Source organism: Paucibacter sp. B51 (assembly GCF_027863535.1).
GTDB classification, from domain to species: domain Bacteria; phylum Pseudomonadota; class Gammaproteobacteria; order Burkholderiales; family Burkholderiaceae_C; genus Paucibacter_A; species Paucibacter_A aquatilis.
Genome location: NZ_JAPIVN010000002.1, coordinates 1 through 113,977, shown reverse-complemented (window position 1 = coordinate 113,977; position 113,977 = coordinate 1). Strand labels below are relative to the sequence as shown.

The 113,977-nt window shown below is 65.2% G+C and carries 88 protein-coding genes, 4 tRNA genes, 6 rRNA genes and 1 riboswitch (1 of these 99 cut by a window edge); of the genes, 72 read left to right on the top strand and 26 right to left on the bottom strand.

Translation table 11 applies throughout. From position 1 onward, the window contains the following. On the bottom strand, window positions 1–651 hold the 5' portion of the coding sequence (locus tag OOB33_RS21490) for a trypsin-like serine peptidase (protein ID WP_271010157.1). The gene continues 393 nt to the left of window position 1, outside the view; 651 of the gene's 1,044 nt are visible here — the first part of the coding sequence; it begins with the start codon at window positions 649–651; its stop codon lies beyond the left edge, outside the window. A gap of 411 nt (window positions 652–1,062) precedes the next feature. Here OOB33_RS21490 and ybaK point away from each other — a divergent pair, with 411 nt between their 5' ends. From ybaK to OOB33_RS21470, 4 genes are read left to right on the top strand one after another with little or no spacing between them, the layout of a single operon-like run. Then, on the top strand, window positions 1,063–1,557 hold the full coding sequence (gene ybaK / locus OOB33_RS21485; protein WP_102766480.1) for a Cys-tRNA(Pro) deacylase: 495 nt from the start codon (window positions 1,063–1,065) through the stop codon (window positions 1,555–1,557). Between the two features lie 6 nt (window positions 1,558–1,563). Next, window positions 1,564–2,292 carry a glycerol-3-phosphate 1-O-acyltransferase PlsY gene (gene plsY / locus OOB33_RS21480; protein WP_171826985.1) on the top strand — a complete coding sequence of 243 codons (729 nt, stop codon included), beginning with the start codon at window positions 1,564–1,566 and terminating at the stop codon, window positions 2,290–2,292. Continuing rightward, a complete protein-coding gene (locus OOB33_RS21475; RefSeq protein WP_102766482.1) occupies window positions 2,289–2,639 on the top strand; it encodes a RidA family protein in 351 nt (116 codons plus the stop codon). Before plsY ends, OOB33_RS21475 begins: the two co-directional genes overlap by 4 nt. Window positions 2,640–2,676: 37 nt before the next feature. Next, entirely contained in the window at window positions 2,677–3,078 is a 402-nt protein-coding gene (locus tag OOB33_RS21470) for a glutaredoxin family protein (RefSeq protein WP_133155077.1), read from the top strand. A 178-nt stretch (window positions 3,079–3,256) separates the two neighbouring features. On the opposite strand, the gene OOB33_RS21465 is transcribed toward OOB33_RS21470, so the two are convergent. From OOB33_RS21465 to OOB33_RS21440, 6 genes are all read right to left on the bottom strand, one after another. Then, window positions 3,257–3,607, bottom strand: coding sequence for an energy transducer TonB (locus OOB33_RS21465; RefSeq protein WP_102766484.1), 351 nt, complete (start codon window positions 3,605–3,607; stop codon window positions 3,257–3,259). Between the two features lie 56 nt (window positions 3,608–3,663). Further along, entirely contained in the window at window positions 3,664–5,214 is a 1,551-nt protein-coding gene (locus OOB33_RS21460; protein WP_165794437.1) for a methyl-accepting chemotaxis protein, read from the bottom strand. Between the two features lie 145 nt (window positions 5,215–5,359). Beyond that, window positions 5,360–5,986, bottom strand: coding sequence for an L-threonylcarbamoyladenylate synthase (locus tag OOB33_RS21455; protein ID WP_102766486.1), 627 nt, complete (start codon window positions 5,984–5,986; stop codon window positions 5,360–5,362). Between the two features lie 84 nt (window positions 5,987–6,070). Next, window positions 6,071–6,976: a 3',5'-nucleoside bisphosphate phosphatase gene (locus tag OOB33_RS21450; protein WP_271010156.1), complete on the bottom strand. Its 906-nt coding sequence runs from the start codon at window positions 6,974–6,976 to the stop codon at window positions 6,071–6,073. Between the two features lie 9 nt (window positions 6,977–6,985). Beyond that, on the bottom strand, window positions 6,986–8,734 hold the full coding sequence (recJ, locus tag OOB33_RS21445; RefSeq protein ID WP_271010155.1) for a single-stranded-DNA-specific exonuclease RecJ: 1,749 nt from the start codon (window positions 8,732–8,734) through the stop codon (window positions 6,986–6,988). After that, window positions 8,731–9,666, bottom strand: a complete 936-nt coding sequence (locus tag OOB33_RS21440; RefSeq protein WP_271010154.1) for a hypothetical protein — start codon at window positions 9,664–9,666, stop codon at window positions 8,731–8,733. Before OOB33_RS21440 ends, recJ begins: the two co-directional genes overlap by 4 nt. A 107-nt stretch (window positions 9,667–9,773) precedes the next feature. Here OOB33_RS21440 and OOB33_RS21435 point away from each other — a divergent pair, with 107 nt between their 5' ends. The 3 genes from OOB33_RS21435 to OOB33_RS21425 all read left to right on the top strand — a co-directional run bounded on the left by OOB33_RS21435 (window position 9,774) and on the right by OOB33_RS21425 (window position 13,296). Further along, on the top strand, window positions 9,774–10,658 hold the full coding sequence (locus OOB33_RS21435) for a UDP-2,3-diacylglucosamine diphosphatase (protein ID WP_171826992.1): 885 nt from the start codon (window positions 9,774–9,776) through the stop codon (window positions 10,656–10,658). 82 nt (window positions 10,659–10,740) lie between these two features. Then, entirely contained in the window at window positions 10,741–12,795 is a 2,055-nt protein-coding gene (gene ppk1 / locus OOB33_RS21430) for a polyphosphate kinase 1 (protein ID WP_271010153.1), read from the top strand. An 18-nt stretch (window positions 12,796–12,813) separates the two neighbouring features. Continuing rightward, window positions 12,814–13,296 carry a SixA phosphatase family protein gene (locus OOB33_RS21425; RefSeq protein ID WP_102766492.1) on the top strand — a complete coding sequence of 161 codons (483 nt, stop codon included), beginning with the start codon at window positions 12,814–12,816 and terminating at the stop codon, window positions 13,294–13,296. Window positions 13,297–13,327: 31 nt separating this feature from the next. Here the strand turns inward: OOB33_RS21425 and ppx are convergent, their stop codons facing one another. Continuing rightward, the gene (gene ppx / locus OOB33_RS21420) at window positions 13,328–14,863 is read right to left on the bottom strand and encodes an exopolyphosphatase (RefSeq protein WP_171826995.1); all 1,536 of its coding nucleotides are present in this window, start codon (window positions 14,861–14,863) and stop codon (window positions 13,328–13,330) included. A gap of 267 nt (window positions 14,864–15,130) precedes the next feature. On the opposite strand from ppx, the gene OOB33_RS21415 reads away from it, so the two are divergent. Next, window positions 15,131–15,907 (top strand): ZIP family metal transporter, encoded by a 777-nt coding sequence (locus tag OOB33_RS21415; protein ID WP_102766494.1) that lies wholly within the window; start codon window positions 15,131–15,133, stop codon window positions 15,905–15,907. A gap of 110 nt (window positions 15,908–16,017) precedes the next feature. Here the strand turns inward: OOB33_RS21415 and OOB33_RS21410 are convergent, their stop codons facing one another. The 4 genes from OOB33_RS21410 to OOB33_RS21395 form a co-directional block, all read right to left on the bottom strand. After that, on the bottom strand, window positions 16,018–16,452 hold the full coding sequence (locus tag OOB33_RS21410) for a universal stress protein (protein WP_102766495.1): 435 nt from the start codon (window positions 16,450–16,452) through the stop codon (window positions 16,018–16,020). Between the two features lie 89 nt (window positions 16,453–16,541). Next, window positions 16,542–17,417: a sulfurtransferase gene (locus tag OOB33_RS21405; RefSeq protein ID WP_271010152.1), complete on the bottom strand. Its 876-nt coding sequence runs from the start codon at window positions 17,415–17,417 to the stop codon at window positions 16,542–16,544. After that, complete coding sequence (locus OOB33_RS21400) at window positions 17,414–18,334, bottom strand: DMT family transporter (RefSeq protein WP_271010151.1); 921 nt, start codon at window positions 18,332–18,334, stop codon at window positions 17,414–17,416. Before OOB33_RS21400 ends, OOB33_RS21405 begins: the two co-directional genes overlap by 4 nt. A 101-nt stretch (window positions 18,335–18,435) precedes the next feature. After that, a complete protein-coding gene (locus tag OOB33_RS21395; RefSeq protein ID WP_271010150.1) occupies window positions 18,436–19,593 on the bottom strand; it encodes an aromatic ring-hydroxylating oxygenase subunit alpha in 1,158 nt (385 codons plus the stop codon). Between the two features lie 336 nt (window positions 19,594–19,929). Between OOB33_RS21395 and xseB the strand changes: the two genes are divergently transcribed. The 4 genes from xseB to folE2 all read left to right on the top strand — a co-directional run bounded on the left by xseB (window position 19,930) and on the right by folE2 (window position 23,970). After that, window positions 19,930–20,205: an exodeoxyribonuclease VII small subunit gene (gene xseB, locus OOB33_RS21390; protein WP_102766499.1), complete on the top strand. Its 276-nt coding sequence runs from the start codon at window positions 19,930–19,932 to the stop codon at window positions 20,203–20,205. After that, complete coding sequence (locus OOB33_RS21385; RefSeq protein ID WP_102766500.1) at window positions 20,190–21,104, top strand: polyprenyl synthetase family protein; 915 nt, start codon at window positions 20,190–20,192, stop codon at window positions 21,102–21,104. The genes xseB and OOB33_RS21385 overlap by 16 nt, the downstream gene beginning before the upstream one ends. 21 nt (window positions 21,105–21,125) lie before the next feature. Further along, window positions 21,126–23,060, top strand: coding sequence for a 1-deoxy-D-xylulose-5-phosphate synthase (gene dxs / locus OOB33_RS21380; RefSeq protein ID WP_271010149.1), 1,935 nt, complete (start codon window positions 21,126–21,128; stop codon window positions 23,058–23,060). A gap of 115 nt (window positions 23,061–23,175) precedes the next feature. Next, complete coding sequence (gene folE2, locus OOB33_RS21375; RefSeq protein ID WP_271010148.1) at window positions 23,176–23,970, top strand: GTP cyclohydrolase FolE2; 795 nt, start codon at window positions 23,176–23,178, stop codon at window positions 23,968–23,970. 5 nt (window positions 23,971–23,975) lie between these two features. Here the strand turns inward: folE2 and OOB33_RS21370 are convergent, their stop codons facing one another. Beyond that, on the bottom strand, window positions 23,976–24,902 hold the full coding sequence (locus OOB33_RS21370) for a LysR family transcriptional regulator (protein ID WP_442953055.1): 927 nt from the start codon (window positions 24,900–24,902) through the stop codon (window positions 23,976–23,978). Window positions 24,903–25,014: 112 nt separating this feature from the next. On the opposite strand from OOB33_RS21370, the gene lysA reads away from it, so the two are divergent. The 3 genes from lysA to ahpF all read left to right on the top strand — a co-directional run bounded on the left by lysA (window position 25,015) and on the right by ahpF (window position 28,762). Next, window positions 25,015–26,268, top strand: coding sequence for a diaminopimelate decarboxylase (lysA, locus tag OOB33_RS21365; RefSeq protein ID WP_271010147.1), 1,254 nt, complete (start codon window positions 25,015–25,017; stop codon window positions 26,266–26,268). A gap of 180 nt (window positions 26,269–26,448) precedes the next feature. Further along, window positions 26,449–27,012, top strand: coding sequence for an alkyl hydroperoxide reductase subunit C (ahpC, locus tag OOB33_RS21360; protein WP_102766505.1), 564 nt, complete (start codon window positions 26,449–26,451; stop codon window positions 27,010–27,012). 187 nt (window positions 27,013–27,199) lie between these two features. Further along, a complete protein-coding gene (gene ahpF, locus OOB33_RS21355; protein WP_271010146.1) occupies window positions 27,200–28,762 on the top strand; it encodes an alkyl hydroperoxide reductase subunit F in 1,563 nt (520 codons plus the stop codon). Between the two features lie 43 nt (window positions 28,763–28,805). Here the strand turns inward: ahpF and OOB33_RS21350 are convergent, their stop codons facing one another. Continuing rightward, on the bottom strand, window positions 28,806–29,477 hold the full coding sequence (locus OOB33_RS21350; protein WP_271010145.1) for an exopolysaccharide biosynthesis protein: 672 nt from the start codon (window positions 29,475–29,477) through the stop codon (window positions 28,806–28,808). Between the two features lie 160 nt (window positions 29,478–29,637). Here OOB33_RS21350 and OOB33_RS21345 point away from each other — a divergent pair, with 160 nt between their 5' ends. Genes OOB33_RS21345 through OOB33_RS21335 form a run of 3 tightly spaced genes read left to right on the top strand, consistent with a single transcriptional unit; the run spans window position 29,638 to window position 33,455 of the window. After that, window positions 29,638–30,501, top strand: coding sequence for a TRAP transporter TatT component family protein (locus OOB33_RS21345; RefSeq protein ID WP_271010144.1), 864 nt, complete (start codon window positions 29,638–29,640; stop codon window positions 30,499–30,501). Window positions 30,502–30,558: 57 nt separating this feature from the next. Beyond that, window positions 30,559–31,578 (top strand): TRAP transporter substrate-binding protein, encoded by a 1,020-nt coding sequence (locus OOB33_RS21340; RefSeq protein WP_271010143.1) that lies wholly within the window; start codon window positions 30,559–30,561, stop codon window positions 31,576–31,578. A gap of 2 nt (window positions 31,579–31,580) precedes the next feature. Beyond that, the gene (locus OOB33_RS21335; RefSeq protein ID WP_271010513.1) at window positions 31,581–33,455 is read left to right on the top strand and encodes a TRAP transporter large permease; all 1,875 of its coding nucleotides are present in this window, start codon (window positions 31,581–31,583) and stop codon (window positions 33,453–33,455) included. A 29-nt stretch (window positions 33,456–33,484) separates the two neighbouring features. Here OOB33_RS21335 and rarD read toward each other — a convergent pair whose 3' ends face one another. Beyond that, entirely contained in the window at window positions 33,485–34,417 is a 933-nt protein-coding gene (rarD, locus tag OOB33_RS21330; protein ID WP_271010142.1) for an EamA family transporter RarD, read from the bottom strand. A 224-nt stretch (window positions 34,418–34,641) separates the two neighbouring features. Here rarD and OOB33_RS21325 point away from each other — a divergent pair, with 224 nt between their 5' ends. The 3 genes from OOB33_RS21325 (at window position 34,642) to OOB33_RS21315 (ending at window position 37,779) form a co-directional block, all read left to right on the top strand. Further along, window positions 34,642–36,594: a CocE/NonD family hydrolase gene (locus OOB33_RS21325; RefSeq protein ID WP_271010141.1), complete on the top strand. Its 1,953-nt coding sequence runs from the start codon at window positions 34,642–34,644 to the stop codon at window positions 36,592–36,594. Between the two features lie 368 nt (window positions 36,595–36,962). Next, window positions 36,963–37,241 carry a hypothetical protein gene (locus OOB33_RS21320; RefSeq protein WP_271010140.1) on the top strand — a complete coding sequence of 93 codons (279 nt, stop codon included), beginning with the start codon at window positions 36,963–36,965 and terminating at the stop codon, window positions 37,239–37,241. Window positions 37,242–37,311: 70 nt separating this feature from the next. Beyond that, a complete protein-coding gene (locus OOB33_RS21315; protein ID WP_271010139.1) occupies window positions 37,312–37,779 on the top strand; it encodes a hypothetical protein in 468 nt (155 codons plus the stop codon). A gap of 277 nt (window positions 37,780–38,056) precedes the next feature. Here OOB33_RS21315 and OOB33_RS21310 read toward each other — a convergent pair whose 3' ends face one another. Then, on the bottom strand, window positions 38,057–38,767 hold the full coding sequence (locus tag OOB33_RS21310) for a pseudouridine synthase (RefSeq protein ID WP_271010138.1): 711 nt from the start codon (window positions 38,765–38,767) through the stop codon (window positions 38,057–38,059). A 267-nt stretch (window positions 38,768–39,034) separates the two neighbouring features. Between OOB33_RS21310 and OOB33_RS21305 the strand changes: the two genes are divergently transcribed. Further along, on the top strand, window positions 39,035–39,445 hold the full coding sequence (locus tag OOB33_RS21305) for a hypothetical protein (RefSeq protein ID WP_271010137.1): 411 nt from the start codon (window positions 39,035–39,037) through the stop codon (window positions 39,443–39,445). Between the two features lie 43 nt (window positions 39,446–39,488). Here OOB33_RS21305 and OOB33_RS21300 read toward each other — a convergent pair whose 3' ends face one another. Next, window positions 39,489–39,893: a YchJ family protein gene (locus tag OOB33_RS21300; RefSeq protein ID WP_271010136.1), complete on the bottom strand. Its 405-nt coding sequence runs from the start codon at window positions 39,891–39,893 to the stop codon at window positions 39,489–39,491. Window positions 39,894–40,056: 163 nt separating this feature from the next. Between OOB33_RS21300 and OOB33_RS21295 the strand changes: the two genes are divergently transcribed. Next, window positions 40,057–42,423, top strand: coding sequence for a UvrD-helicase domain-containing protein (locus tag OOB33_RS21295; protein WP_271010512.1), 2,367 nt, complete (start codon window positions 40,057–40,059; stop codon window positions 42,421–42,423). A gap of 158 nt (window positions 42,424–42,581) precedes the next feature. Then, window positions 42,582–44,843, top strand: coding sequence for a PhoX family protein (locus OOB33_RS21290; RefSeq protein ID WP_271010135.1), 2,262 nt, complete (start codon window positions 42,582–42,584; stop codon window positions 44,841–44,843). A 123-nt stretch (window positions 44,844–44,966) separates the two neighbouring features. Here the strand turns inward: OOB33_RS21290 and OOB33_RS21285 are convergent, their stop codons facing one another. Together OOB33_RS21285 and OOB33_RS21280 are read right to left on the bottom strand one after the other, a co-directional pair. After that, window positions 44,967–45,605 carry a 2-dehydro-3-deoxy-6-phosphogalactonate aldolase gene (locus OOB33_RS21285; protein ID WP_271010134.1) on the bottom strand — a complete coding sequence of 213 codons (639 nt, stop codon included), beginning with the start codon at window positions 45,603–45,605 and terminating at the stop codon, window positions 44,967–44,969. 10 nt (window positions 45,606–45,615) lie between these two features. Next, window positions 45,616–46,638 (bottom strand): 2-dehydro-3-deoxygalactonokinase, encoded by a 1,023-nt coding sequence (locus tag OOB33_RS21280; RefSeq protein ID WP_271010133.1) that lies wholly within the window; start codon window positions 46,636–46,638, stop codon window positions 45,616–45,618. A 153-nt stretch (window positions 46,639–46,791) separates the two neighbouring features. Between OOB33_RS21280 and OOB33_RS21275 the strand changes: the two genes are divergently transcribed. The 13 genes from OOB33_RS21275 to OOB33_RS21215 all read left to right on the top strand — a co-directional run bounded on the left by OOB33_RS21275 (window position 46,792) and on the right by OOB33_RS21215 (window position 65,976). Continuing rightward, on the top strand, window positions 46,792–48,564 hold the full coding sequence (locus tag OOB33_RS21275; RefSeq protein ID WP_271010132.1) for an IlvD/Edd family dehydratase: 1,773 nt from the start codon (window positions 46,792–46,794) through the stop codon (window positions 48,562–48,564). Window positions 48,565–48,593: 29 nt separating this feature from the next. Further along, window positions 48,594–49,391, top strand: a complete 798-nt coding sequence (locus tag OOB33_RS21270) for an SDR family NAD(P)-dependent oxidoreductase (RefSeq protein WP_333780346.1) — start codon at window positions 48,594–48,596, stop codon at window positions 49,389–49,391. 2 nt (window positions 49,392–49,393) lie between these two features. Continuing rightward, the gene (locus tag OOB33_RS21265) at window positions 49,394–50,413 is read left to right on the top strand and encodes an SMP-30/gluconolactonase/LRE family protein (protein ID WP_271010131.1); all 1,020 of its coding nucleotides are present in this window, start codon (window positions 49,394–49,396) and stop codon (window positions 50,411–50,413) included. A 115-nt stretch (window positions 50,414–50,528) separates the two neighbouring features. Beyond that, complete coding sequence (locus OOB33_RS21260; protein ID WP_271010130.1) at window positions 50,529–51,776, top strand: LacI family DNA-binding transcriptional regulator; 1,248 nt, start codon at window positions 50,529–50,531, stop codon at window positions 51,774–51,776. Window positions 51,777–51,901: 125 nt separating this feature from the next. Further along, a complete protein-coding gene (locus OOB33_RS21255; RefSeq protein WP_271010129.1) occupies window positions 51,902–53,308 on the top strand; it encodes an MFS transporter in 1,407 nt (468 codons plus the stop codon). A 364-nt stretch (window positions 53,309–53,672) separates the two neighbouring features. Beyond that, window positions 53,673–55,172 carry an SIR2 family protein gene (locus OOB33_RS21250; protein WP_271010128.1) on the top strand — a complete coding sequence of 500 codons (1,500 nt, stop codon included), beginning with the start codon at window positions 53,673–53,675 and terminating at the stop codon, window positions 55,170–55,172. After that, on the top strand, window positions 55,169–57,412 hold the full coding sequence (locus OOB33_RS21245; RefSeq protein WP_271010127.1) for a hypothetical protein: 2,244 nt from the start codon (window positions 55,169–55,171) through the stop codon (window positions 57,410–57,412). The genes OOB33_RS21250 and OOB33_RS21245 overlap by 4 nt, the downstream gene beginning before the upstream one ends. 282 nt (window positions 57,413–57,694) lie before the next feature. After that, window positions 57,695–58,507: a 5-deoxy-glucuronate isomerase gene (locus tag OOB33_RS21240; protein ID WP_271010126.1), complete on the top strand. Its 813-nt coding sequence runs from the start codon at window positions 57,695–57,697 to the stop codon at window positions 58,505–58,507. 38 nt (window positions 58,508–58,545) lie between these two features. Beyond that, window positions 58,546–59,328 (top strand): 2-dehydro-3-deoxy-D-gluconate 5-dehydrogenase KduD, encoded by a 783-nt coding sequence (gene kduD / locus OOB33_RS21235; protein WP_271010125.1) that lies wholly within the window; start codon window positions 58,546–58,548, stop codon window positions 59,326–59,328. 81 nt (window positions 59,329–59,409) lie between these two features. Beyond that, the gene (locus OOB33_RS21230; RefSeq protein ID WP_271010124.1) at window positions 59,410–60,693 is read left to right on the top strand and encodes a glycoside hydrolase family 88 protein; all 1,284 of its coding nucleotides are present in this window, start codon (window positions 59,410–59,412) and stop codon (window positions 60,691–60,693) included. Between the two features lie 140 nt (window positions 60,694–60,833). After that, entirely contained in the window at window positions 60,834–63,752 is a 2,919-nt protein-coding gene (locus tag OOB33_RS21225; RefSeq protein ID WP_271010123.1) for a TonB-dependent receptor, read from the top strand. A 140-nt stretch (window positions 63,753–63,892) separates the two neighbouring features. Then, a complete protein-coding gene (locus tag OOB33_RS21220; RefSeq protein WP_271010122.1) occupies window positions 63,893–65,761 on the top strand; it encodes a glycoside hydrolase family 35 protein in 1,869 nt (622 codons plus the stop codon). Continuing rightward, on the top strand, window positions 65,761–65,976 hold the full coding sequence (locus OOB33_RS21215; protein ID WP_271010121.1) for a hypothetical protein: 216 nt from the start codon (window positions 65,761–65,763) through the stop codon (window positions 65,974–65,976). Before OOB33_RS21220 ends, OOB33_RS21215 begins: the two co-directional genes overlap by 1 nt. A 9-nt stretch (window positions 65,977–65,985) precedes the next feature. Here the strand turns inward: OOB33_RS21215 and OOB33_RS21210 are convergent, their stop codons facing one another. The 4 genes from OOB33_RS21210 to OOB33_RS21195 form a co-directional block, all read right to left on the bottom strand. Next, window positions 65,986–68,427, bottom strand: a complete 2,442-nt coding sequence (locus tag OOB33_RS21210) for a polysaccharide lyase 8 family protein (protein ID WP_271010120.1) — start codon at window positions 68,425–68,427, stop codon at window positions 65,986–65,988. A 143-nt stretch (window positions 68,428–68,570) separates the two neighbouring features. Beyond that, window positions 68,571–69,419 (bottom strand): BPSS1780 family membrane protein, encoded by an 849-nt coding sequence (locus OOB33_RS21205; protein ID WP_271010119.1) that lies wholly within the window; start codon window positions 69,417–69,419, stop codon window positions 68,571–68,573. Window positions 69,420–69,472: 53 nt separating this feature from the next. Further along, the gene (locus OOB33_RS21200; RefSeq protein WP_271010118.1) at window positions 69,473–70,477 is read right to left on the bottom strand and encodes a homoserine kinase; all 1,005 of its coding nucleotides are present in this window, start codon (window positions 70,475–70,477) and stop codon (window positions 69,473–69,475) included. Between the two features lie 93 nt (window positions 70,478–70,570). Further along, on the bottom strand, window positions 70,571–70,945 hold the full coding sequence (locus OOB33_RS21195; RefSeq protein WP_271010117.1) for a hypothetical protein: 375 nt from the start codon (window positions 70,943–70,945) through the stop codon (window positions 70,571–70,573). 126 nt (window positions 70,946–71,071) lie between these two features. After that, a riboswitch (cobalamin riboswitch) is annotated at window positions 71,072–71,328 on the top strand. 397 nt (window positions 71,329–71,725) lie between these two features. On the opposite strand from OOB33_RS21195, the gene OOB33_RS21190 reads away from it, so the two are divergent. The 16 genes from OOB33_RS21190 (at window position 71,726) to OOB33_RS21115 (ending at window position 89,088) form a co-directional block, all read left to right on the top strand. Further along, window positions 71,726–72,379, top strand: a complete 654-nt coding sequence (locus OOB33_RS21190) for an energy-coupling factor ABC transporter permease (RefSeq protein WP_271010116.1) — start codon at window positions 71,726–71,728, stop codon at window positions 72,377–72,379. Then, window positions 72,376–73,191, top strand: a complete 816-nt coding sequence (cobM, locus tag OOB33_RS21185) for a precorrin-4 C(11)-methyltransferase (RefSeq protein WP_271010115.1) — start codon at window positions 72,376–72,378, stop codon at window positions 73,189–73,191. Before OOB33_RS21190 ends, cobM begins: the two co-directional genes overlap by 4 nt. Window positions 73,192–73,203: 12 nt before the next feature. Continuing rightward, on the top strand, window positions 73,204–74,214 hold the full coding sequence (locus tag OOB33_RS21180) for a sirohydrochlorin chelatase (protein WP_271010114.1): 1,011 nt from the start codon (window positions 73,204–73,206) through the stop codon (window positions 74,212–74,214). Beyond that, window positions 74,211–74,927 carry a precorrin-8X methylmutase gene (locus tag OOB33_RS21175; protein ID WP_271010113.1) on the top strand — a complete coding sequence of 239 codons (717 nt, stop codon included), beginning with the start codon at window positions 74,211–74,213 and terminating at the stop codon, window positions 74,925–74,927. The genes OOB33_RS21180 and OOB33_RS21175 overlap by 4 nt, the downstream gene beginning before the upstream one ends. Further along, complete coding sequence (locus OOB33_RS21170; protein ID WP_271010112.1) at window positions 74,924–76,039, top strand: cobalt-precorrin-5B (C(1))-methyltransferase; 1,116 nt, start codon at window positions 74,924–74,926, stop codon at window positions 76,037–76,039. The genes OOB33_RS21175 and OOB33_RS21170 overlap by 4 nt, the downstream gene beginning before the upstream one ends. Window positions 76,040–76,059: 20 nt before the next feature. After that, window positions 76,060–77,424: a precorrin-6y C5,15-methyltransferase (decarboxylating) subunit CbiE gene (gene cbiE, locus OOB33_RS21165; protein WP_271010111.1), complete on the top strand. Its 1,365-nt coding sequence runs from the start codon at window positions 76,060–76,062 to the stop codon at window positions 77,422–77,424. Next, window positions 77,421–78,254 carry a precorrin-2 C(20)-methyltransferase gene (cobI, locus tag OOB33_RS21160; protein WP_271010110.1) on the top strand — a complete coding sequence of 278 codons (834 nt, stop codon included), beginning with the start codon at window positions 77,421–77,423 and terminating at the stop codon, window positions 78,252–78,254. Before cbiE ends, cobI begins: the two co-directional genes overlap by 4 nt. After that, complete coding sequence (locus tag OOB33_RS21155; RefSeq protein WP_271010109.1) at window positions 78,251–79,000, top strand: cobalamin biosynthesis central domain-containing protein; 750 nt, start codon at window positions 78,251–78,253, stop codon at window positions 78,998–79,000. The genes cobI and OOB33_RS21155 overlap by 4 nt, the downstream gene beginning before the upstream one ends. Beyond that, window positions 78,997–79,428 carry a cobalamin biosynthesis protein gene (locus OOB33_RS21150; protein WP_271010108.1) on the top strand — a complete coding sequence of 144 codons (432 nt, stop codon included), beginning with the start codon at window positions 78,997–78,999 and terminating at the stop codon, window positions 79,426–79,428. The genes OOB33_RS21155 and OOB33_RS21150 overlap by 4 nt, the downstream gene beginning before the upstream one ends. Beyond that, window positions 79,425–80,438, top strand: coding sequence for a precorrin-3B C(17)-methyltransferase (gene cobJ, locus OOB33_RS21145; protein WP_271010107.1), 1,014 nt, complete (start codon window positions 79,425–79,427; stop codon window positions 80,436–80,438). Before OOB33_RS21150 ends, cobJ begins: the two co-directional genes overlap by 4 nt. 72 nt (window positions 80,439–80,510) lie before the next feature. Further along, window positions 80,511–82,667 carry a TonB-dependent receptor gene (locus OOB33_RS21140; RefSeq protein WP_271010106.1) on the top strand — a complete coding sequence of 719 codons (2,157 nt, stop codon included), beginning with the start codon at window positions 80,511–80,513 and terminating at the stop codon, window positions 82,665–82,667. Between the two features lie 18 nt (window positions 82,668–82,685). Beyond that, window positions 82,686–84,185, top strand: coding sequence for a PepSY domain-containing protein (locus OOB33_RS21135; RefSeq protein WP_271010105.1), 1,500 nt, complete (start codon window positions 82,686–82,688; stop codon window positions 84,183–84,185). Then, on the top strand, window positions 84,182–84,577 hold the full coding sequence (locus OOB33_RS21130; protein WP_271010104.1) for a (2Fe-2S) ferredoxin domain-containing protein: 396 nt from the start codon (window positions 84,182–84,184) through the stop codon (window positions 84,575–84,577). The genes OOB33_RS21135 and OOB33_RS21130 overlap by 4 nt, the downstream gene beginning before the upstream one ends. Then, the gene (gene cobA / locus OOB33_RS21125) at window positions 84,574–85,332 is read left to right on the top strand and encodes a uroporphyrinogen-III C-methyltransferase (protein WP_271010103.1); all 759 of its coding nucleotides are present in this window, start codon (window positions 84,574–84,576) and stop codon (window positions 85,330–85,332) included. Before OOB33_RS21130 ends, cobA begins: the two co-directional genes overlap by 4 nt. A 52-nt stretch (window positions 85,333–85,384) precedes the next feature. Then, window positions 85,385–88,225 carry a DNA polymerase I gene (gene polA / locus OOB33_RS21120; protein WP_271010102.1) on the top strand — a complete coding sequence of 947 codons (2,841 nt, stop codon included), beginning with the start codon at window positions 85,385–85,387 and terminating at the stop codon, window positions 88,223–88,225. Between the two features lie 197 nt (window positions 88,226–88,422). Next, window positions 88,423–89,088 carry a PEP-CTERM sorting domain-containing protein gene (locus OOB33_RS21115; RefSeq protein ID WP_223696670.1) on the top strand — a complete coding sequence of 222 codons (666 nt, stop codon included), beginning with the start codon at window positions 88,423–88,425 and terminating at the stop codon, window positions 89,086–89,088. A gap of 221 nt (window positions 89,089–89,309) precedes the next feature. On the opposite strand, the gene OOB33_RS21110 is transcribed toward OOB33_RS21115, so the two are convergent. Further along, window positions 89,310–90,056, bottom strand: a complete 747-nt coding sequence (locus tag OOB33_RS21110) for a PEP-CTERM sorting domain-containing protein (RefSeq protein ID WP_102766545.1) — start codon at window positions 90,054–90,056, stop codon at window positions 89,310–89,312. Between the two features lie 349 nt (window positions 90,057–90,405). Here OOB33_RS21110 and OOB33_RS21105 point away from each other — a divergent pair, with 349 nt between their 5' ends. The 4 genes from OOB33_RS21105 to OOB33_RS21090 are packed head-to-tail and all read left to right on the top strand — an operon-like array spanning window position 90,406 to window position 94,135. Further along, the gene (locus OOB33_RS21105) at window positions 90,406–91,662 is read left to right on the top strand and encodes a lipoprotein-releasing ABC transporter permease subunit (RefSeq protein ID WP_271010101.1); all 1,257 of its coding nucleotides are present in this window, start codon (window positions 90,406–90,408) and stop codon (window positions 91,660–91,662) included. Next, on the top strand, window positions 91,655–92,353 hold the full coding sequence (gene lolD / locus OOB33_RS21100; RefSeq protein ID WP_102766547.1) for a lipoprotein-releasing ABC transporter ATP-binding protein LolD: 699 nt from the start codon (window positions 91,655–91,657) through the stop codon (window positions 92,351–92,353). Before OOB33_RS21105 ends, lolD begins: the two co-directional genes overlap by 8 nt. Window positions 92,354–92,395: 42 nt before the next feature. Continuing rightward, on the top strand, window positions 92,396–93,262 hold the full coding sequence (purU, locus tag OOB33_RS21095; protein ID WP_102766548.1) for a formyltetrahydrofolate deformylase: 867 nt from the start codon (window positions 92,396–92,398) through the stop codon (window positions 93,260–93,262). A gap of 27 nt (window positions 93,263–93,289) precedes the next feature. Then, window positions 93,290–94,135 carry a TatD family hydrolase gene (locus OOB33_RS21090; protein WP_271010100.1) on the top strand — a complete coding sequence of 282 codons (846 nt, stop codon included), beginning with the start codon at window positions 93,290–93,292 and terminating at the stop codon, window positions 94,133–94,135. Between the two features lie 164 nt (window positions 94,136–94,299). Here the strand turns inward: OOB33_RS21090 and OOB33_RS21085 are convergent, their stop codons facing one another. Continuing rightward, complete coding sequence (locus tag OOB33_RS21085) at window positions 94,300–95,553, bottom strand: hypothetical protein (RefSeq protein ID WP_271010099.1); 1,254 nt, start codon at window positions 95,551–95,553, stop codon at window positions 94,300–94,302. Window positions 95,554–95,969: 416 nt separating this feature from the next. On the opposite strand from OOB33_RS21085, the gene OOB33_RS21080 reads away from it, so the two are divergent. The 15 genes from OOB33_RS21080 (at window position 95,970) to rrf (OOB33_RS21010) (ending at window position 113,383) form a co-directional block, all read left to right on the top strand. Beyond that, the gene (locus tag OOB33_RS21080) at window positions 95,970–96,500 is read left to right on the top strand and encodes a DNA-deoxyinosine glycosylase (protein WP_271010510.1); all 531 of its coding nucleotides are present in this window, start codon (window positions 95,970–95,972) and stop codon (window positions 96,498–96,500) included. Continuing rightward, entirely contained in the window at window positions 96,497–97,285 is a 789-nt protein-coding gene (locus tag OOB33_RS21075; protein WP_102766552.1) for a spermidine synthase, read from the top strand. The genes OOB33_RS21080 and OOB33_RS21075 overlap by 4 nt, the downstream gene beginning before the upstream one ends. Before the next feature lie 23 nt (window positions 97,286–97,308). Beyond that, entirely contained in the window at window positions 97,309–99,171 is a 1,863-nt protein-coding gene (locus tag OOB33_RS21070) for a GspE/PulE family protein (protein ID WP_271010098.1), read from the top strand. 138 nt (window positions 99,172–99,309) lie between these two features. Continuing rightward, window positions 99,310–99,774: a tripartite tricarboxylate transporter TctB family protein gene (locus OOB33_RS21065; protein WP_102766554.1), complete on the top strand. Its 465-nt coding sequence runs from the start codon at window positions 99,310–99,312 to the stop codon at window positions 99,772–99,774. A 10-nt stretch (window positions 99,775–99,784) separates the two neighbouring features. Beyond that, window positions 99,785–101,293, top strand: a complete 1,509-nt coding sequence (locus tag OOB33_RS21060; RefSeq protein ID WP_102766555.1) for a tripartite tricarboxylate transporter permease — start codon at window positions 99,785–99,787, stop codon at window positions 101,291–101,293. 695 nt (window positions 101,294–101,988) lie between these two features. Next, a 16S ribosomal RNA gene (locus OOB33_RS21055) occupies window positions 101,989–103,512 on the top strand. Between the two features lie 182 nt (window positions 103,513–103,694). Beyond that, window positions 103,695–103,771 (top strand) — tRNA-Ile (locus tag OOB33_RS21050). 18 nt (window positions 103,772–103,789) lie between these two features. After that, window positions 103,790–103,865, top strand: a tRNA-Ala gene (locus tag OOB33_RS21045). A 345-nt stretch (window positions 103,866–104,210) separates the two neighbouring features. Further along, a 23S ribosomal RNA gene (locus OOB33_RS21040) occupies window positions 104,211–107,091 on the top strand. 239 nt (window positions 107,092–107,330) lie between these two features. Beyond that, window positions 107,331–107,443 (top strand): 5S ribosomal RNA (rrf, locus tag OOB33_RS21035). Between the two features lie 485 nt (window positions 107,444–107,928). Next, window positions 107,929–109,452, top strand: a 16S ribosomal RNA gene (locus tag OOB33_RS21030). A gap of 182 nt (window positions 109,453–109,634) precedes the next feature. Then, window positions 109,635–109,711, top strand: a tRNA-Ile gene (locus OOB33_RS21025). An 18-nt stretch (window positions 109,712–109,729) separates the two neighbouring features. Continuing rightward, window positions 109,730–109,805, top strand: a tRNA-Ala gene (locus OOB33_RS21020). 345 nt (window positions 109,806–110,150) lie between these two features. Further along, window positions 110,151–113,031: ribosomal RNA gene (locus OOB33_RS21015) — 23S ribosomal RNA — on the top strand. A gap of 239 nt (window positions 113,032–113,270) precedes the next feature. Beyond that, a 5S ribosomal RNA gene (gene rrf / locus OOB33_RS21010) occupies window positions 113,271–113,383 on the top strand. The 16S, 23S and 5S rRNA genes sit together here with 4 tRNA genes alongside, the layout of an rRNA operon. Window positions 113,384–113,557: 174 nt before the next feature. Here rrf (OOB33_RS21010) and OOB33_RS21005 read toward each other — a convergent pair. Continuing rightward, complete coding sequence (locus OOB33_RS21005) at window positions 113,558–113,770, bottom strand: hypothetical protein (RefSeq protein ID WP_271010097.1); 213 nt, start codon at window positions 113,768–113,770, stop codon at window positions 113,558–113,560. Window positions 113,771–113,977 lie beyond the last annotated feature (207 nt).

Below are 113,977 nucleotides of genomic sequence, written 5' to 3'. Positions count from 1 at the left end.
GTTGCTGTCGATGGTGGGCGGCGTCACCTTGACCTTGAAGTAGGTGCGCACGCCGTAGGCCGTGCCGTAGGGGGCGCTGCCGTTGTAGTACATGGGCGTGAATTTGAGCCAGCCCGTGGTGTTGTTGGGCCGCCAGTCAATCACATGCGAACAGGTCAACAGGTGGCGTGGGCCCACCATCACGCCGCTGCCATTGCCCAGCGGGCTCTCCACCCGTCCGTTGCAGCGCCAGGGGTAGGCGTTGCTGTAGAACACGCGCCGGCCGTCCGCCCCAAAGATGGTCTTCGTCCCGGCTTGCGGCTCGGGCAGGTAGTCCAGACGTTCGATGAACTTGGGCCGACGCAGGCTGGCCGGCTCCAGGCGGGCCGTGAACTCGACATCGACATGCTCGGGAATGAAGGCTTCGGTGCCGGCTTCAATGCCCTTGTCGCTGAGCGCGGCGCTCTTGCTCAGGGACTTGATCTCCACGGCTTCGGTGCCGCGCGGATAGCTGCGCCCATCGACTTCGATCATGGCTGGGGCCTGGCTCAGCAATTTTTCGCTGAGGCCGGCCGGCAGGCGGGCGCTGGCTTTGCGTGACTTGAGCTTGAGCACCGCTTCTTGCAGGCTCGGGGCGGGAAACTCGCGGCTCAGTTCCAGATGTTCTTCCATGGTGCAACTCCCAAGAATTGGCCCGCGCAGGGCAGGGCCAGAGGCAGGCCGGCTCGAGGTGAGCGAGGCCGACCGGGTTGAGTGAAATGACATGGCGAGGGCGTTGAAATCAACGCAGCTCTACGCGGGCGCGCATCTCGCATCCAAAGCGAAGAATCGCTGCGTGGGGCCCGTGGTGCAGCCAGCATCGGGCTGGGCATCGCAGCGAAGGCCGGGCCGTGGCTGCCCTGGCTGAAGGCAGATCGCGGTGCTGGCCGGGCGGCTGTTGTGCGGGCTTGGCAGCTCCAACTGCCGCGGCCCGTACCGCTCCGATGCACATGCTAGGCCGACCGCTTGGGCTCACAACCCCTAGCTTCTGGCTTGCCAGGCACGGACGGCGGGCCGTGCTCGACTTCGGTGAAAATTCCCTGCATGTCCAAGAAAACAGCCCATGTCAGCGAGACCCCGGCCACGCAGTTCCTGCGTCAGCGCCAGATCGCCTTCAGCGAACATGTCTACGACTATGTCGAGCATGGCGGTACCGCTGAAAGTTCGCGTCAGCTCGGTGTGCCCGAGCACCAGGTCGTCAAGACCCTGGTGATGCAGGACGAACGCGCCCAGCCCTTGATCGTGCTGATGCATGGCGACCAGAAGGTCAGCCTGAAAGAGCTGGCACGCCAGATCCCCTGCAAAAAGGTCGAGCCCTGCAAGCCCGAGGTGGCGCAGCGTCACAGCGGCTATCTGGTCGGCGGCACCTCGCCTTTTGGCACGCGCAAGACCATGCCGGTGTACGTCGAGGCCAGCATCCTTGCGCTGGAGCGCATCTGCATCAATGGCGGGCGGCGTGGCTACCTGGTGGGTTTGGACCCGCGGGTTCTGCCGGAGCTGCTGCAGGCGCGGGCGGTGCAGTGCGCCAGTGCAGAATAGCGTCCCATGCAAGACACTCTTTTCCCTCTCCTGGCCGCGCTTGTCGGCTACCTCGTCGGTTCCCTGTCCTTTGCCGTCATCGTCAGCCGGGCCATGGGCTTGTCCGATCCGCGCAGCTACGGCTCGGGCAACCCCGGTGCCACCAATGTGCTGCGCTCGGGCAACAAGGCCGCGGCGATTTTGACCCTGGTGTTTGACGCGCTGAAAGGCTATGTGCCGGTGCTGCTGGTGCTGCAGTTCGGCGCCCGTTTCGGTCTCGGCGAGGGCACGGCGGCTCTGGTCGGCCTCGCTGCATTCCTGGGCCATCTGTGGCCGGTGTTCTTCCGCTTCGAAGGCGGCAAGGGTGTGGCCACAGCGGCCGGTGTGATCCTGGCGCTGAACCCGGTGCTGGGTGCCGCCACGCTGCTGACCTGGCTGGCGATCGCCTACTTCACCCGCTACTCGTCCCTGGCCGCCATCGTCTCTGCTGCGTTTGCGCCCATCTACGAGATGTTCGGCTGGGGCACCGGCCCCAATGTCGGCGTGCTGGTGCTGATGGGCCTGCTGCTGGTCTGGCGTCACAGCGCCAATATCAAGAAGCTGATGAATGGCACCGAAAGCCGTCTGGGCCAGAAGGCGGCCGTGGCACCGCCCGCCGGCAGCAGCAAGAAACACCCGCATGGTCCCGAGGCAGCCCATGCCCACGGCCATTCGCACAAGCATCCCAAGAAGAAGGAAAGGCAAGCAACCAAATGACGACGATCCAACGTTTTGATGTCGGCGCCCGCATGTCCGAGATGGCCGTGCACAACGGCGTGGTCTACCTGGCCGGTCAGGTGCCGGAAGACGCCAGCCAGGACATCACCGGCCAGACGGCCCAGGTGCTGGCCATGATCGACGCTCTGTTGGCTCGTGCCGGCAGCGACAAGAGCAAGATCCTGCGTGCGCAGATCTACATCGCCGACCTGGCCGATTTCCCCGGCATGAACGCCGCCTGGGACGCGTGGGTGGTACCCGGCCACACGCCGCCGCGCGCCACGGTCGAGGCCAAGCTGGCCCGGCCGGAGTGGAAGGTCGAGATTGTTGTGACCGCTGCGGTTTGAGCGGCCATTCTCAAGACAACAAGAAGGCGGGGTCGAAATGAGTCGACGCCGCCTTTTTTCTTTTGGGGCTGTGGCCTGGCGCGAGCTCTGGCCGCTGCTGGCGATCGTCGCCGTGGTGTGGGGGCTGAGCACTTGGGCCCGCCAAGGCCTGCATGAGGGCCAGGCGCAAAGCCTCCGGGAGAGGGCAAAGCCGGGCGATATCGTGATGCTGTCCAGCCGCAGCTGTGCCTACTGCAGCCAGGCACGCGAGTGGTTTGAAGCGGAGCGCATTCCCTACGCCGAGTGCTTCATCGAGAGCAATGCGCAGTGCGCGCAGCGTTTCCGGGAGACCCTGGCACAAGGCACGCCCACCTTCCTGGTCCGAGGTCAGGTCATCGTGGGTCTGGATCGGGCGCGGATGGTGGCGCTGCTGGAGCAGGCGGGGGCTGTGCAGCGCTAGCTTTGTCGCTGGCACCGGTGTGTGCGAACTCAGGCGGCCCGCAAGCATGCGGGCCGTCCTGAACGAGGCAGGCAAAGCCGCGCAGGCGGCCATACAAGACCTTCAGCCGTCCCGCAAGCATGCGGGCCGTCCTGAGTTAGCCACAAGGTCCTGCGCAGGCAGGACCTTGTGCGCGAACTCAGTCCTCGCTGCTGAAGACGAGTTTGACTTCGTGGCTTTGCTTTTCGCCGTTGCCTTCGAAGCGCCACTCCATCAGGGCTTCGGTCACGGCGCGGTCAAAGATGCGCGGCGGTTCGGATTCCAGGATCTGCACATCGATGACCTTGCCGTCGGGGCCGATGTTCATCTTGGCCTTGACCGAGCCGGTCTTGATGTTCTTCTTGGTTGCAGCCGCGGGGAACTCAGGCGGCACCTTCTTCAGGACCTTGGGGGAGGCCGTGGCGCTGGTCGCGATCAGGAGGGCGCCGAGCAGGCCAGCCGATGCGCGCAGCATCTGGGTGAGCAGCGTGGGTCGATTCGAAGGGGTCATGTCTTTCCTCTGCTGTGGTCTTGAAATGAGTGGCAAAACTGGGTGTCGCTCTGCACTCAGTGATGGGTGCGGAAGAAGCCGACCGCTTCCAGCAAGCGCGAGGAACTGCTGGTCAGCGCTTCGGTCGAGTGGCTCAGCTCACTCACCAGGCTGGCGTTCTGCTGGGTGCTGCGATCGAGTTCGTTCATGGCGTTGTTGACGATGCCGACGCCCGCAGCCTGTTCCTGGGCCGAGTGCGAAATTTCCTCGATCAGCTGGCCCATGTCGTTGACTTCGTTGACCACGCTGCTGATGGTTACGCCGGCGTTGTTCACCAGATCGGTGCCGGTTTCCACCTTGACCGTGGATTCTTGGATCAGCACCTTGATTTCCTTGGCGGCGGAGGCGGCGCGCGAAGCCAGGGCGCGCACTTCCGAGGCCACCACGGCGAAACCGCGGCCATGCTCGCCGGCGCGCGCCGCTTCCACGGCAGCGTTCAGGGCCAGGATGTTGGTCTGGAAGGCGATGCCGTCGATCACGCCGATGATGTCGCCGATCTTGCGCGAGCTGGCGCTGATCTCTTCCATCGTCGCCACAACCTGGGCCACGGCCTTGCCGCCGGCGCTGGCTGAATTGCGGGCCTTGCTGGCAATGCCGGCCGCCTTGCGGGTCAGTTCGCTGGCGCCGCTGAGGTTGGCGGCGATCTGCTCCACCGATGCGGCGGTGGTCTGCAGGCTGGAGGCCGAGCGCGCCGTGCGATCGGACAGATCGTTGTTGCCGCTGGCAATCTGGCTGGAGCTCTGGGCCACATCGGCGGCGGCCGCGCTGACGCTGCTGACCACGCCGGACAGCGCCTCCTGCATGCCTTGCATCACTTCCAGCATCTGCCCCAGTTCATCACTGCCAGCGGCGCCCACGCTGTGCGTGAGATCGCCATTGCGGATGGCGTCGGCCGCGGCCTGGGCCTGCTTGACCGGGTTGATGATGGAGCGCGAGATCGCCAGGCCGCCAGCGCCTCCGATCACCACGGCGGCGATCACCAGCACCACGGTCACCAGCACCGAATTGCGGGCCAACTCGCCACCGGCCACGGCCAGATCATGGGCGTTCTCGAACTGCATATCCACCAGGCCCTTCAGGCCGTCCTGATAGGCTTGTTGGGCCGGGCGCACATCGGTGATCAGACTCTCGCGCGCCTCATCGGGGCTGCCGTCCTGCTGCACCTTGCGGAACTTGTTGACCGAGGCAAAGAACTTGGCCTGGGCTTCCTTGACCTTCTCGACCTGAGCGGTTTCTTCACTGCCGTCCAGACTGCTTTGCAGGCTGGAGAGCTGTTTCTCGCTCTCCTGCACGGCGCCGTCGATGGCGGCTTTCTGCTTTTTGATCTGCCGGGCTTCGTCCAGCAGCAGCAGATCGCGTGCGGCGCGGGCGATCACATTGACATTGCCTTCCAGCGAGTTCGCTGCGGCGATCTTGACCAGGCTCTGATTGGCCGTGGTGTCCAGATCCTTGGCCAGGCGGTTGGCGCTGTAAGCGCCATAGCTGCCGATGATGATCAGCAAGACGATCAAGACGGCATAGCTCAAGCCCAAGCGCTGGCTGATACGCAGTTTTGAGAGAAGACTCATGGCGGGCGCTTTCTTCCTAATGACAACAAACATCCACGGCTGACGCTGCCACCCTGTTATTTCTTGTGTGTGCAGCCTACCCGTGGATCTTCGGCAGGCTGCTGGAAGACTTAAGGATCATCGCAAAGCCCATCCGGCGGTCACGTTAAAAAAGCCCCAGACTTGCCGCATTTCCGCGCCCCTGGCGCAGCAATTCCGGGTTTTCGTGACTCATGTCGATGATGGTCGTGGGCTCTCGCGCGCAGGCGCCGGCGTCCAGGATGACCTGAAGCTGCTTGTCCAGGCGATCGGAGATCTCTTGCGCGTCATTCAGCGGCTCGCTGTCGCCGGGCGCGATCAAGGTGGTCGCCAGCAGGGGCTGGCCGAAGATGGCCAGCAGGTCCTGGGTCACCCGGTGATCGGGCACGCGCAGGCCGATGGTGCGGCGCGAAGGGTGGGAGAGGCGGCGCGGCACTTCCTTGGTCGCCTCCAGGATGAAGGTGAAGGGCCCCGGTGTCGCCATCTTGAGCAGGCGGTACTGGCGGTTGTCCACGCGCGCATAACTGGCCAACTCGCTGAGGTCGCGGCAGAGCAGGGTCAGGTGGTGCTTGTCGTCGACGCCGCGAATGCGCCGCAGCGCTTCGGCCGCCGCCTTGTCGTCCAGATGGCAGACCAGGGCGTAGCTGGAGTCGGTGGGGATGGCGGCGATGCCGCCGCCGTGCAGGATTTGCGCCACCTGCTTGAGGAAGCGGGGCTGCGGGTTGTCCGGGTGAACTTCGAAGAACTGAGCCATGGGCCATTGTGGCGCTGGCTCCAGCGCGCGTGCGCGGGGCGGTGCGAAAAAGACACGCGCGTCCCGCGGCCAGGGTTCACACCCTCACTGCGGCGGATGCACCCGGTCCGCCAGCTCCAGCCAGATCGGCTGCAGGCGGCCGGACAGGGCGTCCAGGCGGCCGAGGTCGATGCGGCTCTCGTCGGGTGAATGGAAATCGGAGCCGCGCGAGGCCAGCAGGCCGAACTCCAGCGCCGTCTCGGTGTACTTGGCGGCCTCAGCGGCCGTGTGGCTGCCGGTCACCACCTCGACGCCGCGGCCGCCATGGGCGATGAACTCGGTGAAGAGGGCGTACTCCTCGGTGGGCGTGAAGCCATAGCGCGCCGGGTGGGCGATCACAGCCATGCCGCCGGCCTCGCGCAGCCAGCGCACGGCGTCGCCCAGGCCGGCCCAGCGGTGTTCGACATAACCGGGCTTGCCCTCGGTGAGGAAGCGGCGGAACACCTCGCTGATGTCGCTGCAATGGCCGGCCTCGACCAGGAAGCGAGCGAAATGGGTGCGCGAGATCAGCTCCGGGTTGCCCACATACTGCAGCGCACCTTCGAAGGCGCCGGGGATGCCCACGGCTGCCAGGCCGGCCGCCATCTCTCGGGCACGCGGCTCGCGGCCACCTCGGGTGGCACGCAAGCCCTGGATCAAGGCCTCGTTGTGGTGGTCAAAACCGAGGCCGACGATGTGCACCACGCGGCCGGCGAAGCTGACCGAAATCTCCACCCCGGTCAGGTAGGCCAGGCCCTGGGCCTGGGCGGCTTCCAGCGCGCGCTGCTGGCCGCCCACCTCGTCGTGGTCGGTCAGGGCCCAGAGCTCGACGCCATTGGCCTTGGCCCGCGCCGCCAGTTCCTCGGGCTGCAAGGTGCCGTCGGACACCCGCGAGTGGCAATGCAGATCGGCATTGCTGAGGTGGTGGAGGGCCCACTGGTGGACGGGTTGGCGGTCGAGGTTTGGATTCACCGGGCCATTTTAGGCGCCGGCCTCTTCCGTCATCGCCTCGACGATCATCTGCACCCGCTGCTGACCCTGGTATTCGTCCAGGCTCAGGCGGTAGGCCAAGAGGCCGCGCTCGGGCACCGGCTCGATGTGGCCGAACCAGATCGCATCGCGCAGGGCACCGCCCTGGCGCAGGCGCAGCTTGAGGTGACGCTCGCCGACGATGCGCTGCGAGATCACCTCGACCCGGTCGCAGAACAGCGGCGCTTCGAAAGCCTGGCCCCAGACCTGGGCGTCCAGGGCGCGCACGGTGTCGGCGGTGAACAGCTCCGGGGCCAGGGGGCCATCGGTGCGCAAGGTGCGGGTCAGGGCGGCTGCGTCCAGCCATTCGGCCGCCACGTCTTGCAAAGCCTGATCGAAGCGCTCGAAGCCGTCGTCGGCCAGGGTGCAGCCGGCCGCCATGGCGTGGCCGCCGAACTTCTTGAGCAGCTCGGGGTGGCGCTTGCTGACCAGGTCCAGGGCGTCGCGCAGATGAAAACCGGGGATGGAGCGGCCCGAGCCCTTGAGCTGTCCATCGGCGCCGCGGGCGAAGACGAAGGTGGGCCGGTGGATGCGGTCCTTGAGGCGCGAGGCAATGATGCCGACCACGCCCTCGTGGAACTCGGGTTCGAACAGGGCCAGGGCGGCGGGGGGCTCACCCTTGAGGCGCGGGTCTTGCATCAGTTCGTCGAGCTTGAACTCGGCCTGCTCGCGCATATCGGCCTCGATCTCGCGGCGCTCGCGGTTGATGGCGTCGAGCTGACGCGCCAGTTCCAGGGCGCGGGTCGGGTCGTCGCTGAGCAGGCATTCGATGCCCAGGGTCATGTCCGAGAGCCGGCCGGCGGCATTGATGCGCGGGCCCAGGGCAAAGCCGAGGTCGAAGGCATTGGCGCGGCTGCAATCGCGGCCGGCGGCGGTGAACAAGGCAGCGATGCCGGGCTGCACTCGGCCGGCGCGCATGCGCTTGAGCCCTTGCGCGACCAGGCGGCGGTTGTTGGCGTCGAGCTTGACCACATCGGCCACCGTGCCCAGGGCCACCAGGTCCAGCAGGCCGTCGAGCTTGGGCTGCGGCGTGTTGTCGTAGCGGCCGCGCTGGCGCAGCTCGCTGCGCAGGGCCAGCAGCACATAAAAAGCCACGCCCACGCCGGCCAGGTTCTTGCTGGCAAAGCCGCAGCCGGGCTGGCTGGGGTTGACCAGGGCGTCGGCCGCGGGCAGCTCGATCCGGCCTTCAACCACGGCGGGCAGGTGGTGGTCGGTCACCAGCACGCGCAGGCCCAGGGCCTTGGCATGGGCCACGCCGGCCATGCTGGCAATGCCGTTGTCCACGGTCATCAAGAGCTGCGGCCGTTGTGGAAGGGCCAGCTCGACGATGGCTGGCGTCAGGCCGTAGCCATGGATGGCGCGGTCGGGCACCACGTAGCAGAGCTGCTCGGGCGCCGCGCCCAGCAGGGCCAGGCCGCGCAGGGCCACGGTGCAGGCGGTGGCGCCGTCGCAGTCGTAATCGGCGACCAGGCAAATGCGCTGGCGCTGCTCGATGCAGTCGGCCAGCAATCGCGCAGCCTCCTGGATGCCTTTCAAATCCTCGGGGGGCAGCAAGCGGGCCAGGCCGTCGTCCAGCTCTTCGGCCGAGCTGACGCCGCGCGAGGCGAACAGGCGCGCCAGCAGGGGCGCAACGCCGGCTTGTTCCAGCGCCCAGGCGGTGCGAGGCGGCACCTCGCGCGTCAGCAGGCGGGGCGCGTTCACAGGGCCCCCAGCAGTTCGGTGGTGTTGGCGCGCGGTGGGCTCAGGCGCTGCCACAGGCCTTGCAGGGCGCCGCTGGGGCGCAGGCTGTAGCACTGCGCGAAGCGCTCGCCACACAGGGTCAGGCGCAGCGAGGGGTGGGACTTGCGCGCCAGGTCGAGCGCGCGCGCCACCGGGCCGGCGTCCAGGGCCACCCAGGCTTCCGACCAGGCGGCCCAGTCACCCGCCAGCAAAGGCGCGCGCAGGCGCTCGTCCAATTGCAGCTGCGCGGGCAGTTCGCCGCCCTCGGCGCGGCCGCAGCCGCTGATCCAGACCGAATTGACGGCCAGCACGCCGCGCTGCTCGCGTGCCTGGTTGAGCGGGTGTTCGTGCAGCAGCATCTGGATCTCGTTTTGCAGGCGGCGCAGCAGTCGGGCCTCGGGCATCCAGGCCGCCACATTGCGGGCCAGGATGCGGTCCAGGCTGGCGCTGGCCAGGCCTTGCAGGCTGGCGTGGCCGATCAGCCAGGTCTGGCTGTCCACCCATTGCGCCGCCCAGCCCTCCTGGCTGGGCCAGAGCTCGGCCAGGGCCTCGAAGAGGGCGCGCGAATCGAATTCGCTGAGCTGCAGCTCCTCGGGGTTGTAGGCGGTGATGTGGTCGGCGCCCACGGCCAGATGCAGGGGCGTCAGGCGTGCCCAGGCCAGGCGCTCGTCCAGCCCCAGGCTGCGGGCCAGCCAGGCGGCGGTGGGCAGCTCGCCCGGCGCGGCCTGGCTGCCGCGCAGCTGGGCCAGGGCCAGTTCCTGCGGGGTGTTGAGGCTGTACTCGTCCTCGCCGATGGGCGCGCCGTCCGGGCTCAGGCGGCCCAGCAGTTCGCTCAAATGGGGCAGGTTCAGCTCGCCCAGGCTGTGCTGGCAGGCCTCGCCCAGGGCGCTGGCGTGGGGAATCATCAGATGCATGGGCGTGATTATCGAGGCGCGGGCGCGCCGCTGCCGCAGGGCTGGCGTCATGGAAGCGTCACAGGCCTGCCATGGCCGCGACATGGGCCCGGTCGAGACTGCCCGCCATGCCGCACGACCCCGCCACCTCCCGCGCAGACTGGGCCTTGGCCGCCCACCCTCCCGAGGCCGAGGACGGCCCGGCGGAGCCGCCCAGCCGGCGCTACCGCACGGTCTGGATCTCGGACCTGCACCTGGGCACGCCGGGCTGCCAGGCGGTGGCGCTGCTGGAGTTCTTGCGCGAGGTGGAGTGCGAGCAGCTCTTCCTGGTGGGCGACATCATCGATGGCTGGCAGCTGCGCCGCAGCTGGTACTGGCCGCAGGCCCACAACGATGTGGTGCAAAAGCTGCTGCGCAAGGCGCGCAAGGGCTGCCGCGTGGTCTTCATCCCCGGCAACCACGACGAGTTCGCGCGCAAATACCTGGGCCACAACTTCGGCGGCATCGAAGTGGCCAAGGAATGGGTGCATGAGACGGCCGATGGCCGCAAGCTCTGGATCACCCACGGTGATCTCTTCGACGGCGTGATCCAGTGCGCCAAGTGGCTGGCCCATGTGGGCGACACCTTGTACGAGCTGACGCTCAAGCTCAACCGCCACCTCAACAGCCTGCGCGCCCGCCTGGGCCTGCCTTACTGGAGCTTGTCCAAGTACCTGAAACTCAAGGTCAAGCGGGCGGTCAGTTTCATTTCCGATTTCGAGGTGGCGGTGGCGCGCGAGGCGCGCAAGCGCGGCGTGCACGGCGTGGTGTGCGGCCACATCCACCATGCCGAGCTGCGCGAGATCGACGGCATCCTCTACGCCAACGACGGCGACTGGGTCGAGAGCCTGACCGCCCTGGTCGAGCATGCCGACGGGCAGCTGGAAATCCTCGACTGGAGCGCCCACAGCACGGTGCTGGCCGGCCGCAGCGTGGCCCCGCCGCGCACGGAGCTGGCGCCGCAGGGGCGCTAGCCGAACATGCCTGCACGGCAGGGCTGCTGGCGTAGTCCGTTCGGCTCATGGAACTGTCATATTTCATCCATAGAATGAATCGATGACCGTTCCTCAAGTGCCCGTCCAGCTGCTCAATCGCGAGCAGGCCATTCTTGAATTCAACCGGCGCGTGCTGGCCCAGGCCCAGCGTGCCGACGTGCCCTTGCTGGAGCAGCTGCGTTACATCTGCATCGTCTCGTCCAACCTCGATGAGTTTTTCGAGGTGCGATTCGCCGACATGCTGGACGCCGCGCGCGATCCCGAGAGCCTGGTCAATAACCGCGATGTCGAGCGGGTGGGGCGCGCCGCCCACGCTCTGATCGACGAGCAGTACTCGGTCTTCAACGACCTGGTCATGCCGGCCCTGCGCGCCCAGCGCATCGTCGTGCTCAACCATGCCGACCGCAACGAGGCGCAGCGCCAGTGGGTGGCCAAGTTCTTCGAGCGCGAGGTGCGGCCGCTGCTGGTGCCGGTGGGTCTGGACCCGGCCCACCCCTTCCCGCAGGTGGCCAACAAATCCCTGCACTTCATTGCCCGGCTCTCGGGCAAGGATGCCTTCGGCCGCGACAACCGCATCGCCATCGTCAAGGTGCCGCGCGTGCTGCCGCGGGTGATCAAGCTGCCGGCCTCCATCAGCGATGGCCAGCAGGCCTTTGTGCTGCTGACCAGCGTGATCCGCGCGCATCTGGAAGAGCTGTTTTCGGGCCGCAAGGTCGAAGCGTTTTCGCAGTTCCGCGTCACCCGCGACTCCGACCTCGAGGTCGATGAGGAAGAGGTGGCCAATCTGCGCCACGCCCTGCGCTCGGGTCTGACCACGCGCCACTTCGGCCGGGCCGTGCGCCTGGAGGTGGTGAACACGTGCCCGGCCGAGTTGTCACAGTTCCTGCTGGAGCAGTTCGGCTTGCCGGCGGCGGCCCTGTACCGGGTCAACGGCCCCGTCAATCTGGTGCGCCTGAACGAGCTGATCGACCAGACCGAGGCGCCTGAGCTGCGCTTCGCCGACCATGAGCCGATCTGGCCCCAGGGCCGCCTGCCGCGCCAGAAATCGCTGTTCGACCGCCTGCGCAAGGGCGATGTGCTCTTGCACCACCCCTTCGAGAGCTTCGATCCGGTGGTGGAGTTCCTGCGCCAGGCCGTGGAGGACCCGGACGTGCTGGCCATCAAGCAGACCATCTACCGCACCGGCAGCAAGTCGGTGCTGATGGATCTGCTGATCGAGGCGGCGCGGCGCGGCAAGGAAGTGATGGCCGTGGTGGAGCTCAAGGCCCGCTTCGACGAAGAGGCCAATATCAACTGGGCCGAGCGCCTGGAGGCCGTGGGTGCGCAGGTGGTCTACGGCATCGTCGGCTACAAGACGCATGCCAAGCTGCTGCTGGTGACGCGCCGCGAGGGCGCCAAGTTCCGGCGTTATGCCCATCTGTCCACCGGCAACTACAACCCGCGCACGGCACGTTTTTACACCGACCTCGGTTATCTCACGGCCGACCCGGAGCTGACCTCGGACGCCGATGCGGTGTTCCGCCAGCTCGCCTCGCTGGGCAAGATCAAGCCGCCCAAGCGCTTGCTGCTGGCGCCCTTCAATATGCACAGCCGCATGCTGGAGTACCTGGCTCAGGTGGAGCAGGCGGCGCTGGCCGGCAAGCCCGCCCGGGTGGTGATCAAGATCAATGCGCTGACCGATCTGGAGTTGATCCAGGCCTTACTGCGCGTCTCGCAAGCCGGGGTCAAGGTGGACCTGATCGTGCGCGGCGCCTGCATGTTGCCGCCGGGTCTGCCCGGTGTCAGCGACAACATCGTCGTGCGCTCGGTGGTGGGGCGCTTCCTGGAGCACACCCGCATCTGCTACTTCCGCTGGGGCCCTGGCGAGGAAGATGAGGCGCTCTACCTCTCCAGCGCCGACTGGATGAGCCGGAATATGTTCCGCCGCATCGAGGTGGCCTGGCCGGTGGTCGATGCCCGCCTGCGCCAGCGCGTCATCGACGAGGGCTTGCTGCCTTATCTGCATGACAGCCTGGACGCCTGGCAGCTCGGCCCCGATGGCCGCTCCAGCCGCATCTCTGACCAGGGCTGCAGCGCCCAGCAGGCGCTGATGAAGCGCTACCAGTCCGACAACTGAGCAGGTGGAGCGCGGGCCGTGGATCTGATTCTCTGGCGCCATGCCGAGGCCGAGTTGCTGCCCGAGGGCGGCACGGATGTGGCCCGTCGGCTCACGCCCAAGGGTGAACGCCAGGCTCAGCGCATGGCCGCCTGGTTGAACAGCCGCCTGGCCGAGAACTGCCGGGTGATCGCCAGCCCGGCGGTGCGCACGCATCGCACCGCCCTGGCCCTGGGGCGCGATCTGCAGCTGCTGCCGGCCTTGCTGCCCGATGCGCAGCCGCAGGCACTGCTGGGGGCGGCGGGCTGGTCCGTGACGGGCCCGGGCCCGGGCGCCGACGCAGCCCCGGTGCTGCTGGTCGGTCATCAACCAACCCTGGGCCGCGTGGCCGCGCTCTTGCTGAGCGCGCAGGATCAGGCCTGGGCGGTCAAGAAAGGGGCCATCTGGTGGCTACGAGCGCGGGAGCGCAACGGCCGCCCTGAGGTGACCCTGCACACGGTGCTGGCGCCCGATCAGCTCTGAGCCGATCAGGCGCGGGCGTTGCCCGGCGGTCTCAGGCCAGCAGCAATTCCAGCACCCCCGAGCGGGCCCAGGCCTGCGCTTCTTCCTGCAGCAGGTAGAGCGCACGCGGCTGGGTGTTGGGCAGGGCCTTGGGCAGGCTCAAGGTGATCTGGCGGCCATCTCGGCGAAGGCTCAGGGCCTTGGGCTCGGTCACGCCGCGGGCATGGCAGGCGATCACCGCCAGGCGCAGGCTCAAGAGTTGCCAGAGCAGGCTTTCGTCGCTCATCTGCGCTTCCAGCTTGCGCAGGCCGCCCCGCTGGCCCAGGGCCAGATCGGCCAGGCGACGCAGCTGGTCCTGCGAGAAACCGGCCGCGTCCACATGGGAGAGCAGGTAAGCGCTGTGGCGGTGGTGGTCGTGGTGCGAGACCATCATGCCAATCTCATGCAAGGCGGCGGCCCAGGCCAGCTCGCGCTGCAGGGCTCGGCTGGCGCGCGGTGCCAGCTGCTTGTGCAGACGCAGGGCCAGGTCTTGCACGCGGGCAGCCTGGGGCAGGTCGACGCTGAAGCGCTTTTGCAGCGCGGCGACCGAGGCCTCGCGCATGTCCAGCACGGTGGCGCCCTCGCCGGCGCGTTCGGTTTCCAGGCGTTCGACCAGGTCGAAGATCACGCCCTGGCGCAGCGCGCCCTTGGCTGGCCGCAGCTCGGGGATGCCGAATTGGGTCAGCAAGGTGTAGAGGATGCACAGGCCGCCGCCGACCACGGCGCGGCGGTCTTCCTTGAGACCGGGCAGGTCCAGGCGGTCCATGCTGCCGGCTTCCAGCGCGCGCTCGATGCACCAGCGCAGGGCTTCGGGCGTGATGCGGCCATCGGTCTGGCCGCTGGCCGCCAGGATTTGCGCCACGGCGCCCACGGTGCCCGAGGAGCCCAGGGCCTCCTGCCACATGGTGGGTTTGAACAAGGCGAAAGCTTCTTCGAGCTCGGCTCCCGCGGCCACCTGGGCGGCGCGGAAGGCCTCGGGCGTGAACTGGCCGTCAGGGAAAAAGCGCAGCGACAGGCTGACGCTGCCCACCTGGAAGGATTCGGCCGTCAGCGGCTTGCGGCCCCGGCCCAGAATCATCTCGGTCGAGCGGCCGCCGATGTCGATCACCAGGCGCGGCAGGTTGGAGGGCTGCAGGCGTGCGACGCCGGCGAAGATCAGGCGTGCTTCTTCGCGGCCCGAGATCACCTCGATCGGGTAGCCCAGGGCTTCGCGGGCGCGGGCCAGGAAGGCATTGCGGTTGCGCGCTTCGCGCAGGGTCTGGGTGGCGACGGCGCGCACACGCGCGGCCGGGAAGCCCTCCAGGCGGCTGGCGAAACGACGTAGGCAGTCCAGGCCGCGCTGCATGGCCGCCTCGGTCAGCATGCCTTCGCTGTCCAGGCCGGCACCCAGGCGCACGGTTTCTTTCAAGTACTCCAGGCGCTTGTACTGGCCGCGCGGTAGGTGGGCGATCTCCAGGCGGAAGCTGTTGGAGCCCATGTCGATGGCGGCGAGTGGGGCGGTGGCCGGCGGCGAAAACTCGACGGCGCGGGGGGCGGCAGGAAAATTCATGGCGGCATTGTCAGCGCAAACCGAGGCAGCTCTGTGTCGGCGCGCCATCGGTGTGGCGCTGCGTGGCGCTGCGTGGTGATCATGGCGCTTGACAGGCTTGCTAAGATGAAAGCCAGAGCTCAGGTGGCGGCCGTCCAGGCCGGGCCACCGTAGCTGCAGGGAGGCTGTCTCAGCCTCCCCTTTGTTTTTATGACCGGTTGTGGGCGGGCGCTTGCCTCGCGCCGCGGCCGGTGTGGGCACCCGCCGGCACCCACCACCTGGAATGACATGACTCTGTTTTATATCGTGCTGGCCACTTTCAGCGGCGGCCTGCTCTCGGTGCTGATCGCGGCCAGTGTGACCGTCACCTTGCTGGGGAGGGTGGTGAAACACCTGGTGGGTCTGTCCACCGGCGTGCTGCTGGGCACGGCCTTGCTCCATGTGCTGCCCGAAGCCTTTGAGAGCCAAGCCAGCCCGCATGCCTTGTTCATGACCCTGCTGGGCGGCCTGCTGTTCTTTTTCCTGCTGGAGAAGGCCGAGCTCTATCGCCACAACCACCACCACGAGGGCGATGGTCACCACCACCACCATCATTTCGATGTCGAGCAGGCGGGGCGCGGCGGCCTGAGCGTGCTGGTGGGCGACAGCATCCACAATTTCTGTGACGGCATCATCATCGCGGCGGCCTTTCTGGCCGACCCGCATCTGGGCCTGGTCACCTCGCTGGCCATCATTGCGCATGAGATCCCGCAAGAGGTGGGCGACTACATCGTGCTGCTCAACGCGGGCTTCTCGCGCGGCAAGGCGCTCTTGTTCAATGCCATCTCGGGCCTGTCGGCGGTGCTGGGCGGGGTGCTGGGCTATTTTGTGGTCGGCCCCTGGGAGAGCTTGTTCCCCTTCCTGCTGGTGGCGGCCAGCAGCAGCTTCATTTACGTGGCGGTGGCTGACTTGATCCCGCAACTGCAGCGCCGTTTGCCGCTGCGCGAGACCTGGCTGCAGCTCTTGTGGCTGAGCGCCGGTTTGGCGATTCCGCTGGTGGTGGTGGCGGTGTCAGGCCACCATTGATGTGATCACTGAGGTCATCGCGGAGGCCGAGCGCAATCTCGGGTGCCCATGAAAAAGGCCGGCGCTGCACGCTGCAGCCCGGCCTTTGATTTTTGTGCGAGGGTGAGGGTTCAGCGAACCACCAGCACCGGCACCGTGCAGTGGGTCAGCACCTTCTGGGTCTCGCTGCCCAGCAGGAGTGCTTGCACGCCGCGGCGGCCATGCGAGGCCATGACGACCAGATCGCAGTTGTTTTTGCCCGCGTGTTCGATGATGGCCTCCCAGGCATGCAGGGCTTCAAGGGTGTGGCCCTCGTGGGGCACGCCGTCCGCCTCGGCCAGAGTCAGCACGGCCTTGACGCGGGCGCTGGCGATGCGCTCCTGCGCGTCGAAGAACTCCTGCGGCGGCGTCGGCTGCATTTCCGACACGGCGCTGTAGGGGAAGGGCTCCTTGACGCTCAGGGCGTAGATCTTGGCGCCATGCACCTTGGCGAGGGCGATGGCCGTGTGGATGGCCTTGGTGGAAATGTCAGAACCGTCAGTGGGCACCAGAATGCGCTTGAACATGGCAAACCTCCGTTGTTGTGGGGTTCAGTTTCAGGGCAGGACCGCCCGCCCATCTTGCGCTATGTCAAGTGAAATGCCCAGTCAGGTTTTCAGCCCTGGGCCACCGGCCGGCTTGGGTCCGAGGACCATTCGCTCCAGGAGCCGGGGTAAAGGCGCGAGCCGCTCAAGCCAGCATGCTCCATGGCCAGCAGGTTGTGGCAGGCGGTGACGCCCGAGCCACACTGATGCACCACCTCCGCCGGGGCGAACGGCGCCAGCAGGCTGTGGAACTCCTGGCGCAGCTGCTCGGCCGGCTTGAAGCGGCCATCGTCCTGCAGATTGGTCTTGAACAGGCGGTTGCGGGCACCGGGGATGTGGCCGGCCTTGGCGTCCAGCGGCTCTACCTCGCCTCGGAAGCGCTCGGGCGCGCGCGCGTCGATCAGGCGCAGGCGGCCGAGCTGACGCTGCAGCGCATCGGCATCCAGGCGGGGCACCAGGCTGTCGGGCAGGGGGAGGGGCGCGGTGCTGGTGTTTGCTTCCGTCAGCGCCGGGGCGGTGCTCAGCGCGCCACCGGCCGCGACCCAGGCGGCATGGCCGCCGTCCAGCACCGCCACCTCGGCATGGCCGATCCAGCGCAGCATCCACCACAGGCGGGCGGCATACATCCCGCCTTGGCCGTCGTAGGCCACGACCTGCAGGCCCGGGCGCAGGCCAAGTGCGGCCATGCGGGCGGCGAACTCGGCGCGGTCGGGCAGGGGGTGGCGGCCGCGAAAGCGGCCATCCGGCCCGGTCTTGGTGGCGCTCAGATCACGGTCCAGGTGCAGGTAATGCGCGCCGGGCAGGTGGCCCTGGGCATGGCTGCGTTCGCCGGCAGAGGTGTCGGCGAGGTCAAAGCTGGTGTCGATCAGCAGCAGGGCCTGGCCGGCGGCCTGGGCCTGCTGCAGTTCGGTGGCGGTGATCAGGGTCTGAAAGCGAGCGGGGTTCATGGCGTGCGCGATTCTTGGGCTGCGGTGGATTGCGGCGTTGATTGTCTACCGGCTTGGGCCCAGCTGGCGCCCACGCCGGCGGCCACGATCAAGCCCATGCCGATCAGCGCACCGGCATCGACCTGCTCGCCAAAAAACAGCAGGGCGTAGCCGACCGAAAACACGATGCCCAGATACTGCAGCGCCGCGTTGACCAGGGCTTTGCCACGGCCGTAGGCGCGCGTCATCATCAGCTGGGCCGCGGTGGCCAGCAGGCCGACGGCCAGCAGCAGGCCTGCGCCCTTCAGGCTGTGCGGGTGCAGTCCCTGGCTGAGGCTGAGCTGCTGCATGCCGGATGTGATCAGCGCCCCGGCCAGCACGCCGCCCAGTGAAAAGTAAAACACCACGCGGTACTCCGGCTCGCCGGCCCGCCCCAGGCCGGCCACCTGCAGATAGGCCAGGGCCGAGAGCATGCCGGCGACCAGGCCGATCAGGCCCGCCGTGATCTGGTCTTGCGCCAGGGTCGGGCGCAGCACCAGGGCCACCCCAACAAAGCCCAGCAGCACCGCGGCCACCAGACGCGGGCGGACCGGCGCCGTCTTGAACAGCAGGGCGCCCAGAATCATGAACACCGCCATCCAGACCGAGGACATATAGCTGAGCGTCATGGCCGTGCTCAGCGGCAGCTGGCTGATCGAGTAGAACCACAGCGAGAGGGCCAGCACGCCCGCCAGGCTGCGGCCGAAGTGCTTGAGCGGCACGGAGGTGCGCAGGCTTTTGCCTTGCACCAGCGCCATGCCGCCGACGAGCAGCACGCCGATCAGGCTGCGGTACATGACGATCTCGCTGGCGTCGTAGTAGGCCGAGGCCAGCTTGACGCAGACGCCCATGCTGGCGAACAAGAACGTGGCGGCGACGATCAGCAAGGAGGCGGACATGGCGGGCAGAGCAATCGAGGGCAGGGCTCAGAAAAGACAACGCCCCGGCAGGACGGCTGCGCAGGGCGTTGCGAGGGCTTGGGCAGAGGGTGGCTGTGCGCTCAGCGATCCAGTTTCATCTCACGCCGGTACCACTGGTGGAAATGGCGCATGCCGTCTTCCATCGGGCTCTGGTAGGGGCCGACTTCGTTGTCGCCACGCTCCATCAGGGCGCGCCGGCCTTGGTCCATGCGCAGGGCGATTTCGTCATCTTCCACGCAGGTTTCCATATAGGCGGCCTGGTGGGCCTCGACGAAGTCGCGCTCGAAGGCGGCGATTTCCTCGGGGTAGTAGAACTCGACGATGTTGGCGGTCTTCTGCGGCCCTTGCGGGAACAGGGTGGACACGACCAGCACATGCGGGTACCACTCGACCATGATGTGCGGGTAGTAGGTCAGCCAGATCGCGCCGGACTCGGGCGGGCGGCCTTCACGGTACTTGAGCAGCTGTTCATGCCAGCGCTGGTAGACCGGCGAGCCAGGTTTGGCCAGATCCTTGTGGATGCCCACGGTCTGCACCGAATGGTGCTCACCGAACTCCCAGGCGAGATCGTCGCAGGTGACGAATTGACCCAGGCCCGGGTGGAAGGGGCCGACGTGGTAGTCCTCGAGGTAGACCTCGATGAAGGTCTTCCAGTTGTAGTCGCACTCGTGCACATGGACCTTGTCCAGCACATAGCCCGAGAAATCGAGTTGGGCAGCTGCCCCTAGATTTTTCAGCGAAGCGGCGACATCGTGGCCGTTGTCCTCGAACAGCAGGCCGTTCCACTCGCGCAGCTTGTAGTTGTTCAGGTTCAGGCAGGGATCGTGATCGAAATGCGGTGCACCGATCAGCTCGCCCTGCAGGCTGTAGGTCCAGCGGTGCAGAGGGCAGACGATGTTGCTGCGGGTGTTGCCGCGGCCGCGCAGCATCACGGCCTGGCGGTGGCGGCAGACGTTGGAGATCAGCTCCAGGCCATTGGGGGTGCGCACCAGGGCGCGGCCTTCTTTTTCCTGCGGCAGGGCGTAGTAGTCGCCCACCTCCGGTACGGCCAGGGCATGGCCGATGTAGCGCGGGCCGGCCTGAAAGATCAGCGCCTGCTCGCGCTGGAACAGGGCTTCATCGAAATAGGATGTCACGGGCAGCTGGGTGACGGTGCTGGCGTCTGCCGAGTTGGCAGGGCTGGCGCCGGAGCTGTGCGGTGTTTCAATCACTGAGAGGGCGATGCTCAGGTCGGACATGATCCAAGTGGGTCTCCTAGGAACCGGGGTGTCGGCCCATGCCGACACCGGCCGCGCCAGATGCGCGCAGGCCTGCTGTGGGAAAGAAAAGGATGAAAAAGCATGCAGCCCAGGAGAAGCAAGCCGGGGCGCTGCCGATCGGCGCCCCCTGCGGGTTTCTACTCTGGGGCTTGCCGTGCTGCGAGCAGGCAAGGAGGCGGGATTGTACCCAGGCCAGCCTTCAAGCGCCCCGGCCTGTCAAGTTACCCGCCGTTTCAGTCGTGGCGGCCGGCTGACATTGCCGCTGCGGGCGGGCGTGGCGCACTGACTACAATCGCGGTTTGCTTGTCTCGAACAATGACCCGATCCAGCAGCGCGTCCAAAGCCGCATCCAAAGCCGCCGCTTCCCAGGCGGAGGAGGATTTGGCACACCTCAGCTACGAGCAGGCGCTCGCTGAGCTGGAGCGTTTGCTGGCCGATATGGAGGGTGGCCAGTTGCCGCTCGATCAGTTGCTGGAGAGTTACAAGCGGGGTGCCGGCCTGTTGGGGCTGTGCCGATCGCGACTGCAGGCCGTAGAACAACAAGTCAAGGTGCTGGAGGGCGAGGGATTGAAACAATGGGGAGAGTCCTGAGCGTGGATGCTGGTGTGTTTGAACAATGGATGCAGCGCTCGCTCGCTGCTTGTGAATCAGCGCTGGACGCCTTTGTCCCCGAGGATGCCCCGGCCGGTCTGGGCGAAGCCATGCGCTATGCGGTGCTCGATGGCGGCAAGCGCTTGCGACCCTTGCTGGTGCTGGCCACCTGCGAAGCCGTCGCTGGTCATGCGGGCGCGGCCATGCGCGCGGCCTGTGCGGTGGAGTTGATTCATGCCTACTCTCTGGTGCATGACGACATGCCCTGCATGGACGACGACGTACTGCGCCGTGGCAAGCCCACCGTGCACGTCAAGTTCGGCGAGGCCCAGGCCATGCTGGCGGGCGACGCCATGCAGGCTCTGGCCTTCGAGGTGCTGACGCCGGACGAGGCGGACTCCGACATGGCGCCGGCCTTGCAAGCCCGCTTGTGCAGCCTGCTGGCCCGCTCGGCCGGCCATGCCGGCATGGCCGGCGGCCAGGCCATCGACCTGGCCAGCGTGGGCAAGCAGCTCGATGAATGCACGCTGCGTGATATGCACCGCCGCAAGACCGGCGTCTTGCTGCAAGCCAGCGTGATGATGGGCGCAGCCTGCGGCGACATCAGTCTGGCCGCGCGCCAGGCCTTGTCGGATTACGGCGCGGCCCTGGGCCTGGCCTTCCAGGTGGTCGATGACATCCTCGATGTGACCCAGGACTCCACCGTGCTGGGCAAGACTGCCGGCAAGGACCAGGACGCCAACAAGCCGACCTATGTGTCGGTGCTGGGCCTGGAGCCTGCCCGCGCCCTGGCTCGCCAGCTGCGCGACGACGCCCACCGGGCCCTGGCGGCCACTGGCCTGCGCAACACCGCCTGGCTGGGTCTGCTGGCCGATATGGTCGTGGAACGAGACAACTGAGCAAACGCGGCACCATCATCCATGAGTGACTCTCTGCTGCACACCATCAACAGCCCGGCCGATCTGCGCCGCCTGCCTCGCACCGAGCTGCCCAAGCTGGCCGGTGAATTGCGCGCTTATGTGCTGGACACCTTGTCCAACTCGCGCATCGGCGGTCATCTGGGCTCCAACCTGGGCACGGTCGAGCTGACCGTGGCCCTGCACTATGTGTTCAACACGCCGCACGACCGTCTGGTCTGGGATGTGGGCCATCAAACCTATCCGCACAAGGTCTTGACCGGCCGCCGCGACGCGCTCGCCACCATCCGCCATTTCGGCGGCATCAGCGGCTTTCCGCGCCGCGACGAGAGCGAGTACGACACCTTCGGCACCGGTCACTCGAGCACCTCCATCTCGGCCGCCCACGGCATGGCCATGGCCGCCAAGATCAAGGGAGAGGACCGCAAGGCCGTGGCCATCATCGGTGACGGGGCGATGACGGCCGGCATGGCTTTCGAAGCGTTGAACAACGCCGGCGTCGCCCACGGCGGCGTGATGGGCGATGTGCTGGTGATCCTGAACGACAACGACATGTCGATCAGCCCGCCGGTCGGCGCGCTGAACAAATACCTGGCCCGTCTGATGAGCGGCAGCTTCTACGCCTCGGCGCGCGAGGGCGCCAAGTCGGTGTTGAAGAACACGCCGCTGTACGAATTCGCCAAGCGCTTCGAAGAGCACACCAAGGGCATGGTCGTGCCCGGCACCATCTTCGAAGAGTTCGGCTTCAACTACGTCGGCCCCATCGATGGCCACGACCTCGATGCCTTGATTCCGACCCTGGAGAATCTGCGCGGCAAGAAAGGCCCGCAGTTCCTCCATGTGGTCACCAAGAAGGGCCAGGGCTACAAGCTGGCCGAGGCCGATCCGGTCAAGTACCACGCGGCACCGGGCAAGTTCGACCCATCGGTCGGTTTCGTCAAATCGGCAGCGCCGGCCAAGGTCAGCTTCACCCAGGTCTTTGGTGACTGGCTCTGCGATATGGCCGAGGCCGACAGCCGCCTGATCGGCATCACGCCGGCCATGCGCGAAGGTTCGGGCATGGTGGAGTTCCACAAGCGCTTCCCGACTCGCTACCACGATGTCGGCATCGCCGAGCAGCATGCGGTGACGGTGGCCGGCGGCATGGCTTGCGAGGGCATGAAGCCGGTGGTGGCGATCTATTCCACCTTCCTGCAGCGTGCGTATGACCAATTGATCCACGACGTGGCCCTGCAGAACCTGCCGGTGCTGTTTGCCCTGGATCGTGCCGGTCTGGTCGGTGCCGACGGTGCCACCCACGCCGGCAACTACGACATCGCCTTCACCCGCTGCATCCCGAATATGGCGGTCCTGACCCCGGCGGACGAGAACGAATGCCGCCAGGCGCTCTACACCGGCTACCAGCACAGCGGCCCGGTGACCGTGCGCTACCCGCGTGGTGCCGGTGTGGGCGTGGAAGTCCAGAAGACCATGAGTCTGCTGCCCTGGGGCAAGGGCGAGCTGCGCAGGCAATCGAGCAAGCCGCAGCTGGCGGGCGCGGCCGGTGCGCCGCGCATCGCCATCCTGGCCTTCGGTACCTTGCTCTACCCGGCCTTGGAGGCGGCCGAGCAACTCGACGCCACCGTGGCCAATATGCGTTTTGTGAAGCCGCTCGATGTCGAGCTGGTCACCGAGCTGGCACGCACGCACGATGCCCTCGTCACCGTGGAAGACGGCTGCCTGATGGGCGGTGCGGGCTCGGCCGTGATGGAAGCCTTGCAAGCCGCCGGCCTCAATCCGCCGGTGCTGGTGCTGGGCCTGCCTGATGAATTCATCGAGCACGGCGAGGTGCCCAAGCTGATGGCGGCTTGCGGCCTGGACGCCAGCGGCATCGAACAAGCCATCCTCAAGCGCTTCGGCGCCCGACCCAGCCTGCTGCGCCCCGCCGCCAATCAGTGAGGCATGGCCGCCAAGACCTTGCCGCGGCAAGGTTGGTGGCTTGCTGGCAAGCTGAGGGCTTCAGGGTTATCCCGTAATTTCTGCGGCCACATCGACGGGCCGCGCACCCGATTGCATGAACCAAGTCACCAGCGCCCTTCACATCCCCGACACCCAGAGCGAGCGCGATGAGCGCCACCTTGTCATCCAGCGCGTCGGCGTCAAGGATGTGCGCTACCCGCTGCAGATTCAGGTCGGCACGCAGGCGCAGCCCACCGTCGGCACCTGGACGCTGGACGTCAGCCTGCCGGCCGAGAAGAAGGGCACGCACATGTCCCGCTTCGTCGCCTGGCTCGATGCCTTGCAGGCGCCGCTGGATGCGGCCTCGCTGCGTGAGCTGCATGGCCAGATGCTGGCCAAGCTGGAGGCGGCCGAGGGCCGCATCGAGGTGGCGTTCAGCTTCTTCATCCGCAAGCGCGCGCCGGTCTCCGGCATCGAGAGCCTGCTGGACTACCAAGGCCGCCTGATCTCTGAAACCCGCGCTGGCCAGACCACGGTCTGGGCCGAGGTGGCCGTGCCGGTCAAGAGCTTGTGCCCCTGTTCCAAAGAAATCTCCGACTATGGCGCTCACAACCAGCGCTCGCTGGTGACAGTGCGTGCCGAAATCGGCGCCCAGCCGGTCAGCTGGCAGGAACTGGTGCGCTTCGCCGAGGAAAGCGCCTCCAGCGAAATCTGGCCCCTGCTCAAGCGCAGCGACGAGAAGTGGATCACCGAGCATGCCTACGAGAACCCCAAGTTCGTCGAGGATCTGGTGCGCGATGTGGCCCTGCGCCTGAACGCCGATCCGCGCATCGGCCGCTACACGGTGGATGTTGAGAACTTCGAGTCCATCCACAACCATTCGGCTTACGCGCGCATCGAGCGGCTCTGAGTGATTTAGCGGAGCGCTTGCTCCAAGGCGCGGCTCATGCGCTCAGCCTGAGCCTGCAGGGCCTGCAGAAAGCTTTGTGCCAGCGGCTGCGCCGGCCGGTACATCGGCAGCAGAGCCGAGACCTGGAAGGACACGGACATGCTGAAGCGCCGCAGCTGCAGCCCCGGGCCGGCCAGGGCCAGCGCCGTCAAGGGATTGACGATGGCCAGGCCCAGGCCTTGCTGGACCATCGCGCACACGGCCACAGCGCTGTGGGTTTCCACGCGCAAGCGGCGTTGCACGCCGGCCTCCGCGAACAGGGCATCCAGCTGCAGCCGGTACGGGTCCTCGGCCGAGAGGCTGATGAAATCCTGGCCCTCGAAGTCCGAGGGCTGCAGCACCTGACGCGCCAGCAGCGGGTGGCCCGCCGGCAGCACACAGACCTCATCCAGGGTCAGCACCGGCACCCGCTGTGTGCCCTCGGCGCTGTGCGTCTGCTGCTCGCTCAGGCCCAGATCGAAGCGCTGGGCGGCCATCCATTCCTCCAGCAGCGGTGATTCCTGCGGCGTGATGGACAGCTGCGCCGCCGGGTGGGCGGCCAGAAAGTCAGCGCAGGCGGTGGGCAGCAGGGCATGGCTGAGCGCAGGCAGGCAGAGCACGGCCAACTGCACCTGTTCGTCCCGGCCCAGTTGAGCCGCGCGGCTGCGGATGCGGTCCAGGCCCTGGTAGCTGCGCTGCACTTCGTCGAACAAGGCCAGGCCCCGCGCGGTAGCGCGCAGGCGGCCGCGCTGGCGCTCGAACAGGGCATAGCCCAGCAGTTGCTCCAGCCGCGCCAGCTCACGGCTCAGTGTCGGCTGCGAGCTGCGCAGCAACTGGGCCGCTTCGGTGACGCTGCCGGCCGTCATGATGGCGCGGAAGACTTCGATATGGCGCAGGCTGATGTCCGGGTTCACGAGATGAGCATATCCAAAATGAATGAGGTGTTTATAAAGCAATATTTGAGTGAATGGGGCAGGGCAGGCATGCTTCAGCCATTCCCTGAACCCTGCCCGAGAGAGCCCGCCCATGCCTGCTGCCACCCTGACCCCCACCCGCCTGCAAGCCCTGGCCCAGACCTTCGGCACGCCTTTGTGGGTCTACGACGCCGGCACCATCCGTGAGCGCATCGCCGCGCTGCGGGCCTTCGATGCCATCCGCTTTGCGCAAAAAGCCTGTTCCAACACCCACATCCTGCGGCTGATGCGCGAGCAGGGCGTCAAGGTCGATGCCGTCTCGCGCGGCGAGGTGCTGCGTGCCTTGGCGGCCGGCTACCGCGCCGATGGCTCGGTGCATTCGGACATCGTCTTCACGGCCGATCTGCTGGACCGCGAGACCCTTGCGACCGTGATCGAGCATCAGGTGCCGGTCAATGCCGGCTCCATCGACATGCTGCACCAGCTGGGCGCTGCCTCGCCTGGTCACGGCGTCTGGCTGCGCATCAACCCCGGTTTCGGCCACGGCCACAGCAACAAGACCAACACCGGTGGCGAGCACAGCAAGCACGGCATCTGGCATGCCGACCTGCCGGCCGCCTTGGCGGCGGTGCAGACCCAGGGCTTGCGCCTGATCGGCCTGCACATGCACATCGGCTCGGGCGTGGACTACCGCCACCTGTCCGAGGTCTGCGGCGCCATGGTGGACCTGGTGCGCCAGGTGCAGGCGGCCAGCATGGACTTGCAGGCGATCTCGGCCGGCGGCGGCTTGTCGATTCCCTACCGCGATGGCGAGCCCGTCATCGACACCGAACATTACTTCGGCCTCTGGGATCAGGCGCGCCAGCAGGCGCAAACCCTGCTGGGCCACGCCTTGCAGCTGGAGATCGAGCCGGGCCGCTACCTGGTGGCCGAGAGCGGTGTGCTGCTGGCCGAGGTGCGCGCCAGCAAGGATGTGGGCCGCAATCACTTTGTGCTGGTGGATGCCGGCTTCAATGAGCTGATGCGCCCGGCCATGTACGGTGCTTTTCATGCCATGAGCTTGCTGCCGGCCGATGGCCAAGCGGACCGCGCCGAGCGGCCCACGGTGGTGGCCGGCCCGCTGTGCGAATCGGGCGATGTGTTCACGCAAGTGGACGGTGGCGTGGTCGAGCCTCGCCTGCTGCCGGCCGCCCAGGTCGGTGATCTGCTTGTGATTCACGACACCGGGGCCTACGGTGCCTCCATGTCCAGCAACTACAACAGCCGTCCGCTCGCGGCCGAGGTGCTGGTCGATGGCGATCAGCAGCGCCTGATCCGCCGCCGGCAGACAGTGGAGGAACTGCTCGCCTTGGAGCAGGGGATCTGACCTGATGGTGTGACAAGGGTGTGGCGACCGAGCCTGGTTCTTGATAGTCCAGCTCAATAGGCACAAGCAATGACAGTGATTTGATTAATCAAACCTGCAAGCCGGGGCTTGCTTTTATGATTCATCCATCGCAGGTTTTCGAGCTTGTGCCACCCTCACTACCAACCCAAAGGAAATGTCATGTCCTTGATCAACACCCAAGTCCAGCCTTTCAAGACCGAAGCCTTCCACAACGGCAAGTTCGTCACCGTCAGCGACGAGAGCCTGAAGGGCAAGTGGTCCGTGCTGATCTTCATGCCGGCGGCTTTCACCTTCAACTGCCCGACCGAAGTCGAAGACGCGGCCGACAGCTACGCTGAGTTCCAAAAGGCCGGTGCCGAGGTCTACATCGTCACCACCGACACCCACTTCTCGCACAAGGTCTGGCACGAAACTTCGCCGGCCGTGGGCAAGGCCAAGTTCCCCCTGGTCGGCGACCCGACCCACAAGCTGACCCGCGCTTTCGGCGTGCACATCGAAGAAGAAGGCCTGTCGCTGCGCGGCACCTTCGTGATCAACCCGGACGGCATCATCAAGACCGCCGAAGTGCACTCCAACGAAATCGCCCGCGACGTGTCGGAAACCCTGCGCAAGCTGAAGGCCGCCCAGTACACCGCCGCCAACCCCGGCCAAGTGTGCCCGGCCAAGTGGAAGGAAGGCGCCAAGACCATCGCTCCTTCGCTGGACCTGGTCGGCAAGATCTAAGTCTGCGTCAGACTGGATCGAATGACGATTGAATTCGCAGGCCCGGGAGGGCTTGCGATTCCCCTTCAGCGAGATCTGTTGTTCAAGCTCCGCTGAAAGCGCCCCGGCCTCTCCGGCTGAACCTCAGGGCGTTTTCAGAGTGGCTTCGCAGCGCCACGCCTGTACACCCCGAAAACGGAGAAGCACCATGTTGGACGCACAACTGAAGACCCAGCTCAAGGCCTACCTCGAGCGCGTCACCCAACCTTTCGAAATCATCGCCAGCCTGGATGAGCGCGAGGCCTCGAGCGAACTGCTCGGCCTGCTGCAGGACATCGCAGCGATGTCGGACAAGATCACGCTCAAGACCGACGGTCAGGCCGAGCGCCGCCCGTCCTTCAGCCTGAACCGCACGGGCTCGGACATGAAGCTCAGCTTCGCCGCCATTCCCCTGGGCCACGAGTTCACCTCCCTGGTGCTGGCCCTGCTGTGGGTGGGTGGCCATCCGCCCAAGGTCGAGCCCGAGGTGATCGAGCAGATCCGCGGCCTGGACGGCGATTTCAGCTTCGAGGTCTATATGTCCCTGAGCTGCCACAACTGCCCCGATGTGGTCCAAGCTCTGAGCCTGATGGCGGTGCAGAACCCGCGGGTCAAAACCGTGGTCATCGACGGCGGCCTGTTCCAGGACGAGGTCAATGCCCGCGAGATCATGGCCGTGCCCAGCATCTACCTGAACGGCCAGTTCTTCGGCTCGGGCCGCATGACGGTGGAAGAGATCGTGGCCAAGCTGGACACCGGCGCCGCCGCCCGCGATGCCGCCAAGCTCAGCGAGAAGGCGCCCTACGACATGCTGATCGTCGGCGGTGGCCCGGCCGGCGCGGCTGCGGCCGTGTACGCCGCCCGCAAAGGGATACGCACCGGTGTGGCGGCCGAGCGTTTTGGCGGCCAGGTGAACGACACCCTGGCGATCGAGAACTATGTCTCTGTGCTCGAAACCGACGGTCCCAAGTTCGCCGCCGCGCTGGAAGGCCATGTCAAAGCCTACGACGTGGACATCATGAACCTGCAGCGCGCCGAGAAGCTGATTCCGGCGGCCGAGCCGGGCGGCCTGATCGAGGTGCAACTGGCCAATGGCGGCACGCTCAAGTCGCGCTCGGTCATCCTGTCCACCGGCGCGCGCTGGCGCAATGTCAATGTGCCCGGCGAGCAGGAGTACAAGAACAAGGGCGTGGCCTACTGCCCGCATTGCGACGGCCCCTTGTTCAAGGGCAAGCGCGTGGCGGTGATCGGCGGCGGCAACTCCGGCGTGGAAGCGGCCATCGACCTGGCCGGCATCGTCGCCCATGTCACCTTGATCGAGTTCGGTGAAGCCTTGCGTGCCGATGCGGTGCTGGTCAACAAGCTCAAGAGCCTGCCCAACGTCACCATCCACACCTCGGCCCAAACTACCGAATTCACCGGCGAAGGCGGCAAGCTCAACGGCCTGAACTACATGGACCGCAACAGCGGTGAGGCCCACCGCATCGAGCTGGAAGGCGTGTTCGTGCAGATCGGCCTGGTGCCCAACACCGAGTGGCTCAAGGGCGTGGTGGAGCTGAGCAAGCACGGCGAGATCATCGTCGATGCCAAGGGCCAGACCTCGCTGCCCGGCGTGTTTGCCGCCGGCGACGTGACCACCGTGCCCTTCAAGCAGATCATCATCGCCACGGGCGAGGGCGCCAAGGCGGCACTCGGCGCGTTTGACTACCTGATGCGGCAGCCGGTCCTGTGAACCCGAGGGGCCTGGCTGGTGCTTGGGGCTGGTGAGACGGGCATCAGCCCGCGTCAGCCCCAAGGTAGCGCCACACGGGGGCCAGGCCCCAGTGCCAGGCGGCCAGGCCCAAGGCTGCGCTGTAAATGCAGGCCAGCAGGCCCGCAGCCCATGCGTAAAGCAAGAGCAAGCCATCCCGCAAGGCCAACCCCAGGCCCAGCAGCGCCATGCACATGGCTGGCAGCACATTGCCCAGCGGCAGGGGCAAGAAAATCAAGGCGCCCATCAAGGCCACGAGTGCGGCCATCCAAGGGCGCGGCCCGGCCTGTGTGAGTGAACCGAGCCCGTGCTGGCCTCGCGCAAAGCGGGCCGCTCGCTCATAGAGCCAAGCCATCATCAGCAATGCGCGGCGTGCCCATCGAGCTGGCATCTGAAAAGCTGCCACGCGCGCGGGCAGGGCGCCGACTGGGTCGCCGCGCCAGATCGGCACGGCCAGCATCATCAGCGCCAAGCCCATGACGTTGCCCACACCGGGCACGGGCAAGACACAAGGTGCGGCCAGCACCAGCAGCAGCGAGCCCAATCCAGCAGAGCCTTGCAGCGTCGCGAGCTCAGCCAGGCTCACCGCTTCAGCGTTCAAGCGTCCTGCGGCTTCCCGCAAGCGCAGGTGAGGCGGCTGAAAAGCTCCGGGCGGCGAAGCCTCATATTGGGTCGAAGATGAAGGGTCGGTCGTCATTGACTCCGTAGTTTGGGATGCCCGTGTGACGGCCATGCCATGCCTTCATGCATGGACCGTGAACTGACCTGCTTCTGTCTTGACGGCGTCACGCTGGTTTCATCATGCCTGCCTAGACTCGCCGGCCATCGGTCACTCGACCACACCGCCCCAAGCCCTGATGGCCAGATTGATTGCCTTGTTGCTGCTGGCCAGTTTGCTCAGCGCCTGTTCGCCACGGTTGATGCTGGTGCGCAGCGTGGCGGACGAGCTGGCCAGCCAAGGTCAGGCGGAAGAGGAAGATCTGGGCCTGGCGCGTGAATCCGCCGCCTTTTACCTGAAGCTCTCGGAATCTCTGCTGCGCCAGACGCCGGACCATCTGGCCCTGGCCGAATCGGTGGCCGGCGGTTTCACCCAGTACGCCTTTGCTTTCGTGGCCTTCGAGGCCGAGCGCCTGGAGAGCCGCGACGCCCGCACCGCGTTGCAGCTGCGCCAGCGCGCCGCGCGCTTGTACTTGCGCGCCCATCGCCATGCCATGGCGGCCTTGGAAGCCCGGCATGGCGGCGGCTTGCGTCAGGCCTTGCAGATGGCACAGCCGCTGCCGCCCCTGCCGAGCGAGCAGGTGGGCCTGGCCTACTGGGCCGCAGCCTCCTGGGCGGCCTACATCTCCTTGTCCAAGCACAGCCCGGACATCGTGGCCGATCTGCCGCAGACCCAGCGCCTGGCTGAACTGGCCTGGGCCACCCAGCCCCTGCATGGCGAGGGCGCATTGGCCGCGCTGCTGGGCACGCTGGAGGCTGCGCGCCCCGGCGGCAGCAGCCGCCGTGCCGAAGCTTTGTTTGCGCAAGCGTTGACGGCCGCGGCCGGCCGCAATGCCGGCGTGTATGTCGGCCAGGCCGAGTCGCTGGCCCAGCCCGCTGGCGACCGCCCGGCCTTTGAGGCCTTGCTGCGCCAGGCCCTGGCCGTTCCCGGCAACAGCCTGGGCAATCAGCTGATGCGCCAGCGCGCGCAGTGGCTGCTCGACAGTGCCGACGATTTGTTCTGAGGCTGGGTCGGCTCGCCGCCCTAGCTTGCGCTGAAAACACCTAACTTCGACAACACCATGACCCGAATCCACCGTCGCCATGCCGCCGCCTGCCTCCTGGCCCTGTGCGCCGCCGGTGCGAGCTGGGCGCAAGCACCGGTGCAGTTGCGCATCGGCAGCCTGGTGCCCAAGAACTCGCAGTACCACCAGCAGCTGATGGAGATGGGCGAGGGCTGGCGTGCCGCGCAGGGCAGCCAAGCCCGGTTCACCGTCTTCACCGATGGCAGCCAGGGCGGCGAGGCCGAGCTGGCGCGCCGCATGCGCATCGGTCAGCTGCAAGGCGCGCTGATGTCGGTGGTGGGCTTGCGCGAGATCGAGCCCACGGTGGCGGCCTTGCAGAACCTGCCCTTGTTGTTCCGCAGCTGGGAGGAGGTCGACCATGTGCGCGAGAAGATGCGCCCCGCCATGGAGCAGCGGTTTCTGGAGCGGGGCTTTGTGGTGGTGGCCTGGGGCGATGCAGGTTGGGTGCGATTCTTCTCCAAGGAGCCGGCCCAGCGGCCCGAAGACTTCAAGCGCATGAAGTTCTTTGCCTGGGGTTCGGAGCCCGAGCAGCAGGCCATCATGAAGAACCTGGGCTACACGCCGGTGCCGCTGGAGACCGCCGACATCCTGCCGGCCATGCAGACCGGCATGATCCATGTGGTGCCCGCAACCCCGTACTTCGCGCTGGCCAGCCAGATCTACAACACGGCATCGAACATGCTGGACATCAACTGGGCGCCCATCGTCGGCGCCCTGGTGGTCACCAAAAAGGCCTGGGACGCCATGAGCCCGGCGGCCCAGCAGGCGCTCAAGGTCGGCGGCGAAAAGGCCGGCCTGGCCATGCGCCAGCAAGCGCGCCGCGAGGTGGATGAAGCGGTCGAGGCCATGAAGAAGCGCGGCCTCAAGGTCAACAAGCCCACACCCGAGCAGATGCGCGAGTGGAGCGAGCTGGCCGAGCGCCTCTATCCGCGCATTCGCGGCAGCATGGTGCCGGCCGAAACCTTTGATGAGGTCTTTCAGCACCTCAAGGCCTACCGCGCCAGCAGGGGTCTGTGAGCATGCGCTTGGAAGTGGCGCCGGACCTGTCCCGCACGCCGCCGACGGTCAACCCTCTCACTCAAAGCCTGAGTCGCTTTGACGAAGGCCTGGCTTCTCTGGCTCTGGCGCTGATGGTGCTGCTGCCGCTGGTCGAGCTGGCGCTGCGCCCCATGATGGGCCGGGGCATCGAGAACGCGCCCGTGCTGGTGCAGCATCTGGGCCTGCTTCTGGCCATGTTCGGTGCGATCGCGGCCGAGCGCCACGGCCACCTCAGCACCCTGGGCAGCAGCCTGGCCCAGCGGGGCGGCGAGCGCCAGCAGCGGTGGGTTCAGGCCTTCGCCAAAGGCGGCTCTGCCCTGTTGTGCGGCATGCTGAGTTGGGCCAGCTGGCGCTTTGTGGCCAGCGAGATCGAAACCGCGCATCCGCTGGCCTATGGGCTGCCGGTCTGGTGGGTGCAGGCCTGCATGCCTCTGGGCTTTGCCTGGCTGGGTGTCAAGCTGGGCATGCGCTGCGCAACCAGTCCTTTGCCTCAGATTGCCTGCGGCTTGCTGCTGACGCTGGGCGGCTGCTTGCTGGCCGCCGTGGTCGATGGTCAGGGCGGCCGGCTGTGGCCGCCCTTGGCGCTGCTCCTGCTTGCTCTCGTGGCCGGTGCGCCGGTGTTCGCGGTGCTGGGCGGCCTGGCGCTGGCCTTGTTCTGGAGTGATGGCCTGCCGCTGGCGTCCATCGCTTTGTCGCACTACCAGATCACGGTCAACCCCTCGCTGCCGGCGCTGCCCTTGTTCACCCTGGCCGGTTTGGTGATGGCGCGCACCGGCGCAGCGCAGCGCCTGGGCGCGCTCTTTGTGGCCTTGTTCGGCGGCGGCGCGCGCGGCACGGTGCTGGCGGCGGCGGTGCTGTGCTCGGCCTTCACGGCCTTCACCGGTGGCAGCGGCGTGACCATTCTGGCGCTGGGTGGCTTGCTGCTGCCCTTGCTGCGCAATGCCGGCTACCCGGAGCAACGCGGCATCGGCCTGGTCACCAGTGCCAGCGCCCTGGGTGTGCTCCTGGCCCCCTCGGTACCCTTGATCATGTATGCAGTGATCGCCCGGGTGCCCATCATGGACATGTTCCTGGCCGGCTTGCTGCCGGCGCTGGTGATGGTGGTGTGCCTGCTGCTGTTCGGCGGCTTTCTGCGGGGCAATGCCAGGGCGGATCCGGTGCTCAGCTCGCGCCCGAATGCGCGTCAGGCGCTGGCGGCGGCCTGGACGTCCAAATGGGAGCTGCTGGCGCCGGTGGTGGCGATCGGCTCCCTAGCCGGCGGCCTGGCCACCCCCACCGAGAGCGCCGCATTGACGGCCGCCTATGCGCTGCTGACCCAGGCTGGGGCGCATCGTGAGCTCAGCTGGCGCCTGCTCGGGCGCTGCCTTTCGGAATGCGCGCAGCTGATCGGCGGCGTGATGCTGATTCTTGGCATGGCGCTGGCGCTGACCAATTTCCTCGTCGATGCGGGCATTCCCGATCTGGCCGTGGAGTGGGTGCAGGGGGCGATTCCCAACAAGTACCTCTTCTTGCTGGCGCTGTGCGCCTTCCTGTTTGTGGCTGCCGCCTTGATGGAGATTTTTGCGGCCATCGCGGTGCTGGTGCCCTTGCTGCTGCCGCTGGCGCAGAGCTACGGCATCGACCCCGTGCACTTCGGCATCATTTTTCTGGCGGCGATGGAGGTCGGCTTCCTTTGCCCGCCGGCGGGCATGAACATCTACTTCGCCGCCGCCATGTTCGGCAAGTCCATTCGCTATGTGGGCCGGGCGGTCTTGCCGGCCATGCTGGCCATCTTTGTGGGCACGCTGCTGATCGCGCTGCTGCCGGCGCTGAGTACCGGGCTGGCTGCGCTCATGGCCCGAGCGCCGGTCGGCTGAATCGCGCCCGAGGGCTGCGCGGCCGTGAGTCAGACCCTTGCGGCCGGAGCCTGCCTGCTGCGGAGCAGGCCCTCGATGCTGTAGATCGCCAGGGCCGCCCAGATCAAGCCAAAACCCACCAGTCTCGTGGCTGCAAAAGGCTCGTGGTACAGCCACACGCCCAGCATGAACTGGATGCTGGGCGAGATGTACTGCAGCAGGCCCAGCGTGGCCATGGGAATGCGCCGCGCACCGGCGGCGAACAGCAGCAGGGGCGCGGCGGTCAGCGGGCCGGCAAACAGCAGCCAGAGCAGGGTGGTGGGCGCCTCGGCGCCATGGGACAGGGCGCTCTGGCCCTGCCAGGTCCACCAGGCCATGGCTGCGGCCGCTAGGGGCGCCAGCAGCAAGGTCTCCAGGGTCAGGCCTTCCAGCGCGCCCAGGCTGGCGATCTTGCGCAGCAGGCCGTAGACCCCAAAGCTCGCCGCCAGCACCAAGGCCACCCATGGCAGGCGGCCGGTCTGCAGCGTCAGCCACAGCACGCCCGCCGCCGCCAGGGCCACGGCCAGCCACTGCAGCGGCCGTGGGCGCTCATGCAGCACCGCAAAGCCCAGGGCCACATTGACCAGGGGGTTGATGAAGTAGCCCAGGCTGGCGTCCAGCACATGGTCGTTCTGCACCGCCCAGACGTAGGTCAGCCAGTTCACCGACAAGAGCAGGGCCGAGAGCAGAAAGGCCGCCAGCACCTTGGGCTGGCGCAGCACCTGGCCCAGCCAGGCCCAGCGCTTGAGCACCGTCAGCACCCCCAGCAGGAACACCAGGCACCAGAGCGTGCGGTGGGCCACCACCTCCAGCGAGGGCACCTGGGCGATCTGCTTGAAATAGAGCGGGAACAGGCCCCAGAGGGTGTAGGACAGGGCGGCGAAAAGCACCCCGCGGCTGGCCGAGGTGGCGGCTGAAGAGGGGGCGGCGGGGCTGCGGTTCATGCCTGCATTGTCGGCCCAGGCCGGTGCGCGGGCAGCGGTCAGGTGTGCCAAGGATGTCAAAAGTCATGTCGGGCAAATACGTGCTTCGCAAGGGCCAGCGCGCATGGCCCAATCGCGAATCCTGTGGCGTGTAAGGCTTGAGGGTCAGGTCTTGCCAATGGCCCGGGACGCCGGCTCAGCTCCTGGCGCCGACTTCGTGACTCTGTACACCTCAAGGTCTCTTCATGCCCATGCGCTCTTCTTCGCCGGTGGCGTCCGCCGCACTGTTTGCTTGCTTGCTCTTGGGTTCTGGCGCGGTGCTGGCTCAAGCAGCCGGTGCTTCTTCGGGCAGCGCCGCCCCGGCGCCCTATGACTTCAAGGCCAACTACACCAAGTACGAGTACCGCATCCCGGTGCGCGACGGCGTGCGCCTGGCCACCACGGTCTACGTGCCCAAGGACAGCAGCAAGAAGTACCCCATCCTGATGACGCGCACGCCCTACAGCTGCGCGCCCTATGGCTCGGATCGCTACAGCGGCCGCCTGGCGCCCAGCGAGGATTTCCTCAAGGCCGGCTACATCCTGGTCTGCCAGGACGTGCGCGGCCGCAATATGTCGGAGGGGCGCTTTGTCGAGATGACGCCCCATGTGCCGAACAAGAAGAGCAAGAACGATGTCGACGAAAGCAGCGATATGCACGACAGCGTGCAGTGGCTGCTCGACCACGTGGCGGGCCACAACGGCCGGGTCGGCATCTGGGGCAATTCCTACCCCGGTTTCTACAGCGCCGCGTCCATCATCGATTCGCATCCGGCCATCAAGGCCGCCTCGCCGCAAGCCCCGATCGCCGATTACTACAAGGGCGACGACGGCTACCACGGCGGCGCCTTCATGCTGGCCCACAACTACGGCTTCTTCACCAGCTTCAAGCCCCAACCCAACCCCACCTCCGAGCCCTCGCGCTGGGGTGATTTCCGCTACAGCAGCGGCGATGCCTACAACTACTTCCTCAAGCTCGGCAATCTCAGCAATATCGCCAAGACCCTGGGCACGCCGGGCAACCCCTACTTCAACGACCTGATCGAGCACGACAGCTACGACGAGCACTGGAAGCCGAAATCCATCACCCCGCACCTCAAGGGCATCCGCGCCGCCGTGCTGACCGTGGGCGGCTGGTTCGATGCCGAGGATCTGCCTGGCCCTCTGGCCATCTACCGCAGCATCGAAACCCGCAACCCCGGCATCAGCAACCAGATCGTTATGGGCCCCTGGCGACACGGCGGCTGGTTCCGCACCGCGGGCAAGTCCATGGGCTCGGTCAGCTTTGGCGGCAACAACAGCGAGTACTTCATGAAGCAGGTGATGCTGCCCTTCTTCGAGCAGCATTTGCGCGCTCAGGGAGAGGCCAAGATCGCCGAGGCCACCATGTTCGAGACCGGCAGCAATGTCTGGCGCCACTACCCGGCCTGGCCGCCGGCGGAAGCCAAGCCGCGCCAGCTCTACTTCCAGGCCGGCGGCAAGCTGGACTGGAAGCGGCCCGAGGCCAGTGCAGGCGCCGAGGCGGTGGACCGTTACGTCAGCGACCCCAACAAGCCCGTGCCCTTCACCAGCTATGCCGCCCAAGGCATGCCGGCCGAGTACATGGTGGGCGATCAGCGCTTTGCCGCCACCCGGCCCGATGTGCTGGTCTATCAGACCGAGGTGCTGGAACGCGACCTGACGGTGGCCGGCCCGATCAAGGCGCGCCTGTACGTCTCCACAACCGGCAGCGACAGCGACTTCATCGTCAAGCTGATCGATGTCTACCCGCATGACATGGAGGACGAAAGCCCTTCAGGCCCGCCGCCCAGCGACGTGCCGCCGCCGCGCCAGACCCTCAACAGCTACCAGCAGCTGGTGCGCGGCGAGCCCCTGCGCGCCCGCTTCCGCAAAGGCCTGGACAAGCCCGAGGCCGTGGTGCCCGGCGAAGTGATGGCCCTGGACATCGAGCTGCCCGACGTCAACCACAACTTCCGCCGCGGCCACCGCCTGATGGTCCAGGTGCAAAGCAGCTGGTTCCCCCTGCTGGACCGCAACCCCCAGCGCTTTGTGCGCATCAAGGATGCGGCACCCGAGGACTTCCAGCCGGCCACGCAGACCCTGTTCCGCGCGGGTGAACGGGCGTCGCAGCTGGAGATGCGGGTGATTGAGGGGTCGTGAGGCTGGTTCGGTACTGCGGCCCCTGTTGATCTTTGAATCCAAGGAATCAGAGATCGCAGGGCGCCTTCAACAGACGCGTCAGGCCAAAGAACAAAGGTGCTTCCGTGGGAATTGTGAAGACGTCAAATGCCTCGGGAGGATGTGCGTTGGATGGAAGCGCTGGTCAAATGTGCGGCAGATTTTGTTGACGATCCGCATACAAGCAAGTTAGGCCTCAGGAAGCAGATGCGTCAGCCCGCGGATCAAAGCATGTCCGTTCTGTCTTCTCGGCTCCCTCCAACAAGTAAAAGTCCCAGCATCAGTACTGCTCACTTGGCAGTAGGCTTTCGGAGCCGAACGGCATCAATCAACAAAATGGGAGTTATGAGATGGCGCATGAAGTCTTGCTTGATATCAACACAAAGTTCGTTCTTCACAAGGACGTGAAGGTTGAGGTCAGCAACAACGACGGAAAGCTCGGTACCCTTCTGATCAGCAAGGGAAACATTGAGTGGATGCCAGCGTCAAAGTCCGTCAACAAGCATCGGCTCAGTTGGGACAAGTTTGCGACGCTGATGGTGGTGCAAGGCAAGCCTGCCCGGGCCAAGCCAAAGGCTAAGGGGAAGGCTAGGCCTGCAACCAAGGCGTCAGCGGCGCCAGAGGTCTAACCCTTCAGTCAAGGGGACGCCTTGCGGCAAGCCGCAAGGCGTCCCTTACCTCGAACGTGAGGCATGCCAAATGAAGTCCGTCACCGGCACCATGTCTGCGGTTGAATCCAGCGATGACTTCATACGCGCGCCAACTGATGCAGAAGGTTTTCTTGCTGCCGCTCGCACCATGCTTGAGGGTGCGAGGGTGCTAGCAAGTGCTTCACAAGTTCCCGCCATCGCGCTCTCACACCTATGCGGTCATGCCGCTGAGTCGGCCCTTAAGGCGATGCTGTCGCAAGTCGGGGTGCCAACAATTGAATTGAGTAAACCCGCGCTTGGTCACAAGTTGACGAATCTTTGGGCAAGAGCAGTTGCGGAGGGCATCTCGTTGCCCAAATCGCAAGACGCCTGGTTTGAGCGATTGCATCGTGTCCATGCAACGCCCTACACGTTGCGGTATCCCCTAGGGTTGCACGCCATCGTTCTTCCAGATTCCGCCACTATGCTTCGCGGTGTGGAGGAACTCATTTCAAAGGCTGCAGCATGCGTTCAGTGAACGTCTGGGCGTCGTCGGGTACGCCTAACCCCTCAGTCAAGGGGTCGTCTTACGGCAAGCCGCAAGCCGCCGCTTCCATCGAACGTTGAACTATTCCATTCCGGCCTCCCGGCCGGGCACGCGCAGGTCAGCGATCCAACGGTAGCCGCCCGCTATCAGTTTGCGCCCCGGTGTTCAGCGCCACCATTTGTCGCGCCAAGGTCCAGTGGTTCGGCAGCGCTAGCTTCAGCCCTACCCGAGCATCTCCCTCCAGCTCGTCTGCCCCCAAACCTCCCCCTCACTCGTCCGCCACTCCCCCGCGCCCCAGCATCGCCTCCCACTCCGGCCCCGGCGCCGCGCGCAGCTGCAGCGGCTCGCCGGTCCAAGGGTGGCGGATGTTCAGTTCCAGCGCGTGCAGCCACAGGCGCTGCGTGCCCAGGAAGGCGGCCACGGCGCGGTTGTGGGCGCCCTTGCCGTGGGTGGCGTCGCCGATGATGGGGTGGGCGATGTGCTTGAGGTGGCGGCGGATCTGGTGGCGGCGGCCGGTGAGGGGGCGGGCTTCGAGCAGGCTGTAGCGGCTGGTGGCAAAGCGCGGGTCCACGGACAGCGGCCATTCGACCCGGGCCAGGCTGCGCCAGTCGGTGCGTGATTCCAGGAGGGGCTGGCCGGCGGAGGGCAGCTCGGGGTCACGGGCCAGGGGGTGTTCGATGCGGCCTTCCGCTGCCGCCGGCCAGCCGCGCACCAGGGCCAGGTAGCGCTTGCGCGCCTGGCCTTGCTCAAAAGCCTGGCCCAGCTGCGAAGCGGTGTCGGCGTCGAGCGCAAACAGCAGCAGGCCCGAGGTGCCGCGGTCCAGGCGGTGCGCCGGCCAGACGGGGCGGCCCAGCTGATCGCGCAGCAGCTGCAGGGCGAAGACCTGTTCCTGCGCGGCAATGCTGCTGCGGTGGACCAGCAGGCCGGCGGGCTTGGCGATGGCGACGAGGTGTTCGTCGATGTGGATGATCTGCAACATGGTGGGGGGTGAGTATTACCTGCGGCTCGGGGCGCGGGCAGAAACCGGCGCGGCTGCCGCTGGGTTTCCGAGCCCATGGATGGGGCTGTTTTCTCCAGTGGCCATGAGGAAAACCTCGCGGCTGTGCGCTGTGCAAGCGCACCCCACCTTTCGGGGGGGATGGTGGGGCGGCGCCACGGTCGAAACAATCCTGTCATCGCCAGAACCCATCATTTGATTGCTGAAAAAGAAAGCGCCGCAGCTTGGCGCTGTCAAGGAGTCCCCACCATGCCGCAAGTCTTTCACGTCGGATATCGCTCACCCTGGGTCAGTGCTGTGGCCTGGGTTTTGATGGCGCTGGGCCTGGCCGGGTTGGGGCTGATGGGCTTCTGGTTGGGCAGTGGGGTGGGCGCCGGCCTGCCCAGCTTGCGCAGCGTCTGGGGCCTGGGCCTGATGCTGGCGCTGCTGCTGGCCTCGGGCCTGTGCATCACCGGGGGTCAAGGCTTGCTGCGCCGCTACGAATGGGCGCGCCGCCTCTGCCGCGGCCTGCTGGTCACCCTGCTGCTGGCTTCGCCCATGCTGCTCTGGGTCAGCGGTTCGCACCTCTTGCTGGCCGCCCTGTGCCTGATCTGGAGTGCCGCCATCCTGTGGACGGTGCACACGCTCAACACCCGCAGCGTGCGCCAAGAGTTCGCTTGATGGATTCGAGCCGGCGCGCGCACTTCAGCGTTCACCTCGGTGCTCAGCTGAGCTCACCGTCCAGATAGAACCAAGCCCCGTTCTCGCGCACAAAGCGGCTGCGCTCCTGCAGGCGCTGAGCCCGCCCGCCGAGCTTGCAGCGGGCCACAAACTCCACCCAGGCATGGTCGGCGTCGAGCTGGCCATGCTTCTTCACCTCCAGGCCCAGCCATTTCAGGCCAGGCTCATTGGGGCTCAGCTCGGCGGGCCGCGTGCTGGCATGCCAAGTCGCTTGCAGATAGGCCAGCTCATCGAGCACATAAGCGCTGTAGCGCGAGCGCATGAGGGTCTCGGCGCTGTCGGCCAGCAGCTCGCTGCTGGCGGCAAACTGGGCATGCAGCCGGCCACAGCAGTGGCGGTAGGAGGCGGCGCGGCCGCAGGGGCAGGGCAGGTCTTCGGTGGCTTTCATCGGCCGCATGATGCCGCAAACCTAAAATGCGGCGATGAACCTGCCTCATGACCCGCGCCCCGAAGCCCCGCCCGAAGAACTGAACGAGGACTTGTTCGCCGCCGCCGAAGGCCCGGACACCCATCAGCTGGCCGCCGAGGCGGCGGAAGACGCCGGTCAGGCCATGGCCTCCAGCGGCCTGCTCAAGAACCTCAACCCCGAGCAGTACGCCGCCGTGACGCTGGGGCAGGAGCCGGCCCTGATCCTGGCCGGTGCCGGCTCGGGCAAGACCCGGGTGCTGACCACCCGCATCGCCTGGCTGATGCAGACCGGCCAGCTGACGCCGGGCAGCGTGATGGCCGTGACCTTCACCAACAAGGCCTCCAAGGAAATGCAGACGCGCCTGGGCACGATGTTGCCGGTCAATGTGCGCGGCATGTGGATCGGCACTTTCCACGGCCTGTGCAACCGCTTCCTGCGCGCGCACTGGAAGCTGGCCGGCCTGCCGCAAGGCTTCCAGATCCTCGATGCCTCCGATTCCGTCTCGGCCATCAAGCGCGTCATCAAGGCCATGAAGCTCGATGAAGAGCGCTTCGTGCCCAAGCAGGTCAGCTGGTTCATCGCCGGCGCCAAGGAAGACGCGCAGCGCCCCGGTGACATCGAGCCCCGCGACGAGCAGACCAAGACCCTGATCGAGATCTACAAGGCCTACGAAGACCAGTGCCAGCGCGAAGGCGTGATCGACTTCGCCGAGCTGATGCTGCGCTCCTACGAGCTGATGCGCGACAACCCGGCCGTGCGCGACCATTACCAGCGCCGCTTCAGCCACATCCTGGTCGATGAGTTCCAGGACACCAACAAGCTGCAGTACGCCTGGCTCAAGATGTTCGCGCCCCCGGGCCGTGGCCAGGGCGTGATGGCCGTGGGCGACGACGACCAGAGCATCTATGCCTTCCGCGGCGCGCGGGTCGGCAATATGGCCGATTTCGAGCGCGAGTACCGCGTCAAGAAGGTCATCAAGCTGGAGCAGAACTACCGCAGCTACTCCAACATCCTCGATTCCGCCAACGAGCTGATCAGCCGCAACAGCCGCCGCCTGGGCAAGACCCTGCGCACCGATGCCGGCCCGGGCGAGCCGGTGCGGGTGTATGAAGCCGCCAGCGATTTCGCCGAAGCCCAGTGGCTGATCGAAGAAGCCCAGGCCCTGCACCGCGCTGGCATCGACCGCAAGGAAATCGCCGTGCTTTACCGCAGCAATGCGCAGTCTCGGGTGATCGAGTCGGCGCTCTTCAATGCCGGCATTCCGTATCGTGTGTACGGCGGCCTGCGCTTCTTCGAGCGGGCGGAAGTGAAGCACGCGCTCTCCTACCTGCGCCTGCTGGAGAACCCCAACGACGACACCAGCTTTCTGCGCGTGGTCAATTTCCCGACCCGTGGCATCGGCGCGCGCGCCATCGAGCTGCTGCAGGACGCCGCCCGCATGTCCGGCCGTAGCCTGTACCAGAGCGTGGGTGCGGTGGCCGGCAAGGCGGGCAGCAATCTGCAGGCCTTCACCGGCCTGATCGATTCGACCCGTAATCTGACCCAGGGCCACACCCTGCGCGAGATCATCGAGCAGATCCTCGAGATCTCCGGCCTCAATGAGTTCTACCGCAACGACAAGGACGGCGCCGAGCGCCTGGAGAACTTGGGCGAACTGATCAACGCCGCCGAAGCCTTTGTCACGCAAGAGGGCTTCGGCAAGGACGCCGTGGCTCTGCCGGTCGATGAACTCTCGCCCGGCGCCATCTCGGAGGGCTTCCCCGCCGCTGTGGCGCCCGCCAACTTCACGCCCGATGCCGAAACCGGCGAGATCATGTCGCCCCTGGCTGCCTTCTTGACCCATGCCTCGCTGGAGGCCGGCGACAACCAGGCGCAAGCCGGCCAGGACGCCGTGCAGCTGATGACGGTGCACTCCAGCAAGGGCCTGGAGTTCGATGCCGTCTTCATCACCGGCCTGGAAGAAGGCCTGTTCCCGCACGAGAACTCCATGTCTGACAGCGACGGCCTGGAGGAAGAGCGCCGCCTGATGTATGTGGCCATCACCAGGGCCCGCCAGCGCCTCTACCTGGCCTTCAGCCAGACCCGCATGCTGCACGGCCAGACCCGCTACAACGTCAAGAGCCGCTTCTTCGATGAGCTGCCGGAGCACGCGCTCAAGTGGCTGACCCCGCGCAACCAGGGCTTCGGCTCCGGCTTCGCCAAGGAGTATCAGAGCGCCTGGGAACGCGGTTCGGGCCTCAAGTCGGTGGTCGGCGCCGGCCGGGTCGAGAAGCCCGCCTACGACACCACGCCGGTGCCCAAGAGCATGAAGCAGGCCGCCGCCCAGAAGGTGGCCGACGAGCACGGCGGCCTCAAGGTCGGCAAGGGCGTGTTCCACACCAAATTCGGCGAGGGCGTCTTGCTAACACTGGAAGGCAGCGGCGCCGATGCCCGCGCGCAGGTCAACTTCGGCCGCCACGGCATGAAGTGGCTGGCGCTGTCGGTGGCCAAGCTGACGCCAATTGATTGATTGATTGGTCGGTTGGTTGGTTAAGGGGCTGCGCCCCTGGTTTGTGCGTAGTCCGTACGAGTCACTGGACTGTCATCTGCGGGTCACGTGGGTTTCACGGCCGCTACATAAGCTCTGGCGGATCCCTCAACCTGAGCTGATGCCAGCTGAAGCAAGCCATGACCAAATCCAACGATGTCTCCGTTCGTGACTTCAACGAAGAAGACTCCAACACCTCTGCCAACCCGAGCTTCGACAGCGTGCTCGCCGCACGCCTGAGCCGCCGCAACATCCTGCGCGGCTCCATCGGCAGCGTGGCCACAGCCGTGCTGGGTGGCGCGTCCCTGAGCGCCTGCGGTGGCGGCGACGATCCGGCGCCCGCACCGGCGCCGGCTCCTGCCCCCGCGCCGGCTCCGGCGCCTCTGGACAAGCTCGGCTTTGGTGCCGTGGCCAAGTCCCTGGCTGACGCTGTGGTGGTGCCCGCTGGCTACACCGCCACGGTGCTGTTCGCCCTGGGTGACCCGCTGACCGCCACGGCCACCGCCTTCAAGAACGACGGCACCGACGCTGACTTCGACAGCCGTGCGGGCGACCACCACGACGGCATGGAGTACCTCGGCCTGTCGGCCGACGGCAAGCCCAGCCGCACCAGCAGCGACCGCGCACTCCTGGTGATGAACCACGAAGCCACCAGCCACGCCGGCAGCGAGCGTGCCTCGGCCTTTGTTCACGCCAATGGCGGCACCAACACCCTGCCGCGTCCTGCCGCTGAAGTGGACCGCGAAGTGCCGCTGCACGGTCTGTCGGTGGTCGAAGTCAAGAAGTCGGGCGCCACCTTCGCCTACGTCAAGGAATCGGCCTTCAACCGCCGCATCACGCCGCTGACCCCCGTGGTGCTGTCGGGCCCCGCCGCCGGCAACGCGCTGATGAAGACCAAGTACGCCGCCGATGGCAAGACCGCCCGCGGCACGCTGAACAACTGCGGCACCGGCTACACCCCCTGGGGCACCGTGCTGACCGGTGAAGAAAACTGGGCCGGCTACTTCACGCGCGGTGCAGCTGACGATGCCGCGCGCGGCAACGACAAGAGCGTGACCTCGCTCAAGCGCTACGGCCGCGCCCAAGGCGGTGCCAGCCGTCACGGCTGGGAAACTGGCGGTGCCGACGACAAGTACGCCCGCTGGGACATCAGCAAGAAGGGCACGTCGGCCGACGGTTCGGATGACTACCGCAACGAGCTGAACACCTTCGGCTACCTGGTCGAAGTGGACGGCTACGACAAGGCTGCATCGATCAAGAAGCGCACCGGTCTGGGCCGCTTCGCGCACGAGAGCGCAGCGTTCAGCGCGCTGGTGGTCGGCAAGCCCCTGGCTGTTTACATGGGCGATGATTCGCGCGGCGAGTACATCTACAAGTGGGTGTCCGAAGCGACCTGGGTGGCCGCAGATGCCAACCCGGCCGACCGCATCGCCACCGGCGACAAGTACCTGGACAAGGGCAAGCTCTACGTTGCCAAGTTCAACGCCGATGGCGCCGGTCAATGGATCGAGCTGTCCATCGACAACCCGACCATCAAGGCGGCCACCAACTACGCCTTTGCGGATCAGGCCGATGTGGTCGTGAATGCCCGCTTGGCTGCTGACGCCGTGGGCGCCACCAAGATGGATCGCCCCGAGTGGTGCGCCACCCACCCGACGACGGGCGAGGTCTACTTCACGCTGACCAACAACAGCAACCGCAAGGTCGAGCCGGCTTCGGGTGATTTCGCTGTGGACTCTGCCAACCCCCGTTCGTACACCGACAAGCGTGCCGGCGTCGAAAGCAAGCCTGGCAATATCAACGGCCACATCCTGCGCTTGGCTGAAACGGGCGGCGAATCGGCTGCGGTCGGTTTCAAGTGGGACGTCTATCTGTTCGCGGCTGAGTCCGATGCCGATGCGTCGAGCGTCAACCTCTCGGCACTGACCGCCGACCAAGACATGTCCAGCCCGGACGGCCTGTGGTTCAGCAAGTCCACCGGCCTGTGCTGGATCCAGACCGATGATGGCTCTTTCACCGACAAGACCAACTGCATGATGCTGGCGGGCATCCCCGGCAAGGTGGGCGACGGCAGCAAGAAGACGCTGAGCTACACCAAGAAGGATGGCAGCGTCGTGACCGTCGACACCTACGCAGGCAAGACGCCCACGGCCGACACGCTCAAGCGCTTCCTGGTCGGCCCGGTGGATTGCGAGCTGACCGGTTGCTGCGAGACGCCTGATGGCAAGGCGCTGTTCGTCAACATCCAGCACCCGGGCGAAACCATCAAGTCCGCTGACGCTGCAGATCCGACCAAGTACCTGAGCCAGTGGCCCAGCAACGCCGGCTACGGTGCCGGCAAGCGTCCGCGCTCGGCCACCATCGTCATCACCAAGAACGACGGCGGCCGCATCGGTACCTGATGAGCTTCTCCGCTTGCGGCACCCTCGGGTGTTGCAGGTGGATGCCTGAGTGAACGAAGACAAAGCCCCGGCATGCCGGGGCTTTGTCCTTTTGGGGCCGGCGATGCTGGCGCTGCAGGCTACTCAGCGCTCGGCCGCCTGCCAGGCTTGCACCAACTCTCTCGCGCGTTCGCCCACCACGTTCGCGCTGTCACCCGCGCGGTAGATCGCCGAGCCCAGGCCGGCGCCCGTGGCACCGGCGCGGCGGTAGGCCGCCAGGTTGTGCAGGCCCATGCCGCCGACCGGGTAGATCAGGGCCTCGGGCAAGACCGTGCGCCAGGCCCGCAAGGCCTCGGGTGGGAGCGCGTCGTTGGGAAAAGCCTTGAGCGCATGGGCGCCCGCGCGCAGCGCGGCAAAGGCTTCGCTGACCGTGGCCACGCCGGGCATGGTCCACAAGCCCAGGGCCACGCTGTGGCGCAGCAGATCGGGGTCCAGATGGGGCGAGATGGCCAGCGTGCCGCCGGCCTCGTGCAAGCCTTGGGCCTGCTCGGGCCGCAGCACCGTGCCGGCGCCCACATGGGCATCGGCGGGCAGGGCCTGGCGCATCAGGCTCAGGGCCTGCAAGGCACCGGGGCGGTTCAGCGGCACCTCGATCAGGCGCAGGCCGGCCGCGTACAGGGCCAGGCCGACTTCGGCCGCTTCTTCGGGCTGCAGGCCGCGCAAGATGGCGACCAGGGGCGGGTAGGCGGGCGTGGGTGCAAAGGGGTTGGTGTTCGCTTTCATCGCGGTCCTTTCATTCGCCCAGGCCTTCGAGCGCACGCAGCGCGGCCAGATGCGCCTCGCGCGGGTCCAGGCATTGCAGGCTCAGGCTCAGTCGTTCGGCAGCGCGTGCATACCAGGCGCAGAGCCGTGCCTCGCCCACGGCCAGCAAGGGCAGGGCGCGCAGGGCAGGCTGGCGCCGCAACTGGCCCAGCTCGCTGCCGATCAGCAGGCCCGAGAGGCGGGCCGCCGCCTGCAGGCGCAGCGCGTCCACCGCGCTGCCTGGTGTTTGGTGTGGTGGTGCCAGCAAGGCTTCGGCGCGCACGCGGAAGAGCTGGGCCAGCAGCGATGAAGCCTCGTCCTGCGCCCAGTCCACGCCTTGATCAAAGCCTTGCTGGGCCAGCGGATGCTCGAGCAAGGGCAGGGTGCTGTCGATCAGGCTGCCCAAAGCGCCTTGCTGGCTCAGCAGGCGGAACAGCTCGCCGGTCATGAAGGTCTGGAAGCTCAGCACCTGAGCCAGGCCCCGATCGCTGCGCAGATGGGCCCATTTGCTGTGGGTGCCAGGCAGGATGAACAGGGCTTCATCGCCCGCCGCCGTGCCGCTGGCTTGCCACTGACGCCAGGCGCCCAGCAGCTGGGTTTCCTCGCCGCGCATCACATCGGCCGGGCCGGCTTCGGGCAGCTGGCTCAGGCCAGGCAGCAGGCGCAGGCGCGGCGGCTCGGCGCAGACCATGCGGGCGGCGGGCCAGTCGAGCTCCAGGGCCTGCGCGCCCAGCTGGTCCAGGGCCAGAGGCACCGGCAGGTAAGGCGCTTCACGCCAACCGAGGCGGCTGCCGATCATGCCGGACAGCCACACCGTGCGCGGCCCCTGGCGCAGCCAGTCGCCGATGAAGCCGGTCAGCTCGGCGCCGAAATCGCGGCGCTGCCCGGGCTTGCTGTTCAGCGCGGCGTGCAGCACGCCGGCCTGGTCGTGGCGCTCGGCCAGCAGCTGGCCGTTTTCATCGAGCGCATAGGCGCGCCGGCTGCTGCTGCCCCAGTCAATTGCGATACATCTCATCGTAAACCCCAGTCTGTTCACGGGCCTTGGCCCTTGTCATGCAGCGCGAAGCTGCGCACAATGAGGTAACGTTAACACATTGCAATCACAACTGTCCTGGCGGCAGCGGTGGCTGCGTTCAAGAACAAGCTCAAGCAGCAAAGGCGGCCCCGCATGTCGGACGATTCGAACAGCAACAACAACGGCAACGACAACAACAACGAGAGCAAGCAGGCGCCGCGCCGTTCCCAGCACTGGTTCGGTGGCAACAGCAAGGACGGATTCATCCACCGCTCCTGGATGCGCAACCAAGGCCTGGGCAGCGAGGCCTTCGACGGCCGGCCCATCATCGGCATCTGCAACAGCGGCTCCGATCTCGTGCCCTGCAACGCCCACTTTCGTGGCCTGGTCGACAAGGTGCGCGAAGGCATCCTGCAAGCCGGCGGCGTGCCGCTGGAGTTCCCGGCCATGGCCCTGGGCGAGAGCAATCTGCGCCCCACGGCCATGCTGTTCCGCAACCTCGCCGCCATGGAGGTGGAAGAGTCCATCCGCGCCAACCCCATGGACGGCGTGGTGCTCATGGTCGGCTGCGACAAGACCACCCCGGCCCTGCTGATGGGCGCGGCCAGCGTCAACCTGCCCACCCTGGTGCTCTCGGGCGGCCCCATGCTCAACGGCCGTTACCGCGGTCAGGCCATCGGCTCGGGCACCCATGTCTGGAAGTTCTCTGAGGCGGTGCGCGCCGGCCAGATGAGCGAGGCCCAGTTCCGCAGCGCCGAGGCCTGCATGTCGCGCAGCGCCGGCCACTGCATGACCATGGGCACCGCTTCCACCATGGCCTGCATGGTCGAAGCCCTGGGCATCGCCATGCCCGACAACGCGGCCCTGCCGGCCGTGGACGCGCGCCGCCACGAGCTGGCCCGCCAGGTCGGCCGCCGCATCGTCGCCTTGGTGCAAGAGAACCGCCGGCCCAGCGACATCCTGACCCGCGAGGCGTTCGAGAACGCCATCCGCGTCAACGCTGCCATCGGCGGCTCGACCAATGCCGTCATCCACCTGCTGGCCTTGGCTGGCCGCCTCGGTGTGCCGCTGAACCTGGACGATTGGGACCGCCTCGGCCGCGACGTGCCCACCCTGGTGGACCTGCTGCCCGCCGGCCGTTTCCTGATGGAGGAGTTCTGCTACGCCGGCGGCCTGCCCGTGGTGATGCGCCGCCTGGCCGAGGCCGGCCTGCTGCACAGTGAGGCGCCCAGCGTGGCCGGCGGCGCCATCGGCCCGCACATCGAGGCGGCTGAGTGCTTTGACGACGAAGTCATCCGCCCGCTCGAGCGTCCCGTGGTGGCCCAGGGCGGCATCGCCGTGCTGCGCGGCAATCTGGCGCCCGATGGCGCGGTGATCAAGGTCTCGGCCGCCTCGCCGGCCCTGATGCAGCACACCGGCCGCGCCGTGGTGTTCGAGACCATCGAGGACTACAAGGCCCGCATCGACGACCCCGCGCTGGACATCGACGCCAGCTCTATCATGGTGCTCAAGAACTGCGGCCCCAAGGGCTACCCTGGCATGGCCGAGGTCGGCAATATGGGCCTGCCGCCCAAGCTGCTGGCCCAGGGCGTGACGGACATGATCCGCCTCTCGGATGCGCGCATGAGCGGCACCGCCTACGGCACCGTGGTCCTGCATGTCGCGCCCGAGGCCGCGGCCGGCGGCCCGCTGGCCCTGGTGCAGAGCGGCGACCTGATCACCCTCGATGTGGCCGAGCGTCGCCTGCATCTGCATGTGGACGAAGCCACCCTGGCCGAGCGCTGCAAGGCCTGGGCGCCGCCGCCCAAGCCGGCCTCGGGCTGGGCCCGCTTGTATGTGGACCATGTGCTGCAGGCCGACAAAGGCGCGGACATGGACTTTCTCGTCGGCCAGCGTGGCGACCATGTGGCGCGCGAATCCCACTGAGCTAACGCCCCAGCCCCACGACACCCGCGATGAATATGAGTATTGATTCCCCATCTTCCGCCGCCATCCAGCTGGCCAGCTACCCCAGCCTGCGCGGCCGCGGTGTCCTTGTCACCGGCGGCAGCTCCGGCATTGGCGGCGACATGGTGCGCGCCTTCGCCCGCCAGGGCGCGCGCGTGGCCTTCACCGGCCGCAATGCCGCGTCCGCCCAGCAGGTGCTGGACGACTGCATGGGCTTGCCCTACAAGCCCCTGTTCCTGCGCTGTGACATGAGCGATGTGGCCCAGCTGCGCGATGCCGTGGCCGAGGCCGACGCATGGACCCTGGGCCTGAGCGTGCTGGTGAACAACGCGGCCGATGACGACCGCCACGCCTTCCTCGACGTCACGCCCGAGTACTTTGACAGCCGCGTGGCCATCAATCTGCGCGCGCATTTCTTCGCGGCGCAAGCGGCCCTGCCCAGCCTGCAGCGCCAGGGCGGCGGCAGCATCATCAACCTCGGCTCCACCAGCTGGAAGAACAAGGTGGCCGGCTACGCCGCCTACGCCACCTGCAAATCGGCTATGACCGGCTTGACCCGCAGCCTGGCGCGCGAGTTCGGCCCCGCCGGTGTGCGCGTCAACACGCTCACGCCCGGCTGGGTGATGACGGACAAGCAGCTCAGCACCTGGGTCGATGCCGAGGGCGAGCGCGCCATGGACGAACACCACTGCCTGCCCGGCCGCATCAGCGGCAGCGATGTGGCCCAGCTGGCCCTGTTCCTGGCCGCCGACGACAGCCGCATGATCACCGCCCAAGAGTTCGTCATCGACGCCGGTTGGACCTGAGCATGAGCGTGCAGCAAGCCCACACGCCCGACACCCTGCCGCGCTACAGCGCCCGCTGCCTCTGGCCGGCCGAATGCCAGCTCGGCGAAGGCCCGCTGTGGCTGGCCGATGCAGCCCACGCCTCGGCCGGCCGCCTGCTCTGGCTGGACATCCACGGCGCCGCCGTCCACGGCCTCGATCTGCCCTCGGGCCAACGCCACCGCTGGGCCTTGCCCTGGCGCGTGGCCTGGCTGATCGCCAGCAATGGCGCTGACGGAAAAACGGAGGAGGGCATCTTCCTCGCCGGCCGTGTCGATGCCGTGCTGCGCCTGCGCCTGTGGCCGCAGCTGGAAGTGCTGGGCCCCGGTCTGCCCATCCATGAGCCCGCAGCCCCGGGCCAGGGCCTGCGCCTGAACGACGCCAAGCTCGACCCCTGGGGCCGGGTCTGGTTCAGCGGCATCTACGAGCCCGACCCCAGCCAGCCCCGCGCCGAGCTGCTGCGCCTGGACAGCCGCGGCCAGCTGCAGGCCCTGGACCGCGGCTACCGCATCGGCAACGGCCCCTGCTTCAGCCTCGATGGCCGCACGCTCTGGCATGCCGACAGCGGCCTGGGCTGCGTCTGGGCCTATGCGCTGGATGAAAGCGGTGAACTGCAAGGCGCGCAGCAAGGCACGGCGCCGCGCCGCCTCTGGCGCCAGTTCCCGCCCGAAGAAGGCGTGCCAGACGGCATGTGTGTCGACGCCGAAGGCGCGCTCTGGATCGCCCACTGGGGCGGCCACCGCGTCACGCGCTACAGCCCGCAGGGCGAGCCTCTGGCCCGCATCGATCTGCCCGTCAGCCAGGTCACCAGCTGCTGCTTCGGCGGCGTCGATGGCCGCCAGCTCTTCATCACCAGCGCCCGCACCGGCCTCAGCGAAGCGCAGCTGGCGCGCGAGCCCCTGGCCGGCGGCCTCTTCGTGGCCGATCTGCCGGTGGCCGGCGCGCCGCTGGGCCGCTTTGCCTTCGATGCGGCGGCCCTGCGCGCGGGCACGCCTTGGGCATGAACGCAAGTCGCTTTTCCTCCGGGGTGGGCGCGCCAGGCTTGGCGCGACAATGCCGCCCGCCAGGCCTCGCGCTCCGCGCGGTGCCTGGCCTGCGTCCATTGAGGGAGAGAAAAGCATGTCAACGATGAAGAGCAACAAGCCTGTTCCGAAGCGCCGCGCGCCGCGCGAAGGCGAAGCGGCTGCACCCGCCGTCTCACCCGCTGCACCGGCCGCAGAGCCCACCCAGGCCGGCCGCATCACCGTCAGCGACATCGCCGCCCGTGCCGGCGTGTCGGTGATGACGGTCTCGCGTGCGCTCAGCGGCAAAGGCTATGTGGCCGAGGCCACGCGCGAGCGCGTGCTGGCCATGGCCCAGGCCATGGGCTATGTGGCCAATCTGGGCGCCAAGGCGCTCAAGGGCGGGCGCACCCATGTGCTGGGCCTGCTGGTCACCGATTTCGAATCCCCCGTGGTGGCCGCCATCATCAACGCCATCAGCCGCGTGGTGAAGCAGGCCGGCATGGACTTGATCATCTACGACATCGCCCCCAACGAGGGCGGCCAGGCGCGGCCCGAGGTGGTGCCTCTGCTCAGCAGCTTGTGCGATGGCCTGCTGCTCATCCTGCCCGGCCAGCATGCCGAGCAGCTGGAGCATTTCCAACGCACCGAGCTGCCCGTCGTGCTGGTCAATTACTGGCGCGCGCCCACGCCGCTGCCGGTGGTGCGCGCCGACAACTACGAGGGCGCCTACGCCCTCACGCGCCACCTGCTGGACCTGGGCCACCGCCGCATCGCCTTTGTGCGCGGCACCGCCTACTCGGGCCAGAGCCAGGAGCGCGAGCGAGGCTTCGCCGCGGCTCTGGGCCAGGCCGGCCTGGCGCCCGCGCCCGAGCTGGTGGTGGAGGGCAACTTCGGCCAGCGCTCGGGCTTTGAGCAAGGCCTGCAACTGCTGGACCTGGCCGAGCCGCCCACCGCCGTGTTCTGCGCCAATGACTTGATGGCCCTGGGCCTGCTCGACGCCGCCCGTGCCCGTGGCCTGCAGGTGCCCGAGGACCTGTCCCTGGTCGGCTTCGACGACATCCCCGCCGCCGCCCACACCCACCCGGCCCTGACCACCGTGCAGCAAGACTACGAGCAGCTGGGCGGCAGCGCCGTGCGCCTGCTGCTGCAGCAGATCGAGGCCGGTGTGCAGCGCGGCATCCGCGTCGAGCTGCAGAGCAGCCTGGTGATCCGTGAATCCACCGCCGTGCCGCCGGCGGCCAAGGCCTCGCGCGCTGCTGCTTCCAATTCCTCTGGAGCGGTACGCAAGCCGGCAGCGGCTGCCGCCAAGGCGGCTTCTGCTGCTCCTTCCTCTCCTGCCCAGCCCGAACGCAAAAAACGTTAGGCCGCTCACCCAACCGGCCCCGATGCGGCATGCGGGGCGGCCTGAACTTCAGCTCTCTTTTGTCTCCGCCCCCGCCCATGAGTTCATTGCCAACGTCCGCGTCGTCGTCTCCATCACAGCCTGTGTTGTCCTCGGGCCCTGTGCCTGCGGCTGCCAGCCGGGGCCAGCGTTGGCGCGATCGTTGGGCCCAAGGCCGCTGGAGCAATGGCACGCTGGTCTACGGCAGCTCGGGCCTGGTGCTGCTGTTTGCCCTGCTGCTGCTTGGTGATTTCGCCTGGAGCCTGAAGGAGCGGGCCGTCACGCCCGTGGCCCAGGTGCTGTTGAAACAAATGCAGGCCAGCGATTTGTTCATCGCCCTGGTCGTGGGCTCGGTGCCGGCCGGCCTGGGCCTGCTGCTCGGGCCCATCGTCGCCGTGCGGTCTGATCGGCACCGTGGCCGCTGGGGCCGGCGCATCCCGTACCTGTTTCTGCCCACGCCCTTCATCGTCGTGTCCTTGGTGGGCATGGCCTTCACGCCCGAGCTCGGTGCGGCGCTGCACAGCGTGCTGGGCGGGGCTTCACCCGGTGAGCGCGTCTGCGCGCTGATCGTGTTCTCGCTGATGTGGAGCCTCTTCGAGGTGGCCTCGGTCACCGCCAATGCCGTGTTCGGCGGCCTGATCAATGACGTGGTGCCGCCCACCCTGGTGGGCCGCTTCTACGGCCTGTTCCGCGCCACCAGCCTGTTGGCCGGCATGGCGTTTACCTTCCACCTGATGGGCCGCGCCGAGCAGCACTTTGCGGCCATCTTCATCGGCATCGCCCTGATCTACGGCCTGGGCTTTGCGCTGATGTGCTGGCGTGTGCGCGAGGGCGAGTACCCGCCGGTTGAAGACGCGCCGGCTGCGCACGATGCTCCTGCCGCCGGCGGCGCCCTGGGCCGCTATCTGCGCGAGTGCTTTACTCAGCCCTATTACCTGTGGCTGTTCCTGGCCATGACCCTCGGCCTGGTGGCCGGCAACCCGGTCAACAGCTTCGGCGTGTTCTATGCCAAGCATGTGGGCCTGGGCCTGGACGGTTATGGCAAGTACCTGGCCCTGACCTACGCCATCTCCTTGGCTCTGGCCCTGCCCGTGGGCTGGCTGGCCGACCGCTGGCACCCGCTGCGCGTGGGCCTGGTCGCCATCACCGCCTACGGCCTGGCCATGCTGGCCGCCGGCACTCTGGTGCGCGAGGGCGGCCAGTTTGCCCTGGCCTTTGTCTTGCACGGCGTGCTCTCGGGCATTTATCTCACCGGCACCGCCGCCCTGGGCCAGTACCTGTTCCCACGCACCCGCTTTGCCCAGTTCCAGTCCGCCATGAGCCTGATGGCCGCCCTGGGCTATATGGTCGTGCCCCCGCTCATGGGCGCCTGGCTCGACGCCACCGGCAACGAGTATCGCCACACCTTCATCGCCAGCGGCGCGCTGGCCCTGGCCGCCGCGCTGGCCTTTGTGATGGTGCACCGGCACTTCCAGCGGCTCGGCGGGGCGGGGGGGTATCGGGCGCCGGAGTGAGGATCAGTTAGATGCGGGAGCCGTTTGGTCGACGCATTTGCGGCGGTTGGAGACGATAGATTGGTTGCTGTCATTCGCCGGCGAATGGTTGAAGGATCGGTCTTGCTCGACACCGGATTGCTCGGAACAAATACGACGGCAGCACAGATACCGCTGTTACACAATATGTTAAGAGTGAATACAAGGGAGCGTCCTTGCGAACCATCATGATTGCCTTGGCTTGCCTGTGCTTGAGGAGCGATAAGGGGGCGCGCTGTGTTTCCTTGGTCGATGGGAGTCGATGCGGTTCGGCTCCTGAATACGGCGATGAAACTGCTAGTCAGGCGGCAACCGCCAACAGGTGTTCAAAGCCATGACAAGGCCCATGCCTGACCAGATTCTCAAAGACGCAGCGAAACACGGTGAGCTTGTGGTGTTTGTCGGAGCTGGCGCTTCGAAGCTTTGCGGCAGCCCAAGCTGGAGTGACTTTGCAAACAGTGTGGTTGCTACGTTGCAGCGGGCCGACAAGCTGAGCTTTCTCGAAGCTGAACAGCTGAAGGCACTAGGAGACCCGCGCCGCACTCTCTCAATCGCAATGGCAATGGCCGAAGAGAGTGCCTTGCCAATTGCTTTCGATAGTATCTTGCATCCCGGCCTTCCAAACGACGATGGCGCTGAGCTGTATCGGGTGTTGACGAAGCTCCGACCGGTCTTTGTAACGACCAACTATGACCGCTGGCTGGACGAAGGTGGTATTCCAGAGACTTCCGCAGAGCCCGGCGTCGGCACTGAGTCGACCCCCTCGAGTCCATCTGTCAAACGCCCGAAGTACTACCGAAGAGAACAGCTGACTCCTAGCCTTTTGGCGGAACGCGGTTCGGTCATTCATCTGCATGGAAGCTACGTGGACCCGAGCTCCATGGTGGTTTCGCTGAAAGACTACATCGAGCACTACGCTGACGAGCGCGCGCAGGCCTTCTTAGCCGAAATGTTCAGGAACTACACAGTTTTGTTCGTCGGATACGGCCTGGCCGAGCTTGAAGTGCTTGACTACATTGTTCGCTCCAACGAGTCATTAAAGAGCAAGGTGGTTGAGCCTCGCCACTATCTTTTATACCCCTGCCGCTCCACGGAGCATGTGCAGACTCGATTTATCGAGCGCTTCTACAAAGACCAATGCGGAGTCCAAGTACTGCCGTACTGCATCGACGAGAAGGGATACTCGGAGCTGCTCGAAGTCTTCAAATCATGGGCGCCTGCACTTGATGTGCGCGACCCTACGCGACTCGAACTTGAATTGTGCATTGACAGGTACGTTGCCTCTGCTGACGCGCCATCTAAGGAATCCGCGCTCCGGTTGGTGAGAACTCGCCCTGAACTTGCCACCTACTTCATCAATTCCTTGAAGGACATCAGTTGGTTTGAAGACTTGCTGGACGCTGGCTTCTTTGAGGCGCGCCATAGCCCGGGCGTTAAGGTGGTTGACAGCGAGAATGGCCAGATGTTTCAGGCCGAGGGCTGGCCCGCGCTTCGCTACTTGGAGCACGCCGCTGCTGCTGCGAATGACGCACAGGCTGGCAAGATTGTTGAAATTGTTCGGTCGGTGACCCAGGACGCGCTCGTGCGTAAGCTTGATAACTGGCGAACGTGGTGGTCTCTAGCGACGATCATGGCTCAACTGCCGCTCAATGCAATTTCGGGTTCAGACATTCAAATGGTGGAGAGTTGGCTAACCGGTAAATTCGACGCCGACATGGTGGGGAACGAGCTTGGCGAAAAGCTGCTGCCGCGATTGTTGGAAAGTCCGGACCCTGCGCATTGGGAGATGGCCGAATTGCTGGTCGCCCTGCTGACGATGCCTAAGCCGTTGGAAGCACGACCATGAGTGCGGAACGAACGGGGGTTCTTGGGCCTTATCAATTGGGAGTAGCGCTTAAGGCTTCTGCGAGAAGCCTCGGTGCTCGTCGGGGGGGGGCGGCCGTTGCAATGCTTTGCAAGCGCCTTCTAGAGGCGCTAGGTGATCCGAAAGAGGGCAAATATTCGTACATCTGGCGGTCCGCAATTGAAGATCATGAGCAGGACAGCCACTGTGAAGACCATCGCTCAGTGCTGGTCGACGCCGTGCGTGATGCTGCGCTGGGTGCGACAGAGAAGCCATCAGTCGACGCAGATTCCTGTATTGAAGCGATGCTTGAAAGCAAAGTACAGGTGCTGGTTCGAATCGGCATTTACGTCTGTGGCGAGAACTATGCAAGCGTTGGGCATGTGTTTTGGAAGTGCGTGCGATCGGAGTGGTTCGTCGGCCTGAACTATTGGCATGAGGTGTTTTGGTTCATCAAAAAGTCCTTCATGAAGTTCTCCGCCTCGCAGAAGCAGCAGTTCTTGCAACTGGTCGACCAGTTCAATGGCGACGAGGTGGATGAGGATAGGCGCGAAGAGTGGGTCGCAGAACATCGGCGTGATTTACTGCATCCAGCCGTCGGGCTTGGCGATGCAGACTTGGACGCCCGATACAAGGAACTGGTTGAGCGCTGGGGACCCGTGCGAGAGCACCCAGACTTCCATTCGTACTCGACCGGTGGTTGGATAGACGAGCGAAGCTCAACCACGCCAGAGGCTCTGGTCGCCGCATCCAGCGAGGATTTGGAACTGCTGCTCAAGAGCTTTAGAGCCGAGCCGCGAACGTGGGGCGGACCAACATATCGCGGGCTTGCAGCCACCATCTCGGCAGCAGTGCGTGCGAGTGAAGATGGTTTCAATAGACACTTCAAGCTGTTCCAGGACCAATTGCCGGCCTACCAGCACGGATTGCTGCGGGGGTTGAAGGAGCGGTGGACCGATGACAAGCGAGACATACCGTGGGAAGAGGCGGTCGCCCTGATGGAGGCCATCGTTGGTAATTCGAGCTTCAGTAGTGAACTGAAGAAGGACCCGGGTGAAGAATGGGAGCCTACGGTACGCTGGGTTGTTACCGATATCGCGGACTTGCTCAAGTCAGGTGCTAAGCGCGAGCAACCCATGCCCCACGCGCTACTCCCCCGATGCCTAGAAACACTGAATCAGGCGCTAGCAATTCTGCTACCTGAACGACGCGTCGAAGTCGATGACGCTGTTTCGCACGCTATCAACTCGCCAAGGGGTCGCGTACTTGAAGCCTTCATCCATGTTGCGCTTGCGATGCGGCGGCAAGAAGTCGACAACGAGGCGAAAGAAGAATGCTGGGCTCAGGTGGGCCCAGTGTTGGATGCAGAGCTCGCAACTAGCACCTCTGGAGAGAATCCAGACTTCGCCGCACTCGCAGGGATGTACTGCGTCAACTTCCATTATTTGAACGCCGAGTGGACTGAAGCCAACATTGACCGAATCTTCTCGCTCACAGATGAGTCCTCATGGCGCTGTGCAGCGCATGGGTTCTCGTATCAGTCATTTCTCCACGACTGGCTGTACCGACGCCTAGTTGCTGCTGGTCATCTGAAAAGGATGATTGCTACGGTCGGCCTGCCGAGCCAAGTCTCGAAACGTGCTGTGGAGTTTGTCGGAGTTGCCTATCTGAAGGAACTGGAGAGACTTGAGGATGGTGGCCTACTTAGTTCACTTGTTGAGGCCCTTGACCAGACCGCGCTAATACATCTCAGTTGGTACTTCTGGACTCTCAAGCCGAGGGAGGGTCATGATGCTCGCCGTCATGGGCCCAAGGTCTTGGAGTTCTGGCGTCAGGTCGAGGCGCGAATTCGAAGGGATGGCGGTGACTTCTCAAAGCTCCGTTCCTCGCTCAGTTTGCTTGCCGTCTTCTTGAATGACTTGAACTCACCAATGGTCGAAGTATGGGAGTCAGCGGCCCCATACACACAACGCCACCATCACGGATATGTCCTCCTCGGGGAAATGGCCCGGCTTGTGGGTCAATACCCAACGGAAGTGGCACGTGTCTTTCGGGCTGCACTGACATCGTTCTTGCCTGACTATCGGCGAGAAGACGTCATTCGTTGTGTTACTGGCCTTGCTAAGACTGGTCATTTTGATGAGGCCGAGAGAATCTGCAACCTGTATTCAGAGCGGCACTCCGACCTGCTGAAGGAGACATACCAGGCGATACGTTCTCAACAGAGGGCTGCGGGCGGGTGAGGCTCCTCAACGGTCTCTCAATGATTCGGTCAGGCTGGCGCATCTGCTTCCGGGCATGTGTCAAGCAAGTTAGTGACCGGTAGACGACTGACGGCGCGTGTTTGCCTGCGCCGGCATTAGGTTTGCACCCGCTGCATTGCAGCAGCACACGTAGGCGCGAATCCGCCGACCTCGTGCGCTGCGTTCCGCCACTAACCCCATCCTGACCCCTACTCAGGGCTTGCCCTAGCCCTCGCTTGTGTTTAACATGTTATCGTTATCACACATTAAACATAAACGAACATGCGCCACACACACTTCCACGCCATCCCCACCGCCCCGGGCCACCATGTCCTGCAAGGCGCGAGCTGCCGGCTGCTGGGTTTTGAAAAGCTGGTGTTGCTGCCGGGCCAGGTGCACAGCGGCCAGGTGGCGGGCGACCGCGAGCAGATGCTGGTGGTGCTCTCGGGCACGGCCGAGGCGGTGGAAGTGGTGGGTGGCCCGCGCTTTGCGAATGTGGGCGGCCGGGCGAATGTGTTTGTGGGCAACCCGCACAGCGTGTACCTGCCGCGCGGCAGCCGCTTCACGGTGACGGCCGGCAGCCGCTTCGAGGCGGTGCTGGTGAGCGCGCCGTCCAGCCTGGACACCGAGGCCTACGAGGTGCGGCCCGAGGCGGTGCGCACCGGCACCTGGGGCACGCTGAACTACACGCGGCATTTCCGCGAGATCTTGACCCAGCCCGATGGCCGCCCGGCCAGCAGCCTGATCGTGGGCGAGACCATCACGCCCTCGGGCAACTGGAGCACCTTCCCTCCGCACAAGCACGAGCGCGAGGAAGGCGGCGAGGTCTTCCACGAGGAGATGTATTACTTCCGCGTGGCCTCGCCCGAAGGCTTTGGCCTGGCGCGCCACTTCAGCCCCGAGCATGGCTTCGACCACACCCACACGGTGCGCGACGACAGCCTGCTGTCGATTCCCTATGGCTACCACACCTACGCCGCCGCGCCGGGCGCCAAGAGCTACTACCTGTGGTTCCTGGCCGGAGACGGCCGCCGCCAGGGCGTGGCTTTGCAGCCCGAGCTGGCCTGGACGCAAAAGCTGGTGGGCATGTGCTGAGCGAATGAACGAATGAATGCGTGAGTGAGACGAGCAGCATGAGCACCAACACCCCCTTCCAACTTCAATCCCTGTTCTCCCTGCAGGGCCGCGTGGCCCTGGTCACGGCGGGCGCCAGCGGCATCGGCCAGGCCCTGGCCATCGGCCTGGCGCAAGCGGGCGCCGATGTGGCCATCACCCGCCACAGCCAGAGCAGCGAGGACACCGAGGCGGCGGTGCGCGCCCTGGGCCGCCAATGCCTGGTGATCGCCACCGACCTGGCCCGGCCCGAGGCGCCGGCCGAGGTGCTGGCCCAAACCCTGAAGCACTACGGGCGCATCGATGTGCTGGTGAACAACGCCGGCATCATCCGCCGCGCACCGGCCGCCGAGGTGCGCGACGAGGACTGGGACGCCGTGCTGGACCTGAACCTCGACGCCGCCTGGCGCCTGTGCCAAGGCGCCGGCCGCCAGATGCTGGAGCAGGGCAGCGGCCGCATCATCAACATCGCCTCGCTGCTGAGCCTGCAGGGCGGCATCCGCGTGCCGGCCTACGCCGCGGCCAAGCATGCGCTGCTGGGCCTGACCCGCGCCCTGGCCAATGAGTGGGCCGGGCAGGGCGTGGGCGTCAACGCGATTGCCCCGGGCTATATCGAAACCGCCAACACCGCGCCGCTGCGTGCCGACCCCGAGCGCAGCCGCCAGGTGATGGAGCGCATCCCGGCCGGCCGCTGGGGCCAGGCGCAAGACCTGGTGGGCGCCGCAGTGTTCCTGGCGTCTCCTGCGTCTGCATACATGCACGGCCAGTTGCTGGTCGTCGATGGCGGCTGGATGGCCCGCTGAGCAGCGACCGCAAAGCCCCAGACCCCTCATCTCACACCCGCCCGCAGCCGCAGGCTGCGGCGCCCCATGCCTGATCGAGACATGACGACCACCGCTTCTCTTGTTGAACACCCCGAGGCCGGCGCGGCCAGCCCAGCATGCACGGCGCAGCCCTCCATGGTGGTGCGCGCCGAGCAGGCGATTGCCGCCGCCTGCGCCCAGCTGGGCCGCTGCCTGCAACAGCTGGGCCCGCATTTCCCGGGGGACACCAGCAAGGGCAATTACTTCGCGCCCGCCGTCTGGCCCGAGGAGCCGGACGGCGTCAACAGCAGCTGGACGGCCGGCTTCTGGACCGGCCTGCTGTGGATGGCGCATGAGCTGAGCGGCGATGCCCGCTTTGGCACGGCGGCAGCCGCCCAGCTGGACGGTTACTCGCGCAGGCTGAAGAGGCGCTTTGTGGTGGACCACCACGACCTGGGCTTTCTCTTCATGCCCTCCTGCGTGGCGGCGCTGCGCCAGGGGCCGCAGCCTCTGGCCCACGCCACGGCCTTGCAGGCCGCCGCCTTGCTGATGACGCGCTACCTGCCGCGCGCCGGCGTGGTGCAGGCCTGGGGCCGGCTGGAAGATCCGGCCCAGCGCGGCCGCATCATCATCGACTGCCTGCTCAACCTGCCCCTGCTGCACTGGGCCGCGGGCCAGGGCGGCGCGGCCGAGATGCGCGAAGCCGCCATCAGCCACGCCCAGCGCTCGCGTGAACATCTTGTGCGGCCCGATCACAGCAGCTTCCACACCTTCCACTTCGACCCCGAGACCGGCGCGCCCTTGCACGGCACCACAGCGCAGGGCGCCTCGGACCAATCCTGCTGGGCGCGTGGCCAGGCCTGGGGCTTGTATGGCTTTGCGCTCAACCACCGCTGGGTGCCGGAGCAGGGCTTTTTGCAAACGGCCTGCCAGCTGGCGGATCACTTCCTGGCCCTGCTGCCCGAGCATGGCATTGCCTGCTGGGACATGAGCTTCCCGCCCGAGGCGGGCGAGCCCTGGGACAGCTCGGCCAGCGCGATCGCCGCCTGCGGCCTGATGGACATTGCCGAGCAGTTGCCCGCGGCCGAGGCCGAGCGCGCTCAGGCCTACCGCGCTGCGGCCGACCGCATCCTCGACGGCCTGCTGCGCCACTGCGCCGGCTGGGACGCGCCCGGCAACGCCTTGTTGCGCCACGGCGTCTACAGCAAGCCCGATGGCTTGGGCGTGGACGAAGCCAGCCTGTGGGGCGACTTCTTCTTCCTCGAAGCCCTGGCCCGCCGCGCCCGTGGCTGGACGCCGTTCTGGCACCCGCCTGCGGCTTTGAACTCAAGACCAATTCCACCTTCGACTTCGACCCCTGTTTGACCTGGGCTGCGCAGCGCCCCTGCTTGCCAATTCTTCTTTTTCTTCTCGATGCCTTCTCTCTCGCTTCCCTGACCTTTCACCTTCCGCCCCTCCCGACTCGCTGCGCAGATCAGATCAATACCTACACTGGAGACACGACCATGCGACCCTCGACTCAGACTTTGTTTGCCCCCCGTTCCGCTTCGGCTTTCCCGACCGTGCCGCACGCCGTGGCCATCGCCGCCGCCAGCTTCTTGGCCCTGGCCGCCGGCAGCGCTGCGGCGCAAAGCAATGCCTCGGCCGCCACGCCCGAAGCCAAGGCGCCGGTGCAGAACCAGCTGGACACGGTGGTGATCAGCGGCATCCGCGCCTCCAAGGAAAAGTCGCTGAACGCCAAGCGTTTTGCCGATGGCGTGACTGAGGTGGTGAGCGCCGAAGACATCGGCAAGATGCCGGACAAGAACGTGGCCGACGCGCTGCAGAAGCTGCCGGGCGTGACCACCACCGCCGGCAGCGGCGGCCAGGGCGGCTATGACGAGAACGACCGGGTCAGCATGCGCGGCACCAACCCCAGCCTGTCGCTGACCACCATCAATGGCCACAGCGTGGCTTCGGCCGATTGGGACCCGGGCGACCAGATCGCCGGCGGCACCGGCTCCAACAGCTCGGGTGCGGCGCGCAGCGTCAGCTTCCTGCTCCTGCCTTCGGAAATCGTCAGCCAGGTGGTGGTGCGCAAGAGCGCCTCGGCCGACCAGCTCGAGGGCGGCGTGGCCGGCTCGGTGGACATCATCACCCGCCGCCCGCTGGAGTTCAAAAAGCGCTTCTCGGCCGAGATTGGCATGCAAGGCGTGTACGCCGATCAGGCCGGCAAGACCGACCCGCAGTTCAATGCCTTGTTCAACTGGAAGAACGAGGCCAATGACACCGGCCTGATGCTGCAGGTGTTTGACCAGACCCGCCACATCCGCCGCGACGGCCAGTCCGAGATCACCTGGGCCCGCCTCTCGCCCACCACGCCCGCCGGCCAGGCCAATGGCGGCCAGCTGGGCAACAAGCTCTACATCAGCGGCCTGATCAACAGCCTGTTCGAGCAAAAGCGCCAGCGCCAGGGCGCGGTGCTGGGCGCGGAGTTCAAGGTCTCGCCGGACCTGACGGTCAACCTCGACGCCTTCCACAGCGAGCTCAAGGCCAGCTACACCAACACCCGCTTCTTTGTGCGCCCCGGCAACTCGGTGGCGGCCAGCGGCGGCGTGGTGCCCAGCGAAGTGAGCCTGGACGGCGAGCGCATCAACGCCGCGCGTTTCAACAACAGCGGCAATGCCATGGGCGCCCAGCTGGAGACGCAGGCCAACCCGCTGGCCGCCTCCAAGACCCAGTACCTGAACGCCGACTTCAACTACCGCGCCAGTGACGCGCTGAGCTTCAAGGGCCAGGTGGGCCACACCCGCGCGCAGGGCGACACCTTCCTGTACTGGAACTACGCCTTCATGCCCAACACGGCCACGGCCTACAGCTTCCAGGGCATGGACAAGCCGGTGCAGGTGAGCCTGCCCAATGGCTTTGACGGCAGCAAGCTCAGCCATCTGCCCGGCAACTCCGGCGCCGACAACAGCTTCAGCCAACAGCGCAGCAAGGACCGCGAGAACTACGGCCAGATCGACGGCGAGTACCGCTTCGCCGAGAGCAGCCTGATCTCGGCCCTCAAGTTCGGCGCTCGATTTGCCGAGCATGAGCGCGAAGGCAGCCGCCCGGTCAAGGGCGCCGCGCCGATGAACGCGACCAAGAACGGCCAAGTTGCACTGACCAGCTTGCCGGCCTGGGGCGGCGCCAGCTTCCCCGGCAACTTTGGCAGCGGCCTGGGCGGCAACCCCGGCGGCGTGGGCGTGCCCTTGATTGACCCGGCGGCCGTGGTGGCTTGGTCGGACGCCAACTTCTCGGCCGACCCCGTGTTCAACCGCCCACCCTCAGGCGTGTTCACGGTGAAGGAGAACGTCAGCGCCGCCTACGGCCTGGCCAAGCTGGCGCGAGACGACTGGCGCGCCGAGTTCGGCCTGCGCCTGGTGCGCACCCGCACGGAGGTCACCACCAATACCGGCGTGCCCTGCGGCGCCGTCACCGCCAACAATGGCCTGACCTACGGCAGCCCGGCCCAGGCCGAGGCCTGCAAGGGCTTTGTGCCCCCGGGCGCCACCCTGGTGACCGGTTCGCGCTTCGGCAACTTCTACATCAAGAGCACCGAGAGCAGCGACACCCAGGCCCTGCCCAGCGCCAGCTTCAGCTATGACCTGAGCGACAAGCTTCTGCTGCGCGTGGCGGCGGCCAAGGTGATGGCCCGGCCGGACTACAGCGCCCTGGGCTCCACGCTCAGCGCCTTTGCCTACAACCCGGCCAACAACCCGCCGTCCACCGCGGCCGGTGGCAATGCCGAGTTGAAGCCGGTGGTGGCCAAGAACTACAACCTCGGCCTGGAGTGGTACTTCGCGCGCCGCTCGGTGCTGTCGGCGCAGGTGTTCGTGATGGACTTCGACTCGCTGATCGGCGCGGGCAGCTCCATGCAGCAGCAGCTGAACACGGCCATCCCGGTGGCCCTGGGCGGCCCGGCCGTGGTGCCTACCCTGGTCAGCTCGCCGGCGGCCACCACCGGCCGTTCGCGCGGCCTGGAGCTGGGCTATGAGCAGCCGGTCTGGGGCGGCTTTGGTGTTTCGGCCAACTACACCTATGCCAATGCCAAGGAAGCCAACGGCAACCCCATGCTGGGTGCCTCCAAGAACAGCTACAACCTGGGCGCTTACTACGAAGACGAGGTCTTCAGCGCCCGCCTGGCGTATGCGCACCGCAGCGCCTCGCGCGTGGGCTTGTACGGCCTGTCGCAGAACTATCTGGCGGCTTCGGGCACGCTGGCTGCGTCGGCCAACTACAAGCTCAACGACACGGTGACCCTGACCTTTGAAGGCCTGAACCTCAACAAGCCGGTGACCCGCTTCTACAACGCGGCCAATGCCACCGTGCCTTTTGATGCGACCACCGCGCTGTACAGCAGCGGCCGCCAGTTCTACCTCGGTTTGCGCCTGAAGTATTGATGGTGGGTGCGGGCGCTGCCGCCGGTGCATCAGGCCGGTGGCGGCGCCTTTTTTGTCTTTGCTTGTTCCTTTCCTTTTCCGGCGTTTGATTGCTCGTTCGTTCGTTCGTTCGTTCGATCGATCAGCGCTGCGTTGATGCCATGCAGTCCCCCAGTTCCTGTCTTCCTACCCCTTCGACCTTTGCCGTCTGCGGCGATGACTTCGTGCTGAACGGCCAGCCGGTGCAGCTGCTGTCCGGCGCGCTGCATTACTTCCGCGTGCTGCCCGAGCAGTGGGAAGACCGCCTGCTCAAGCTCAAGGCCCTGGGCCTGAACACGGTGGAGACTTACGTGGCCTGGAACCTGCACGAGCCGCGGCCGGGCGAGTTCTGCTTCGAGGGCGGGCTGGACCTGGTGGCTTTTGTGCAACTGGCCCAGCGCCTGGGCCTGTGGGTGATCGTGCGGCCCGGGCCTTACATCTGCGCGGAGTGGGAGTTCGGCGGCCTGCCGGCCTGGCTGCTGGCGGATAGCGATATGGCTTTGCGCTGCAGCCACCCGCCCTATCTGGCGGCGGTGGACCGCTTCTTTGCCGCGCTGCTGCCGCTTCTCACGCCGCTGCAGATCACCGAAGGCGGCCCCATCCTCGCGATGCAGGTGGAGAACGAATACGGCAGCTACGGCAGTGACCAGGACTACCTGGCCTGGACCGAGGCCAGCCTGCGCCGCCACGGCGTGCGCGTGCTGCTCTTCACATCGGACGGCCCGACCGATCACATGCTGACCCACGGCACGCTGCCGCATCTGCTCAAGACCGGCAACTTTGGCTCGCGCGTGCCCTCGGAGCTGGCCAAGCTGCGCGAGCACCAGCCCCGCGGCCCGCTGATGTGCATGGAGTTCTGGAACGGCTGGTTCGACCACTGGGGCGAGCCCCACCACACCCGCGACGGCGAGGACGCGGCCCGCTGCCTGGGCCAGATCCTGGAGGCGGGCGCTTCGGTCAACATTTTCATGGTGCACGGCGGCACCAGCTTCGGCTTCATGAACGGGGCCAACACCGATCTCAAGACCGGGGCCTACCAGCCCACGGTCAACAGCTACGACTACGACGCACCCCTGGCCGAAGACGGCAGCGTGACGCCCAAATTCATTGCTATGAAGGCGGTGATCCTGGCCCATCTGCGCGCGCAGGCCCAGGCGCGCGACTTGCCGGCGCCCGAGCTGCCGCCGCTGCCGCCCGAGGCGCCGCGTTTTGATCTGCAAGGCTTGGCCCTGGCGCCTTGCCAGCCCTGGTTCGAGCCCTTGCAAAGCTTGGCGCCGACCCGCATCGATGTGTGCCCGCGCAGCATGGAGCAGCTGGGTCAGGACTACGGCTTCACGCTCTACCGCTGCCGGGTGCGCCACCCGAAAGGCCCGGTGACGCTGTCGGTGCAGGCCGTGCATGACCGCGCCCAGGTGTTTGTGGACGGCCGGCCCGTGGGCCTGCTGGAGCGCAACGGGCCCTTGAGCCTGGCGCTGGATTGGCCCGGCGGCGAGGCCACGCTGGAGCTGTTGGTCGAGAACCAGGGCCGGGTCAACTACGGCCCGCAGTTGCACGACCGCAAGGGATTGCTAGGCTGGGTGCGCCTGGGCATCAATGTGCTGCAGCGCTGGGAGCATTTCGCCTTGCCCCTTGCCGAGCTGCCGGCGGGCGCCACGCAGGCGCGCGAGGCCGGCTCGGTGCAGAACGGCCTGCCGCAGTTCTTCAGCGCCGAGTTTGAGGTGGACGAGCCCGGTGACTGCTTCGTGCGCCTGAACGGTGGCCACAAGGGTCAGGTCTGGATCAATGGCTTCAACCTCGGCCGCCACTGGGTGCGTGGCCCGCAGCTGGCGCTCTACCTGCCCTGGCCGCTGCTGCGCCAAGGCCGCAACACGCTGACCGTGCTGGAGCTGCAGCCCGAGGCCGGCCAGGCCTTGAGCGCCGACTTCTGCGCCCGCCTGCCGCAAGCGGGTGAGGTGGTGGACATGGCGCCGACGCTGGCGGAGCTGTGGTGATGGACGAGCTGTTCGTCACGCCCGCACGCGGTCGTCCCAGCCTGCCCCTGCCTGAAGCCGTGATGCGCTTTTATGTGCAGCAGGTGGAGGCGGGCATGAGCGTCACCCAGGCCTGCCGGCATGGGCGCTTTTCCGACACGACCTTTTACCGCTGGCGCCAGATCCTGGCGCAGACGGGTTCGGCCCAAGAGCTGAACCCGCCTGCGGCGGGCTGAGGGCGCGGATCAGCGCTGCAGCCGGAAGCGCGCCTCAAACGAGCGCCCGGCTGCCTGCGCCACATTGACCTGCAGCTGCACCGTGGGCGCCAGGCGCAGCACGGTGATGCCGGGGCTGCTGGCCAGCACGGCGCTGGCGGCACGTTGGATCTCCACGGTGATGTTGCCGGTGTTGACCTGGGTGGGGTCGGCCACGCTCAGGGCCAGCTCATCGCCGCTCTCGCGCATCAGCACCGAGGCCTTGGCGCTGCTGCTCAGCAGGGGCTTGCCGTCGAGGTTCAGCGTTTTGCTGCCATTGGTGAGGAAGTTGGCGCCGACCAGGCCGAGGCTGCTGTCTTGTACGGCCAGCATGTCGGTGCTGCGCGCCAGGATCTTGAGCGCGGGCTGGGCCGCGAAGGCGGCGGTCTGCGTGGCGCTGCGGCCGGGCAGGATGACATAGCTGTAGCTGGCGGCCGTGGGCTTGAGGCCGTGCGGGATGGCCAGGCTCAGGTAATGGGCGTTGACCGTGTCGTCCAGCTCCTGGGACTTGATGGCCTTCCAGCTGCCGCTGCGCTGCTCGCGCAGGGCTTGCACGGTGGGCCGGTCGGGGAAGACATAGCCGATGTCTGCGCCCGGCTGGCTGCCGGCCAGATGAGCCCAGGCGGTGTTGCCGAGGCTGGCGCTCCAGCCCGGCATGCTGGGTTGTGCCTGGCCGCCCACGGTCAGGGTGTTGCTGCCGCTGGTGTTGAGCTTGCGGTTCTCGACCACAGTCTCCACGGCCAGGCTGTTGCCGCTGCTGATGGCCCCACCCAGGGCGATGATCTTGTCGCCGAACAGGAACCAGGCCTTCTTGCCCTTGAGCGAGCTACCGGTCACGTTGAGCGCACCGAAGTCCAGCGTGGCGATGGCGTAGCGGCCTTCGAGCTGGGCGCCGCCGACCCAGTTGCTGGTGTTCTTGATCAGGGCCCAGTTCTTGAGGGCGGCGCTGCTGCGGTCGGTGGTGGTGCCGGGCAGGCGGAGCAGGTCGACCGTGGCCCAATAGTCGCCATCGAAGGCCTGCTGGTCGGCGTTGTGCAGGCTGCTCATGCCCATACCGGTCCACCAGGGGCGCAGGTTCTCGCCATTGCCCGATTCGTAGGCGCTGATGCGGTTGGAGAACAGGCTTAAATCGAAGCTGAAATCGGCATGGCGCAGCACGGCGCGGTCCATGGCGGCGAAGACCTGGGCGCCGGGCCGCTCGGGCGCGGGGCTGAGGCTGGTGTTGGCTTGCAGGTCTTGCAGCAGGCTGATTTCATGCAGGCTGAACTTGGCGCAGGCGCTGTCGGGCGCCAGGGCCTGGCCGGTGAAGCAGTCGGGGCCGAGGTAGCGGTTGCGCTGCAGCCAGCCCTTGACCATTTCCTTGAGCGGCTGCGCCTGGGCCGCAGGCGCGCCCTCGGCCAGGCGCAGCAGCGAGCCCATCAGGCTGCGGCCGGCGGAGTGGTTGCTGGAACTGCGCCGGGCGATGGCACGGCCACGCACCGAATCGGCCATGGCACCATCGCGCACCAGGGGGCGGAAGGCCCGCTCGCTCCAGTCGTAGACATTGTTGAGCTGCGGGTCGTTGGGGGCCCAGAGGCTGCCCTGCAAGAGCAGCAGCAGGCGCGAGAGGCTGTCTAGCATCACCAGGCCGTAGCTGCCGGTGTAGGCCACGTAGCTGTGCTGAATGAAGGAGCCGTCGGCGTAGAAGCCATCACCCTGGGTGACGTAGGGCAGGGTCTGGCTGATCGCATCGCGGGCGTGGCGCAAGCGCTCGTCCGAGCCACCGAGCGCGCCACGCACGCCGACGATCAAGGCCTTGTCCAGGCGGTTGGCCCCGGTTTCCTCGAGGCTGGGCTGGTTGCCGCGGCGGGTGGCGTCGGGCACGTAGAAATCAATCGTGGCGAGATAGCGGCCGCGCTCCTCGGTGCTGAGTGCGCCATGCATCAAGGTCAGGATGCTGCTCAAGGCCTGCGGCGCGCCGATCTCCCAATCCCACCAGTTGCCGTAGCGGCTGAGGCCCGGGCGGTAGCGGTTGGCGTGCATCCAGGCCAGGCCCTCGATCACGGCGCTGGCCAGCGCGGGGTTGCCGAACAGGCGCGAGCCCGGCGTGGCCTGGGCGCGCGCCATCAGCAGGAGGCGGGCATAGTGGCTGGTCAGCACCGAGGCATCGCTGCTGCTTTGCAGATCGGGCCACAGGCCCGGCGTGCTGCTGGAGAGGTTGATGGCCTGCCAGTGCAGCTCGGCCTTGTCGGCCAGCTCGGCCAGGGCGGCCTGGCGCTCGGGCAGGCTGCTGGGGCTGCCGGTCAGCTGCTGCAGCCAGCGGCTGCGCAGCTGGGCGTAGTCGCTCTCGGTCTGGGCTTGGGCGGTCTGCAGGGCCAGGCTGCTGGCCAGGGCGAGCAGGGTGGGGTGCCAGAGCCGTGCGCGTTTCATGGGCACCATCTTCTTCATCATCATGTCGACGTCTCCTCGGTGTGGGCCGGCCATGTGGTGGCTGGCGTGTTATTTGAGGTGAACGTTAACATTTTGCGCGTCCTGCGCACCTAGGGTTGTCGCCAACCGGGGAGGGCGCCGGGGGGGGCGCTGCTGCGGGGCCGTGTTCACTCGCCTTGGGCGGCGGGCAACTCCTTGGGCGCACCGAACATGAAGCAGTCGATGAAGGTGAAGTAGAGCGAGGTGTAGAACACCGTCGTCAGCATCAGGCCCACCGGCATGGCCACCAGGGGCAGGTACTGGCCGAGGCCGAGCGCGCCGAGCAGCAGGCTGCAGATGGCCGAGGCGCCCATCAGCAGGCCGCCCCAGAGCAGGGCGTTGTAGGCGAAGGCCGTCTTGTTGCGCCAGACGCCCAGGGTGCTGGAGAACAGGGCTTGCATCAGGCCCTGGCCGCCCCAGTGGATCAGGGCCGGCGCATGCCAGAAGGGGATGGACAGCAGGCCGGCCAGGCCCAGGCGTGTGACTGCGCCCCAGAACAGGCGTGGGTCGGCCAGCAAGGCCTCGACCTCGGCCTTGGGCGCATCCTTGCCGAGCAGGGTTTGCAACTGCTCCATCGCACCGCCGTCCACCCACTCGGCCAGCAGGCTGATGCCCACGGTGGCCAGGGCATAGATGGCGCCCAGCAGCAGCTGGTTGTTGCGGCGCTGCGTGGTCAGCTTGAGCGGCGCCAGGAACACGGCAGCGGTCGGCGTCTTGTCCTGCAGTACCAGATGGGTGGCCAGCATGAAGCCCAGCGAGAGCAGGGGCACCGCCATCAGCAGCAGCATGAAGCCCACGGCCGGCAGGATCATGAGCACAAAGGCCAGGAACACAAAGGTGGCGAACAGGCTGGCCAGGGCCAGGGGGCGGCGCTGGAAGACCTTGAAGCCATGGCGTATCCAGAGCAGGCCGTTGCGTGCCGGCACGGTCTGCAGGTGCAGCATCATGGCGGGGGTGGGGCGGCTGGCGTCACTCATTCCGTGGACTTCTCAAAAACTCGGTGGGGCGTGGTGCGGCGCGGCTGGGCGCTTCACGTGGATGGGAGGGCATGCCAGGCGCGCGCGATGCGCTCGCGCAGCACGCGCTCGAAATGGCTGGGGTCATGTGGCTTGAGCAGGCTGGCCTGGCGCGGCAGGTGCACATCCCAGAGCCGCGAGATCCAGAAGCGCAGCGCTGCCGCGCGCAGCAGGGCGGGCAGCAGGCGATGCTCGGTGCCACTGAGCGGCCGCACCGATTCATATGCGGTCACAAAGGCCTGGGCGCGTGCTTCGTCGAGCCGGCCGCTGGCCAGGTCGATGCACCAGTCGTTCAGGCAGACGGCCAGATCGAAGAGCCAGGTGTCGACGCCGGCGAAATAGAAGTCGAAGAAACCGCTCAGGCGTTCGCGCCCCTGCAGGGGCTGCACGCCCTCGGGCTGCGGTGGCAGCAGCTCGAACATCACGTTGTCGCGGAACAGATCGGCGTGGATGGGCCCGCGCGGCAATTCGGCAAAGCTCTGCGAGGCGGCCAGCTGCTGCTGGTAGGCCAGCTCTTCGCGCAGCAGGGCCGCTTGCTCGGGCGCCAGATGGGGCAGCAGCACGGGCACGGTGTCGGTCCACCAGGCCAGGCCGCGCAGATTGGGCTGGTGCAGGGGGAAGTCCTGGCCGGCCAGATGCATGCGGGCCAGGGCGGCGCCGACCTGCTCGCAGTGGAAGAGATCGGGCGCCAGCTGGTGACCGCCGCGTAGCTTGTTGACCAGGGCGGCCGGCTTGCCCTGGATCTCGAACAGGATCTCGCCCCGCGCGTCGGCCTGCGGGTCGGGCACGGCCAGGCCGCGCGCGGCCAGGTGCTTCATGAACTGCAGGTAGAAGGGCAACTGCTCGAAGCTCAGGCGCTCGAACAGGGTCAGCACGAACTCGCCGCGCTCGGTGGTCAGGAAGTAGTTGGTGTTCTCGATGCCGGCGCCAATGCCGCGCAGCTCCTGCACCTGGCCCAGGTCCAGGCGGTTGATCAGGGCTTGCGCCTGCTCCAGTGTCACTTCGGTAAATACGGCCATGTCAGCACTGCTTGATCGCTTGCTACAGCGTGGGAATCGAGGCGGGCGCGGCGGCGGCTTGAGGGGTGAGGCTCAGGCGGCCGGGCCTCGCACTCAGAAGTTGAAAACGTTCCAGACGCGCTTGCCGGCGGCGCCGCGCGTGGAGCCCGGGCCGGCCGACAGGTCGCGGCTGCCATCGCCCATGATGATTTCGTAGCTCGGTAGCTTGCTGTTCTTGGACTGGACCGTGACCTTCTGGGTCTGGCCGCGCACCCGGGTCTCTTCGATGCGGGTGCTGTCATCCTCGATCACGGTGACGGTCACGCGCGCATCGGCCACGCCGTCGGCAGCTGCGGCCGCAGGGGCTTCAGGCGCTGGGGCGGGCTTGGCTGGCGCCGGATCGGCGGCCTGGGCCGGGGCGCAAAGCAGGCCGCTCAGCAGAGCCAGGGCGGCCGGCAATGATCGAAACCAAAGTGTCGAGGAGTTCATGCCGGCATTCTAGGGCCGGGGGCTCGGGCCCTGCGGCTGCAAGGGCGCTGCGCTGCGGGCCTTGTTGCGGCGGTTCCTGCCTAACCCGCAGTTCGCACAGCGCTTGTTGGCCCCGGGGGTTTTGCGCTAGGATGGCGCCCTGTTGGTGCTCGTGGGACTCCCAAAAGTCCTGCAGTTAAACGGGAATCAGTAGATGCAAGCCGTCCCTTCGGACCTTGCCTGACTGAGCTGCCCCCGCAACGGTGCGTGAACGAAGCGGCCTGGCCTTGCGCCAAGCCGGCCTCAGGGTTCATCTCAAGCCACTGGATGTTGTTGTCTGCATCTGGGAAGGCGATGGACTCGATTTCACCAGCCCGGATACCGGCCAACGAAGCGGTGCGCCGTAGCCCTTGGGCTGCCGCACCATGTGGCGAAAACCTGCGGGGAAGCGGGCGATCGCGCTGTTTCGGTGTCTCTATCCATGGATTCCTCTCCCTCCTAGGCCCTGATCGGGTCTGAGCTTCGGGTTGTCGCTCGTCGGGCCGTTGTGCCGCTTTGCCCTTGTGCTGATTCGCTCGCGCGTTTGCGCCGCAGCGGCCGGCTGAGGCTGCTGCATGGCCGATTGCGCCAGGCGCCGCGCCGCTGACCCCGCATCTCACCCCGCCCCCGAGAACTGTTTTCCCGCTGACGCGTGCGCCCGGCTCTGGCCGAGGCCTGCGCGTGGCCTGCCCCTGCGCGGCCCGCTCTTGGCTGCGCTGTGTTCCACCGCCCCTTCATTCCACTCCCATCGGAGCTGCCACCATGCACATCGAACCCGGGCTCATCGCCCCCGCCAAACTGACCCTGGCCGCCGCCGTGGCCGCGCCGCTGGTGCTGGCGCATCTACCGCCGCTGTTCAAGCAGCCCGCGCTCTTGCTGCGCACCTTGCTGGCGGCGCTGTTCTTCTCGCTCTTCATGCAGGCCTTTCACATGAAGGCGGGCCCGTCGGAGCTGCATTTCCTCGGCGCCATGCCGCTCTACCTGAGCTTCGGCTTTGTGCCCACGCTTTTGGGCTTGCCCCTGGGCCTGCTGCTGCAAGGCCTGGTGTTCGAGCCGCAGGATCTCGTGCATCTGGCGGTGAACTCGCTGTCGCTGATGCTGCCGCTGATGGCGGTGCATTACGGCCTGGCCCGGCGCCTGGTCCACGGCGAGCGGCCGGTCACGGTCAAGACCTTGCTGCAGCTGGACAGCGCCTACTACGGCGGCGTGATTGCCATGGTGGGTTTCTGGCTGGCCATGGGCCAGGGCGAGACCAGCCTGGCCGAGTGGGCGCGCTTTGCGCTCGCCTACGCGCCGGTCGTGCTGCTGGAGCCTCTGGTGACGCTGGGCACGCTGTGGCTGCTGCGTGCCGATGGCCCGCTGCGCCGCCTGCCGCTGGCGGCCCAGTGCTTTGCACCGCAGCCAGGCCGGGCATGAGCGAGGCGCGAGCCGAGCCCGGCACGGTCTGGTTTGTCGGCGCCGGCCCAGGTGACCCGGACCTGATCACCGTCAAGGGCCGGGGCTTGATCGAGCGCGCCGGCGCCATCCTGTTTGCCGGCTCCCTGGTCGACGAGGCAGCCACGCGCTGGGCGCCGCCGGGCTGCGAGATTGCTGATTCCAAAGGCATGACGCTGGATCAGATGTCGGCTTGGCTGATCGAGCGCGCCGCGCGCCATGAGACGGTGCTGCGTCTGCAGACCGGCGATCCGGCGCTCTACGGCGCGCTGATGGAGCTGGTGCAGCCGCTCGATGCGGCGGGCGTGCCGCTGCGCGTGGTGCCGGGCGTGTCTTCGGCCATGGCCTCGGCCGCGGCGGCCGTGGAGACCTTCACCCTGCCGGAGCTGACGCAGACGGTGATCTTCACCCGCGTGGCGGGGCGCACGCCCATGCCGGCGGGCGAGGACCTGGCGGCCCTGGCCGCGCACCGCTGCACCTTGTGCATCTTTCTGTCCATCACCTTGCTGGGCCAGCTCACGGCCGAGCTGCGCGCGGCCGGCTGGGCCGAGGACGCGCCCATGCTGGTGGTGCACAAGGCCTCCTGGCCGGGCGAGGAGCAGATCCTGCGCGCCACCCTGGCCGATGTGAAACAGCGCTGCCGCGAGGCCGGCATCGTCAGCCAGTCCATGGTCATCGCCAGCCCGACCCTGGGCTCGCGCCACTGGCCCGAGCTGGCCAAGTCCAAGCTTTACGACCCCAGCTTCACCCACCGCTTCCGCCGCGCCAGCGCGCCGGCCCAGCCCGAACTCTGAGGCTCTGTTGCCATGTCAAACACTCCCAACGAAACCATTCTTCTGGTGGGCCATGGCTCGCGCGAGGCCGGCGCCAACGAGGAGATCGAGGCCTTTGCCGAGCAATGGCGCCAGCGTCAGGCGGGCTGGCGCATCGAGGTGTGCTTCATCGAGTTCGCGCCGGTGATGCTGCATGGTGGCCTGCGACGCGCGGCGCTCGGCGCGCAGCGCGTGCTGGTGCTGCCGCTGATCCTCAATGCCGCGGGGCATGTGAAGATGGACATCCCGCAGGCCATCGACAGCGCGCGCCTGGACTGCCCCGGCACGCAGTTCCTCTATGCCCCGCACCTGAGCGCCTGCGACCCCATCCTCGCCCTGCTCAAGCGCCGCCTGCGCCAGGCCATGATGAGCCTGGACATGCCGGACCCGCGCAACACCGGCGTGGTGCTGCTGGGCCGCGGCGCCTCGGACCGCCAGGCCAACGGCGATGTGGCCAAGATGGCGCGCTGGCTGCTGGAGGAGGGCGACCATGAGCTGGTCGATGTGGCCTTCACCGGCATCACCCACCCGCGCCTGGAGCGGGTGGTGCAACGCCAGAGCCAGCAGCTGATGACGCAGATCGTCGTCCTGCCTTATTACCTGTTCAGTGGCACCCTGATCAGCCGCATCCAGCGCCAGGTCGAGCATCTGCGCCTGCAGTACCCGCAGCTGCGCTTTGCCCTGGCCGATTACTTCGGGGCGGAGCGCGAGATCTTCGAGCTGCTGGAGCAGCGCGCCGCCGATCTGCGCGCCGGCGCCCCGGCCGCCCTGATGCCTTGCGATGGCTGCAAATTCCGCGAGATCGCCGTCAGCCTGGGCCATGGCGGCCATCACCATGGGCCGGAGCCGCATGTGCACGATCACGACCATGGGCATGACCATGCGCATGGGCATTCGCATGACCACGCGCACGACCACACACATGAGCACAGCCATGCGCACGCTCACGAGCACCACCACCATCACCCCCACGACGCCCATGCCCACGGGCATGCCCCGGCATGAGCATCCACCAGGTCCTGGGCAACACCGTCACCGAGCAGCTGACCGCGGCCGGGCGGGCCATTGAGCATGACTCCTTCGCGGTGATCGACCGCGAGGTCGGCCCGCACTACTACGACGCGCTGCAGTGGCCGGTGGTGCGGCGCATGATCCACGCCAATGCCGATTTCGATTTCAACGGCCTGACGGACTTTCATCCGCAGGCGGTCGAGGCCGGCTTGGCCGCCATCCTGGCCACGGCCGGGCGTGGGCCCAGCCGTGTGGTGGCCGATGTGGAGATGATTTGCGTCGGCCTCTCGCGCCCGCGCCTGGCCCATTTCGGCATGGGCACGCATCAGTTCATCAGCGATGCCGATGTCATCCAGGCGGCCACCGAGCAGGGCACGACGCGCGCCGTGCAGGCCATGCGCAAGGCCCAGGCCCTGGGCCTGCTGGACGGGGCCATCGTCGGTATCGGCAATGCGCCCACGGCCCTGATCGAGCTGGTGCGCCTGATCCGCGAGCAGGGCGTGCGCCCGGCTCTGGTGGTGGGCATGCCGGTCGGTTTTGTCTCGGCGGCCGAGAGCAAGGACTTGATGGCCGAGCTGGACGAGGTGCCCTGGATCGTCATCCGCGGCCGCAAGGGCGGCTCCACCCTGGTGGTGGCGGCCATCCATGCCCTGCTGGGCCTGGCCGAGGCGCGCGAGCTGCAGCACAAGGGATCGGCGCGGCCATGATGGACAAGACCGTCAAGCGCGGCACCCGCACCGGCTTCACCACCGGCGCCTGCTCGGCCGCGGCCGCGCGGGCGGCGGTGCTGGGCCTGGTGCATGGCGCCGTGCCCGAGACGGTGGAATGCCTTTTGCCCAATGGCCAGCGGGTGCAGTTCGCCGTGCAGGACGGTCGCTGCGAAGGCGAAGGCCTGGCCCGTGTCGCTCATGCCATGGTCATCAAGGATGCCGGCGACGACCCCGACTGCACCGACAAAGCCCATCTGACCGCCGATGTGCGCCTGCGTCCCGAGCTGCAGGGTCAGGTCTTGCTGGCCGGCGGCTTCGGCGTCGGCACGGTCACCATGCCGGGCCTGGGCCTGGCGGTGGGCGGCCCGGCCATCAACCCGGTGCCGCGCCGCAATATCGAGGACAACGTGCGCGAGATCGGCCAGAGCCTGCTCGACGAGCTGGGCCTGGAGGTCTGCATCTCGGTGCCGCAAGGCCTGGAGATGGCCAAGAAGACGCTCAACGCGCGTCTGGGCATCCTGGGCGGCATCTCCATCCTGGGCACCACCGGCATCGTCAAGCCCTACTCGACGGCGGCCTACCGGGCCAGCGTGATGCAGGGCGTGCAGGTCGCCGGAACCACGGGTGCCGGCATGGTGGCCCTGACCACCGGCGGCCGCACCGAGAAGTTCGTCATGGCCGAGTTCCCGGAGCTTCCCCAGGCCTGCTTTGTGCAGATGGGCGACTTCCTGCGCTATGCGCTGGACGCGGCGGTCAAGGCCCGTCTGGCCCATGTGGTGATCGGCGGCATGGTGGGCAAGCTGACCAAGATCGCCCAGGGCGAAACCATCACCCACGCCGGCCGCGCCGAGGTGGACACCGGCCTGCTGGCCGAGCTCTGCGCCGGCATCGGCGTGCCGGCCGAGGTCTGCGAGGACATCCGAAACGCCGAAACCGCCCGTTATGCCAGCGAGCGCGTCGAGGCCCTGGGCCTGGTGCTGGAGTTCCACCAGGCCCTGGCCGAGCGCGTGGTGCAGACCCTGATGGGACGCTACCCGGGCAAGTTCCGCCTGACCGTGCTGGTCTGCGATTTCGAGGGCCGCAAGCTGGCCGAGGCGGCCAGCGATTGAAGAACACCCAGATGACAGACATGACGATTTCCGAAACCCACACCCATGTGCCGCGCCTGCCGCTGGGCGAGGACACCCGCTACGAAGGCCAGCGCTTCAGCGGCCGGCGCTGCCAGGTGATCGGCGTGCTGGACGATGGCGCGGCCAGTCTCAGTGCGGCCGCCCTGGCCCAGCTGCGCGCGGCCGACTGCGTGATCGGCGCGGCCCGCACCCTGGCTTTGTTCGAGGCCGAGATCGCGCCCGGCGCGCGTCGCCACGAGATCGGCAGCGCCCTGTCCCAGGTGCCGCTCTGGGTCCGCGAGGCCCAGGCCCAGGGCCAGCGCTGCGTGGTGCTGGCCACCGGCGACCCGCTGTGCTTTGGCATCGCCAGCTATCTGGCGGCACGCCTGTGCATCGACGCGCTGGAGGTGCTGCCGAACTTGAGCACCATCCAGCTGGCCTGCGCCCGCCTGGGCCTGCCCTGGCAGGACTTGAAGTTCTGCTCGGTGCACAGCCGCGATGCCGGCGAGTGGCAGCCCGGCGCCGATGCCTCGCATGGGCTCTACGCCTTGCTGCAGACCCTGCGCCAGCAGGAGCGGGTGGCCGTGCTGACCAGCCCGGAGAACAGCGCGGACCGCATCGCCCGCATGCTGCTGGCCGAGGGGCTGGGCGAGGCCTTTCAGATCGCCGTGGCCGAATCCCTGTGCCAGCCGGGCGAGCGGGTGCGGGCCGAGCTCAGCGTGGCCGAGGTGGCCGAGCTGCGCTTTGCGCCCCTGCATGTGATGCTGTTGCTGCGCCTGCAGCCGCGGCCGCGGCCGGTGCTCTTCGGCCTGGCCGATGAGATTTTTGAGCAACGCCAGCCGGAGAAGGGCCTCTTGACCAAACGCGAGGTTCGCGCGGTGTCGCTGGCGCGCCTGCAGCTGCGTGCCAACAGCATCGTCTGGGACATCGGCGCCGGCTCTGGCTCAGTGGGCCTGGAGGCGGCGCGGCTCTGCCCCGAGGGCCATGTCTACGCCATCGAGAAGAACAGCGAGGACGCCGCCATCATCGAGCGCAATCGCCGCAGCCTGGGCCTGAGTAACCACAGCAGCCAACAGGGCCGCGCGCCCGAGGGCCTGGAGGCATGGCCCGCGCCGGATGCGGTGTTCATCGGCGGCTCGGGCGGTGAGCTGGTCGAGCTGATCGAGCGCGTGTTCTCCCGGCTCAAACCCCAGGGCTGGCTGGTGATGAACTTCGTGACCCTGGAGAACCTGGCCACGGCGGTGGCGGCACTGAAAGCCGTGGGCGCGAGCTGGGATGTGCTGCAGCTGCAGGCCTCGCGCAGCAAGCCCATCCTGCACATGCACCGGCTGGCGGCCGAGAACCCGGTCTGGGTGGTGTGCGCGCAGCGCGGGACCGCGGCATGAGTGAGAAGCTCGTGCAAGCCAAAGGGACGCTGTACGGCGTCTCGCTGGGCCCCGGCGACCCCGGGCTCATCACCCGCCGCGGCTGGGCCTTGCTGGAGCGGCGTGATGCCGTCTGGACCTATCCGGTGCGCAGCCTGCGCAAGGACAGCTATGCCCTGGACATCGCCCTGCGCGCCGGCCTGCAGCCGCCCGCGCAGCACCAGTCCCTGCTGTTCCCGATGACGCATGACGCCGAGAAGCTGGCCCGCCACTGGCTCAAGGCGGCCGAGACGGTGCGGGCCCTGCTGGACGGCGGGCAGGACGTGCTCTTCCTGGTCGAGGGCGATGCCTCCACCTACGCGAGCTTTGGCTACCTGGCCCGGGTGCTGCGCGAGCTGGAGCCCGAGGCCCGCATCGAGATCGTCGCCGGGGTCAATTCCTTCAACGCCGCCTGCGCCCAGTTGCAGATGCCGCTGTCCGAGCAGGACGACACCATCGCCATCGTGCCGGCGGCCTACGGCATCGCCGCGGTCGAACGTATGTTGGAGGACTTCGACACCCTGGTGCTGATGAAGGTCAAGCCCCTGCTGGACGACTTGATCGATCTGCTGGAGCGGCGCGGCCTGCTGGCCCACAGCCGTTTCATCGAGAAAGCCGGAAGCCCGGTCGAGCGCATCGTCCACGAGGTGGCCAGCCTGCGCGGGACCAAAGTCAATTACCTGTCCCTGCTGCTGGTGCGCAACCCGGGGCGGGTGCGCGGCGAGTTGCAGCGCGGCTGCCGCAAGAAGGAGGAAAGCCAGGCGGCCACCGAGCCGGACGAGGCACCACAACCCGATGAAAGCGAAACATGAATCCTGAGAACCTCACCGCGTCGCCACGCGTGGTCCTGGTCGCCATCACCAAGCATGGCGCCGCCCAGGTGGCGGCCCTGGCGCGCGAGCTGCCTCAGGCCGATCTCTGCGTGGCCGAAAAGTTCGCGCCCGCCCTGGCCGGCCTGGCCAACCCGCTGCGCGTCTACAGCGGCGCCTTCAAGGATGAGATTGGCGAGCTGTTCGCGCGTTATGACCAGATTGTGTTCTTCGTCTCCCTGGGTGCGGTGGTGCGGCTGATCGCGCCGCATCTGAAGAGCAAGGACGAGGACCCCGGTGTGCTGGTGGTCGACGATGCGGGCGAGTTCGTCATTCCGGTGCTCAGCGGCCATGTCGGCGGCGCCAATGCCATGGCCGAGCAGATCGCGGCCCTGCTACGCGCCACGCCGGTGCTGACCACGGCCTCGGACGTGGGCAAGACCATTCCGGTAGACATCCTGGGTCGCGAGCTGGGCTGGCGGGTCGAGGCGCCCAAGATCAACATCACCCGTGTCTCCGCCCATGTGGTCAACCAGGAGCCGATCGCTTTTGTGCAGGAGGCCGGCAGCCCGCATTGGTGGACACGGCCGACGCCGCTGCCGGCCCACATCCAGCGCTTCGAGCGATTTTCCGAGGTGGACCTGGCCCGCTTCAAGGCCGTGCTCTGGGTCACCCATGCGGAGGTGCCTGAAGTCCTCTGGCAGCGCCTGGCCGAGCGCCTGGTCGTCTACCGGCCGCCGCGGGCATGAGCATGTGCCTGCCTTGCGAGGGCCCGGTGGTGCTGGGCCTGGGCTGTGACCGTGGCACCTCGGCCGAGACCATCGCCCAGGCGGTGGCCCAGGCCCTGGTGCGCCTGGGCTGCGGCTCGGCCCAGGTGCGCGGCCTGGCCAGCATCGCGCTCAAGGCCGACGAGGCCGGCCTGCTCGCCTTTGCCGCGGCCCAGGGCTGGCCGCTGCACTTCTTCAGCGCGGCCGAGCTGGCCCGTGTCGAGGTGCCCAACCCTTCGGAGACAGTGCGGCGCCACACCGGCACGCCCTCGGTCAGCGAGGCGGCGGCCCTGCTGCTGGGCGGCGGCCGGGTCAGCGATCTGCTGCTGGAAAAACACAAGCACCGCGGCGCCGATGGGCGCCACGCCACCGTGTCGGTGGCCCGTATGCACAAGGACCTGAAGCCATGAATGAAGCACAAAGCCCCAGCGAGCCTAACCATCCCAGCCCCGGCCGCATCATGCTGGTGGGCATCGGCCCTGGCAGCGTCGAGCACATGACCCTGCGCGCCCGCGCGGCGATTGCCGAGGCCGATGTGGTGATCGGTTATGTCACCTACATCAAGCTGGTGGCCGATCTGCTGGAAGGCAAGGAGATCGTGCGCAAGGGCATGACCGAGGAGCTGGACCGGGCGGTCAGCGCGCTGGAGCAGGCCCGTCTGGGCAAGAAGGTGGCGCTGATTTCCTCGGGCGATGCCGGCGTCTACGGCATGGCCGGGCCCACCTACGAGGTGCTGTTCCAGGCCGGCTGGACGCCGGACGATCCGGTGCAGCTGGAGATCGTGCCCGGCGCCTCGGCCATCAATGCCTGCGCCTCGCGCGTGGGCGCGCCGCTGACGCATGACTTCTGCTCGATCTCGCTGTCCGACCTGCTGACGCCCTGGCCGACGATTGCGCGCCGGCTCGATGCCGCCGCGGCGGCGGATTTTGTGGTGGCGCTCTACAACCCCAAGAGCGGCCGCCGCACGCGCCAGATCGTCGAGGCGCAGCGCCTCTTCCTGCGCCACCGCCGGCCGGATACGCCGGTGGCCGTGGTCAAGAGCGCCTACCGCCGGCGCGAGCGCATCGAGTTCACGACCCTGGACCGCATGAGCGAGTGCGAGATCGGCATGTTGAGCACGGTGTTGATCGGCAACAGCAACACCGTGATCCAGCATGGCCTGATGGTCACGCCGCGCGGCTATGCCAACAAGTACGACCTGAGCGAAGGCGGCGAGACCCGCGCGGGTGAGCGGCCAGGACGCTCGCTGTCCACCGGCCTGCTCGGCTGGCTGGAAGGGCTGCAGGCCGACCATGCGGCGGGCGACAGCATCGAGGTTCTGGCCGCGCGCCACCGCCTGCCGCCTGACTACATCCGCGCCACGCTGAGCGAGGCGCTGGAGGACGAGCCCGTCGAGGCCGCCTCTGAAGAAGCGGCCTGAACGATGGGTGTGCGGGAGCAGAAGTAAGAAGTGTGAGTGTTTGAAGTGAGCCAGAGAACAAAGATGAAGTGCATGGGACGAGGGAAGCCAGGGCCGTGGAGCCGGACTTTGTGGTGGCAGGGCCTGAGCCTGGCCTTGCTGTCGCCGGCTTGGGCCGAAGCTGCGGCGGAGGCGAACGAGCCTGTGCCGGCGAGCCCGCAGGCTCTGCAGCGGGTGGAGGTGCAGGGCCAGGCGCAGCGCGGGGCACGCAGTGTCTTGCAAGCGCCGCAAAGCACCGCCTCCCGGCTGGGCCTGAGTCCGCTGGAAACGGCGGCCAGCATCGAGGTGCTGGACGTGGAGCGCCTGCGCGCGCGGGGTGACGCCAGCGTTGCCGAGCTGGTCTCGCGCAGCACCGGCCTGGCGGCTCTGGGCTCGCCGGGCTCGGGCAGCACCTACAGCAGCCGCGGCTTCAGCGGCAATGATTCGGTGGCCCAGGCCGAGGACGGCCTGCGCATGGCCACGGCCTCGGGCACCCAATCCAGCCCGGCGGACAGCTTTGGTTATGAACGCATCGAGATCCTGCGCGGGCCGGCCTCGGTGCTGTTTGGTGACGGCGCCATCGGCGGCCTGATCAATCTGGTGCGCAAATCGCCGGGCCGCGAGGCGCGCAGCGAGCTCACCGCCGGCTTAGGCACGGACGGCGAGTACCGCCTGGGCCTGGGCCTGGGCCGGCCTTTGGGCGAGCAACTCGGGCTGCGCCTGGATGCGCTGGCCAAGGGCGGCGATGGCTTCGTCGCGCGCGGTCAGCATCGCAACCGCAAGCTGATGAGCTTGCTGCGCTGGCAGGCCACGCCCGATCTGCGCGTGGATCTGAGCCTGGACATCCACCGCGACAGCCCGACGGCCTACTTTGGCTCTCCCTTGAAGAACGGCCAGCTCTGGTCCGAGCTGCGCGGCGAGAACTACAACATCAGCGATGCGATCTGGCGCATGGACCAGGAGCGCGCCCGCGCCCGCCTGGACTGGCAGCTGGCCGAGGGCCTGGCCGCCCGCGTGGTGGCCTACCGCTTTGAGGCCGACCGGCGCTGGCAGAACCTGGAGGAGTACGCGCTCAGCGCCGATGCGCAGACGGTGCAGCGCTCAGGCTATCTGGGCATCGCGCATGAGCTGCGTCAGAACGGGCTGCGCGCCGAGCTGCTGGGGCAGGGCGGGCAGGGTGGGCCGGGTGCTCGTCTGAACTGGTCGCTGGGCGCAGAACGCATGGATCTGCGCTTTCAGCATGCCAACGACCTGTATGACACCAAGACGGTCAGCAGCGTGCCCCTGCATGGCTTCGACCCCGGCCGCTACATCGCCGCGGCCGAGCTGCTGCCCCGCAACCGCTCGCAGACCGAGCAGCTGGCCCTGTTCGCCGAGGCCGACTGGCAGCCGCTGGACGGCTGGCATCTCAGCGCCGGCCTGCGCCGCGACCGCAGCGTCGTCGATCGCCAGATCCTCTCGCCCAAGCCCGATGCCTGGAGCGGCCGCTTCACACCCACGGCCTGGCGCCTGGGTACGGTCTGGCAGCTCAGCCCGGCGCAAAGCCTCTACGGCCAGCTCAGCAGCGGCACCGACCCGGTGGGCACCATCGCCACCCTGAGCAAGGCCAATGCTGCCCTGCGCCTGACCGAGGGCCGGCAGGCCGAAGTGGGCTTCAAGCAGGGGGGTGCGGAGCTGGAGTGGACGGCGGCTCTGTTTCAGATCGCCAAGACCCACATCCTGACGCCCGACCCCAAGAACCCGCGCGAGAGCGTGCAGGGCGGGCGACTGCGCTCGCGCGGCCTGGAGCTGGGCCTGGCCTGGACGCCGGCGCCGGGCTGGCGCCTCGATGCCAATGCCAGCCTGCTGCGCGCCCGCTATACCGAGCTCTTCGACAGCGCCGGCCTCTCGCTGGCGGGCAAGCGCGCGCCCAATGTGGCCGAGCGCCTGGCCAATCTCTGGCTCAGCCGCCAGCAGGGCGACTTCGACCTGGGCGCCGGCCTGCGCCATGTCGGCCAGCGCTACACCAGCACGGCCAACACGCAGAGCCTGCCCGGCTACACGGTGCTCGATGCCTCGCTGGGCTGGCGCTTCAGCCGCCAGGGTGCGCTGCGCCTACAGCTGCGCAATCTGGGTGACCGCCTCTACGCCACCAGCACCTACACCGCCAGCCAGGCCATGCTGGGCAAGCCGCGCAGCGCCGATCTGGTGCTGGACTACCGCTTCGACTGACAGCCGGGAGCTCAAGCGATGTGGCGCCGTCTTCATCTGATCCACCGCTGGGCCGGCATCGCCCTGGGCCTGCTGGTGCTGCTGTGGCTGCTCTCGGGCCTGGTCATGCTGTTTGTGGCGCGGCCCGAGCTGCGCGCGGAAGAGCGCCAGCGCGCCCTGGCCGAGCTGCCGGCGCGCGCCCCTGCCGTGTCGCCGGCCCAGGCCTGGGCGGCCGTGAGTGCCTCGACCCCTGCGGAGGCGGGCGGCTTGCGCCTGCAGCAGCAGCTGGGCCGGCCGGTCTATCTGTTGCAGGCCGGCAAGCGTTGGCTCGCCGTCGATGGCCTCAGCGGCCAGCCGCGGCCGCCGCTCGATGCGGCCCAGGCTGCCGAGCTGGCCCGCACCTATGCCCGTGGCCTGAGCGGGCGCCCGCTGGAGCTGGCCGAGCTGGAGCTGCTGGAGCGCGACCAGTGGACGGTGTACAGCCGCTTCAATGCGCAGCGCCCGTTCTACCGCGCGGCCTTTCGCGACGACGAGGGCCTGGAGCTTTACATCGGCCAGGCCAGCGGTGAGCTGCTGCTGGACACGCGCCGCTGGGAGCGGGCCTGGAACTGGCTGGGCTCGGTCACGCACTGGATCTACATCACGCCGCTGCGCCAGCACACAGAACTCTGGCGCCAGATCATTCTCTGGAGCAGCGGCGCGGCGGCGCTGATGTGTGTGCTGGGCCTGATGCTGGGCCTGCAACGCCTGCGCCTGCGGCGCCGCTACGCCAGCGGCAGTGTCTCGCCCTACCGCGAGCGTTGGCAGCGCTGGCACCATCTGCTGGGCCTGGGCGGCGGCGCGGTGCTGCTGGCCTGGTTGTTCAGCGGCTGGCTGTCCATGGGCCCCGGGGGCTGGCCCGGCGGCGATGGCGAGGCCGCGCGGCAGGAGCGCCAGCGCTGGCAGGGCAGCAGCCTGCCAGCTGCCTCCCTGGCGCTGCCCGCGCCTCGGCCGGGTGTGGTGGAGCTGGAGGCGCTGCGCTTTCAATCGCAGACCTGGTGGCTGGCGCGCCTGGCCCAGGGCGGCAGTGAGTTGATCTCGCCCGAGGGTCAGGTCTTGCCCCAGGGCTTGAGCGAGGCGCAGCTGAAGACCGCCGGCCAGGCCCTGCGGCCCGATCAGGCGCTGCGGGGCGGCCAGTGGCTGCACGAGGGCGACCTGTACTACTACCCGCTGCGCCACCACCCGCGCAGCTTTCCCGTCTACCGCCTGGACTATGCCGACGGCGTGAGTGTCTACCTCGACCCGCGCAGCGCCCGCATCGCCTTGCGCCTGGACGCCGCCGGCCGCTGGAACCGCTGGCTCTTCCATGCCCTGCATCGCTGGGATCTGCCACCCTTGCTCGGCCTGGGCTGGGCACGCGATGCCTGGGTCATCGCCCTGAGCCTGGCCGGCCTGGCGCTGACGACCGCGGGTGCCGTGCTCGGCTGGCGCCGCCTGCGCGGACGCCGCCCCTCCATACTCAAACGCCCTTCCGGCCAGAAAGCCCTTGCCACGCCATGAATGATGAAGAACTTTCCCCACCGACTTCGGACGCGCCCATCGTCCGCCCCAAGATCGCCAGCTACCGCCGCCATTTGCTCGTCTGCACCGGCCCGCGCTGCACGGCCGACGGCGAGGCCCAGGCCTTGTTCGACAGCCTGGGCGAGAAGTTCAAGGCCGCCGGCCTGCACGAGGGCGAGCTGCGCGTGAAGCGCAGCCGGGTCAGCTGCTTTGCCGCCTGCAAGGGCGGGCCGGTGATGTGCGTGCAGCCCGATGGCACCTGGTACTTCAATGCCCGGGGAGGGAACCTGGACCGCATCATCACCGAGCATCTGCGCGACGGCCGGCCGGTGGCCGAGCTGGTCTTCCACCAGGGGCCGGGCTGCAGTGATGAAGAAGCGGCTGAGCCATGAGCGGCACCAGCAAGCCGGGGCGGGTGAGCCTGGTCGGCGCCGGGCCGGGCGCGGCCGATCTGCTCAGCCTGCGGGCGCTGCGCCGCATCGAGGCGGCCGAGGTGGTGGTGCATGACCGCCTGATCTCGCCCGAGATCATGGAGTTGCTGCCGGCGCGGGCCGAGCGCATCAATGTGGGCAAGGCGGCGGGCGCGCACATGGTGGGCCAGGCGCAGATCCATGCCATCCTGATCGAGCAGGCGCGTGCCGGCCGTGAGGTGGTGCGGCTCAAGGGCGGCGACCCCTTTGTCTTCGGCCGCGGCGGCGAGGAGATGCTGGCCTTGCGCGAGGCCGGCATTGACTGCGAGGTGGTGCCGGGCATCACGGCGGCCAGCGGCTGCGCGGCGGCGGCCGGCGTCCCGCTGACGCAGCGCGGCATGGCGCGCGCCTGCGTGTTCCTGGCCGGGCAGCTGGCCGACGAAGGCACGCCGTTTGACGAGCAGCTCGACTGGCCGGCCTTGGCGCGACCGGGGCAGACGCGGGTCTTCTACATGGGCATCGCCCGTCTGCCGCGCATCGCCGGCCAGCTGATGGCCCATGGCCTGAGCCCCGACACGCCGGCCGCCATCGTGCAGGACGGCACGCGGCCGGGCCAGCGGGTGCTGGCCTGCAGCCTGAGCCGCCTGCTGGAGCGGGCGCCGGCCTACGGGCCGCGACCGGGCCTGCTGATCATTGGCGAGACGGTGGCCCTGAGCCCGGACTACCGGGACGACTGAGCCGGGCGGCCTGCACGACAATGCGGGCGACAATGCGGGCGACAATGTGTGGATGAGCGACACCAAACCCATCCTGCTGCTGGTCGACGGTTCCAGCTATCTTTACCGCGCCTACCACGCCATGCCCGATCTGCGCGGGCCCGAGGGCGTGGCCACCGGCGCCATCCACGGCATGGTGGCCATGATGAAACGCCTGCGCGATCAGGTCGCAGCCGAGCATGCGGTGTGCGTGTTCGATGCCAAGGGCCCGACCTTCCGCGATGAGTGGTACCCCGAGTACAAGGCCCAGCGCGCGCCCATGCCCGATGCGCTGCGCGAACAGATCGCCCCCATCCACGAGGTGGTGCAGCTGCTGGGCTGGCCGATTCTGGAGGTGCCCGGCATCGAGGCGGACGACGCCATCGGCACCCTGGCCCGGGTCGCGGCCGAGGCCGGCCATGCAGTGGTGGTGTCCACCGGGGACAAGGACCTGGCGCAGCTGGTGACTCCGGACGTCACCCTGATCAACACCATGAACAAGGCGGCGCCCCCAGCTGCTGCGCAGCAGCCCCCCGAGGGGGCGCGCAGCGCACCTTGGGGCGGCCCGGCGGTGGACTGCGAAACGTTGGACATCCCCGGCGTGATCGCCAAGTTCGGCGTGCCGCCCGATCGCATCATCGATTACCTGACCCTGATGGGCGACACGGTGGACAACGTGCCGGGTGTCGAGAAGGTGGGTCCGAAGACGGCGGCCAAGTGGATTGCCGAGTACGGTTCGCTGGACGGCGTGATCGCCAGCGCCGACAAGATCAAGGGCGTGGCCGGTGAGAACCTGCGCAAGGCCCTGGACTGGCTGCCCATGGGCCGCAAGCTGGTAACCGTCAAGCTCGATTGCGACCTGTCGGGCCATGTGCCCAACTGGCCGGCGCTGGAAGCCCTGGCCCTGCGCGAGGTGGACCGCGCCGGCCTGCAGGATTTCTACACCCGCTATGGCTTCAAGACCTGGCTGAAGGAAATCAGCGGTGGTGCGTCCGGCACGTCCAAGGCGGCCGCACCGGTCAGCGGCGATCTGTTCGCCGACGCGCCGGCGGCAGCGCTGGCCGATGTGGAGCGCCGTTACGAGACGGTGCTGGACATGGCGCAGCTGCAGGACTGGATCGCCCGCATCGGCCGCGCACACTTGGTGGCCCTGGACACCGAGACCGACTCTCTGGACCCGATGCAGGCCCGCATCGTCGGCATCTCCTTTGCCGTGGCGCCCGGCGAGGCCGCCTATGTGCCCCTGCGCCACGAGGGCCCGGATGCGCCGGTGCAGCTGGACCTGGCCGACGTGCTGGCCGCGCTGCAGCCCTGGCTGGAGGACGCGAACGCGCCCAAGCTGGGCCAGAACCTCAAGTACGACACCCATGTGCTGGCCAACCACGGCATTGCCCTGCGCGGCGTGCAGCATGACACGCTGCTTCAGAGTTATGTGCTGGAAGCGCACAAGACCCACGGCCTGGGCGCCCTGGGCGAGCGCTACCTGGGCCGCGCGGGCGTGAGCTACGAGGATTTGTGCGGCAAGGGCGCGCACCAGATCCCCTTCGCCCAGGTCGATGTGGCCAAGGCGGCCGAGTACTCGTGTGAAGACTCGGACATGTGCTTGCAGGTCCACCAGATCCTGTGGCCGCGCATCGAGGCCGAGCCCGGCCTGCTGCGCATCTACCGCGACATCGAGATGCCCAGCAGTGCCTTGCTGGCCCGCATCGAGCGCACCGGCGTGCTGATCGACCCCGAGCTGCTGCAGGCGCAAAGCCATGAGCTGGGCCAGCGCCTGCTGGCCCTGGAGCAGGAGGCCTACGACATCGCCGGCCAGCCCTTCAACTTGGGCTCGCCCAAGCAGATCGGCGAGATTCTGTTCACCAAGCTGGGCCTGCCCGTGGTCAAGAAGACCGCAACCGGCGCGCCCTCCACCGACGAAGAGGTGCTGGAAAAACTCTCGCTCGACTACCCGCTGCCGGCCAAGCTGCTGGAATACCGCGGCCTGGCCAAGCTCAAGAGCACTTACACCGACAAGCTGCCGCTGATGGTGAACGCCCGCACCCACCGGGTGCACACCAACTACGCGCAGGCGGTGGCGGTGACCGGGCGCCTGTCCAGCAACGACCCCAATCTGCAGAACATTCCCATCCGCACCGCGGAAGGCCGGCGTGTGCGCGAGGCTTTTGTCGCGCCGCCGGGCCATGTGATCGTCAGTGCCGACTATTCGCAGATCGAGCTGCGCATCATGGCCCATATCAGCGAGGACCCGGGCCTGCTGCGCGCCTTCGGCGAAGGCCTGGACGTGCACCGTGCCACCGCCTCCGAGGTGTTCTCGACGCCTCTGGGCGAGGTCACCAGCGAGCAGCGCCGTTATGCCAAGACCATCAATTTCGGCCTGATCTACGGCATGGGCGCCTTCGGTCTGGCCCAGTCCCTGGGCATCGAGCAAAAGGCGGCGCGTGACTACATCGAGCTCTACTTCCATCGCTTTGCCGGCGTGAAGCACTATATGGACAGCACCAAGGCACGCGCGGCCGAGCTGGGCTATGTCGAGACCTTGTTCGGCCGGCGCATCTACCTGCCCGAGATCAAGGGCGGCAACGGCCCGCGCAAGGCCGGTGCCGAGCGTCAGTCCATCAACGCACCCATGCAGGGCACGGCGGCCGATCTGATCAAGCTGGCCATGCTGGCGGTGCAGGCCGAGCTGGATGCAAGCGCCAAGTCCACCCGCATCGTCATGCAGGTGCACGACGAACTGGTCTTCGAGGTGCCCGAGGCCGAGCTGGACTGGGTGCGCCGCGAGGTGCCGCGCCTGATGGCCGGCGTGGCCCAGCTCAAAGTGCCGCTGCTGGCCGAGGTGGGCGTGGGCCCGAACTGGGAACAGGCCCACTGAGACGGGTTTTCACCGAGGTGGGCGCTGCCAAATGGCACAGGCCGAACGGCGCCCCCGGGGAAAACCCCTGTCATTTGCTTGTGCTACAGCGGGTGGACTCAGGGTGCGCCCTCTAGGTCGACTTCGCCTGATATGAGAAATTCTTCACAGCCCCGGGGAGTTGTGGGCGTGACTTATTTCTCATCCAAGGAATTCAAATGACAACGATGCAAACCGCACGCAAGCTGATTCTTGGTGCCGTGGCCGCCGCAGCCATGGCCATGACCGGCGCTGCTCAAGCTGATATCAAGCCGGCCAAATCGGCGCTGGGCCAGTTGGCCAGCCGTGGCGTCTCCGTCAGCGGTGCACCTTATGAATCCGCAGTCAACGCCCTGACTTCGCAAGCCGTGGATGTCACGGGCATCCAGAGCTTCGGCGAGTACGGCGACGCCGGCAATGTGGTGCTGAACTTCTACGTGGGCGCTTTTGCCACCATCACCAGCGTGGACTGGAACGTCAACCTGACCGCCAACGACCCGAGCTGGCTGTCGGAACTGACCCTGGCCTTTGGCAGCTCGGCCGGCGGCGACGGCGTGGTCTTCAACCCTGGCTTTGGCGACGATGACTCGGGCACCAACAGCTACTCGGGTTCGGCCAGCCTGGTCGATCTGGGCCTGTCCTTCCAGGTGGGCGCCGATGGCATCCTGCGCCTGGAGTTCCACGAAGGTTTTGACGACGCCAGCGTCAACCCCGACGGTGTCTGGAACTCCGGCAACGTCACCTTCGGCGTTGCTGCGGCCGTTCCGGAACCCAGCACCTACGGCATGATGGCCCTGGGCCTGCTGGGCGTGGCCGCCGTGGCCCGCCGCCGCAAGAGCGCCTGATTCTTGGGCTGAGCCGCAGGCCTCGTGCCTGCCGGAGGTTCAGCCAATCAGCGTTGACCCGTCCCCACCTCGGTGCGGACGGGTTTGTTTTTTTCGGCCGGCGCTCGGCTCATCTGGGCCGGCAGCCTCGCGGACCCGGCTGCGATCCGAGGGCGAACCAAAAAAAAGCCGGTCAGAAAGACCGGCCTTTTGAAGTGCAGCTGCTGCTGCTGGCTTTAGTTTCAGGCGTGGCGCTGGCGGCGTCGCGCCGCGAAGGCGGCCGCCAGTGCCAGAGGCAGCAGGGCCAGGCTGCTGGGCTCGGGCACCTTGTTGAGGTCTTTGAAGTCCAGATCGAACAGGGCCATGTCGCGCGTGGCGTTCAGGCCCGGGACACGGTCACCGTCAAAGCTGCCATTGCGCACGGTGAACAAGCCGGTCAGCTGGATGTCTTGCAGCGCTGCACCTTGGTACAGCTGGTAGCTGATGCCGGGGTAGACACCGCCGGGGTAGCTGTTGCCCAGTTCCACGCCGTTGAGGGCGATGTCGAACAGATCCACATCGATGGCGGGCGACCTCTGTTTGTCCTGCACGGTCAGGGTGATCGAGCCGTAGCTCTTGCCGATCAGTTGGCTGTTGACGCTGTTCAAGCTGCCTTTGGGGGCGAAGATGGAACTGCCAGACCCCAGTTTGTACGTGCCATCCTGGTTGGTGCGCACGCCCCAGCGGATGTCGAAGTTGGCGGCGCCGGTGGCGGCCGAGTAGTTGTATTCGAAGGCGAACTTGGTCGAACCCGAGCCCCAGCCCGTGCCCGCCATATTGGCGGTTTGGCTGTTCGTCTTGTCCAGGCTGTATTTGGCGGAGCTGCTGCTCACGCTCAACTTGGCTTCCTGCGCCTGATCCAGCACAGGCCCAGCCACGGCTAAGCCGCTGGCCGCGAAAAGAATGGACAAGGCTGCGCCCGCGCGGGCCGTGCTCGCGTTCAAAAACATGATGAGTAGTTCCCTCGTGAAGTGGCTCGAAGCACATCGGTCGTGGGCTGGCCGCCCGCCAACTCGTGGCTTTCGTTTACTGCTGCTTACAGTTTAGAGTTCGCCCTCAAAACACAACACCCCGCAAGCTCGGGGTGCGAATGGCGAAAGAGGCAGGCTTGTTTTCGAACGAACGCTGACGAATCGAAAGATTAATTAACCTATATCTTTTGATTGGGCGAGCGATCAGCCGGCCCCGGTTTTGATGCGGTGCTGGCCTCCGCGCCAGCAGAGCACCGAGCCTGACTGAAGCCTGGCCTGCCGGCAGCGTTGCCGGGTGGCGTGGTGCCGGTCGGTTAGCATCGCGGCCATGAATTGGCCTTATGAATTGCAGATCGGCTGGCGTTACACGCGGGCCGGGCGGGGAGGGCGGCGCAACCGCTTCATTTCCTTCATCTCCGGGGTGTCCATGCTGGGCATTGCGCTCGGGGTGGCGGCGCTGATCATCGTGCTCTCGGTGATGAATGGCTTCCAGAAGGAAGTGCGCGACCGCATGCTCTCGGTGATCGCCCATATCGAGCTGCAGTCCTACCAGGGTCAGGCCTTGCACGATTGGCAGGCTACCGCTGCGCAGGCCAAACAGAACCCGGCCGTGATCGGCGCGGCACCCTTCATTGCCACCCAGGTCTTGATCGCCCGCGGCGAGGACATGCGTGGCGCGGTGGTGCGCGGCATCTCGCCGGCCGAGGAGGCCACAGTCACGCCGCTGGCGGCCGAGCTCAAGGACGGGCCGCTGTCACGCCTGCGCTCGGGCGAGTGGGGCATCTTGCTCGGCTCCGAGCTGGCCCGTGCCCTGGGCGTGCGCGAGGGCGACAAGATCACCCTGGTGGCGCCCAACGGCCAGGTCACGCCGGCCGGTGTGGTGCCGCGGCTGAAGCAGTTCACCTTGGTCGGCACTTTTCATGCCGGACATTACGAGTACGACACGGGCATGGCGCTGATCCATGTCGACGATGCGGCGCGCTTTTTTCAGGTTGAGGGTCCGACGGGTGTTCAACTCAAGCTCAAGCAAGCGCTGAGCGCGCGCCAAGTGGCGGGGGAACTGGCCCAGGCCCTCGGCCCCGAGATTTACGTGCGCGACTGGACCCGCACCAATGCCAACTGGTTCGATGCGGTGCAGGTGGAAAAGCGCTTGATGAGCATCATCCTGACCCTGATCGTTGCGGTGGCCGCCTTCAATCTGGTCTCGACCCTGGTGATGACGGTGACCGACAAGCAGGCCGACATCGCTATTCTGCGCACCCTGGGCGCCAGCCCGCGCTCCATCATGGGCATCTTCATGGTGCAGGGCGCCGCCTCGGGCGTGATCGGCACGGCCTCGGGCGTGGGCCTGGGCCTGCTGGTGGCCTTCAATATCGATGTGATCGTGCCGGCCATCGAGCGCCTGCTCAATGTCAGCTTCCTGCCCGGCAGCATCTATCTGATCAGCCGCATGCCCAGCGACCCGCAGTGGGGCGATATCGTGCCCATCGGCGTGACGTCCCTGATCCTTGCTTTCCTGGCCACCTTGTACCCGAGCTGGCGTGCCAGCCGCGTTCAACCCGCGGAGGCGCTGCGTTATGAGTAATTCTTCTTCGCCCCTGATTTTGGAAGGGCGGGGCCTGAGCCGCCGCTTCAGCGAAGGCGAGCTCGATGTGCAGGTGCTCTCGGGCGTGGATCTGCAGGTGCGCCGTGGTCAGACCCTGGCCATCGTCGGCGCCTCCGGTTCGGGCAAGTCCACCTTGCTGCATCTGCTCGGTGGCCTGGACAAGCCCAGCGCCGGCCGCGTCGATCTGATGGGCCGCAACCTGGCCGAGATGGGCGAGCCCGAGCTGGGCCGCTGGCGCAACCAGCATCTGGGCTTTGTCTACCAGTTCCACCACCTGCTGCCTGAGTTCAGCGCGCTGGACAATGTGGCCATGCCCTTGCGCATCCGCCGCCAGACCCAGGAGCAGGCGAGAGCCCGCGCGGCGGCCATGCTGCAGCGAGTGGGCCTGGGCGCGCGTCTGGCGCACCGGCCGGCCGAGCTCTCGGGCGGCGAGCGCCAGCGTGTGGCGATTGCCCGCGCCCTGGTGACCGAGCCGGCCTGCGTGCTGGCCGACGAACCCACCGGCAACCTGGACCGCAGCACCGCGCAAGCGGTGTTCGAGCTGATGCTGGCCACGGCCCACGAGCTGGGCACCGCCTTTGTGCTGGTCACCCACGACCAGACCCTGGCGGCGCAATGTCAGCAGCAGCTGAGCCTGGTGGGCGGCACCATGCAGCCGGCCTTGGCCTGACCCTTTTCCCATCCCCTGATTTCCCTGCTTCCACGAGTGACCATGAGCCAAGACACCCGCTTCATCCTCAAGCTCAGCTGCCCGGACCGCGCCGGCATCGTCCATGCCGTGACCGGTTTTCTGTTGGAGCAGGGCGGCAACATCCTGACCTCGGCCCAGCATGGCGACGCCGACCACCAGCGCTTTTTCATGCGCATCGAGTTTGAGTGCGCGGCGCTGACGGAAGCCTCGGCCTTGCAGGCTGCTTTCCAGCCCCTGGCTGAACGCCTGCAGATGGACTGGGAGCTGGTGGCGCGCTCGGCCAAGACCCGCGTGCTGCTGCTGGTGTCCAAGCTCGGCCACTGCTTGAACGACCTGCTGTTCCGCGTGCAGACCGGGCACCTGCCGATCGAGATTCCGGCCATCGTCTCCAACCACCGCGATTTCTACCAACTCGCGGCCTCGCACAACATCCCGTTTCACCACTTCCCGCTGCTGAACTCGACCGAGGAGCAGAAGCAGGCCCAGGAGCGCAAGATCCGCGAGGTGATGGCCGAGAACCAGATCGATCTGGTCGTGCTGGCTCGCTATATGCAGATCCTCTCGCCCGAGCTCTGCCGCGACCTCTCGGGCCGGGCCATCAACATCCACCACAGCTTCTTGCCCAGCTTCAAGGGCGCCAAGCCTTACCACCAGGCCTATGAGCGCGGCGTCAAGCTGATCGGCGCGACCGCGCATTACGTGACCTCGGACCTGGATGAAGGCCCCATCATCGAGCAGGAGGTGGCCCGCATCGACCACAGCCTGCCGCCCGAGCAGCTGGTGGCCATCGGCCGCGACACCGAGTGCGTGACCCTGGCCCGCGCCATCCAGTGGCATGCCGAGCACCGCATCCTGCTGAACGGCCGCCGCACGGTGGTGTTCCGCTGATCAACCACCGTTTGCGGGGACTTTGGCATGTGGATTGACAGCCACTGCCACCTCGACGCGCCCGAGTTTGAGCCCGACCGCGCCGCTGTGGTGGCGCGCGCGCGCGCGGCCGGCGTGCAGCAGATCGTGCTGCCGGCGGTGGCGGCCTTTGATTTCGACACGGTGCGCGATCTGGCCCATGCGCATGGATTCGTTTACGCCCTGGGTATCCACCCGCTGTACGTGATGCAGGCCAGCGAGCAAGACCTGACCCTGCTTGCCAAGCAATTGGAGCGTCACCACGGCGACCCGCGCCTGGTGGCCATCGGCGAGATCGGCCTGGATTTCTTTGTGCCCGGTCTCGATGCCGAGCGCCAGCGCTTCTTCTATCTGGAGCAGCTCAAGCTGGCGCGGCGTTTTGAGCTGCCGCTGCTGCTGCATGTGCGGCGCAGTGCCGATCAACTGCTCGCCGGGCTGCGGCGTTTGCCGGTATGCGGCGGGATTGCCCATGCCTTCAATGGCAGCGCGCAGCAGGCCCAGGCTTTCGTGGACTTGGGCTTCAAGCTGGGCTTTGGCGGCACGCTGACCTTCGAGCGCTCGCAGCAGATCCGCCGCCTGGCGGCCGGGTTGCCGGCCGAGAGCCTGGTGCTGGAGACCGACGCGCCCGACATTCCGCCGCATTGGCTGTACAAGACGGCAGAGCAGCGTTCGAGCGGCGAGGCCATGGGCCGCAACGAGCCGGCCGAGCTGCCACGCATCGCCGAGAGCCTGGCCGCGCTGCGGGGTTGGAGCCTGGGCCAGACCGCGGCGATCACCAGTGCGAACGCGCGGGTGGCGCTGCCGCGGCTGGGCGGGCTCATCGAGCCGGGGGGGCTGCATAGGGTTGGCTGCTGAGCTGCTGCCTACGACGTCGCGGGCGGCGTGCCGCGCGAACTGGCCGAGCGTTCGGCCCTCATCTGCTTCGATCTCGGGAATCGCTCGGGCTGCCCTGGCTGTGCGAAACGATCGCCGAACTGCCCGGCGATCAGCATTGGCAGATGCTGGCCAAGGGCCATCGTTCAGCGTCGATCGGCGAGCGCCCAAGCGAGGGCTGCATCGACGCCGCGTCGCAAATCGGCCCAGGTGGTCGGCACAAACTTGTCGGGCTGGAGTCCGTCGGCTGACGGCGCGTCGAAGCGGTACATCCGCTTCGAATAGTTGACGCGCCGCTTGCTGTGAGGCAGCACGAAACCGTCCATGTCCTGATAGCCTACCGGATTGGCACCCGTTGGCTCGCCGACCAGTGTGGCGTTGAATAGCTGCCGGAACTGCGCGGCATTGCTCATGCCGGCCGAGAAGGTCGCAGGGCCGATCAGGGCATAGATGCCGCCGTTCCAGTCGAGCTCATCGACAAGAATCATCTGGTGCGCAAAGCTGAGCCCGACGAAGAAGTCGCCGCCGCCGTTTTCGCGCAGGTCGATGATGAGCTTGCGGATCCGATGCTTGCGCAGGTAGGACTGGACCTTGGCGGCGAAGCGCTCCATTTCGGGAAATGACGGATATTGCGCGAAGTAGAGGTAAGCGGTTGCCTGTGCTGGATCCGCGCTGAGCCACAGCCGGTTGGAAACTTCGGCAACCTTGCGTCCGAGCGGCACCGTGTCGGGCGCGATGGTCGCGCTGAGCTGCTCGTAGTAATCGTCGCTGCGCAGAGCGGTCAACAGTGCTGCTTGAGGCTTGCCGACATCATCGACGAGCTCGAAGCGGGCCTGGCGTGGCTGGCGCGTGACGCCGAGACCATAGAGGACCTCCGCGACATTGGCGTGATTGGCCGTCTGGCGCCGCTGTGACTGCGCGTTCTCGACCACCTGTGCGACCGGCGCCAGCTGTTCCTGCAGTTTTGACGCCGCCATCCCGTCGACCGCGACGAGCTTCGATCCGAGTAGCTGACGGAAGGCTGGGGTCGTGCGGACGACGCGCAATTCACCCTCGATCGATCGGAAGGCAATCGGGTAGCGGTGATGCTCAGCATCCCAGTAGGCTAGGTGGGTGTGGCCGTCGCCGACGAGCCGCGTGATGCGCATCAGCTCGACGACGATCTGCGGTTCATTGAGGCGAGGTAGTGCGTTCTCGAGTCCTGCGAGTGCGGCAGTGAACTCGGTTTTTGAGATCCGGTGGTACAGGCGAATATGGCGAGCCTCCAGGGTTTGCCGATAGACGGCGAGATCGTGCTGCCAGCGCTGCACCTCGACTGGTTCGAGCGCGGCCGCGACTTTCGATGTCAGCGCTAGGACTGCAAACAGCGCATACCGGCGCCATGCGGGCTTTAGATTCATACGGGCTTTCTCTTGGTTTCGCCGCGCATGGGAACGCGTCGACACGGGCCGTGCTTCTGATTGGATGCAGCGTTTCGGTGTTCGAGTCGGCCCAGCAACCGGCACTCGATGTTGCGGCGCTGGCTGTTGCTCTCGCGATCAACGGCTACGCGGCGCAATCGGTGCAACAGCAAGGGATAGGCGGCGACACCGAAGCCTGCGACGGTGGCCTTGTGCGCGGCGGAGTGTATCTGCCTGTCATGGTCGATTCGATCTTCTGGCGGTCGATAATCCAAGCCGCCAGCGCAGCCAGCGCAGCCAGCGCAGCCAGGGCCGTCAGGCCGAAGTCGAGAACCTGGCAGCTGATGATTTGCCAGATGGCTTCGACAGTCACGATGAGGAATGATCCCTTTGACGATGGTGGACAGGATGGGTCGATGACGGCAAAGCAGGTGCCGGCTGCACAGCCCGCCAGATGGCAAGGTCTGGCCCCGATCTGGGCGCCTGACGCACGCCTGCTGCTGCTGGGCAGCTTCCCCAGCGTCGCCTCCTTGGCCTCGCAGCAGTACTACGGCCATCCGCGCAACCAGTTTTGGCCGCTGCTGTCGGCACTCTGGGGTCAGGACTTGCGCGTGTTGGGCTACGAGGAGCGACTGTCGGCGGCGCGCGCACGAGGGCTGGCGATCTGGGATGTCTATGCCGCCTGCGAGCGCGATGGCAGCCTGGACAGCGCGATCCGCGCCGCCGAGCCGAACGATCTGTTGGGCCTTGCCGCGCGCATGCCGGGGCTGCAGGCGGTGGCGCACAACGGCGGCGAATCGGCCCGCCATATCAAGGTGACCCAGCGTCTGGGCCTGCCGGTTTACCGCCTTCCGTCCAGCAGCCCGGCCAATGCCAGCTGGTCCTTCGAACGCAAGCTGGCGACTTGGCGAGAAGTGTTCGCGCTCCATGGTCTACTTGCCCCATGAGCAAGACAAAGCAGCAAAACAAGAAGTCCGACTGGATTCCCGCGACCCTGAGCGAGTACGACGGCGTGCGCTTCCTCCACCTGGACTCGATCTGGGTGCAAGGCGCCATGCGCATCCGCAAGCCCCAGCATCTGGAGCTGGAGTACATCCAGCGCATGATGGCCTGGATGCTCTGGCGCCCGAGCGCCGAGCTGCGCAGCGGCCACGCCTTGCAACTGGGCCTGGGCGCAGGGGCCATCACCCGCTTTTGCCACAAGGTGCTGCGCATGAAGACCACGGCCGTGGAGCTGAACCCCACGGTGATCCAGGCCTGCCGCATGTGGTTCCACCTGCCCGAGGACGACAAACGCCTGACGGTGATCAACGAGGATGCCGGTCAGTGGGTGGCGAAGCCGGAGCATCTGCAAACGGTCGATGTGCTCAACATCGACCTCTACGACCACGAGGCTGCCGGTCCGGTGCTGGACGATGAAGAGTTCTACCGCCATTGCCATGGCCTGCTCGTCGATGGCGGCCTGATGACGGTGAATCTCTTCGGCCGAGATGCCAGCTTTGCCGCCAGCGCGCGACGCGTGGCGGCCATTTTCGGCTCGGACCAGGTCTGGAGCCTGACGCCGACCAAGGAGGGCAACACCGTGTTGGTGGCGGCGCGTGGCGTCGTGGTGCCCGATCGTGAGGAGCTGGAGCGCCGAGCGGCTAATATCGAGTCGCTGTTCGAGCTGCCGGCGCGCAAATGGCTGCGCATGGTGCGGCCCCTGCCTGTGAGCATTCTCAACCCCATTTGAGCGCGGAGCGTCCCTTCTCCATCATGAATGCCAAGCCCAAGACCAGCGCCTCCGCATCGGCTTCAATCGCCTCATCCTCATCCTCTTCCTCGGCCTCATCGGGCAACACGCCGGCCGCCGCGGGCGGCTCCAGCGGCGAAGGCCGGCTGGAATGGCGCACCCTGCTGCATTGGTTGCAGGAAGATGGCTTGATCGACGAGGCCCAGGTGCTGCGCACCGAGGGCCGTTTCGCTGCGGGTGACAGCTCGCTGCATCCGCTGGTGCGCCTGGGCCACGGCGGCTTGACGCGCAGCAACACGGGCAAGCCGCTCGATGTGGATGCGCTGTCGGAGTGGCTGGCCGAGCGGGCCAAGCTGCCGTATTTGCGCATCGACCCGCTGAAGGTCGATGTGGGCCGGGTGTCGGATGTGATGTCGGTCGGCTATGCCGAGGCCAAGCGCTGTCTGCCGCTGCTGGTGGGCGTGACCGAGGTGACCATCGCCACCTCGGAGCCTTTTGACACCGGCTGGGTGGCACAGATTGAAGCCCATGTGCGCAAGCCCATCAAGCTGGTGGTGGCCAACCCGCTGGAGATTGCGCGCTACACGACCGAGTTCTTCACGCTGGCCCGCTCGGTGCGCGCCGCGGCCAAGGCGGGTGAGTCCAGCCAGGTTGCCAGCTTCGAGCAGCTGGTGGAGCTGGGCCGCAGCAACAAGCAGCTCGATGCCAACGACCAGGGTGTCGTGCAGGTGGTGGACTGGCTGTGGCAGTACGCCTTCGACCAGCGCGCCAGCGACATCCATCTGGAGCCGCGCCGCGAGATGGGCGTGATCCGTTTCCGCATCGACGGCGTGCTGCACACCGTCTACCAGCTGCCGCCCACGGTGATGAGCGCGATGACCTCGCGCATCAAGCTGCTCGGCCGCATGGATGTGGTGGAGCGCCGCCGGCCGCTGGATGGCCGCATCAAGACGCGCAATCCGGCGGGCGATGAGGTGGAAATGCGTCTGTCGACGCTACCCACTGCATTTGGCGAAAAGATGGTGATGCGGATCTTCGACCCCGACACCGCCGTCAAGGATTTGTCCATGCTGGGCTTCTCCAGCCATGACAGCGAGCGCTGGGAAAAGCTGGTGACCCAGGCCCACGGCATCATTCTGGTGACGGGCCCGACCGGCAGCGGCAAGACCACCACGCTGTACTCCACGCTCAAGCGCCTGGCGACCGACGAGGTCAATGTCTGCACCATCGAAGACCCGATCGAAATGATCGAGCCGGCCTTCAACCAGACCCAGGTGCAGACGGCCTTGGACTTCGGTTTCGCCGAGGGCCTGCGCGCCCTGATGCGCCAGGACCCGGACATCATCATGGTCGGCGAAATCCGCGACCTGGCCACGGCCGAGATGGCGATTCAGGCGGCGCTGACGGGCCACTTGGTTTTCAGCACCTTGCACACCAACGATGCCGCAGCGGCCATCACGCGGCTGACGGATTTGGGTGTACCGTCCTATCTGATCAGCGCCACGGTGATTGGCGTGCTGGCCCAGCGTCTGGTGCGTACCTTGTGCAACCACTGCAAGGTGCCCGATCCCAGCGTCACCCGCGACACCTTGAACGATATGCTCAAGCACTGGCGCATGAACGGCGGCGTCAAACCCTACAAGCCGGTCGGTTGCCTGGAGTGCCGCAACACCGGCTACCGCGGTCGTGCGGGCTTGTACGAGCTGTTGACGGTGGGCGAGACGGTCAAGTCGCATTTGCACCCCACACCCGACATCTCGGCCCTGCGCCGCCAGGCCATGCAGGAGGGCTTGCGGCCGCTGCGCCTGGCTGGCGCCATGAAGGTGGCCGAAGGTGTGACCACGCTGGAAGAGATCCTGCGCAGCACGCCGCAGTGGCAGACCTGAGGCGCAGGCCCAGCTCCAGCCCCAGCAGAGCCGTAATGGCGACCCGCTGCGATTACGTGTAAGCCACAAGCGCAGCGCTACAGGGGGCTCCCTAGAATCCCGCTTCATCGCAGCTAGAAGCAGAAAAAGGGATTCCCCATGAAGATCAAGAGTCAAAGAGACTTCTGGTCCGGGTTGATGTTTGTGCTGGTCGGGGTGGTGTTTGCCTGGGCCTCCACCGAGTACAACTTTGGCTCCTCCGCCCGGCCCGGCCCGGGCTACTTCCCCTTCGGCCTGGGGGTCTTGCTGGCCTTGCTGGGCGGCTTGGTGCTGTTCAAGGCCTTGACGCTGGAATCCGAAGGTGGCGACCCGATCGGCCCGGTGGCCTGGCGGCCCTTGCTGGTCATCACGGCTGCCATTGTGTTGTTTGGTCTGGCCTTGCCTCGCCTGGGTTTGCTGATGACCTTGCCCCTGGTGATCGTGCTGGCCGCTGCGGCCGGTGACGAATTCAGCTGGAAGGATGCGCTGCTCAGCACTGTGATTCTGACGGTGGGCAGCTGGGTCATCTTCGTCTGGGGCCTGAAGCTGGTGATTCCAGTCTGGCCCACCATCTTCGGCAACTGAGGACTCGCGCATGGACTTGCTGAACAATCTCGCGCTGGGTTTTCACACGGCGCTGACCCTACAGAACTTGCTTTATGCCTTTGGTGGCGCTTTGCTGGGCACCTTGATTGGCGTGCTCCCGGGCCTGGGCCCGGTGGCGACCATTGCCATGTTGCTGCCTTCGATCTACGCGCTGGACGCCACGCCTGCCTTGATCATGCTGGCCGGTATCTATTACGGTGCGCAATACGGTGGCTCGACCACGGCCATCCTGATCAATGTGCCGGGTGAATCGAGCTCGGTGGTGACTGCCATCGATGGCTACCAGATGGCTCGCCAGGGGCGCGCCGGTGCCGCATTGGCCGCCGCAGGCCTCGGTTCCTTCTTCGCGGGCTGTGTGGGCACGATCATCATCGCGGCCTTCGCGCCGCCGCTGACCGAGCTGGCCTTCAAGTTCGGCCCGGCTGAATACTTCTCACTGATGGTGCTGGGCTTGATCGGTGCCGTGGTCCTGGCTTCGGGTTCGCTGATCAAGGCGATTGCCATGATCTTGCTGGGCTTGTTGCTGGGCCAGATCAACACCGATGTGATCTCGGGCACGCCGCGTTTCTCCTTCGACATCCCCGAGCTGACCGATGGCCTGGGCTTTGTGGTCATCGCCATGGGCGTGTTCGGCTTCGGCGAGATCATTGCCAATCTGGGCAAGCCGGCGGAACACCGCGAGGTCTTCACCAAGGATGTGAAGGGCTTGTGGCCGACACGCCAGGACTTCGCTGATGCATGGCCGGCAGTGCTCCGTGGCACCACCTTGGGCTCCATCCTGGGTGTCTTGCCCGGTGGCGGCGCCTTGCTGGCCTCGTTCGCGGCCTACACCTTGGAGAAGAAGGTCGCTCGCAACCCGCGCGTGCCTTTCGGCAAGGGCGCGATTCAGGGTGTGGCTGGCCCCGAGTCGGCCAACAACGCCGGCGCGCAGACCAGCTTCATCCCCATGCTGACGCTTGGCATTCCGCCGAACGCAGTGATGGCCTTGATGGTGGGCGCCATGACCATCAAGGGCATCCAGCCGGGCCCGCAGGTCATGACCAGCAATCCGGAGCTGTTCTGGGGCCTGATCGCCTCGATGTGGGTTGGCAATCTGATGCTGATCGTGCTCAACCTGCCCCTGATCGGCATCTGGATCAAGCTGCTGACGGTGCCCTATCGCTTTCTGTTCCCGGCCATCGTCACCTTTTGCTGCATTGGCTCCTACACCCTGAACAACAACAACTTCGATGTGTTCGTGACGGCAGGCTTTGCTGTCGTGGGCTACATCTTCTACAAGTTGAGCTGCGAACCCGCACCCTTGCTGCTGGGCTTTATCCTCGGCCCCATGATGGAAGAGAACCTGCGCCGCGCCTTGCTGTTGTCGCGCGGTGACTGGGGCACGTTCATGACCCGCCCTCTGTCCGCCGGCCTGCTGATTGCCGCGCTGCTGATGGTGGTGGTGGTCATGCTGCCTTCCATCAAGAGCAAGCGGGAAGAGGCCTTCCAGGAAGACTGAGGAGAGCCAGTTGCGGGCCTGTGGCGCCTCGAATGAGGCGTCCAGCCGCTTCTGCCAGACACGGAAAGAGGGGGCCTTCGGCCCCTTCTTGCATTTCGGCGGTAGCAACACGGCTCTGTGTGGTCGTTCACCAGGGCGAGCCGCCGGGGGAGCGCGCGTCGTAAGTAGCTTGGCCGATGCTGGAGCTAGCTACCCCACATGCCGCCTGGGCCACGGCTGATCAGCGACCTTCATCGAGAAAATTGCAAAAATCTTTGCAAAGCCAAAAATTCCTGTGCTACAGTAGAGGGCTTCGCTGCACAGAAACACTTCTTCGGAAGTCAGCGAGTGGCTCGAAAGAGTTGTTTGAGTATCTGGGTGGCGAGGATCGAAGCTATTCGATGTGATTTGAGATTCAAAACAAATCTTGCAGAAATGCTTGACGAGTAGAAAGAAAATCAGTCATAATCTCGCTTCTGTGCTGTTGACGAGCTGCAAAGCAGTCGACGGACGCAAGACTCGATGCGAGTCGGTCTTGTCAAGATGAGCTTGGCTCTCTTGGTTCTTTAAAAATTAACAGCCGATAAGCGTGGGCGTTTGAAGGTGAGTTTTGATGCTCGGTGACGAGTATCAAGTCTCTTAGACTTTAAACGCTCACGGAAATTAGATGGAATCATGTAAATGGTTTTGTCGATTCCGTTGAGTAAATCAAGATCGAACTGTAGAGTTTGATCCTGGCTCAGATTGAACGCTGGCGGCATGCCTTACACATGCAAGTCGAACGGTAACAGGTTAAGCTGACGAGTGGCGAACGGGTGAGTAATGTATCGGAACGTGCCCAGTCGTGGGGGATAACTACTCGAAAGAGTGGCTAATACCGCATACGACCTGAGGGTGAAAGCGGGGGACCGTAAGGCCTCGCGCGATTGGAGCGGCCGATATCAGATTAGCTAGTTGGTGGGGTAAAAGCCCACCAAGGCGACGATCTGTAGCTGGTCTGAGAGGACGACCAGCCACACTGGGACTGAGACACGGCCCAGACTCCTACGGGAGGCAGCAGTGGGGAATTTTGGACAATGGACGCAAGTCTGATCCAGCCATGCCGCGTGCGGGAAGAAGGCCTTCGGGTTGTAAACCGCTTTTGTCAGGGAAGAAACGAGTTTCTCTAATACAGAGACTTAATGACGGTACCTGAAGAATAAGCACCGGCTAACTACGTGCCAGCAGCCGCGGTAATACGTAGGGTGCAAGCGTTAATCGGAATTACTGGGCGTAAAGCGTGCGCAGGCGGTTATGCAAGACAGAGGTGAAATCCCCGGGCTCAACCTGGGAACTGCCTTTGTGACTGCATAGCTAGAGTACGGCAGAGGGGGATGGAATTCCGCGTGTAGCAGTGAAATGCGTAGATATGCGGAGGAACACCGATGGCGAAGGCAATCCCCTGGGCCTGTACTGACGCTCATGCACGAAAGCGTGGGGAGCAAACAGGATTAGATACCCTGGTAGTCCACGCCCTAAACGATGTCAACTGGTTGTTGGGAGGGTTTCTTCTCAGTAACGTAGCTAACGCGTGAAGTTGACCGCCTGGGGAGTACGGCCGCAAGGTTGAAACTCAAAGGAATTGACGGGGACCCGCACAAGCGGTGGATGATGTGGTTTAATTCGATGCAACGCGAAAAACCTTACCTACCCTTGACATGCCAGGAATCCTGCAGAGATGTGGGAGTGCTCGAAAGAGAACCTGGACACAGGTGCTGCATGGCCGTCGTCAGCTCGTGTCGTGAGATGTTGGGTTAAGTCCCGCAACGAGCGCAACCCTTGTCATTAGTTGCTACGAAAGGGCACTCTAATGAGACTGCCGGTGACAAACCGGAGGAAGGTGGGGATGACGTCAGGTCATCATGGCCCTTATGGGTAGGGCTACACACGTCATACAATGGCCGGTACAGAGGGCTGCCAACCCGCGAGGGGGAGCTAATCCCAGAAAACCGGTCGTAGTCCGGATCGTAGTCTGCAACTCGACTGCGTGAAGTCGGAATCGCTAGTAATCGCGGATCAGCTTGCCGCGGTGAATACGTTCCCGGGTCTTGTACACACCGCCCGTCACACCATGGGAGCGGGTTCTGCCAGAAGTAGTTAGCCTAACCGCAAGGGGGGCGATTACCACGGCAGGGTTCGTGACTGGGGTGAAGTCGTAACAAGGTAGCCGTATCGGAAGGTGCGGCTGGATCACCTCCTTTCTAGAAAATGGTCGAGCAGTTGTTTGCTGCGTGCAGCAGATGACCAGCGAGATCCACATGACTCATTTTTAAGCGCCCACACTTATCGGCTGTGAATACAACATCAGAGTAATAGCGTGAGCCTGCCGAGCTGGCCTCAACAGGCGAGCGTTACTGAGAGGCAGTGCACGCAAGAAACGCGTGGGTCTGTAGCTCAGTCGGTTAGAGCACCGTCTTGATAAGGCGGGGGTCGCTGGTTCGAATCCAGCCAGACCCACCACGGATTTGAAGAGATCCCGGGGGATTAGCTCAGCTGGGAGAGCACCTGCTTTGCAAGCAGGGGGTCGTCGGTTCGATCCCGTCATCCTCCACCAATTTACTCTGAAGGCATGGTTGACAAACCAAAGCATCCGTTGCGCGAAGGCGTGAGCGGTTGTTCTGGTTTGTCAGTCATAAGGCTCGAAAGAGTCGGCTGTTGTTCTTTAACAATTTGTAGAGTCGAATCAGCGCTGCTAGCGGAAAGCGCCATCTCGTAAAGGGGGTGAGCGTACCGTGCCGCTAGTAGCTTTTGATTGCGTCAAACACAAGACTTCAACTGAGCAAGAAATTGTTTAGATATGAAGAACGGCGTAACGCGTGAATACTCAATAAACGTATGGAGCTGAGAGGCTCTGTACGAGTCCTTGACGACAGTGCAGTCAGCGCTGTCAAAGTTATAGGGTCAAGTGACTAAGTGCATGTGGTGGATGCCTTGGCGATTACAGGCGACGAAGGACGTGATAGCCTGCGATAAGCTTCGGGGAGCTGGCAAATTAGCTTTGATCCGGAGATTTCCGAATGGGGAAACCCACCCCGCGAGGGGTAACTCTGACTGAATACATAGGTCATTGTGGCGAACCGGGTGAACTGAAACATCTCAGTAGCTCGAGGAAAAGACATCAACCGAGATTCCGAAAGTAGCGGCGAGCGAAATTGGAGTAGCCTTTACGTTTTAGCATCGTGTATATCAGAACGGAATGGAAAGTCCGGCCATAGCGGGTGATAGCCCCGTATGAGAATGCTGCGGTGTGGAACTAAGCGTAAGACAAGTAGGGCGGGACACGAGAAATCCTGTCTGAATATGGGGGGACCATCCTCCAAGGCTAAATACTCGTAATCGACCGATAGTGAACTAGTACCGTGAGGGAAAGGCGAAAAGAACCCCGGGAGGGGAGTGAAATAGATCCTGAAACCGCATGCATACAAAAAGTAGGAGCCCGCAAGGGTGACTGCGTACCTTTTGTATAATGGGTCAGCGACTTACATTCAGTGGCGAGGTTAACCGAATAGGGAAGCCGTAGAGAAATCGAGTCCGAATAGGGCGAATTAGTCGCTGGGTGTAGACCCGAAACCAAGTGATCTATCCATGGCCAGGATGAAGGTACCGTAACAGGTGCTGGAGGTCCGAACCGACTAATGTTGCAAAATTAGCGGATGAGCTGTGGATAGGGGTGAAAGGCTAAACAAACTTGGAAATAGCTGGTTCTCTCCGAAAACTATTTAGGTAGTGCCTCAAGTATTACCATCGGGGGTAGAGCACTGTTATGGCTAGGGGGTCATGGCGACTTACCAAACCATTGCAAACTCCGAATACCGATGAGTACAGCTTGGGAGACAGAGCACCGGGTGCTAACGTCCGGACTCAAGAGGGAAACAACCCAGACCGCCAGCTAAGGTCCCCAAAATTGGCTAAGTGGGAAACGAAGTGGGAAGGCTAAAACAGTCAGGATGTTGGCTTAGAAGCAGCCATCATTTAAAGAAAGCGTAATAGCTCACTGATCGAGTCGTCCTGCGCGGAAGATGTAACGGGGCTAAGCCAGTTACCGAAGCTGCGGATGTGCAATTTATTGCACGTGGTAGGAGAGCGTTCTGTAAGCCTGTGAAGGTGGGTTGTGAAGCCTGCTGGAGGTATCAGAAGTGCGAATGCTGACATGAGTAGCGTTAAAGGGGGTGAAAAGCCCCCTCGCCGAAAGCGCAAGGTTTCCTACGCAACGTTCATCGGCGTAGGGTGAGTCGGCCCCTAAGGCGAGGCAGAGATGCGTAGCTGATGGGAAACAGGTAAATATTCCTGTACCGATCAATAGTGCGATGTGGGGACGGAGAAGGTTAGCTCAGCCAACTGTTGGAATAGTTGGTTCAAGCGTGTAGTCGTGCTCTTTAGGCAAATCCGGAGAGCTTAGATGAGGCGTGATAACGAGTCTGCTTGCAGACGAAGTGAGTGATACCCTGCTTCCAGGAAAAGCCACTAAGCTTCAGCTATTGACGACCGTACCGCAAACCGACACTGGTGCGCGAGATGAGTATTCTAAGGCGCTTGAGAGAACTCTGGAGAAGGAACTCGGCAAATTGACACCGTAACTTCGGAAGAAGGTGTGCCTCTAGTATGTGTAGAGATTTACTCTCGAAGCAGAATGGGGCCGCAGAGAATCGGTGGCTGCAACTGTTTATTAAAAACACAGCACTCTGCAAAGACGAAAGTCGACGTATAGGGTGTGACTCCTGCCCGGTGCTGGAAGATTAAATGATGGGGTGCAAGCTCTTGACTGAAGTCCCAGTAAACGGCGGCCGTAACTATAACGGTCCTAAGGTAGCGAAATTCCTTGTCGGGTAAGTTCCGACCTGCACGAATGGAGTAATGATGGCCACACTGTCTCCTCCAGAGACTCAGCGAAGTTGAAATGTTTGTGATGATGCAATCTCCCCGCGGAAAGACGGAAAGACCCCATGAACCTTTACTGTAGCTTTACATTGGACTTTGAACAGATCTGTGTAGGATAGGTGGGAGGCTTTGAAGTGAGGACGCTAGTTCTCATGGAGCCAACGTTGAAATACCACCCTGGTGTGTTTGAGGTTCTAACCTTGGTCCCTTATCGGGATTGGGGACAGTGTATGGTGGGCAGTTTGACTGGGGCGGTCTCCTCCCAAAGTGTAACGGAGGAGTTCGAAGGTACGCTAAATACGGTCGGAAATCGTGTTGATAGTGCATTGGCATAAGCGTGCTTGACTGCGAGACTGACAAGTCGAGCAGGTACGAAAGTAGGACAAAGTGATCCGGTGGTTCTGTATGGAAGGGCCATCGCTCAACGGATAAAAGGTACTCTGGGGATAACAGGCTGATACCGCCCAAGAGTTCATATCGACGGCGGTGTTTGGCACCTCGATGTCGGCTCATCTCATCCTGGGGCTGTAGCCGGTCCCAAGGGTATGGCTGTTCGCCATTTAAAGAGGTACGTGAGCTGGGTTTAAAACGTCGTGAGACAGTTTGGTCCCTATCTTCCGTGGGCGCTGCAAGATTGAGAGAGCCTGCTCCTAGTACGAGAGGACCGGAGTGGACGCACCTCTGGTGTATCGGTTGTCACGCCAGTGGCATCGCCGAGTAGCTAAGTGCGGAAGAGATAACCGCTGAAAGCATCTAAGCGGGAAACTCGTCTCAAGATGAGTCTTGCCGGGGCCTTGAGCCCCCTGAAGGGTCGTTCGAGACCAGGACGTTGATAGGCTGGGTGTGGAAGCGCAGTAATGCGTTAAGCTAACCAGTACTAATTGCCCGTGAGGCTTGACCCTATAACTTTGACAGTTCAGGCGATGGAAACATCAGCCGGTCTGATCAAGGATTATTGAGGACACAAGTTATACCGTTCTTCAGAAGTCAGATCATTCAACGAAATGATCCAACGTGTGAACGCAATCAAAACCAGCTGATTCGAAGTGCAATACATGACAAACTCATGTATACTGCGCAGCTCTACAAATTGGGCCTGTTGAAAATCTCTGACGAGACTTCAGCAAGCCAACCAGTTAAGCCTGATGACCATAGCGAGGCGGTCCCACTCCTTCCCATCCCGAACAGGACAGTGAAATGCCTCAGCGCCGATGATAGTGCGGGTTCCCGTGTGAAAGTAGGTCATCGTCAGGCTAATATCTATGCAAAACGCCCGGTCACATGGCCGGGCGTTTCTGTCTCTGAGTGTGGGTCTGCTAAGGCAGGTCGGGCACTCGGTCCCTAGATGCAAGCGAAGTCTGCCTGGTGTGTGGCAGCGTTTGCATCTGTGGATCCCGCCAGGCTAGGCCTGATGGTAAGCAGAGCAGAAGTTGCAGGCTGATGAAAATCGCATGCAATAGGTGTTGACGATAGTAAAAACATCAGTCATAATCTCGCTTCTGTGCTGTTGACGAGCTGCAAAGCAGTCGACGGACGCAAGACTCGATGCGAGTCGGTCTTGTCAAGATGAGCTTGGCTCTCTTGGTTCTTTAAAAATTAACAGCCGATAAGCGTGGGCGTTTGAAGGTGAGTTTTGATGCTCGGTGACGAGTATCAAGTCTCTTAGACTTTAAACGCTCACGGAAATTAGATGGAATCATGTAAATGGTTTTGTCGATTCCGTTGAGTAAATCAAGATCGAACTGTAGAGTTTGATCCTGGCTCAGATTGAACGCTGGCGGCATGCCTTACACATGCAAGTCGAACGGTAACAGGTTAAGCTGACGAGTGGCGAACGGGTGAGTAATGTATCGGAACGTGCCCAGTCGTGGGGGATAACTACTCGAAAGAGTGGCTAATACCGCATACGACCTGAGGGTGAAAGCGGGGGACCGTAAGGCCTCGCGCGATTGGAGCGGCCGATATCAGATTAGCTAGTTGGTGGGGTAAAAGCCCACCAAGGCGACGATCTGTAGCTGGTCTGAGAGGACGACCAGCCACACTGGGACTGAGACACGGCCCAGACTCCTACGGGAGGCAGCAGTGGGGAATTTTGGACAATGGACGCAAGTCTGATCCAGCCATGCCGCGTGCGGGAAGAAGGCCTTCGGGTTGTAAACCGCTTTTGTCAGGGAAGAAACGAGTTTCTCTAATACAGAGACTTAATGACGGTACCTGAAGAATAAGCACCGGCTAACTACGTGCCAGCAGCCGCGGTAATACGTAGGGTGCAAGCGTTAATCGGAATTACTGGGCGTAAAGCGTGCGCAGGCGGTTATGCAAGACAGAGGTGAAATCCCCGGGCTCAACCTGGGAACTGCCTTTGTGACTGCATAGCTAGAGTACGGCAGAGGGGGATGGAATTCCGCGTGTAGCAGTGAAATGCGTAGATATGCGGAGGAACACCGATGGCGAAGGCAATCCCCTGGGCCTGTACTGACGCTCATGCACGAAAGCGTGGGGAGCAAACAGGATTAGATACCCTGGTAGTCCACGCCCTAAACGATGTCAACTGGTTGTTGGGAGGGTTTCTTCTCAGTAACGTAGCTAACGCGTGAAGTTGACCGCCTGGGGAGTACGGCCGCAAGGTTGAAACTCAAAGGAATTGACGGGGACCCGCACAAGCGGTGGATGATGTGGTTTAATTCGATGCAACGCGAAAAACCTTACCTACCCTTGACATGCCAGGAATCCTGCAGAGATGTGGGAGTGCTCGAAAGAGAACCTGGACACAGGTGCTGCATGGCCGTCGTCAGCTCGTGTCGTGAGATGTTGGGTTAAGTCCCGCAACGAGCGCAACCCTTGTCATTAGTTGCTACGAAAGGGCACTCTAATGAGACTGCCGGTGACAAACCGGAGGAAGGTGGGGATGACGTCAGGTCATCATGGCCCTTATGGGTAGGGCTACACACGTCATACAATGGCCGGTACAGAGGGCTGCCAACCCGCGAGGGGGAGCTAATCCCAGAAAACCGGTCGTAGTCCGGATCGTAGTCTGCAACTCGACTGCGTGAAGTCGGAATCGCTAGTAATCGCGGATCAGCTTGCCGCGGTGAATACGTTCCCGGGTCTTGTACACACCGCCCGTCACACCATGGGAGCGGGTTCTGCCAGAAGTAGTTAGCCTAACCGCAAGGGGGGCGATTACCACGGCAGGGTTCGTGACTGGGGTGAAGTCGTAACAAGGTAGCCGTATCGGAAGGTGCGGCTGGATCACCTCCTTTCTAGAAAATGGTCGAGCAGTTGTTTGCTGCGTGCAGCAGATGACCAGCGAGATCCACATGACTCATTTTTAAGCGCCCACACTTATCGGCTGTGAATACAACATCAGAGTAATAGCGTGAGCCTGCCGAGCTGGCCTCAACAGGCGAGCGTTACTGAGAGGCAGTGCACGCAAGAAACGCGTGGGTCTGTAGCTCAGTCGGTTAGAGCACCGTCTTGATAAGGCGGGGGTCGCTGGTTCGAATCCAGCCAGACCCACCACGGATTTGAAGAGATCCCGGGGGATTAGCTCAGCTGGGAGAGCACCTGCTTTGCAAGCAGGGGGTCGTCGGTTCGATCCCGTCATCCTCCACCAATTTACTCTGAAGGCATGGTTGACAAACCAAAGCATCCGTTGCGCGAAGGCGTGAGCGGTTGTTCTGGTTTGTCAGTCATAAGGCTCGAAAGAGTCGGCTGTTGTTCTTTAACAATTTGTAGAGTCGAATCAGCGCTGCTAGCGGAAAGCGCCATCTCGTAAAGGGGGTGAGCGTACCGTGCCGCTAGTAGCTTTTGATTGCGTCAAACACAAGACTTCAACTGAGCAAGAAATTGTTTAGATATGAAGAACGGCGTAACGCGTGAATACTCAATAAACGTATGGAGCTGAGAGGCTCTGTACGAGTCCTTGACGACAGTGCAGTCAGCGCTGTCAAAGTTATAGGGTCAAGTGACTAAGTGCATGTGGTGGATGCCTTGGCGATTACAGGCGACGAAGGACGTGATAGCCTGCGATAAGCTTCGGGGAGCTGGCAAATTAGCTTTGATCCGGAGATTTCCGAATGGGGAAACCCACCCCGCGAGGGGTAACTCTGACTGAATACATAGGTCATTGTGGCGAACCGGGTGAACTGAAACATCTCAGTAGCTCGAGGAAAAGACATCAACCGAGATTCCGAAAGTAGCGGCGAGCGAAATTGGAGTAGCCTTTACGTTTTAGCATCGTGTATATCAGAACGGAATGGAAAGTCCGGCCATAGCGGGTGATAGCCCCGTATGAGAAATGCTGCGGTGTGGAACTAAGCGTAAGACAAGTAGGGCGGGACACGAGAAATCCTGTCTGAATATGGGGGGACCATCCTCCAAGGCTAAATACTCGTAATCGACCGATAGTGAACTAGTACCGTGAGGGAAAGGCGAAAAGAACCCCGGGAGGGGAGTGAAATAGATCCTGAAACCGCATGCATACAAAAAGTAGGAGCCCGCAAGGGTGACTGCGTACCTTTTGTATAATGGGTCAGCGACTTACATTCAGTGGCGAGGTTAACCGAATAGGGAAGCCGTAGAGAAATCGAGTCCGAATAGGGCGAATTAGTCGCTGGGTGTAGACCCGAAACCAAGTGATCTATCCATGGCCAGGATGAAGGTACCGTAACAGGTGCTGGAGGTCCGAACCGACTAATGTTGCAAAATTAGCGGATGAGCTGTGGATAGGGGTGAAAGGCTAAACAAACTTGGAAATAGCTGGTTCTCTCCGAAAACTATTTAGGTAGTGCCTCAAGTATTACCATCGGGGGTAGAGCACTGTTATGGCTAGGGGGTCATGGCGACTTACCAAACCATTGCAAACTCCGAATACCGATGAGTACAGCTTGGGAGACAGAGCACCGGGTGCTAACGTCCGGACTCAAGAGGGAAACAACCCAGACCGCCAGCTAAGGTCCCCAAAATTGGCTAAGTGGGAAACGAAGTGGGAAGGCTAAAACAGTCAGGATGTTGGCTTAGAAGCAGCCATCATTTAAAGAAAGCGTAATAGCTCACTGATCGAGTCGTCCTGCGCGGAAGATGTAACGGGGCTAAGCCAGTTACCGAAGCTGCGGATGTGCAATTTATTGCACGTGGTAGGAGAGCGTTCTGTAAGCCTGTGAAGGTGGGTTGTGAAGCCTGCTGGAGGTATCAGAAGTGCGAATGCTGACATGAGTAGCGTTAAAGGGGTGAAAAGCCCCCTCGCCGAAAGCGCAAGGTTTCCTACGCAACGTTCATCGGCGTAGGGTGAGTCGGCCCCTAAGGCGAGGCAGAGATGCGTAGCTGATGGGAAACAGGTAAATATTCCTGTACCGATCAATAGTGCGATGTGGGGACGGAGAAGGTTAGCTCAGCCAACTGTTGGAATAGTTGGTTCAAGCGTGTAGTCGTGCTCTTTAGGCAAATCCGGAGAGCTTAGATGAGGCGTGATAACGAGTCTGCTTGCAGACGAAGTGAGTGATACCCTGCTTCCAGGAAAAGCCACTAAGCTTCAGCTATTGACGACCGTACCGCAAACCGACACTGGTGCGCGAGATGAGTATTCTAAGGCGCTTGAGAGAACTCTGGAGAAGGAACTCGGCAAATTGACACCGTAACTTCGGAAGAAGGTGTGCCTCTAGTATGTGTAGAGATTTACTCTCGAAGCAGAATGGGGCCGCAGAGAATCGGTGGCTGCAACTGTTTATTAAAAACACAGCACTCTGCAAAGACGAAAGTCGACGTATAGGGTGTGACTCCTGCCCGGTGCTGGAAGATTAAATGATGGGGTGCAAGCTCTTGACTGAAGTCCCAGTAAACGGCGGCCGTAACTATAACGGTCCTAAGGTAGCGAAATTCCTTGTCGGGTAAGTTCCGACCTGCACGAATGGAGTAATGATGGCCACACTGTCTCCTCCAGAGACTCAGCGAAGTTGAAATGTTTGTGATGATGCAATCTCCCCGCGGAAAGACGGAAAGACCCCATGAACCTTTACTGTAGCTTTACATTGGACTTTGAACAGATCTGTGTAGGATAGGTGGGAGGCTTTGAAGTGAGGACGCTAGTTCTCATGGAGCCAACGTTGAAATACCACCCTGGTGTGTTTGAGGTTCTAACCTTGGTCCCTTATCGGGATTGGGGACAGTGTATGGTGGGCAGTTTGACTGGGGCGGTCTCCTCCCAAAGTGTAACGGAGGAGTTCGAAGGTACGCTAAATACGGTCGGAAATCGTGTTGATAGTGCATTGGCATAAGCGTGCTTGACTGCGAGACTGACAAGTCGAGCAGGTACGAAAGTAGGACAAAGTGATCCGGTGGTTCTGTATGGAAGGGCCATCGCTCAACGGATAAAAGGTACTCTGGGGATAACAGGCTGATACCGCCCAAGAGTTCATATCGACGGCGGTGTTTGGCACCTCGATGTCGGCTCATCTCATCCTGGGGCTGTAGCCGGTCCCAAGGGTATGGCTGTTCGCCATTTAAAGAGGTACGTGAGCTGGGTTTAAAACGTCGTGAGACAGTTTGGTCCCTATCTTCCGTGGGCGCTGCAAGATTGAGAGAGCCTGCTCCTAGTACGAGAGGACCGGAGTGGACGCACCTCTGGTGTATCGGTTGTCACGCCAGTGGCATCGCCGAGTAGCTAAGTGCGGAAGAGATAACCGCTGAAAGCATCTAAGCGGGAAACTCGTCTCAAGATGAGTCTTGCCGGGGCCTTGAGCCCCCTGAAGGGTCGTTCGAGACCAGGACGTTGATAGGCTGGGTGTGGAAGCGCAGTAATGCGTTAAGCTAACCAGTACTAATTGCCCGTGAGGCTTGACCCTATAACTTTGACAGTTCAGGCGATGGAAACATCAGCCGATCTGATCAAGGATTATTGAGGACACAAGTTATACCGTTCTTCAGAAGTCAGATCATTCAACGAAATGATCCAACGTGTGAACGCAATCAAAACCAGCTGATTCGAAGTGCAATACATGACAAGCTCATGTATACTGCGCAGCTCTACAAATTGGGCCTGTTGAAAATCTCTGACGAGACTTCAGCAAGCCAACCAGTTAAGCCTGATGACCATAGCGAGGCGGTCCCACTCCTTCCCATCCCGAACAGGACAGTGAAATGCCTCAGCGCCGATGATAGTGCGGGTTCCCGTGTGAAAGTAGGTCATCGTCAGGCTAATATCTATGCAACGCCCCCGGTTCGAAAGAATCGGGGGCGTTTTTGCTTTATAGGTCGCAAATCCTTGTGGCGATGAAAATTTTGCCTTGGATCGGCCAGGCACCTTGCGCCGTGCCTTGATTCAATATGAAGCGAAGGCATAGCGGGAAGATTGTTTTGGCGCGCTCTTCCTCAGGCGCTATCAACACCTAAGCTCGCCCCCATGCGTTCGATACGTCGACGCAAAAAATCTTCGGCGAGGCCGGGTTCCGGTTGTAGGCGTTGGCCGATATAAAGCTCCTGGCGACGTTCTGCAATTTGGCTTCGCAGGCGTTGGACCATCACATGGAATGGGTCCAGCCCCAATTTTTCGGCCCGACTGATGGCCTGCCAGAGTTGGTGCATGGGGTGGGCTTCGAGCGCAACACGGTGGGCTTGAACCACGCGGAGGCTTCGTTCACCAGCATCATGGCTTGCTCGCGGCGCTGACGCTCGTTCTCGTTGTCGGCGAAATCAGGATGCAGACGCATGGCTGCGCGCCGATACAAAGCGCAAAGCTTCGGCCAAGTATTGGGTGGCCGTGTGTAACTGCGATTCCAGAGCATCCAATTC

Excerpts from the sequence above, each read along its gene's own strand:
- ybaK (WP_102766480.1), top strand. The coding sequence starts at position 1,063 with ATGTCCAAGAAAACAGCCCATGTCAGCGAGACCCCGGCCACGCAGTTC.
- plsY (WP_171826985.1), top strand. The coding sequence starts at position 1,564 with ATGCAAGACACTCTTTTCCCTCTCCTGGCCGCGCTTGTCGGCTACCTC.
- OOB33_RS21475 (WP_102766482.1), top strand. The coding sequence starts at position 2,289 with ATGACGACGATCCAACGTTTTGATGTCGGCGCCCGCATGTCCGAGATG.
- OOB33_RS21470 (WP_133155077.1), top strand. The coding sequence starts at position 2,677 with ATGAGTCGACGCCGCCTTTTTTCTTTTGGGGCTGTGGCCTGGCGCGAG.
- OOB33_RS21465 (WP_102766484.1), bottom strand. The coding sequence starts at position 3,607 with ATGACCCCTTCGAATCGACCCACGCTGCTCACCCAGATGCTGCGCGCA.
- OOB33_RS21460 (WP_165794437.1), bottom strand. The coding sequence starts at position 5,214 with ATGAGTCTTCTCTCAAAACTGCGTATCAGCCAGCGCTTGGGCTTGAGC.
- OOB33_RS21455 (WP_102766486.1), bottom strand. The coding sequence starts at position 5,986 with ATGGCTCAGTTCTTCGAAGTTCACCCGGACAACCCGCAGCCCCGCTTC.
- OOB33_RS21440 (WP_271010154.1), bottom strand. The coding sequence starts at position 9,666 with ATGCATCTGATGATTCCCCACGCCAGCGCCCTGGGCGAGGCCTGCCAG.
- OOB33_RS21435 (WP_171826992.1), top strand. The coding sequence starts at position 9,774 with ATGCCGCACGACCCCGCCACCTCCCGCGCAGACTGGGCCTTGGCCGCC.
- ppk1 (WP_271010153.1), top strand. The coding sequence starts at position 10,741 with ATGACCGTTCCTCAAGTGCCCGTCCAGCTGCTCAATCGCGAGCAGGCC.
- ppx (WP_171826995.1), bottom strand. The coding sequence starts at position 14,863 with ATGAATTTTCCTGCCGCCCCCCGCGCCGTCGAGTTTTCGCCGCCGGCC.
- OOB33_RS21415 (WP_102766494.1), top strand. The coding sequence starts at position 15,131 with ATGACTCTGTTTTATATCGTGCTGGCCACTTTCAGCGGCGGCCTGCTC.
- OOB33_RS21410 (WP_102766495.1), bottom strand. The coding sequence starts at position 16,452 with ATGTTCAAGCGCATTCTGGTGCCCACTGACGGTTCTGACATTTCCACC.
- OOB33_RS21405 (WP_271010152.1), bottom strand. The coding sequence starts at position 17,417 with ATGAACCCCGCTCGCTTTCAGACCCTGATCACCGCCACCGAACTGCAG.
- OOB33_RS21400 (WP_271010151.1), bottom strand. The coding sequence starts at position 18,334 with ATGTCCGCCTCCTTGCTGATCGTCGCCGCCACGTTCTTGTTCGCCAGC.
- OOB33_RS21395 (WP_271010150.1), bottom strand. The coding sequence starts at position 19,593 with ATGTCCGACCTGAGCATCGCCCTCTCAGTGATTGAAACACCGCACAGC.
- xseB (WP_102766499.1), top strand. The coding sequence starts at position 19,930 with ATGACCCGATCCAGCAGCGCGTCCAAAGCCGCATCCAAAGCCGCCGCT.
- OOB33_RS21385 (WP_102766500.1), top strand. The coding sequence starts at position 20,190 with ATGGGGAGAGTCCTGAGCGTGGATGCTGGTGTGTTTGAACAATGGATG.
- dxs (WP_271010149.1), top strand. The coding sequence starts at position 21,126 with ATGAGTGACTCTCTGCTGCACACCATCAACAGCCCGGCCGATCTGCGC.
- folE2 (WP_271010148.1), top strand. The coding sequence starts at position 23,176 with ATGAACCAAGTCACCAGCGCCCTTCACATCCCCGACACCCAGAGCGAG.
- lysA (WP_271010147.1), top strand. The coding sequence starts at position 25,015 with ATGCCTGCTGCCACCCTGACCCCCACCCGCCTGCAAGCCCTGGCCCAG.
- ahpC (WP_102766505.1), top strand. The coding sequence starts at position 26,449 with ATGTCCTTGATCAACACCCAAGTCCAGCCTTTCAAGACCGAAGCCTTC.
- ahpF (WP_271010146.1), top strand. The coding sequence starts at position 27,200 with ATGTTGGACGCACAACTGAAGACCCAGCTCAAGGCCTACCTCGAGCGC.
- OOB33_RS21350 (WP_271010145.1), bottom strand. The coding sequence starts at position 29,477 with ATGACGACCGACCCTTCATCTTCGACCCAATATGAGGCTTCGCCGCCC.
- OOB33_RS21345 (WP_271010144.1), top strand. The coding sequence starts at position 29,638 with ATGGCCAGATTGATTGCCTTGTTGCTGCTGGCCAGTTTGCTCAGCGCC.
- OOB33_RS21340 (WP_271010143.1), top strand. The coding sequence starts at position 30,559 with ATGACCCGAATCCACCGTCGCCATGCCGCCGCCTGCCTCCTGGCCCTG.
- OOB33_RS21335 (WP_271010513.1), top strand. The coding sequence starts at position 31,581 with ATGCGCTTGGAAGTGGCGCCGGACCTGTCCCGCACGCCGCCGACGGTC.
- rarD (WP_271010142.1), bottom strand. The coding sequence starts at position 34,417 with ATGAACCGCAGCCCCGCCGCCCCCTCTTCAGCCGCCACCTCGGCCAGC.
- OOB33_RS21325 (WP_271010141.1), top strand. The coding sequence starts at position 34,642 with ATGCCCATGCGCTCTTCTTCGCCGGTGGCGTCCGCCGCACTGTTTGCT.
- OOB33_RS21320 (WP_271010140.1), top strand. The coding sequence starts at position 36,963 with ATGGCGCATGAAGTCTTGCTTGATATCAACACAAAGTTCGTTCTTCAC.
- OOB33_RS21315 (WP_271010139.1), top strand. The coding sequence starts at position 37,312 with ATGAAGTCCGTCACCGGCACCATGTCTGCGGTTGAATCCAGCGATGAC.
- OOB33_RS21310 (WP_271010138.1), bottom strand. The coding sequence starts at position 38,767 with ATGTTGCAGATCATCCACATCGACGAACACCTCGTCGCCATCGCCAAG.
- OOB33_RS21305 (WP_271010137.1), top strand. The coding sequence starts at position 39,035 with ATGCCGCAAGTCTTTCACGTCGGATATCGCTCACCCTGGGTCAGTGCT.
- OOB33_RS21300 (WP_271010136.1), bottom strand. The coding sequence starts at position 39,893 with ATGAAAGCCACCGAAGACCTGCCCTGCCCCTGCGGCCGCGCCGCCTCC.
- OOB33_RS21295 (WP_271010512.1), top strand. The coding sequence starts at position 40,057 with ATGGCCTCCAGCGGCCTGCTCAAGAACCTCAACCCCGAGCAGTACGCC.
- OOB33_RS21290 (WP_271010135.1), top strand. The coding sequence starts at position 42,582 with ATGACCAAATCCAACGATGTCTCCGTTCGTGACTTCAACGAAGAAGAC.
- OOB33_RS21285 (WP_271010134.1), bottom strand. The coding sequence starts at position 45,605 with ATGAAAGCGAACACCAACCCCTTTGCACCCACGCCCGCCTACCCGCCC.
- OOB33_RS21280 (WP_271010133.1), bottom strand. The coding sequence starts at position 46,638 with ATGAGATGTATCGCAATTGACTGGGGCAGCAGCAGCCGGCGCGCCTAT.
- OOB33_RS21275 (WP_271010132.1), top strand. The coding sequence starts at position 46,792 with ATGTCGGACGATTCGAACAGCAACAACAACGGCAACGACAACAACAAC.
- OOB33_RS21270 (WP_333780346.1), top strand. The coding sequence starts at position 48,594 with ATGAATATGAGTATTGATTCCCCATCTTCCGCCGCCATCCAGCTGGCC.
- OOB33_RS21265 (WP_271010131.1), top strand. The coding sequence starts at position 49,394 with ATGAGCGTGCAGCAAGCCCACACGCCCGACACCCTGCCGCGCTACAGC.
- OOB33_RS21260 (WP_271010130.1), top strand. The coding sequence starts at position 50,529 with ATGTCAACGATGAAGAGCAACAAGCCTGTTCCGAAGCGCCGCGCGCCG.
- OOB33_RS21250 (WP_271010128.1), top strand. The coding sequence starts at position 53,673 with ATGCCTGACCAGATTCTCAAAGACGCAGCGAAACACGGTGAGCTTGTG.
- OOB33_RS21245 (WP_271010127.1), top strand. The coding sequence starts at position 55,169 with ATGAGTGCGGAACGAACGGGGGTTCTTGGGCCTTATCAATTGGGAGTA.
- OOB33_RS21240 (WP_271010126.1), top strand. The coding sequence starts at position 57,695 with ATGCGCCACACACACTTCCACGCCATCCCCACCGCCCCGGGCCACCAT.
- kduD (WP_271010125.1), top strand. The coding sequence starts at position 58,546 with ATGAGCACCAACACCCCCTTCCAACTTCAATCCCTGTTCTCCCTGCAG.
- OOB33_RS21230 (WP_271010124.1), top strand. The coding sequence starts at position 59,410 with ATGACGACCACCGCTTCTCTTGTTGAACACCCCGAGGCCGGCGCGGCC.
- OOB33_RS21225 (WP_271010123.1), top strand. The coding sequence starts at position 60,834 with ATGCGACCCTCGACTCAGACTTTGTTTGCCCCCCGTTCCGCTTCGGCT.
- OOB33_RS21220 (WP_271010122.1), top strand. The coding sequence starts at position 63,893 with ATGCAGTCCCCCAGTTCCTGTCTTCCTACCCCTTCGACCTTTGCCGTC.
- OOB33_RS21215 (WP_271010121.1), top strand. The coding sequence starts at position 65,761 with ATGGACGAGCTGTTCGTCACGCCCGCACGCGGTCGTCCCAGCCTGCCC.
- OOB33_RS21210 (WP_271010120.1), bottom strand. The coding sequence starts at position 68,427 with ATGATGATGAAGAAGATGGTGCCCATGAAACGCGCACGGCTCTGGCAC.
- OOB33_RS21205 (WP_271010119.1), bottom strand. The coding sequence starts at position 69,419 with ATGAGTGACGCCAGCCGCCCCACCCCCGCCATGATGCTGCACCTGCAG.
- OOB33_RS21200 (WP_271010118.1), bottom strand. The coding sequence starts at position 70,477 with ATGGCCGTATTTACCGAAGTGACACTGGAGCAGGCGCAAGCCCTGATC.
- OOB33_RS21195 (WP_271010117.1), bottom strand. The coding sequence starts at position 70,945 with ATGAACTCCTCGACACTTTGGTTTCGATCATTGCCGGCCGCCCTGGCT.
- OOB33_RS21190 (WP_271010116.1), top strand. The coding sequence starts at position 71,726 with ATGCACATCGAACCCGGGCTCATCGCCCCCGCCAAACTGACCCTGGCC.
- cobM (WP_271010115.1), top strand. The coding sequence starts at position 72,376 with ATGAGCGAGGCGCGAGCCGAGCCCGGCACGGTCTGGTTTGTCGGCGCC.
- OOB33_RS21180 (WP_271010114.1), top strand. The coding sequence starts at position 73,204 with ATGTCAAACACTCCCAACGAAACCATTCTTCTGGTGGGCCATGGCTCG.
- OOB33_RS21175 (WP_271010113.1), top strand. The coding sequence starts at position 74,211 with ATGAGCATCCACCAGGTCCTGGGCAACACCGTCACCGAGCAGCTGACC.
- OOB33_RS21170 (WP_271010112.1), top strand. The coding sequence starts at position 74,924 with ATGATGGACAAGACCGTCAAGCGCGGCACCCGCACCGGCTTCACCACC.
- cbiE (WP_271010111.1), top strand. The coding sequence starts at position 76,060 with ATGACGATTTCCGAAACCCACACCCATGTGCCGCGCCTGCCGCTGGGC.
- cobI (WP_271010110.1), top strand. The coding sequence starts at position 77,421 with ATGAGTGAGAAGCTCGTGCAAGCCAAAGGGACGCTGTACGGCGTCTCG.
- OOB33_RS21155 (WP_271010109.1), top strand. The coding sequence starts at position 78,251 with ATGAATCCTGAGAACCTCACCGCGTCGCCACGCGTGGTCCTGGTCGCC.
- OOB33_RS21150 (WP_271010108.1), top strand. The coding sequence starts at position 78,997 with ATGAGCATGTGCCTGCCTTGCGAGGGCCCGGTGGTGCTGGGCCTGGGC.
- cobJ (WP_271010107.1), top strand. The coding sequence starts at position 79,425 with ATGAATGAAGCACAAAGCCCCAGCGAGCCTAACCATCCCAGCCCCGGC.
- OOB33_RS21140 (WP_271010106.1), top strand. The coding sequence starts at position 80,511 with ATGGGACGAGGGAAGCCAGGGCCGTGGAGCCGGACTTTGTGGTGGCAG.
- OOB33_RS21135 (WP_271010105.1), top strand. The coding sequence starts at position 82,686 with ATGTGGCGCCGTCTTCATCTGATCCACCGCTGGGCCGGCATCGCCCTG.
- OOB33_RS21130 (WP_271010104.1), top strand. The coding sequence starts at position 84,182 with ATGAATGATGAAGAACTTTCCCCACCGACTTCGGACGCGCCCATCGTC.
- cobA (WP_271010103.1), top strand. The coding sequence starts at position 84,574 with ATGAGCGGCACCAGCAAGCCGGGGCGGGTGAGCCTGGTCGGCGCCGGG.
- polA (WP_271010102.1), top strand. The coding sequence starts at position 85,385 with ATGAGCGACACCAAACCCATCCTGCTGCTGGTCGACGGTTCCAGCTAT.
- OOB33_RS21115 (WP_223696670.1), top strand. The coding sequence starts at position 88,423 with ATGACAACGATGCAAACCGCACGCAAGCTGATTCTTGGTGCCGTGGCC.
- OOB33_RS21110 (WP_102766545.1), bottom strand. The coding sequence starts at position 90,056 with ATGTTTTTGAACGCGAGCACGGCCCGCGCGGGCGCAGCCTTGTCCATT.
- OOB33_RS21105 (WP_271010101.1), top strand. The coding sequence starts at position 90,406 with ATGAATTGGCCTTATGAATTGCAGATCGGCTGGCGTTACACGCGGGCC.
- lolD (WP_102766547.1), top strand. The coding sequence starts at position 91,655 with ATGAGTAATTCTTCTTCGCCCCTGATTTTGGAAGGGCGGGGCCTGAGC.
- purU (WP_102766548.1), top strand. The coding sequence starts at position 92,396 with ATGAGCCAAGACACCCGCTTCATCCTCAAGCTCAGCTGCCCGGACCGC.
- OOB33_RS21090 (WP_271010100.1), top strand. The coding sequence starts at position 93,290 with ATGTGGATTGACAGCCACTGCCACCTCGACGCGCCCGAGTTTGAGCCC.
- OOB33_RS21085 (WP_271010099.1), bottom strand. The coding sequence starts at position 95,553 with ATGAATCTAAAGCCCGCATGGCGCCGGTATGCGCTGTTTGCAGTCCTA.
- OOB33_RS21080 (WP_271010510.1), top strand. The coding sequence starts at position 95,970 with ATGACGGCAAAGCAGGTGCCGGCTGCACAGCCCGCCAGATGGCAAGGT.
- OOB33_RS21075 (WP_102766552.1), top strand. The coding sequence starts at position 96,497 with ATGAGCAAGACAAAGCAGCAAAACAAGAAGTCCGACTGGATTCCCGCG.
- OOB33_RS21070 (WP_271010098.1), top strand. The coding sequence starts at position 97,309 with ATGAATGCCAAGCCCAAGACCAGCGCCTCCGCATCGGCTTCAATCGCC.
- OOB33_RS21065 (WP_102766554.1), top strand. The coding sequence starts at position 99,310 with ATGAAGATCAAGAGTCAAAGAGACTTCTGGTCCGGGTTGATGTTTGTG.
- OOB33_RS21060 (WP_102766555.1), top strand. The coding sequence starts at position 99,785 with ATGGACTTGCTGAACAATCTCGCGCTGGGTTTTCACACGGCGCTGACC.
- OOB33_RS21005 (WP_271010097.1), bottom strand. The coding sequence starts at position 113,770 with ATGCACCAACTCTGGCAGGCCATCAGTCGGGCCGAAAAATTGGGGCTG.